The organism is Syntrophus buswellii, from assembly GCF_046097065.1.
GTDB lineage: Bacteria > Desulfobacterota > Syntrophia > Syntrophales > Syntrophaceae > Syntrophus > Syntrophus buswellii.
This window is the reverse complement of sequence record NZ_CP175563.1, coordinates 3,142,857-3,252,431: the sequence shown is the minus strand read 5'-3', so window position 1 is coordinate 3,252,431 and position 109,575 is coordinate 3,142,857. Positions and strand designations below refer to the sequence as shown.

Below are 109,575 nucleotides of genomic sequence, written 5' to 3'. Positions count from 1 at the left end.
ACACTTATCAACATGTGTTGATAAGTGTTGAGAAAAATTTACTCCTTACGGGGAAAGAGGCTCCGTGGTCTCCTCTTTTCCGCGATTCATTTCGGCGGATTTAACAGGGCGAGCAGACGGTCCCGCTCTTCAGAAGAGGCATATCGAATCTCAATTCTGCCTTTTTTACGTCCTTGTCGAATAACGACCGATGTCCGGAGCCGGGTGGAGAGGGCCTTTTCCAGCACCTCCAGGTGACGGGCCTCATCGTCTGGCGGCCTTTTGGGAGGCCTTTCCAGAGGCCTGGCAACGAGGCGCTCCGTTTCCCGTACGCTGAGCTTCTTGCTCAGGATGACATCGAGGGCTTTCAGCCGCTCTTTTTTTGTCGCCAGTGTCAGAAGAGCCCTCGCATGGCCCGGGGAAATCCGCTTTTCGACCAGCGCCCTGCGTATCTCATCCTCGAGCTTCAGCAGCCTCAGGGTATTGGCGATCGTGGAGCGGTCTTTTCCCACCCGTGAGGAGATCTCCTCCTGGGAAAGTCCGAAAACCTCCATCAGCGTGTGATAGGCCTCTGCCTCTTCAAGGGCGTTCAATGCCGAACGCTGAAGATTTTCAATGAGTGACAGTTCGGCCAGTTCCAGATCCTGAACGTCCCGGATCAGGATGGGGATTTCCGTGCAGCCGGCTTCCTTGGCGGCCCGCCAGCGGCGTTCACCGGCGATGATCTCGTATCCTCCCTCCTGCGGCCGGACAATGACCGGCTGGAGCAGCCCCTTGGTTCGAATGGACTCCACCAGATTCCGGTGCTCTTCATCGTCAAATTCCTTTCTGGGCTGAAAACGGTTGGGAATCAGCTCCTCCACACTGCAGAATATGAAGGAGGGCCGTTCGTTCAAGTCTTCAAGGATATCGGGAAGAATGGCCCCCAATCCCTTGCCCAGAATGTTTTTAGGCGGCATTCAGATCCTCTTGCTGTTCAGAACTTCCTGGGCAAGCTCCATGTAGGAAACCGCCCCGCGGGATTTGATGTCATAGTAAATGATCGGAAGTCCGTGGCTCGGGCTCTCGGACAGACGGACATTCCTGGGGATCACCGTATTGAACACGGAGCCTCCGAAGTGGCTGCGCACATCTTCGCTGACCCGCCGGGATAGAAGATTCCGTGAATCAAACATCGTCAGCAGGATGCCTCCCAGGGAAAGCATCGGATTCAAGCGGGTCTTGACGAGTTTCAGCGTACTCATGAGCTGTCCCAGACCTTCCAGCGCAAAATATTCGCATTGGAGGGGAACAATGACCGAGGATGAAGCCACCAGGGCGTTCAATGTCAAAAAACCCAGGGAAGGAGGACAATCCAGGATGATAAAATCATACTGCGTATCCAATTCCCGGATCAGCCTTCGAAGCTGCTTTTCCCGCTCCTGTATCGAAATGAATTCAACCTCAACCCCGACCAGATCCTGAGTGGCGGCTACGGCATCGAGATAGGGGATGCAGGTGGGGACAACCACCTCCTGCAGCGGGACCCTGTTGATCAGGGCGGAGTAGAGATTTTTCTCCGAAATCTGCTCCCTGTTGATGCCCACGCCGCTGCTGGCATTTCCCTGGGCGTCGCAGTCGATGAGGAGGGTCTTTTTTTCGGCTGAAGCCAGAGTCGCTGAGAGGTTGATCGCTGTCGTGGTTTTTCCCACTCCCCCCTTTTGATTGGCAATGGATATCACTTTTCGCATGGGAGCAAAACCGGTTTTAATATTTTATGATCCTGTAAGAGGTGGAGACGTTAACACAAAAAAATCTATTTTAGAAGGAGTATTTTCGTCAATCTTTATAGTAAGTTATGAATAATACACATGATTTCAAATCCTTGTAGCCGCCGGGCCCCTGAAGGTGAGATGGGTCTGCAACTTTTTGAAGATCAGGATCGCCCGGAAATCGCCCCCCCGGGGAAGGGTCAGGGTGTGCACATCGGTCAAGACCAGGTTCCAGTCGGTCAGGACATCCGACACGTCATCCAGTTCCGTCCGGTAATTGGCTCCCTTCATCGCAAAGATCAATCCGGACGGGGAGACCAGCCCGCCTGCCGCCTGAAGGTATTGCGGAAGCTTCAGGGCGGCCCGGGAAACCACCATGTCGAAGCAGACCCTGGATGACTCCTCTTTCAGCAGGCTTTCAAGACGTTCCTGGAGGATGGACATTCCCTCCAGCTTCAGGATCCGGCAGAGGGATTTGAGGAAGGACACCTTTTTTCGGGAGGCCTCCAGCAGGGTGACCTTCAGACCGGGGATGGCAATCTTCAAGGGAATCCCCGGGAATCCCCCACCCGTTCCGATGTCCAGGAGGCGTCCGTCGGGAAGGGGGAGAAAGGGGACCAGGGTCAGGGAATCCAGGAAATGTTTGACAAAGACTTCCTCCGCAGATTCCGTGGAAGCCACCAGGTTGAAACGGGAGTTCCACAGGTCCAGTTCCTGATAATACCGCTGGAAATTCTGCAGCTGCTCATCGGTGAGAACGACACCCAGCCCGGCAGCCGACTCTTTGAAGCGTTTTGTCAATCCCCCGGATCCGGCGGTATTGAAGTCGCAAGACGATGAATGTTCCAATAAAAAGTTCCTCTACCCGGATTGATCGGACGGCACGATACGGCCCGAACATGTCGACAGGATAAAAAGAAGGCGGATCGTTGGCAAAGGTTTATTTCAAAACTTTTCTTTTGGGTGAAAAAGGATTACATATTTGCCTCCTTTCTATGCGATTGGAAAAGGTCTGTCAACAAGGGACGAAGAGAGAACAAAAGGTGTTGCAGGGCATGCGGTTAACGGCGGATAAGGAGCATATCGCGGTTGTTTTAAACCGTCCGAAATATGCAGGAAACATAGGCTCGGCGGCGCGCTGCGCCAAGAACATGGGAGTGGAGAGGCTGATGGTGGTGAGTGACCGGGATTACCCGCAGGAGGAAATCCGTCAGATGTCCACCCATCTGGCTGCAGATGTCGTCGATTCCATCGTCTATTGCCGGGACCTGGGGGAAGCCCTTTCCGGATTTCACTATGTCGTCGGAACGACCGCCCGGCTGGGCCTTGCCCGGGGGCCGGTGATGTCGCCCAGGGATATGGCGGAGCAGGTGGTTGAACTATCGAGAAAAAATGACGTGGCTCTTTTGTTCGGCCCGGAGGATACGGGGTTGACCAATGAGGACCTGCGGTACTGCCAGAGTGTTGTCTCCATCCCCACCTCGGAGCGGTTCCGCTCGCTCAACCTGTCTCATGCGGTCATGATCCTCTGCTATGAAATTTCGATGGCGGAAATAGGGGTTCCAGAGCGGTTCACCCCGAAAATGGCCTCTTCCCGGGAAACCGAGGGAATGTACGGGCACATCGGCGCCCTTTTGCAGGAAATCGGCTTTCTGAACCCGGAAAACCCCGAATACTGGATGATGCACATCCGGCGGCTCTTTTCCCGGATGCGCCTTTCCGCCAGGGAGGTCCGGATTATCCGGGGAATCTGCCGTCAGCTTTCCTGGTATCTCCACCACAGGGGATAGCGGTCCCTGTCGAAGGGAATTGACTTCTCATGACTTGTCCCTGACAATAGAGGGCCGAAGCCTGGAACAAAATGGGTGATCTTCATGGAAATTGCGTCAGAAAAAGAAAAAGACTGGGTCGTTGTATCCGTCACGGGCAGAATCGATGCCGTTACGGCACCGGAATTCGAAAAGGCGCTTGCGGAGCAGGTGGCCCGGGGTGAAAAGAATTTTCTTCTCAACTTCATCGGACTTGATTATATTAGCAGTGCAGGGCTGCGAAGCATTCTGGCAACGGCGCAAAAATTGAAGCCCGGAGGGGGAAAGATGATCTTCTCCGGACTGAGGGGAACCGTCAGGGATATCTTTCAAATTTCCGGATTCGCCACGATGTTCAAAATATTTGATACCCGGGAAGATGCATTGAAATAGGTCAAATGGATGACCATGCCCTCAACGATCACATTGCCGGGAACAATGGAATCCCTCTATGCGCTGATGGGTTTCGTGACTTCCTTCGCCGGAAAACAGGGATTTTCTCCGGAAAAAATCCGGACACTCGAACTGGCCATGGAGGAAGTCCTTGTAAACATTATCAAGTATGCATACAGGGATGATGATTCGACAGGCAGCATCGAGATCACCTGCACATGTTGTCCTGAGCGGGGCCTTGTGATCGAGGTCGTGGATTCCGGCGTTCCCTTTGATATTTTTTCCGTTCCCGATCCGGATGTATCGGCCGATATGGAGGAACGGCGAATCGGGGGGCTGGGGATTTTTCTCGTCAAGCAGTTGATGGATGATGTCCGCTATCGGCGGGAGGATAATCGAAACAGGCTGACCCTCGTCATAGACGGCGCCAAAACCTGATCGTTTCTTCGATCGCCTTGAAAGGGGAGCCGGATCGTGAGCGTAAAAGACACCGTGGTCATTGTGAAGCCCAAGCCCCTGGAAGATGTCTCTCAGGATGCCGTAGAGCGGATTCCGCTCCGCTCCGGGCGCCAGATCGTCGTTCATGGCGGTGACGAGGAGGAGCTTATCTCCATCGTGGAATCGGGAGGAGAAATCTCTCTGACGGTCCGCCTGACCGATGCGGGCCCCGTATTTACCCTCCGGGGGGCTCAACTGAAGCTCGAATCGACCCGGTCCATTACCCTGGAAGCCGGAACAATAAACCTTCATGCGCAAGAGGAAGCGGTGCTCAGGAGCGAAGGGGCACTGAAAATAGACGCTGCGAAGACGATGGATCTTCACTGCGATGACGACCTCCGTGTCGAAGGAAAGATCATTCACCTGAACTGAGCAGGAAACGCATGGAATTACGAAGATCAAGGAGGAGAGAGCATGCCGTCCGCCGCCCGCGTGGGTGACATGGTCCTGCAGGATGCGCCCCACTGCCACGCCCCCATCCATCCGCCGGCGCCTGTCCCGACGCCTGTTCCGCACCCGGCGCTTCCGCTGACCATCATAACCGGCATGCCCACCGTGCTCATCGGTAATCAGCCCGCCGCAAGGCTGACAAGCACAACCACGCCCTGCACCCTTCCAGGATGCATCCCCGGAGGGCCCGGGATCGTGGTCAAAGGATCTGCAACCGTCATGATCGGGGGTTTGCCCGCTGCGCGGGTCAATGATCAGACGGCCCATCCGACCTGTGTCGCTCCGATTCCAAGCCCCACGGGAAAAATTCTTCCGCCCGGATGCCCGACGGTGATGATTGGAGGGTAGCCTCATTAAACTGCGCCATTTTGAGATTCTTCAGCCGTTATGCCCGGTGTGCAGAGCCGCCGGACAAGAATCCCCTCTGAAGATCGGATCGGTCCTCAGGGAGGGAAACGGGTCAATTCGGGAAGGAATTCTCGTCTGTTCAAACGCCGGCTGCCTCAGTGAATATCCGGTCCTGGACGGCATCCCCATCCTGCTGGCCAACCTGAGGGCCTACGTTTCCCAGAATTTCCTGCCGGTTCTCTGCCGGGACGATCTGACCGAACCGATGGAAAGCCTCCTGGGAGACTGCTTCGGTCCGGGATCGGCTTTTGATTCCCGGCGCCAGCACCTCAGCACTTACGTATTCGATCACTACGGGGATCTGGACCCCGGCGAAGGGGAGCAAAGCCCCGGCCCGCCCGGTTCGATCCGGAGACTGTTCCAGCGGGGGTTTTCGCTCGCGGAGCGACGGGCAGAGGGACCGGTCATCGATATCGGCTGCGCGGTGGGCCGGACGAGTTTCGAACTCGCAGAACAGGTCGATGACATCGTCCTCGGGATGGATTTGAACTTCGGCATGCTGAAGACAGCGGCGACCATTCTCGAAAGCGGATGCGTTTGCTACCCCAAGCGCCGGGGCGGCATTGTCTATGAGCGCCGGCGGTTCCCGGCCGCCTTCGAAAGGGCGGAGCAGGTTGATTTCTGGGTCTGCGATGCGACGGCCCTGCCTTTTGCCGACCGGACCTTTTCCGCCGGGATCAGCCTCAATGTTTTGGACTGCGTCTGGTCGCCCTATGACTGCCTGGCGGAGATGGGCAGGATTCTGAAGCCGGGTGGAAGTGCCGTCCTGTCGACCCCCTACGACTGGAATGCCGGTGCCACTCCCGTGGAGTCCTGGCTGGGAGGGCACTCACAGCGCTCAGGACATCGGGGATCAAGCCCGGATATCCTGCGGTCCCTTATGTCCGGAGGTGGCCATCCCAACGCGGTTGATGTGCTGGAACTTCTCTCGGTAGAAGAAGTTCCCTGGACCCTGCGGCTTCATGACCGGAGTTTTATGGAATACCTGGTTTCCGTGATGGTTATCCGGAAGAAGATGGAAAATGGATCGGCATGACACCTCGATACTCAAGATTCCGGCCCGGATTCAGAGTCTTCCTGACGACGGCAGGAAGAAAGTCCGTTGAGTTTAACCCCAAGACCATCTGGAGAAAGAAGAAATGATCAGCCTCAGCCTCAATCAAACGATAGCAGCAGAGAAGACTCGCCAGATCGAGGATTTGGTAATCTGCGGCAGACTCTGGGATATCTATGAAAAAAACACGACCCTTATGTCCGTCCTCCGCCAGATGTGCGCCGCTGGAGCCGGAATTTCACTCGAGTGGCTCAAGAAATGCGCTGATGCAGTCAACGAGCCTGACCTTAATAAATTCTTTGAAGTCGTCTTCCGCAACAGAAAGGGTGATAAGTTGCTGGACGAGGTCAAGAACATGGATTGCTTCGAGGGAAAATCCCCCACCAGGGCCAAATTCGAGGACATGCAGAAACGCCCGGAGGTCTGGTTCAGGGATATTGGGAAGATCGGCGGCTGGTTCCGGGTCCAGGCCGAGCTGTCGGAACATATGTGCACATTCATCCTCGATCAGCTTGGCCTCAGACGGGACCCGGACATCGATACCCTCATGGCCAGGTCCCGGTTCGAGACATCCGACAATCCCCTCGTAACGAAGTACCTGAAGCTCATAGCCGGTGCGCCCAAAGCGCCCAACCCGGTCCGGGACAAGCATCGCATTCAACTGATGGCTGCGATTCTTGATCGGGAGTACGAGGGGCGGCTCAGTCACCAGGCCAGGCTTGTGCAGCGTTACCTTAAAGGTCAAGGCGCGACGCCCGGGGGCAGAAAATACAAAATCTACGCCTATACCGCAGAATGGTTCGCAAAGTGGCAGTACAAGGGCGACCCGGCAGCCGGAGCTTACCAGGCGAAGCTCGAGGAGGTACGCGGCTCAGAGTACGAGCTGCAGCGTGCCCGACGAAGCGAGAGCAACGTTCCTATCCCGCGCGAGCTGCGGCCATACATCAAAATGCCGTCGCACAAGAAGAGCACGATTAATATCAATAATGACTCTGATTGGCAGTTCGCAGGCATCACCAAATGGCGGCAGATGGAATGGGACCGTCTATGGCAGATCTCTCAGCTTTACGGGCTGCCTCGAGGCGCGACGATCTCGGGGACGACGACGGACCACCAGTTTGCGATCTATGAAATACTATCTCGCGTCGAGTCGATTGGAACAGAAGACAATGTCCGGAGAAATGTTGAAAATGCTGTTCACATGAAGGGCCTCGCCGAACGCATACAGATGTTCCTGCCCTACATCCATCTCATTCCCGTCATCCAGATGGGCGCCCAGATGCACCATTCCGTATGCGAGATGGGGACAGCCCTTTCTCTGAACGACTTTATCGACTACCATGTCGGTTACTACACAACGTTACTCCCCTCTGCCGGTGCGGGCATGAAGGTCTACAGTTCAACCTTCGACCAGGCAGTCAGACGGGCGTTAGCCGACGCCGAAGCAAGGGTGACACATCTGTATGCCATATCGGAGAACAAGCGCAGAGGAATGTCCCCGACGGCGCATGCCGCCTGGGCTTGCTCGAATGATCGGGACCGCGCCAGGCACAAGGCCAGGGCGGCGATCAATCCGGAGACCGCCCACGTGTTCGAGCAGATCCCTTTTGACCATGGGGTTGATTTCATTCTGAAAAAAGCGAAGGAGATCGATGCGAATATCCATTAGCCCGACCGAAAAGAGGGGAAAGGGATGGTTTTCCCTCTTTCGTCATCTTCTCAATCCGGGCTGAAGTTCCCGCTCAGAACGCAACCGCGGAATCCTCAGGCTTGATGTCCAAAAACCAGGTGAACAGGCCGTCCTTAATCTGGAGGATGACGGCGCTCTTGATGGGATCTCCGGAACCTTCCCTGAACTTCATCGTCCCCGTGACACCTTCGTAGTGCGTCATTTTTGCCACGGCATTGCGGAGTTTTTTCCGGTCCACTGTTCCGGCAGTCTTCAACCCCTCCCAAAGCAACCCAAGGGCATCGTAGGTCAAAGCGGCCACATCATCGGGAATCTGGTTGTACCGTGCTTGGTAATTGTTGATAAACTGTTTTGCTGCAGCGGTCGAAGCATCCAACGCATAGTGGCCGCTGAAATAACAGGATTCGCAGTCATAGCCGCATTTCTCCAGCAGCTCATAATTTCCCCAGGAGTCACTGCCGAGAAAGGAGGCCGTCAGGCCAATTTTTTTTGCAAGATGGATTTGAAGAGGTATTTCCCAATAATAGTTGGGGAGGAAAACGATCTCTGGACGAGCCGCCTTGATTCTTTTCAACTGATCCGCAAGGGCCGTATCGCCGATTTTGTAAGTTTCAAAGGCCACCACCTTCCCCCCGCTCTTTTCAAAGGCATCCCGAAAGAAATGGGCAATGACCGATTTGCCGCTTTCGTAAAGCACAGCCCCTTTTTTCAGCCGCAGTGTTTCAAGAGTAAATTCCGCAAGGACACGGCCTTGAAACAAATCGTTGTAGCAGGCCCGAAAGACGAATTTCTTCGGTTTTCCCGACGTCTCGTCAAGCGTGGACCAGGGAGATGTGGACCAGGGTGAAATCAGCAACGTTTCATTCTTCTCGGCAACGGCTCCCGCCCGCATCACATAGCGGCTGGCGTTCGGTCCGACGATGGCCACCACATAGTGCTTGCGGATCAGGTTAACGGCGGCCTGTTCAGACAGATCCTCTCTGCCGCCGTTATCCTCCAGAATCAGTTCTACGGGATGCCTCTTTTTATTGATCAAGAGACCCCCGCCTTCATTGATTTCATCAGCCGCCATCTGGGCGGCCTTGCGGCAGGATGCCCCGACTGCCGACATATCACCGGTGAGCTCCGCTATGACGCCGATTCGAACGGGTTCCCCACGATCGGAGCAGCCTGTAACGGACAAACCCAGGATGGTCAGCAGAAGAAGAGCGGAAAATAAAATGCTTGTCCTCATCATGGCCGACCTCGGTAGCGGAACGCCAGGATCGTAATATCGTCCGATTGCGGCTCCTGGCCGACAAAATGCCTGACGGATGTCAGGACGGAAGAGATCAACTCCTCCAGTGTCGAACTCTGGCAGGAACTTACCGTTTCGAGGAGCGCCGCATCGGAAAACAATTGTTTTTCTTCGTTCATGGCTTCGGTAATGCCGTCCGTATAAAGGAGCAGCGTCTCTCCAGGCTTCAGGGTCATGAGGCTCGTGTCATAGGAGGCATCCTCCATGATTCCGAGAATTAACCCCGGCGGAACTTCCAGCCAGCGCGGTGCGCCCTCCGCAGGCACCAGCACGGGGGGGTTATGGCCTGCGTTGGTAAAGCGCAGATCCCCCGTCCTGAAGTTCAGGATCCCGCAGAACAGGGTGACAAACATGCACGATTCATTGTCTATGCAAAGCTCGGCATTGACGGCGTTGAGGATTTCCGACGGCTGGATTCCCTGGCTTGAGCCGATGCCCTTGATCAGGGTTTTGGTAACGGCCATGAACAGGGCCGCGGGGACGCCTTTCCCGGAAACATCGCCGATGGAAAAGAACAGGTGTTCGTTATCGATCAGGAAAAAATCGTAGAGATCCCCTCCCACCTCCCTGGCCGGTTCCAGAGCCGCAAATATTTCGAATTCCTGCTTTTCCGGGAAGGGGGGGAACTTCTTAGGCAGGAAGCTCATCTGGATGGTGTGGGCAATCTTCAGCTCGCTTTCAATCCGTTCCTTGGCCGCGGTTGTTTCAGCCAGGTCGCTGATATAATCTTTCAAAGCGGTCTGCATGTCGCGGAACGACCGGGTCAGTTCCCCCACTTCATCCTGCGAAGCCGTGGGCGGTATATCGAGGTCGAGGTTTCCCCTGGAAATTTCCTTTGTCGTTTCCGCAAGGACCCGCAGGGGGCGGGTCACATTTCCGGAAATGAAGATGATGGCGAAAAAGAGAACCGACAAACCGGCGGCGCCGATGGCGAGCTTCACCCGGTTCAACCTTTGGATCTCGGCAAAAAGGATCTCGTCCGGAAAGACGATGCCCATGGACCAGCCCAGGGAGGGCAGCGGCGCGTAATATATCCAGATCTTCTGGCTGGCATAATTGCGCGTGATCGAGACGAATCCTTCTCCTCCGCGGGTCATGTGGCGGCCGATCCGCCGCAGCTCTGGATTATCGAGGGCTTCGGCAATGCTGAAGACGCTTTCCCGCAGAATATAGTGCTTGTTCGGATGGATCACAAAAACGCCGTTTCGAGATACGAGGAACGCGTAACCCGTCTGTTCCGGGATGAGTTTCGCGACGATATCCAGAAGCCAATCCAGGGAAATATCCGCGGTGACGACGCCCGTAAAGGTTCTCCTGTTGTCGACGTACCGGTAGAAGGGAACGGAGTAGGTGGCCATGGGGATGTTCCCACCCCCCTCGTCAAAGTACGGTTCGCTCCAGACGGCGCGCCCCAGCTCCCTGGGGATCTGATACCAGTCGAGATGAAAATAGTCGTACTGCGAACTTCCCAGGGCGATCCTTTTGAGCGTGTTGCGTTCGCGGAAGATGTAGGGGGCGTAATAGAGCGTTTTCCCATCAAAGGCATAAGGTTCAAAGGCGACAGCGGAACCGAATATTTCCGGATTGGTCGAAAGAAAATTTTCCATCTCCCGCTGCAGGGGCAAATCCTCCAGATTCTGGGTGGCCAGCGAACGGGCGACATAGGTGGGGACTTTCTCGATTCCGTTGAGGGTTGTCTCAATCTTGTTGACGGCGGCCAGCGTCAGGTTTGCCGCATTGATCTGGGTATCCCTGAGAAGCTGGTCCCGTGAGTAAAGGTAGGTGTAGCCGAAGGCTGCAAGGAAAATGAAGGCCGTGCAGGACAGGATGACGCGGGTCAGTTTAAAGGCGAGGCCGTGTTTAATCATGGTAGCCGTCACGCAGGCAGTCGACGTAAAAACGGTCGAAGGGCTGGACCTGTCGAATAAGGCCTGCCTTGAGAAGCTCTTCCGCGACCGTCTGATAGCCCCCGGACTCCAGGACGCCCATGGGGACCCTTGAACCTTCCGGCAGGATCAGGTCCTTCATCCGGTCAAGCATCCACTGCTGATGGGTCCGGTTGGTTCCCGTATGAGCTTCGGCTGCGTATCTCATCACGATGTCAAGCGCCTCCTTGCGGTGCTCAAAGGCGTAGTTCCAGCCCTCCACCGACGCCCTGACGAAGCTGCAGTACAGGGCCGGGTCCCGACGAAAGGTTTCCTCGAGAACATAGATCCCGTCCTCGGGAAAATTCAGGCCGTACTGGTGAAAGAAAAAAAGGGTCAGCTCGTTTTCATCCCACCCCGCATTGAGAATGGCGTGGTATTCGTTGTACCACATGGCCGAAGCGGCATCCACACCGCCCCGAAGAAAGAGGTTCACCGTCGTCCCCTGAACCACGGGGCGGACGGTAATCTTGTATCGGCGGAAAAAAGACTGCGGCTGAACGCTGAAACTCTGCCAGAGGCTGACCTTCCTGGAATTCAAGTCTTCCGGCCTGGAAATTCCGCTGCCTTTTTTGGCCACAAGCATGTAGCCGGAGCGTTGAACGATCTGGCCGATATTGATGAGTTGAACGTTCCGGTCCCGCTGCTGGATGGCGTCGGAAAGAAAGAGCGTCGTCACGTCCGCTTGTTTCCGGGAGAGCATGACATCGGAGGGAAATCCCGGCCCGCCCCGGAGAATTTTGAGATCGATGCCGTGCTTTTTATAAAAGCCCTTTTCATAGGCCACGTAATATCCGGCGAATTGGGCCTGGGGCAGCCACTGAGGGAGAAAGGTCACGGTCTTCAGTTCTCCTGCAGCCGCCAGAGCGGAGGACCCGAAAAGCAGCGCGCCGAGAAGACAGCCGACCGGCAGGATGTATGAAAGGAGTCTGCGGAGCATGGAGCATTTCCTCGGGGAAGCACTGAAGTGTTTTTTTGCGTTCATGGGCGGACCGTTCTGAGAGGACTTCACCATGTCTCATCGGATTCCTGGTCCGAAGAATCTTCCCGGTACTGGTCCTCGTCCTCTGAGCTGTCCCCGCGGGGACCGGGGTATGCGTGCCCTCCGGTCCCACCGCAGGCGTCGAGGCCGACGAGCGCCGGATCGAAGTCGACGAAGCTCTCCAGATCTACCCGGTATAAATCCTTCAGGGATTGCCATGCCGCAGAGGTTTTGTATTCTTCAAAAGCCGTCAGTTCATGGATATGTGCGGCGGACTGTCTCACAAAGGGGGTGAAGAGCTTCGGGAAGTAGATCCTGGGATCGAAGTCGGCAATAATGGCGTTGACGTCATCGGCGACGATGGCGGCACTGGGATATTTTCCTTTTGAAATCAGCTCGTCGAAGACTTCCAGTTTGCGTAAAAGGGCCGTCAGATGATAAGAGCCTTCCGCATGATCCGCCTTTTCTCCTCTGGAAGAGTCGGGGATGGAAGCCGGCCTGCCTTCCTCCTGTCCCGTCTTTCCTTCGCCCGGCTTTTCCTCTCTTGGTGCGGACGGTTCATTTCCTTCCGGTGGATATTCCTCGTGTGCCTCTTCGGTTGCCGGTTCAGGTGCCCGGTAGACAAGGCGCTCAAAAGCCTTCAGCCAGTCGCTGATCTTCCCCAGGCCCTCGAGGACGGGAGCGGCCGCGTCTTCCAGGGTCGCCCCCAGGACGCGGCTCAGCTTTTCGCCCGCCTCCAGGGACTCCCGGACCGAATCGCTGGAAACGGACGAAACCCAGTCTTCGTAAAGGCGGCTCTTCCTACCCTCTTCGTACTGAAGCGTTTTGAGAATCTGTCGGACCAGCCAGTTCAGGATGGTCTGGATATGCCTGGCCCGGTTTCTCGTCGGGCCGAGGGCCTCCAGGTTTTCGCCCAGGAGGTCTGCCAGGCTCCGATAGATGTCGGTCAGGGCCGGGATGCCCTCTTCCATGAAGTGGCCGTAGAGAACATAGCCGATCATGCGTATGTCGTAGATGTGGTCCTCCAGGATCGCCTCCGCCCCCGCCGCCGCCTCCAGATAGCTGCCCTCCTGCACCAGGGTGGCGATGTCCGTAAACCTCGGATCGGTGATGTCCAGGCCGGGTTTCTCTCCGACTTCCAGTGTCCCTTGTATCAGTTCAATCTTCATGGGGTCTCCCGTAGATGAAAAAATTGGCTAAAGCAACTCTTTTCTGATCCTTTCCAGGGTGCTGCGGTGCCGCGCACGGGCAATTTCCAGGGCCGTTTCCGGATCCGTGGCCAGGCAGGCCAGACAGATCTCAAAGCCTTCCACGGTCTTCAGGTTGGCGGGCAGGACAGGACGCCGGCAGGCCTGGCAGACCAGGCCGACGGCCTGGTCCCCCGCACCGGCAGGGACCTCTTCTGCTTCAGCGCGATGTGCGGCATACTCCGTGGGAAATGGCTTAGGCTTCCGGGCGATGATCTCCTGAAGGCAGTGGTAGCAGTCGGGACAGTAGGGATGGCCGTCGAACTGCTTGCTGCCGATGAAGGGGATTTGCCTGCCGCAGCCATAACACTGAACGGGGGTGCTGAAGTCCACGCGGACCTGCATCACCGGCGGCTTCTCCGTCTCGGCCATTTCCTGTTCCCTTTCCCCTGTTTCTGTCGCGGGGGGGATCTCCGGTTTTTTGATCAGGTTTTCATAACACTGGCGGCAGAGGATCATCCCGAGGAGTTCGCGGGCGGCTCCTTCTTCAAGCTCCTTTTCGCAAATCAGGCATTGCTGCGGTTTTTCCGCTGCCCCCGCCTCGGGCGCAGCGTCCGGGGTTTTTTTCTCCTCCTCGGCCCTGGCGAACAGGGCTTGAAAACACTCCAAACAGAAAGGCCATGAGGCGACCTTTTTGTACTCTTTTCCGGAAAGGTCGATGCCGCATTTTTTGCATTCCATAGCACTCCCCCCTGATGTTTCCCGCGGCGATGGGCGCCGGGATTATTCTGAATTTCCGAATGACTGCCCGATATGCCCCCTGAAGATACGAACCCGCCGGTAGGTATCCTCGTCACTTTGAATCCGGTCATAACCCAGGTAGGTTTTCTCGTGAAGGCGCACCCACCTTTTCTGGGATTTTAAAACAAGGAGAATTTCCAGGTCGATCCCAGCCTGTCGCAGGACTGGAAAGACCAGGTTGGTGAGCCGGTTTTTTATCTCCTTCGGCCAGGGCACCCGGGTATCGGTCATCTCCTCGTCGCTGTAGAAGGTGATTCTCCGGCCGTTAATGGGGACACGGGTTCTGCTGCCAAAGACCGCATCAAAGCCGAGCGCGGTTTCCCCCAGGCGGATCGGCCGCGTCTGCACGTCACTGCTTAACACGGCATTTTCAACCTGGACGCCGATCTCGGGAAAGACCTTCGAGAAGAGCCAGTGCAGTGTGCCGATGGATCTGATATTAAGAATCTGGAGATAGCGCCTTTTGGTCAACTCCCAGTCCGGGAAGAAAAAGGCGTTGATTTCGGGATAGATGTTCAGGAGATAATTCCGGATCAGGCAGTGATCAAAATATCGAATAAAATCCACAAGCGAGGCCCGACCGGATTCTTCCTGGTCCATTTTTTTTCTGAAGTAGGAGGGCAGCGGGGACTGGGCGCTCAGAAGGCCCATGTTCATCGTAATGACCGCCTCTCGAACCGGTTCGGAGTAGAACTGAATGCCCTGGATCAGGCCGGGCTGTGAACAGGTGCTGTTGGAACTCCGGAACCGGATGTCTTCCGGGGCGTAATCCATGGTCTTCAGGAGATGCAGAAGCGAGACGATATCGAACTCATGGATTGCTCCGGATATTTTTTCCCTCAGGCCCGTCATGGATCACGATCCTCCGATACGGTATGTCCCGCTCTTTTCTTCCTGCACCGGGCGCGCACGGCGGCGAAGATCTTATCTCCCCTTCCCGTTGGGGCGGTCGATTTCATAAGCGTCCAGAAGATCCTCGAGCCGGTTCAGGGCCTCGTGAAGAGCGGCAATGTCTTCCGCTCGGGGCTCCGTTTTTGAGCCCTTCGGAAACACGCGGCACAGGTGAAGATGCAGCTCTTCAAGCATCCGATTGACCACGACGGCCTCATCCCCGGAGAAGCGTCCGGAAACGAGCGTTTTCAGGTGTTCAAAAAGCTCCAGGGGAGACGGTCCTTCCCCCTTGGCGGTGGCGGATCGGCCTGCGGGCTTCGGGGCCTTCTGCCAGCGTTGGCTCAACCGTTCCGGGGAAAATAGTTCATCGATCTTGTTGGGCATGACCTTCCTCTGCTTCCTTAAAAGCGCCCGGGGCGGCCAGGCGGGTTACGGCTGGTCGATATTCGCCAGGATCAAGAAAAAGAGATAGGCGAACACAATGACGCCCACCGCTATCAGGTAGTACCAGTAGGGCGAATAAAACCGCTTCAGCTTCACATTCTCGCCGCCTGCGGCAGGCGGCGGAGGGATCTCATCCTGCTTGAGCTTCGCCTGAAGCTTTTTGAGATATTCCGTTATCTTCACGGGATTGTTTTCGTACCGCCCGCGGAATCCGTAACGGATGCAGAAGAAATAGACCTCATAAACAAAGGTGTTGGTCTGCGGCTTCGACAGGATGTCATCCAGGATTTCGTAAAAGACTTCACCGGCATCTTCGAGGTCGAAGAGCTCCTTCTGGAGAAGCGGCCAGCTGGTGTTGAGACTGTGGAGAACATTCGTCTGGATCAGCTCGTCAATTTGAGCCACCACGGCGAACAGGACCATGTAGGTTTCCCTTCCGGAATAGTGTTCGGCAAGCGTCGCCTGAAGAAAGTCCAGCTGATTCCTGAGTTCCGCGCGGATGCGCACCATGTCGTCGATGCTCAATGCCCCCGGTGCCGCCTCCGGCTTTCTCTCCATCTCTTCGCGGTTTTCTTCCCCGGCGGCGGAAAGCTGCTCTTCCGGAACGTACAGGCTTCTCCCGCAGAGCTTTTCCATGCGGGTATAGAGTTCATGTATGGCTTCCCATGACTTATTCTTCATTTTTCTTCCTTATCTGAGGCATGCCGGTTTCAGCGTCCCCGATCTCCTTTCGGACTTCGACGGTGGCGCCGGAAATCCACGCGTTAAGGATATGTTCCACCTGCGTCAGGAAAATCTCCATCAGGGGTTCCCTGCTGGGATCGTACTCTCTGAAGCGCAGGATATATCTATGTTTCAAAAGCCCTGAAAAGCGGGTTTCCGGCAGCGGGGATTTTTCAACCCGGACATCGGCCAGCAGGTCGCAAAGGACCTGGAACTGTTTCTGCCTCGTAATGCCCATCACCTGCAGGATGTCGATCAGGTCATCACGGCTCAATGTTTCCCGGTTGGTCAGGGTGAGAAAATGGAGAAATCCCTCGATGCTGTCCTGGAAGAGGTTTTCGGCATGGGGGACCGGGTTGACGAGGAGATCCCACTTCAGCCCCGTCGTTCTGCGGCTGTAGGGGGTGGCCGTCAGCCTTTCCGCGATTCTGGCACTGAACCAGGGCTGGAACCAGAGGGCGTCGGTCACGATGGTTCTCGGCTTTTCGAAGGCCTTGGGGAAGTGGAGGTGGAGGTAATGGCGCCTCCGTCCCTGGGGGTCCATCGATTCCTCGGTCTCGTAAGACGGGGCCGATCCGGAAAGAATGCCCGGCTTGACAAAGGCCATGCCCTCTCTGGTGACCTCATGGACACCCGTTACGGAATGGATTTCGAATCCGTAATCCTTCTCCGGGTGGCGAATCGCATAGCGTTCCTGAGTCCCGTCGCAGATGACCGGCTGGGCCGTGCCCTGACGGAGGTTCATGGCGGGGATGGCAAAGAGCTGGAACACATCCCGGTTCAAGACAAGATTCCGCGGCCATCCGGGGTCAAGGTCGAGCAGGAGGGTAAAATCGCTCCAGCTTCCCGGAGACCGGGGGACCTGAACATTCAGGAAGGTTTCCTGCCAGGGGAAGTGGAAGAAAATCCTTTCCCTGTGCAGGGGATGGGCATGATCATCAGCCGCCCGCGGCATTCCAAAGGATACGCCGCAGGGGGCTCCGGAGGATGTTTCGGTGGCTTTTTCGTTGAAGAGGACGGACACCCTCCTGAGGTGGCGTTTGAGGGAAAAAAGAACCATCTGGGAGGATTCATAATTGTTGAGGTGGTTGATGAAAAAGCTCATCTGTCCGATGTCTTCACTGCGGGCAAAGAAGGCGCCGAAGCGAAGGGCGATCCGGAATCCCTTGTCCCGCAGCAGCATGGAGAATCTGGCAAGCTCTATCGGCAGGATGCGAAGGTCTCCCAGGGTTTGAAAGACCGCTCCCCCACCGGATTCCGGAGAAAGAATCCATTCCGATCCCCTGGGGAAGATCACGGGCTCTACAAACTGCCGGCTTGGGAGAGCCTGAAGGATGGCCATAGAGGGGATGGGAGCCAGCAGGTGAGGGAAAAACTGCTGGAAGATCCTTCGGCTGACCGCGCTGATGCTGCGCGAACCGGCCAGCCGGGTGCGCGCCGAAAAAAGGGCCATCGCCTCGATCAATCGCCTCACGTCCGGGTCCTCACGGTCCAGAGGAACGCCGGGGTGCAGGGATGCGTAGGCGATGCGGAAATTTTCCAGGGCGTTCATCTCTTCCAGGAAGATTTTATACAGGCCTTCGTCGATTCTCATGCTCGCTATCTTTTCCGGTTTTCAACCTATATTGACATTGAAGCCTTTGAGGTTTCCGATTTTCGATTTCAGATCCAGCGTCGCCGACGCGTCAACGGTAATCATGGCCCCCTTCATTTCCGCGCTGGTTGTGCCGGAGAGCTTCAGGCTCATCCCGCCGATCTTCGTTTCCGAGGAACTCTCCATGGCGGAATTCATGGCCTTGTACGTCGCGTCGCTGACGGCGGAGGCATTCAGATTGCCCTTGCTTTTGATCGTGAAATCCTCACCGCTTTCATGGGTGGTCTCCTTTTTGGAGACGCAGGTGATGGTTTCCGCATGGAGCGTAAAGGCCTTGCAGTCAATGTGAATCCCATCCTCCTGCTGGGTGATCGTGCTGGTTTCATTCGCCCCCTTGACGGTCGCCGTAATCTTCGTTCCATCCATGACCACCGTCTGGGTGATCTTTCCCTCGCCGTTCTCCACCGTCAGGACGATCCCCTTCTTCTTGTCGAGCTCTACCCGGCAAACCAGGTTTCCCATAATCGCAATCCTATTTTTCTTCTGAACTCTCCTCTTTGGTCTGGAGAATAATGGTTCCTTCCTGCAGCTGGATGATTTCCGTATCATTGCTGGAAGAACGCTTCACGTTGAGCTGGGGTTTGTTGTCCACATACTCATGGCGAATGGAGGTCTGGCTGTCCTCGCTTTTCCCGAACAGAATCTGATTTCCCTGCGTGTCCAGGGGCAGCTGGCCGCCCGGACGCCAGTCCAGAAATCGGACAATCCGTGCGCCGTGAAAATCGAGCTCCACAAGCACCCGCTCGTCCTTGTAGGCCGGAAAATAAAAGTGCCCTGGTGCAAAGAGAGGCTCAAAGGGGCAGACAACCTGCAGGTCGTCAAAAATCGGAATTTTAACCCTGTAATGGTTCTTCTCCGCCTCCAGCTTATCGCCGACGAAGGGGATTTTTTCCGCCTGCTGCTCGAGCATCTCCTCCGTTTCCTCGCCGACAAAGGGGATATCGATATCGTACTCCGGATATTGATAGAGCTGATAGGTTTCTTCCTTCTCCTGCCCCTCGTCGCTGACGATTTTTCCCTCCACCTGGATGGGGTAGGCCGGGGCCTTGAAGGGTGGCAGATTCAACGCCCGTTCCCCCTTGAGCTCCAACCGGGAAGTCATCTCCATTCTGTAGGTCGCAGACATCATATTGTGATCGGCATCGGGGGCATCATGGACGGCATGGGCCTCGAGGGAGATATCCCTTACCCGGTATTCCTTCCCCTTGAGAAAAATCCTTTTGCTCCAGAGGCCGCCTTCGAATTTGACAAAGGTGCCCGGCCGGTAGGTGAGGAGGGGAAAACGCCGATGGGTCAGCAACAGCTCATGCTGCCGGCTTTTCCGCTTTCTTGATTCAAGCCGGAACGCTTTTTCAAAATTCCCGGCGTTTGATTCCAGCACCAGAACGTCCCGCCTCAGGTCTTTCTCCGCCGTACTTCGGCTTGTTTCCATTTCCTGGGGATCTTCCGCCACGGCATTGAGAAACCGGTCATTGCAGCGGGAAGTCTCAGGAAAATCGATCCGATGGTCTGCGACTTCCAGTTCGCTCATGGCAGTCACTTTTCCATCCTGTTCCTTTGATCCGGACAGGGTGTACGAGTTTGTCCTGCCTTCATAAGTGAAGACGCCGTTGTAAGTCGCCGCGTACCAGATGATGAAGTCATAAAAGCTGGTTGGTTCATCGGGGGAGCCCGGCGAAAGCGTGCTGACGGCAAATTTTTCATTCAAGAATGACCAGTCATACGTCAGATTCACTCCGTCCGCCTTGTTGGCTTCGATGAGCTCCTTAACGTCTTCATCAACCATCAGATCACAGGGAAAATGCTGACGCCAGAGGACATGGGCAGGATCGGCAAAATCAATCTGGTAATGCCGATAAAGAACAGGATCGCCCTTCAGGTTTACATTCTCAATGGTGAGCTCCGTGAGAATCGCTTTGTCCGTTACAAATCCCTGCAGAGTCAGGGGTTCAATCTTCGTGTCCCTGGGCTTCAAATGCGGCTCGATATCCAGTTTGACCTCGATCAGATCCTGTTCCACAAACCTGGAGAAAAGGGGATCGTTTTCCTTCCCCCTGGCCGTTGCCGATGAAATCCAGAACTCCAGGCGTGCCGTGTAGCCGTAAGGGTGTATGGAAGCCGTCAGGAACTTGATCTGACCGCCCGGCACCTTGATCCTGTCCATGCCGATCGTCAGGGCCAGCGTCATTTTCAGGCTATCTTCGAACATTTCCCGCTCCGGGTTCATGAGTTCTTGATGTGAAAGTCATGGTGCACCGAGTTGAATTCCATGAACAGCTCCTTCTGAGTATCCTTGACCAGGCATTCGATTTTAAAGGAAATGCGGAAAGGATCGGGATGGTCCTCGACGGAGATCTTCACCACCTGCAGCCTCGGCTCGTACTGTTCGATGTTGTGTTGAACTTCCTCCATGATGACCGTGGCCAGCTGATCGCGGGAGCTGAACTGGTTCATGTCCCGTATGCCGAAATCGGAGAGGAAGCTGCCATAGCCCTTCTTGGTATTGAGGACGTTATTCAGGTTTTCAAGAATATCCTGAATTTCGTCTTTTTTGCCGGTAACGGAGCGGTCTCCGAATTTACTGAATAGGGCCATCGGGATTGTCCAGCGACTGAAATTCCAGGAAACGGTTACTCGATACGCCAGAATATATAGAAGGCGGTATCCTTCAGTTCCGGCCGATTGTAAAAAGCCACGACCTTTTCATTCAATGCATTGTCCCATTCCTCTCCCTCCTTGAGCTGATAGAATTCCACCTCTGCTCCGAAGGAGTGCTGAAAGGAAGGGTGCTCCACTTTTTTAAAGGGAACGCCCTGGAGGGCCATCTTGTGTACGACGGGTAATCGTGAGAGACAGGCCAGTTTGACTTCGTCAAGGGAAAGCCTGCTGATGACCCGGTCTTTCTGCGCAAGGAGATACACATTCGTGGCCTGCCGGATCTCATCGGGCAGTTTGACCTTGTAGATGTTGTCGCTCAGTTCAAAGGGCAGGTAAGGCGGCAGGGCCCTCACCATCTGCATCTGCGTGTTGATCAGATCTAGAATCGTCTGCAGAAAGGCAAGCTGATCATGGTTGTAGGGGGACGTAATGTTTTCCGGTGTCGTATTCCTGTAGAAACAGACCTCGGTATACAGGGTTAACAGCTCTTCGCAGAGAAAGAAGGGGTGGAGATGGACCTGGGAACCCAGGTTGGCCAGCAGGCGCTGGGTCCGAAAAACGCTCTTCAGGCATTGCTTGACGCTGGAAAGACTGTCCCCGCTCAGGTAGGATACGGCATCCATGTAGAGATTGTATTGAAAAAGGGCCAGAGCCTCGGAGAGCGAGGCCATTTCGCTCCTCAAAAAAGGGGAGGTTCCCACCTGCAGCAACGGGGGAATATAGTCCCGCGAAATCTGCCAGACGCTCTCTACGCTTTTTCGAAATTCGGCCAGCTTCAATGTTTCAATGGCACCACGGTAATCCTGCTCCGAAGAGAGGGCCATCCTGTGCATGATCCTCGGGATCCTTTCGTCGACCTGGTCGCCCCAGCCTTCCGGGCTGCTTTCGGCGGTAGGCGTGTCGCCGAGAATGTGCAGATAAAGGGCTACATTCGCCGTCCCGGGAAGGTTCAAGTTGAACGGAGAGAGACCGGCATTGCCCGGAATGCTCAGCAGCAATCCCGAAGACAGGACGATGGTCATTTCCTGTACGGAAAAAATTCCTTCGCCTAAGAGCGTCTCATTCAGGATCAGCTTTCCGATCCCGTAGGCAGGCAGCCCCTGCATACGGAACCGTTGTACGGTGTTTGCCAGCAGCGAATCCTCCATAGCCGTCAGATGTTCCGGCAGGAGGGTCTGTCCCATTTTCCAGCTGACTCGTGCTAGTTTGTCATCCATCTCTTTGTGCCGCCTTGGTGATTCTAAGAATAGAAGTTTTCAGAACCGATCGGCTGCCCGCCACGGCGGGCAACGCCCCTCCCTCTTCCCCTTCCCGGATGGAGGGGGCGGAAGGAGAGATGACACGCCGATCCCCCTTCGTGAATGGCCCTTCTGCAAAGGGGGCCGCTTTTGACAATGGATCATTTGGCCACTTCAACGCCCCACTTTTTCGCGAACTTATCAGAAACGGAAACAGCCAGATGAATGGCCATGTCAAGATCCTGAGGCATGACCCCAAGAGAAAAAGAGAAGTTCTTGGGCGAGACGACTTCCATGGACTGGTCCATATCGATGCTCATAGCAAGTTCTCCACCCGATTTCAGGACAAGCCCTTTGAGCTTCGTGTCGTTGGTGTGGAAGCACTTGTAATATCTCTTCTCCTTGGGATCGTAGTCGTAGATGTTGAAATCAAAAAGGACCTCCGTATTGGCCAGGCTTTTGTGGGTCAAGGTCGCAATTTTTGTCTTATTGAAATTGGAAACCTGGCAGGAAAACTGAACCGGATCGGCATAACCGCCGGCCCAATAGATCGACGATACGATACCGAAAACCTTAACCAGGTTTGAAGCGTTCTCCGGGTTGCTCACATTCAGGTCGGAATCAAACTGATCGTTTCCGATCTTGCATGAAACAATATGCCCTACGAGAACCTGCTGATCCTTTTGAAAATTGAATCCCTGTGAAACGCTGCAGCTATAATTTGATTCAGCCATGATGTTTCCTCCTCTTGGAAGTTAAAGGTTATTTTCTAAAGCCGGGTGTCTAGCCGGAGCTCGGCATCCATCCCTTCAAACTGGATATGGGGAAGGATCGCTATCCTGCAGTCATACCATCCGATCATTCCCGGCCGTTCGGTCACCTCCACGGATGCCGCCTTGAAAGGATAGAAGCGCAGCGTCAGGTCATCGGGATCAACGACGGTCGTCACGTACTGGAAGATCCAGTTGCTCAGCGTGTTCTGGATATACTGGGCATCTGCATTGCTGCCGATGTTGTCCCTCATGATGGATTTGACGTAATGGGCGATTCGAGTAATGGAGAAGGTGTAGGAAAGATTGGTGACCAGTTGGGCATTCTCCGAGTCCTTCGGATCCTTGAACTTCCTGGCCCTTTTAAGCGACTGGCAGCTGAAGAAGCAGGCATCGGCGGTACCCTTCCGGTAGATCAGGGGAATAAATCCGCAGTTGGCGTACTCCAGTTCGCGATAATCCGGAATGGCCATCTCAATAGGGATCTTGATTTCTTCTTCGCCACGCAGATTGAAGGTGTGCACGGGAAGACCGGTTACGAGGCCGCCGCCTTTCGGACCGCGTATATACTGGCACCAGCCGGACTGGGCAAAAGAGCGCACCATGTTCTGGGCGAAGAGCATCGCGGCGCTGCCCCAGACGTAGTCCTCGTCATTGCTGCCCCGGATCTTCTCCTTGAAGGTGATCTCTCTGCAGGGATTGACTTCCGGATCATAGGGGAGACGGGTGATATACCTGGGCAGGGTCAACCCGAGATAGGCCGCCTGCTCGGAGTCGCGCAGTTTGTTCCAGGCTCCGTATTTCGGATGGTTCATGAGGCCCTCGAGGTCTTTGATGGCGGACAGTTCCTCAATGGAGTCGCAGCCGAAAAATTTCGGCGAAACCGATCCGATAAAGGGGGCATGACTGGCCGCGGCGATTTTTCCCATGGTCGTCAGCCAGAAGACGTCGTCAGGCGATTGGGTAAATTCATGGAGGCCGATGATGGCGCCGAAGGGTTTCCCTCCGTACTGATCGTATTCGCTCACATAGACCTTTTTGAACAGGGCGCTGCTGGTAATATCCACGGCATTGGCTTCGAAATCCTCGTAGAGTTCGTCCTTACCCACATCAAGAATATCAATCATGATGTCGGCCTTGAAATTGGTGTTCAAGACCAGATCGTTGAGCGAACGCCAGGCGGATTCCATCGACTTGAAATCGTCATGATGGATGATCTCGTTGACCTGATCGATCACAACCTGATCAATATGGGCGATCAGTTCCTGGATGCTCCCCTTGTCCAGACGTTTTGAGGATCTATCCACATTGAGCAGCAGAGCGGCCATCCCGGAAAGGAATCGGTCTTCGTCGCTGACATCTTCTTTTACGACCTGGAGATTTTCCTGAACCATCGGGACCGGTTCCTTGAGCTCGGTGCTCAGGCGCATGCTGGAAAGGAATCGTTTGAGATCCAGCTCTTCAATTTTTTCTTCCGTTTTTTCAACAGGTTTTGTTTTATCAGTCATTTGACTTCTCCTTGAAAGCGGTTGTTCTATTCTCTGGTTGGACAGGCAGTTCCCGGGAGAATCATTCGGGGTTCCCCTTATTTGTTACCTGAAGGAAGTTTCATGCTTTCGAAGCCTTTCAACTGCTCCAGCATTTTCGCCAGGGCCTCCTCGTTGCCCATTAATTCATTGAGCAATTTGCGAAACTCCTTCCGGTTGTCTACATTGGAGATGACTTCTTCCAGGAGCCTCTTCACCTGGAGTATCCCTCGAAGCTTGGGCACATGCTTGGCCACTTCGTCAGGAGAAAAAGATCTCATGCTGGTGATGGGAACGTCGACATTCATATCGTCCGATGCTGCGGGGTCAATCTTGTTGGCTACGGCAAACTTCAGAGACATTCCCATGTCCTTCATGACCGCATCCGTGTTCGTGCCGTCAAGATTGCGCAGGCGCCTCTCCTCGAGATCCACCTGCCGGTCCTGGGAGCTTCCATGGGAAAAATCCCCTTCGACCAGAAGCCTCAGCGGCAGAGTCAAATCTTCGGGCTGCCCGTGGATTTCTGTCTTGTACCTCAAGGTAAGACGTGATTTTGGAATTTCATCCTGTATGGCCATGTTTCCTTTATCTCCTTTCGATGATTGGATTATTGTATGATTTCGTCTGCCGGTCCGGCAGATAATTCTGCTGAACGCTCTCGTTCAATGACGCATTTCCTCAGCCGGGTCAGGATGGCGAAAAGCTCCCTTTTCGATCTCCGGGAAAGTGTTCCGGACAGAAAGGCATTTCGGCACCAGGCATGGTCCACCTCGGCCGGGGATAGAAATCGTGGATACAGTGGAAGAAATTCCATGCGATCGGGCAGAAACTCTTCCCCCATCTCTTCGGCCAGGGTTGTCCGGATTTCCGACGTTACCCGGGCTTCATTCAACTGGGCATCGGCGCCGCGGAAAACAAGGAGCACCATGCGCTGTCCGTTTCCCCCGTCCATCCGGGGGACATCCGCGAGGGAGCAGAAGAAGCCGTAGCGGGCTTCCAGCTTCCTGAGCGTCGCCAGGATTTCGTCCACGGGGAATGTCCTCCCCTCACGGTGCCGGGTGGAAACGCCGGAAAAAATCCATTCCTGCCCGCTTCTGGCGATTCGATCAGCCGTGGCCTTCTGCTCTTCTTCCGGTGCGCCGGTTGCTGAGAGCGTGTAGATGCCGAAATCCTCTGCGGAAGCCTCCTCCGCGCCGGACAGAGCGCCGAGGCTCCAGGTGCTGCCGGGAACAGGCAGGACCGTCATATGTGCCGACCCTTTCCTCCGCACGGAAAAGAGGGAGCATCCTCCCACGGCGGCGCTCCACCTCAGATTAAAGGCAAAGGACCGTTCAAGCTTGAGGTTCCGGATGAAATGATACCACCGGTCCATGTCCTGGGATTCCGCCGGGTTGCGAAACCATGATTCCCAGCAATCCTCTGCGGTGATTCCCCGCTCCAGGAGGATGTCCCTTACCTTCGGGCACACCCCGAAGGCCTTGAGCGGATGCTGCCCGACAAGCTCCGGCCGGGCTTCAATGTCCTCCGGCGTAAGGTGAAGGTAGGTTGCTCCGCAGAGCAGACCGGCCAGAAGGAGGGCCGGGGTGGTTTCCATGGCGTGGAATCCCGGTGCCGCGTAGATCTGACCCGGACCGATCCCCAGGGAGATCATCGCATCTCGCAGGGCGCACAAATAGGCCGAATCGCTGGTTACGTCCGAAAGGGTGCCGGGGTCGCTTCCGCAGGGATCGAAATGGCGGAAAACGACCTGGCCGGACAGGTACGTAAAAGGCCGCTCTCGCCCGTTGGAGAGACCCGTTCCGCGATCGCCTTCCGGCAGCACGCGCCTGTTCCATGCCGGAAGCAGCGCAGCCTGCCGATCTTCCATGGCAATGTGGTCGGGTTTGAGGGCGTCGAGCCTCCTTTGCAGAAAACCCATTCCCCGGGGAGGCAGGAAGGAAATGACGCATCCCGCCTTCAGGGCCGCCAGCAGATCAACGGTCATTTCCAGGCCCATGTTCCTGATGATGCAGAGGGTTTGTCCCGGCAGGACACCGAGGCGGGCCCAATGGCTTGACCTGGCGGCGGCAAGGGAATCCAACTCGCGGTAAGAAATGCCTTTGATTCCGGTGGCCGGTTCATACCAGCACAGGGCGGGTTGGGAACGATTGCGGTTGCGGAGAAGCATGTCATGATAGAAGTTATACCCGTTAAAAAGGGAACTGGTTCCCTGCACCGTGACATGCGCATCAAAAGCCCCTTGGAGAGAGCGCCAGAACTCGCCTGGATTGCGGTAGCTGACCTCCAGCCATCCCGGGCTCCGGTATGGCTGCTGACTCTCCAGGCGCAGATCGTTCTCAAGAGAGGCGATGTCTAAATGCTGCGGCATGATCGCACCTTCACGTTATCGACAGACCGTTCACGGCAGGGATGCCGGAAAGCAGGTCCAACAGATTCCCCTGGACCTCTTCCACTTCGTTCTTCTTCACGTTGATCCGGTATTCCTTCTTCAACGGCCCCTCGAGGATCACTTTCCAGTTTTCGCCGGGATTGGTGAAAAGGACATAGACGCCGATATCCTCTTTGCCGGGCTTGATGACCTTTATCTGCTGCTTCTGTCCGGGCAGGATCATCTTGACGGCCAGGATGCTTTCATTGGGCTTCCTGGCAAAGGCCATATCGGAGATGGTCTCGTACTGGTCGATGAGGAATTCCATTTTATTCACCCTGCGAATGACGACATAGGCGAGCCGCTCCTCATTGGCGAGCGCATCGGCGGCAATGTCGAGCGTGATGTAGTCCACCTTTGCGCCGCTTTTCAAGCCCAGAAAAGCGCACCCCATGAGCGAAAGCAGAAAAAGGGCCGTTAACGCTCCGCTTAGAAACCGTGCAGGTAAGGCTGATTCCTTATAATGTGCCATGAGATACCCTGTTGGCCTCGCATTGTCAGCGGGGCAGTTTAAAGACGCTCCACGGATCACCCTTGATGTCGAAGGCGATATCCAGGGATACCCCTTCTCCATTGCCGGCCGGTGACATGATGGTCCACTGCACTGTCGAAATGTTTCTGTTTCTGTCGAAGGCCGCCGGCTGTTTCGCCTTCTGGAGAAGGCGGTAAAAGCTCCAGTATGAAGGCGGAACCTCGATCGTTCTCTTGATTCTGGCCGATCTGCTCCGGCCCGCGAACTCGATGCCCACAGCCGCACTGGACGGGTCTTTCCAGGAGCATCGTATCCTCTTCCAGGATGGCTTCTGATTGAAGCCAAAGACGGCGGAGTCGCCCACATACAGATAGGACAGAGCGGCCAGCGGCTCCCGGGGAGGCATCAAGGGAAGGGGGGCGGGGCGAACCATGAATTCGAGGAATTTTTCCTTTCCGTCCCTGTCCCAGAGGACATCGCCAAGCTGCTCGATGGCGTTGAGAGTCGGCAGCATCGTCTCGGGAAGCTTCAGGACGTTGTAAGGGCTGCTTCTCTTCCGCCAACGTTGTCCCTCTTCTCCGCAGTAGGGCAGGAGCAGGGCCTGAAAAGACCGCCGGAAATGCCCGGCGGGGTGTGTCGCATTCCGGAGCTCTTCAATGGAAACGTCCTCACCGGAGGCGGGAAGAAAGGGAAATTTATGCTGCAGGGGCTGGATGTCGGCCTGCCGGAGCTCTTCCCATGTTTTCGCGATGTCGGATTCAATCTCGGCCATACCCAGAAAATAGGCCTGCCATACCGGCGCCAGAAAAATGTCCTGCCAGGGGCGGGGCACGGCGACACTCTCAAGCCAGCGCTTCACCAGGTTCACGTAGGAGTCCTTTTCCTGGTCGAGGATTGCAAACGCGATCCGGCCGAGGGGAGACAGGCGGTTTTTGAGCAGGGCATGAGATTCCTCCTTGTCCCGCTTTTCACCCTGTCCCTGCTGTTCCTGGATATCCGCCAGCATCTGCTCCATCAGGGCTTTGTATCGATCCAGCTCCGGAAAGGTTCCCTTCTGCTCGCCCATGAGGCGCTTGATGAAATCGAATTCCGATAGATGCCGGGAAAAAATCTGCATGTATTCATTCGTACCGGGATCAATCCGGATATTATCCTGTATGCTCACCAGCACCTCCCGGAGGGGTGACGAGGGAAGGACCATCTGGCTCAATACAAAGCGGAGTGCCCCCGGGGATCCGGCCTTGATGTCGAATTCCATGTAATACCTTCGGTAGGACTGGGCATAGCGACGTCCGTAGATGTCAACTTCCTTGAGAAGGAAATTCGTAACATGCTTTTTGCCCTGGGGGTCTATCGGCAGACTCTCTATGAGCGCGGGAAGTTCCGACAAGATCGGCCGCACCCTTTTTTCGACGGCATCCCTCGTAAATCTGCCGTCCACTCGCGCTGAACCGATGAACAGGAAGCGTCCGTCATTGGACGGGTTCATGATGAGGTCATCAAACTCCTGGTCCGACGGAAAAAAGAGCAGGCCGTCCTGGCGCTGATGCTGATTCACAAAGTCCCGTAGAAACGCGTTGATCCTGCTGCGGTTGATGAGGTCTTTCCACTGTCCGGCGCTGAGGCTGAAGTCTTCGCCGCCCAGGGAAAAACGGAAGGTCCAGTCTTTTTCGGCCCGGGGATCCTTGTAACTGAGCATCACCTTGAGGTTTTCGAGCAGGCCGGCCAATCCGGAACCCGGCGCCGTCTCAGGATAATTCATGCTGGAGTTCTTGATGAAGTTCAGGGAATTTTTGATCGCCTCCTGCCGGAGTTCGGATTCCTGGATCACGATCATATCCAGGTGGATATCCGGCGGGACCTCTTTTTTCAGCAGCTTCGCCAGCCGGACCGTGAGGTCGTAAAGCTCCATCTGCTGGATCACTCCGAGAAATTGCTCCGTGTCCTTCTGGAGCTTTTCGAATTCCATCCTGCTCATGAACGGCTGCTGGCAGAAACGGCGGATTTCCCTGAAGTACGCCATCCAGCGGTTGGGATCATCCACGGCGCCATGGGACTGACGGAAGGAAAGCTTCTTCCCGGCCAGGGAAACATCGGAGGACGAAACATTGTTGTGGACGTAGTCCTCGATCATGGTTCTTGGCAAATTAAGGATTTTTGACCAGGAGGTGGGATTTTGCTGAATGAGCTGCCCCAGATCGTTGTCCCGTGTGGCATAGATCAAGGCCAGCAGATAGACGGCCCTGTCCTGGGCGGCATGAATGCTGCCCTTGTAGTAATGCTCAAAGCCATGGATGGTGATGACCGCGCCCGTCGGAGTCTGCGGCTTGGCCGCCATTTCTGTGGCCAGCCTGTCCAGTTCCGGAAGCAGATAAAGCTCGCGGATGTTTTCCATGGAGCGATGCGTGATTTCCCTGTTCCGTGATGAAAAAAAATCGGGCAGAACTTTGGTGACGGGGTGCTGATCCGCATAGACTGCGGGCAGAAGCTCGTGCATCCGCTGATCATATCGGGCGGGGGGATCCGTCTCCACGCGGTCCAGGCCTCGCTGTCGCTCGACGATCAGGCTTCGCCCGTGAAAGTATGCCGCCCCGAAAAAAAGCAGTCCCGCCAGGCCTATGGCGGCTGCTGCCAGCCGGTGCCTGCGATGCGGGTCGATTTTTGAAATTTCCTCCGCCGTCAGCAGGGGGGCGAAGGGATTCAGGACGGGGAGATTCTCTTCAGCCTGTGATGTCAGGTAGAAACCGGTGATCTCCGGTTCCAGCGACAGGGGGTCAGCTTCCTGAAGGCTTCTGACAAACAGGGAGAGATCCTGAAAAACTCTCGGAGCCTGGCAGAGAAAGGTCATCGCCCTGAGGTACTGGTCCGCCGGAAGCGAGATCAGCGCGCGGGTCAGGTGTTCTTCGCAGGGATCCAGACATCCGGAGAGATCATAACGATCCGTTCTGGCAGTGGGATCCTGCCTCTGTCCTTCAACGGGAGTTCCGGGGCTTCCGGAACGGTCCCTGTCCCCGCCTGCCGAGGGCCATTCGAGCTTCAGGGGGATGTTGCCCTGGGCCAGAAACCTGGAAAATTCCAGGAATCCCTCGAATTGGTCCAGATGGGTCAGGACAAGGCGCACGGGGATCGGTTTTTTACAGATCTGTCCGAGCAGGTTGATTTTCCCCCGGATCATCTGCGCCTTCTGCCGGAGAGATTCCAGGTGGCCCGGTTCGTCCGGCGAAAGCTCCATGGCGTTTAAGGCAATGACCACGGTGGGTTTCCTTCTCCTGAAGAGGGGTTTCCAAAGTTTCAGCAGGGCCCGGCGGGCAGCCTCTGATGTATCGTCCAGCAGGGACGCCGGTATTTCCTGAACCAGGACCTTTGACCCGAGGTAGATCTGCAGCAGGGGGTTTGCGGTGAAGCTTGGATAAAACTGCCGCGCATGCCCCTGCCAGTCCGTGTAACGGTCAATCAGGGTGCTTTTTCCCGAGCCGGCCTGCCCGAACACGATGAAGTGCTCATAGGTCATGATATTCGGCCTGATCGACCAGGGGATTGCTTTCAGAAATTCCTTCCATATTCCGGTAAGACTCGAAGCGGGCATCTCCTTCTTCAGGGCTTTCCGCTCCGCGGAGGACCCGGCCTTGATCTCCAGGGTGCCCGGATGGCGGCGTTTTCTGATCCGGTAATAGACGAGCAGCCCCACCAGGATCAACAAAACCAGTGCCGCAAGAATGGCGAGAAGAGTCGGCCAGTTGTCCAGTGTGAAGAAATTCCGGACATATCCGGTTATCCGGGAAAGCGAATCCATAGAATATCCACCTTCATGAGCTGATGAAAACAGGCTCCGAGTCCTGCCTGAAACGCGATGATGATGCCGATCATCCGGCTGCAGGAGCCGGAAACTTAATGCTCGCCCTGCGGTTCTGCAACGCCGACCGTCTTTATGACCAGTTGCCCCCCGTCGACGGAGATGCAGACGGTATCTCCCGGCTGGATTTTGCCGGAGATGATGTCTTCGGCCAGGGGGTCCTGGAGATGCGTCTGGATGACGCGATTCAAAGGCCGGGCGCCCATCAGGGGGTTAAAGCCCAGTTGAGCCAGGAGGGTCAGCGCCTCCTCCTTGAACTCCAGGGAGATGCCCTGTTCCCTCAGCAGCCTGGCAAGGCGCTTGAGCTGAATATCGGCGATGGTTTTCATGCCTTCGATGGTCAGCTGCTTGAAAACGAGGATATCGTCCAGGCGGTTGATGAATTCCGGACGGAAATGGGAGCGCACGGCCCTCATGATCGCCGCGTTCATCTCCTGGATTTCCTCCTCCGTTTCGGCGGGCTGAATGCTTTCCGATCCGAGATTGGAGGTCATGAGCACCACCGTGTTGGCAAAATTCACCGTCTGTCCCTGGCTGTCCGTCAGGCGTCCGTCATCAAGAAGCTGCAGGAAAAGGTTGAACACGTCGGCATGGCCCTTTTCAACCTCGTCGAAGAGGATCACGCTGTAGGGTTTGCGCCGAACGCTGTTGGTCAGGACGCCGCCTTCTTCATAGCCGACATAGCCCGGGGGGGCCCCGACCAGGCGGGCCACGGAATGCTTCTCCATGAATTCGCTCATGTCGATCCGGATCAGTGAGCGCTCGTCGTCGAAGAGAAACTCCGCCAGGGTTTTGCATACCTCCGTTTTCCCCACGCCCGTGGGGCCGAGCATCAGGAAGGAGGCGATGGGGCGGTTCGGGTTCTGTACACCGGCCCGGGAGCGCCGGATGGCCTTGGCGATGGTTGAAAGGACATGGTCCTGGCCGACAACCCGCTGGCGCAGATGATCTTCCAGGTGCAGCAGCTTGTCGATTTCGGATCCGAGGAGCTTGGAGACGGGGATGTGGGTCAGCCTGGAAACCGTATCGGCGATGTCGTCTTCCGAAATGGTCCTGCGCAGGAAGTTCCGGCCGGAAAGATCCACATCGGCGTATTCCGCCAGGATCCTGTTGCACTCCGGGATCACTTTGTACTGCAGTTCGGCAACCCGGGAGAAATCTTCTTCCCGGATCTTCTGCTCCATTTCCTGGTTGGCCGCCTCCAGGTTTTTCTTTGCCTTCTGAATCTCCGCCAGGGCCTTCCTTTCCTTTTCCCATTGTTCCGTCAGCTGGCGGCTCCTTTCCCTGAGCTCTTCCATCTCCCGCTGCAGGTGGCCAAGGCGTTCGGCCGTGTTGGAGTCCGATTCATGTTCCAGAGCCCGGATCTCAATTTCGAGGTTGACGATCCGGTGGTCCATCTGCTCGAGTTCTTCGGGTTTTGACGAAAGGCCGATGCGCAGGGAAGCCGCCGCCTGGTCGATGAGATCCACGGCCTTGTCGGGAAGAAACCGGTCCGTGATGTAGCGGTTGGAAAGCTTGGCCGCCGCCGCAAGGGCGGCGTCCAGGATCTGGACCCCATGATGGACTTCGTATTTTTCCTTGATTCCGCGCAGGATCGTGATGGTTTCGTCAAGGCTCGGCTCGTCGACCATTACGACCTGAAAGCGGCGCATCAAGGCGGTATCCTTCTCGATGTGCTTTCGATATTCCTCCAGGGTGGTCGCCCCGATGCAGCGGATTTCACCCCGGGACAAGGCGGGCTTGATCAGGTTGGCCGCGTCCATGGCGCCTTCCGAGCCGCCGGCGCCGATGAGCATGTGAATTTCATCGATGAAGAGAATCACGTTGCCGGCATCGGAGACTTCCTGCAGCAGCCGTTTGAAGCGCTCCTCGAATTCGCCCCGGTATTTTGCCCCGGCGATGAGCTGTCCCATGTCAAGGGAAAGAATCGACGCCGATTTCAGGTCTTCGGGGACATCTCCCCGCACAATCCGCTGGGCCAGGCCCTCTACGATGGCGGTCTTGCCGACCCCCGGTTCTCCGATGATGATGGGGTTGTTCTTGAGCCGGCGGCTGAGAATCTGGATGGTGAGCCGAACTTCCTGATCCCGCCCGATGACGGGATCCAGGCCGCCCCGGCGGGCCCGTTCCGTAAGATCCTGGGTGTATCGGGCCAGGTACTCAAAATCGCCGGATCCGCTTTCGCCTCCCGAAAACAGGCTTCTTGGCGGCTGCTGGAGCAGGGCTTCGAGCTCAGGCTGATCCGCGCCGGCATCGGCAAAGGCTTCGGAGATTTCTTCCAGAGCGAGCATGCCCAGAACGATGTGGTGGATGCCGATGTATTTAGCCCCGGCCCTCTGGCTTGCCTCCTCGGCGAGGATGAACACTTTTTCCAGGTCGCGGTTGATGGGGGTCTGCGAAGTGCCTTCCCTGCCCTTCGGCTGAGTGAGCAGTTTGCCGTCCACCCTCGCCCCGAGGGCCTCCAGATCGATGGATGTCCGGGAAAGATAGCTTCGAATGAGATCATCGTCGGGTTGGAGCAGCGCGGAAAGCATGTGCCAGGGCGTGACATGCTCGTGATCCTTTTTCACTGCAAGCCGGCAGGCGCTTTCAATGCTGTCCTGGGCTTTTACCGAAAACTTTTCGATCAGCATGCTGTTTGATCTCCTTTAGGTGGGGTTGATGTGAAGATCCCGTGGATATGGGCTCAAGAGGCGTGCCCGTGTCGACATGCTCCCGCTTTCCCGTTTCCGTCGCCGGGTTCGCGGGGACTGCAGCCATGGAATCGGGTTCCTGTCCGGCTCTCTTTTATGCAAATCCCCGATATCAGGTGCTTGCATGAAAAATGAGCCGGTCGTCTTCGACAAGCCCGATAATGACCGCGTAAAATATTCCGTAAAGAAGTTGAATGAGCGAAGGGAGGATTTTGATGCTGCAAGTAAAAAAATCATTCGACGTTTCATTGTGCCAACCCAGCGTGAACATGATGAAAAAACAGCAGAAACACTTATATCACAGATTATATCGAAAAAAAAACAAATCTTGTCAATGTTGGAGCAGGCAAAACGTTCGGTATCGCGGACAGGCCGGCCTCGATTTCGTTCCCTGTGCTCCGGGACCGGATCCGGCGGCCTTGCCGCTTGTCAGAAGCGGATAAATGGACGTTTCATTCCTGAACGTCCGGGTAAGGCACGAGTATTTGCAAGAACTTTGCCGGATTTTTCGCCGCCGGCCTGCCACAGAGCCCGGTCATCCCTTCCATAAAAGAACTTGACTTTCCTCCTGCGGAAACTTATTTTCCAGTAAATTCGCAAGGGAATATTATGCAGGGAGGTTTGATCATGCCCGGTTTTGAACTGATGGGCCCGGAAGAACTCAAGGAAGTTATGGAGGTCATGGAGACGGGCGTCCTCATGCGCTACGGTTTTGACAGCGAACGGAGAGGTGTTTTCAAGGTCCGGCAGTTTGAAGAGGAATTTGCCCGATACTGCGGCGCGGGATATGCCCTGGGGGTCACGTCGGGATCCTCGGCCCTCAAGATCGCCCTCACCGCTCTGGATGTCGGACCCGGCGATGAAGTCCTCGTTCCCGCCTTCACCTTTCTGGCGACCTGGGAGGCGGTCCTTGAAGTCGGGGCGATCCCCGTGATGACGGATATCGATGAAACCCTCAACATGGATCCCGCCGACATGGAACGCAAAATGTCTCCTTATACCAAAGCGGTTGTTCCGGTGCATATGTGCGGCTCCGGAGCCCGCATCGACAAAATCCTGGAAACGGCCCGCCGGCACAACCTCCTCGTCCTGGAGGACAACGCTCAGGGATGCGGGGGTTCTTTCTCGGGGAAAAAGCTGGGCACCTTCGGCGACATGGGAATCTTCAGCTTTGATTACTATAAAACCATGACCACCGGCGAAGGCGGCATGGTGATCACAAACAGCGAAACCCTCTACCATCGGTCCGATGAGTATCATGATCACGGCCATGACCACAATCCCAAGGTCAGCCGGGCCATGGAGGGGCGGTCGATCCTGGGCTTCAATTACCGGATGAATGAGCTCCAGGGGGCCATTGGCCTGGCCCAGCTGCGGAAAGTCGATGCCATGATCGCCGAACAGAAAAAAAACAAAGCCGCGATCAAGGGCATGCTGTCGTCTGCGAAAGGGGTCACGTTCCGGGAGCTTGTCGATCCCCAGGGCGATACGGCCACCTTCCTGGCCTTCAATCTTCCCGATGAAGGTACGGCGGAGAAATTCCAGCAGGCCCTCGCCGCCGGAGGTGTCGATACGGTCTGCTACAAAAGAAACGCCTGGCATTACCTGCCGAACTGGGAGCACTTCCTGTCGCAGTCGACGGCCAATTCGAAGAAGTTCCCCTTTTCCAGCCCCATGAACGGGCGAACCGTGAGATACGATCGGCAGGACATCCCACAGGCGGAGGATCTTCTGGGCCGCACCCTGGTCATGGGGATCAACATCCGGATGCCCCAAGAGCGGCTGGCGGCGATTCGGCAGGCGATTGAAAAGGCCGCCGACGTCCTGTAACCTTAGACATCAAGGAGAACGCATCGTGTATATCGTCACCGGCGGGGCCGGTTTCATCGGCAGCGCCTTCGTCTGGAAACTGAATTCGGAAGGCATCAACGACATCCTGATCGTGGACAATCTGGGAGAGACGGAAAAGTGGAAAAACCTGGTCAATCGGAGCTATGCCGACTATGTCCACAAGGAAGATTTCCGGCATATGCTGGACGAGGATATTCTTTCGGCGGACAACATCGAGGCCGTGGTTCATCTGGGAGCCTGCTCGTCCACGACGGAGCGGGACGCCGACTACCTCATGGAGAACAACTTCCACTATACCTGCGACCTGGCCCAGTGGGCGCTCAGCCATGACATCCGGTTTGTCTACGCCAGCTCCGCGGCCACCTACGGAAACGGATCCCAGGGATTCGACGACGACCTGGATGGGATCGACCGGCTCCGGCCGATCAACATGTACGGCTATTCCAAGCAGCTCTTCGACCAATGGGCCATCCGGCGGGGATTGATCGACCGGATGGCGGGGGTCAAGTTCTTCAATGTCTTCGGACCCAACGAATACCACAAGGGCGACATGACCAGCGTGGTCTTCAAGTCCTTCCGCCAGATTATGGATACGGGGCGGGTGCGCCTTTTCAAGTCCCATTCCCCCGATTACACCGACGGGGGGCAGAAACGGGACTTCGTTTATGTGAAGGACTGTGTGGACGTTCTCTGGGCGTTTGTCCGGCATCCCGAAATCAACGGGATCTTCAACCTGGGCACCGGCCGGGCGCGAACCTGGAACGACCTGGTGGAGGCCGTTTTTTCGGCGATGAACCTGCCGCCTCAGATCGATTACATTGATATGCCGGAGTCTCTCCGCGGGCAGTACCAGTATTTCACCGAGGCGCGGATGGAAAAGCTTCAGGCGGCCGGCCTGGGGGCCGATTTTCATACCCTCGAGGAAGCCGTGGCCGATTACGTCAAGAATCATCTCCAGGCCGACAACCCCTATCTGTAAAAGGAAACATTGAAAGCACCATGAAAATCGTCTGTATAATCCCTTCCCGCTTCGCTTCAAGCCGCTTTCCGGGAAAGCCCCTGGCCGATCTCTGCGGAAAGCCGATGATTCAGCATGTCTATGAGAGGGTTCTTCAATCGGCCCTTGTTTCCGCTGCGGCGGTGGCCACGGATGATGACCGGATCTTCGAAGCCGTGGAAAAATTCGGCGGAAAGGCGATCATGACGGCGGGCCGCCATCGCTCCGGAACGGACCGCATCGCCGAAGCCGTCGAATCGCTGGATCTGGAAGACGAGGACATTGTCGTCAACGTCCAGGGGGATCAGCCGATTTTTGAGCCGTCCCAGATTGACGAGGTGACCCGTCCGCTCCGGGAGGACCCTTCCCTGCCCATGTCGACCCTGATCTACCGGATTGTACGCAGGGAGGAGATCGCCCACCCCAACTGCGTCAAGGTGGTGTTCGACTCCGACTTCAATGCCCTCTATTTCTCCCGGTCCACGATCCCGTACGTCCGGGACGACCGCCATCCCGCCGCCCATTACAAGCATCACGGGATTTACGCCTACCGGAGATCCTTCCTCCGGACCTTCACCGAACTGGAAGAGGGAAAGCTGGAGCGGCTCGAATCGCTGGAACAGCTGCGCGCCCTGGAATTCGGCTATCGGATCCGGGTGGTGGAAACCCTCCATGATTCCGTGGAAGTGGACGCCCCGGAAGAGCTGGCCCGGGTCCGGGAGATCCTTCTGGGCCGCGCGGTTTAGAACTCCTCTGTGATCCCTTCGATGTTGTTTCCCAAATGACAAAAAAAAAGTGACAAGCCCGGTTTACCGGACTTGTCACTTCAGAAAAGAATGAGAACGTTAACAGAGAATGCCCTGCAGCCGATGAGACTACCGGCTCATCCTTCTGCGGAGAGCGGCCAGGCCGGCAAGACCCGGGGCAAAAAGCAGAATGGCGCCGGGAATCGGAACCGTGGGATTGGGGTTGGGGTTGGGAATTGAACCACCGTCAATAGAAAGGGCCGATTTTGAAAGAGTCACCAGCCAATTCCCGCCCGAGGTTGTATCTATATCCATCCAAATCTTAAGTCCAGTAACGATGTCATCATAAAAGTTGGGGGCCAAAGTAAAGGTCGTATAGGACCAGATGTCGTCGGCACCAGCTAGTTCACCAAGCAGCACCTTGTTTGCACCGTCATAGGCATAAATAAGATCATGTTCATACCAAGAAGCTGAACTTGCATTATCGACATCAAAGGCGCTGATGTTTAAGGTGGCGCTCGTAATGGTGTTGGGGTCCACTGCAAGGGCAGAGTGCTGCCATCCCCAATCTTGATACTGATCACGATAATACGGGGTGCTGTACTTAAGCGCATCACTGGGCACAAAATAGCCTGTGGGTGCTTGTACTACATCCGTAAGTGGTGCCGCCTGAGCAAGGCCGGTCAAGGCGAGGAGCAGGCTGGCGAATAACAAGGTCGCGATTCTCTTTTTCATTTTTTTCTCCTTAAATAATGATCGTTTCTTCGTTGACGTTAAAAGCAAAAAACTCACCCGTGTGGAGGATCCAATAACCTGCGTTCCGTGGCGGTTAAACCACCAACTCGGCATCCATGTACAACCCGCCACATTCTCCGGTCCGCCTATCACCTCCTTTTTCGGGAAAAAGCCGTGTCGAGGCCTGAGCGTGAAGTTGGCGCCACGCCGGACTCCACGGCCCTTTCTCTAATCCTCAGAAATGAGGAGTATTCATACGATTCCGGCTGAAAAGCTGACAGAAGCCGGAGCCTCTTTCTTCCGCTGCAGTCCGCAGACTGCGAACACATTCCTCTCAAGAGCGGGGATCGTTTATGAGCGCAGCATATAGAAGAGGTACTTTCCACACAATCGGGACGGGACTGATTTTTTGTTGCGGGAAATGATGAAATGGCATGGTGCAAAACCTTAGGACGGACGGGTTGTAACCATGATAAACCGTGGTTTTACCGGAGACCAGGGAATCAGGAACCGCATGTCCTTTGAACGGGATTTTTCTCCCCGGCTTCCTCTATGGAAGAAGGGGTGGACCGTTTGAAATCCAACGACATGCGGCGCTGCCGGCATGACCGGCAGCGCCGCGGAAGAAGTGCGACTGGAGGGTTGCTGCACGCGGGTTGACTACGTCAGCATCCGGACCCGTTCACCTGCCGCCGTCTGAAGGCCGTCAAGCCGATCAGGCCGCTGGCCAGAAGCCAGACTGCGGCCGGAATGGGGGTGGCGATCAATTGATCCTGCCGTGCGTAGGAGAGATCCCCTTCGTGACCGGGTACCCACAGGCTGGCGACCTTGATGCCGTAAGCGCCATTGCTGTCGTCATCGGCGTTTTCCAGGCTTCCGAACTGCGTGAGAACGGCATTCAGGAAGATGTTCGAAGCCCCCCCGGCATCGGCATACGTTTCCTCATTTTCAAGGTACCAGATGGCATGCTGGAGGGCCGCAGCGGACGTCTCGCGTTGAGATTCCGTTCCGTACTGGTATCCGCTTAACGATCCCCGGCTGAAGTGGCTGTAAAGGTATGCTGTGCCGATTGAAATGGGATCCCCAAAATTCGTGTTCTGGCCGCCGCCGTTCGCCTGGTTGCTGATCGTAACGGAGTATGACGCACCGGTGTAGAGATGTTCGTCTTTTTCCAGGCAAAAGGATTGAAACGTCCCTGGCTGCGGTGTGGATGAAAGGGGATTTTGTTGTTTGATGTCTGAGGTCGTTCCCGAAACGTACCCGGCGAGGATCGACTGTAAGGCATGATCTGCCTGCAGCGTAAACTCGCCACCCTGACCGGATTGATAAGGCCCGTAACTGCTGCCCGTCGTGATCGTGTATGCCGCCGCCATTTGCGCAGCGAGGATCAAAATGGCTGTGACCGCCGTCATCAACATCGCTCTTTTAATCATGGTCTTGTCCTCCTCCTTCTTCTTTCCTCTTCGGTATGGTTTGTGTTCAACAGGGTTGTCGTCAGGATGCGGTCCGTGGTTGAGTTGGAATCTTCCGTGAATTGAGGGAAATGATCCTGACGTAGGGGAAAAGTACAAAAGAATCAGGTTTTTGCCAATCGGGAGAAAGTTGATTTTTTGTTTAGGAAGCCGGTAAAAGGAGCAGGGAAAATACCTTAGGAGTACCTAGGGAATATTCCTGACGGATTTTGTCGTTTCCTGAAGATCTAGGGCAGGAGAAGCTGGTTGTCCCTGGAGCGGGATTCTCCGATGCTGGTCACGGAGATGGCGGGCCGGCCGAGGACGGGGCATTTGGCTTCGCAGATGCCGCAGCCCACGCAGAGTTCCAGATCCACGTGGGGCTGCCGCAGCGTCAGGAGGCGGCCTGTCCGATTCTTCACAGGAACCGTTTCGAACCAGATCGCCTTTTCCGGGGTGGGGCAGACCTCCTGGCAGACAATGCAGGGGGTTGCATGGGCGAAGGGGAGGCAGCGGCCCTTGTCGATCATGGCCGTGCCGATGCGGACCGTCGCCTTTTCCTCCAGGGTCAGATTTCGGATCGCCCCCGTGGGACAGACCTGGCCGCAGAGGGTGCAGCGGTATTCGCAGTATCCGATCCGGGGGACCAGCATCGGAGACCAGATTCCGTCCAGGCCCGCTTCCAGAAGGGTGGGCTGCAGGCCATTGGTGGTGCAGACCTTCATGCACTGCCCGCATTTGACGCATTTTTTCAGAAATTCCGTCTCTTCCAGGGAACCGGGGGGCCGGATCAGACGGGGGTCCGCTGCCCCGGCCTTTTTCAGCGGCGAGATCCGAAGCAGGGGAACGGCAACCGTGCCGGCAGCGACGGCCCCGATCATCCGCCGCTTGCCCAGATCCAGGGCGGACCCGGATGGCTTCCGGGAAAACCCGAAAGAAACGGCATTGCGGGGGCACAGATCGTCGCAGTTCATGCAGAGGAGGCATTCCGATTTGCGCCACTTTTCCTTCGAATCCGGTGCGGCCCCGCCGGGGCAGACCTTGGCGCAGACGCCGCAGCCGTTGCAGACCTCGCTGACGGAGCGGTTCAGCAAGGCGTAGCGGGAACAGAGCCCGAGAAGCGCGCCCAGGGGGCACAGATATCTGCACCAGAAGCGCTTCTCCCGCAGATTCAGTGCCAGAATTCCAAAGAAAATCAGACCGAGAAACAGTGCCTGCTGGAAATGAGGTTGCTGGAAAGAGAGGAAGCCTTTTTTCAGCAGGGCGTAGAGAAATTCGGAGCATTTTGTGAGGACGGGAAGATCCCAGGTGTAGACGGTGTCAAAAACGCTGACGACGGCATTGTGAACCAGGGGGTAAACGGCCAGCGACAGGGACCGGATCAGCAGAGAAAGGGGATCGGCAAGGCCGGTCAGTTGAAGGCCGAACGCGGATAAAACCAGGAGGAAAATCAGCAGGAGGTATTTCCCGAAATAGAGATGGCCGGTTTTTCCGGGATCCCTTTCCCTCTTCAGGCAGCCTGCCAGGTTGTGCAGGGTTCCCAGGGGGCAGATCCAGCCGCAGAACACCCGGCCCAGCAGGACCGTGGCCAGCACAACGAAAAGGGCAAGCAGAAAGGGGGTATAAAACCGGCGGGTGGACAGGACCGTGGTGAGGTAAAGAAGAGGATCGGCCTCCAGGAAGAGCTTGACCGGATAGCCCAGTTCGTTGGCTCCCCGCGATTCCGTCGAAAGGAAAAGCCAGAGAAAAAGGAGCAGAAAGAGGGCCTGGGACAGGCGTCGAATATTCTTCAGCATGAGACGTTGATGTCGTAAGAAAAATCGCGGGCCTTCCGGCCCCACGGTGAAATGCTTACAGGGTGATTCTCTGGATTTTCATGGCCGCCAGGTCCATGCTTCCCAGGCGGCGCTGATGACCGACGCGGACAAACCCCAGGTCGGCCGGCTTCATCCCGAAAAGGGTGGCTCCGAAGGCGTCGACGGCCACGGCGTCCGTCCCGGCGATGACCAGATTGAGCTGCCGCACATCTGCCAGGCTGCCCCCCTGAGGACCGTTGTCCGTCAGGATCCGGACGGCATCGAGGATCGTCAACGTGGGCTGGATGAACATCGCCAGATCCACGAGGCTTTCGTCGATGCGCTGGTGGATCCGTCCCCGCCAGCCGCCCATCACCCCCATCCAGTTTTTCATCCCGAGGGTCAATCGGGAGGTCCCATGGGTTTTGGCGATCGGGATGTTGATGACCTTGTCCGCCTCGAAGACCTCCGTGTAAAGGGGCCATGATTTCAAGGACGTTCCGTTGAGCCGCATATCCTTGAATTTCCGGCTGTCCGTGAAGGAGACGGTCGCGCCCGCGGCGGATGCGGCAGCGGCGATGCCGCTCTGCCTGTAGGTCCTTCGCGGGTCGTTGACGGGATGATCGAACACCTTGACCTGCTTGGCACCGGCCTCGAAGCAGAGCCGGACGGCGGCGGCGACAACTTCGGGGTTCGTGTTGGCGGCATACTCCGGGGTGCGGTCCCAGCCGATGTTGGGCTTTACAACCACGATGTCCCCCCGCGAGACGAATCGCTTCATCCCCCCCAGGCTGCCGATCGCTGCCCGGACAAGTGCGGTGGGAGGTGTTCCCCGCGCAACGGCCAGATCCGGCCTCTCGGCGGCCTGAAGAACGTTCAGAACGGGATCCAGGCCCGCCGGAAGGCTCAAGGCCGCTCCCGTCACCAGGGCTGATTTCAGAAAATCTCTGCGTTTCATGGAAATCCCTCCCTTGAACAACATTGCCGATCCTGGAATGATGGCCGTCATGCGGGTGGCACAGGGCAATTTCGTAGTTCTGCGATTTGATGAACCCCTGCCACCTGAGCGCATAGAATACACCAATATGGACTTATTCGCCATAAAACGCTGAAAGCGGCGCGAACCATTCCTGATGAAAGAACGAGGATTTTCTTTGAGAAGAGTTTGATCTTTCAGCACTGATGATTTAATGTTAGTGAAATTGCTGCACAAGGGGCCAAGAAAAGATGAGATATCTGAACTTGAAGAGCCTTCTTCCCAGGCATTGGCAGGTCATGACCTTTTATCAACGCTTCGAAAGCCTGGTCGCCATGGTGATCACGCTGCTGATCACGATCGTGATCGTCGTGACCATCTACCGCCTGTTTATCGAAGTGATCGGCGGCATTGTTCTCGGGCCCATGGACCCCCTCGATCACCGGGTTTTCCAGACCGTCTTCGGCGAGATCCTGACGGTCCTGATCGCCCTGGAGTTCAGCCATACGCTCCAATACGTGGCCACCGGGCAGCAGAGCACTCAGACGAAGGTGATCCTTCTTATTGCCCTGCTTGCTGTAACCCGTAAATTCATCATCCTGGATATCAAGGAGACCACGCCCCTTGTCATGACCGGTCTGGCGGCCATCGCTCTGGCGCTGGGGATCGTGTACTGGCTGCTCCGTGAGCGCGATGACCGCCTCGAACGGGCCCGGGGAGGCTGTAATCCCGGGAACCCATTGATGGATACCGCAAGTCGCCGACGGGCGGAGGACAAAGGGGAATCTTGCTGCAATTCATGAAAATCTTGTGATTCATCCCTGTTTTCTCGAAGATCAGGTAATGCGGAATCAGGGAGATGGCGCCCTATGCCGGGATGATCCGTTTTCCATGGGGAACCGTTCTGTTTCTTTCAACTCATCAAGGCTATCGGAGGTATGGTTATGGAACTGCAGGAGGCCATTCTTAAAAGACGCAGCATAAGGAATTTCAGCCGGGACGATGTCACAGACGATCAATTGCGGCAGATCTTCGAAGCGGTCCGCTGGTCTCCGTCCTGGGCCAATACGCAGGTCTGGGAGTTTGTCGTGGTGAGGGATAAGAAGTTGATCCAGGGGGTTACCGAGACCTATTCCGAAAAAAATCCCGCTAGAAAGTGTTCCCTTGCCGCTTCAGCCCTGATTGTCGCTTGCGCCAAAACGGGGCTGTCCGGCTGTTACGGAGGGAAGCAAGCGACCAAGCACTCCGACTGGTACATGTTTGATCTGGGCCTCGCGACTCAGACATTGTGCCTTAAAGCCTGCGAGTTGGGTCTGGGGACGGTTGTCGTCGGTCTCATAGATCATGACGCATGCAAGAAATTGATCGGACTGCCCGATGATCATGAAGTGGCTGCCGTCATTCCTATTGGAAGGCCCGCTGTTGAACTGAAGGAAGGTCCTCCGCGCAAAGCCGTATCCGAAATGGTGCATCTTGACAGGTTCGGCAAAAAGATGTTTTAGGTTCATCCAGCTAAGGCGCAATTTTTGAAAAATTCGTCCTGTACGTGAGTCCGGAGCGGAGATGCGACGCAGTCGACATTTCACATACCAAAGCAGGAATCCAGAGTTCTTGGGCATTTGATGCAATGCCGTTTGTAACTCACATCGCCTGCAAACCAATTTTCGAGAGAGTCGCCTTACAACAATCCTTCCTGCAATCGGTTAAGCGTCACTATTGCAAAGACGGCTTGATTGCAATCCGCAATTGACAAATTTTCCATAAATTACGAAGTTCGTTTTTAGTCCTTATTACCATGATATCCGAAATCTTCTAGATGACTAGCGACTTGAAATTATGGAACATTTCACTTTTTTGCCAAATTATCATGTGGTATGTTGATAACAAAAAATCGGAAAAAACGAACTTCGTATATTGATTGTTATGCACTCACTGAAAAATCCCATGCTACTATTCACAAGTGTTCCATACTTAAAGCTACACTTGTTATTAATAACATATACAACAGGAAAATAGAATGACAACTACCCAACAGCGCGCAGCCCTGCAACGCCAGATCTGGCAAATCGCCAACGATGTTCGTGGCGCAGTCGATGGCTGGGATTTCAAGCAATACGTACTCGGCACCCTGTTCTATCGCTTTATCAGTGAGAACTTTGCCAGCTACATCGAAGGCGGTGACGACAGCATCCACTATGCAGCGCTGCCTGATAGCGTCGTCACCCCGGAAATCAAAGACGACGCCATCAAAACCAAGGGCTATTTCATCTACCCGAGCCAGCTTTTCGCCGTTGTTGCCGCCAGCGCCAACACCAACGAGAGCCTGAATACTGACTTGGCCGCCATCTTTGCCGCCATCGAAAGCTCCGCCAACGGCTACCCCTCCGAACACGACATCAAAGGCCTGTTTGCCGACTTCGACACCACCAGCAACCGCCTCGGCAATACGGTGAAAGACAAAAACGCCCGCCTGGCCGCCGTGCTCAAAGGCGTGGCCGAACTGGACTTTGGTGATTTTGATAGTAGCCACATCGACCTGTTCGGCGATGCCTACGAGTTCCTCATCTCCAACTACGCCGCCAACGCCGGCAAGTCCGGCGGTGAGTTTTTCACCCCGCAGCATGTCTCCCGGCTGATTGCGCAGCTTGCCATGCACAAGCAAACCAGCGTCAACAAGATTTACGACCCGGCCTGCGGCTCCGGCTCCTTGCTGCTGCAAGCCAAAAAGCACTTTGACGCCCACATCATTGAAGACGGCTTTTTCGGTCAGGAGATCAACCACACCACCTACAACCTGGCGCGGATGAACATGTTCCTGCACAACATCAACTACGACAAGTTCAACATCCAGTTGGGCAATACCCTGATCGCCCCGCATTTCGGCGATGACAAACCCTTTGATGCCATCGTCTCCAACCCGCCCTATTCGGTGAAGTGGATAGGCACCGACGACCCCACCCTGATCAACGATGACCGTTTTGCCCCGGCCGGTGTGTTAGCGCCCAAATCCAAAGCCGACTTTGCCTTCGTGCTGCATGCCCTCAGCTACCTCTCCAGCAAAGGCCGCGCCGCCATTGTCTGCTTCCCCGGCATTTTTTACCGGGGCGGGGCCGAACAAAAAATCCGCCAGTATCTGGTGGATAACAACTACGTCGAAACCGTCATTTCCCTCGCGCCCAACCTTTTTTTCGGCACCACCATCGCCGTGAACATTCTGGTGCTCTCCAAGCACAAAACCGACACCACTACCCAGTTCATTGATGCCAGCGCCCTGTTCAAGAAAGAAACCAATAACAACGTGCTGCTGGACGCACACATCGAACAGATCATGGAGGTGTTCGACAGCAAGGCGCATGTGGCGCACTTTGCCCAAACGGTGCCGTTTGAAACCATCGCCGCCAACGATTACAACCTCTCGGTCAGCAGCTACGTCGAGGCCAAGGACAACCGCGAAGTGGTGGATATTGCAAAGCTTAATGCGGAGCTGAAAACTACCGTGGCCAAAATCGACCAGCTGCGGGCGGAGATTGATGCCATTGTGAATGAAATTGAAGGAGACGAGGCATGAGCGAGGTGATTTTATACACCACGGATGATGGTGCGACGAAAATTGACCTGCGCTTTGAAGATGGAACGGTCTGGCTTACACAACTTGAACTGGCGGAACTTTTTCAAACCAGCAAGCAAAACATCAGCAAACACATCAAAGCGATCTTCGACGACCAGGAATTGAGCGAATCGGCAACTGTCAACCAAAAGTTGACAGTTCAAAACGAGGGCGGCCGAGGGGTTTCGCGCAGGCTTATACTCAACAACCTCGTCTCAGCCTATTTTGACCTCGCTGAATTGAATGCCATCGAAGAGCGCGAAATGCGCATGGTCGATTATGTGCGCGAGCTGGACAACATCCTCAGTTCCACCGGGCGCGAGCTGCTTGATAATGCAGGCAGCATCTCCCATACACAGGCGGCAAACAAAGCCAGGCTGGAATACAAAAAATACAAAGCCAAAACGCTGGCCAATGTGGAACAAGACTACCTGAAAACCATTGCGAAACTGGAAAAACAGGCCAAAGAAGAGAGCCGTAAAAAATGAGCAGCGTGAATTTTATGGACAAGCTGATGGATGGCCGTGAGTTCCAATGGAAGGCATTGGGCAATGTTGGAGTTTTCGTTCGGGGCTCAGGCATCCAGAAATCGGATTTTACCGAGTCGGGCGTCGGCTGCATTCACTACGGCCAGATTCATACGCACTACGGAACATGGGCAACTGAAACCAAATCATTTATTAACCGCGATTTCGCTGCGCGGCTTAGAAAAGCGCATGCTGGCGATCTTGTAATTGCCACCACAAGCGAAGACGACGATGCCGTAGCCAAAGCCGTGGCATGGCTGGGCAATGAAGAGGTAGCTGTCAGCACGGATGCCTACATCTATCGCCACACGATTAATCCCAAGTACATGTCGTACTTCTTTCAGACCGAGCTTTTCCAGTCACAGAAGAAACCACACATCACAGGAACTAAGGTCCGTCGCATATCCGGCGACAGCCTTGCAAAAATCCTAATCCCCATCCCCTGCCCAGAAAACCCCAAAAGATCGCTGGAAATCCAAGCCGAAATCGTCCGCATTCTGGACACATTTACCGAGCTGACCGCCGAGCTGACCGCCGAGCTGACCGCCGAGCTGACCGCCCGCAAAAAACAATACAACTACTACCGCGACCAGTTGTTGAGTTTTGAAGAAGGCGAAGTGAAGTGGAAGACGTTGGGGGAGATAACTATAAAGACGTACTCCGGGGGCACACCCACAGCGGGCAATTCAGAATATTACGATGGCGGCACAATTCCTTGGTTAAGAACGCAAGAGGTTAAGTTTTCTGACATTGAAAAAACAGAAGTTAAGATAACGCCCTCTGCGTTAGAAAATTCGGCAGCCAAATGGATTCCTGAAAACTGCGTTATTGTTGCAATTTCGGGGGCGACGGCAGGACGGTCTGCTATTAACAAAATACCCTTAACGACTAATCAGCACTGCTGCTGCTTAGAAGTTGATCCCGAAAAAGCGTTATACCGATATGTTTTTCATTGGGTAAGTTTTAACTACGAAAACCTTAAAGCACTGGGGCAAGGCGCCAGAGGTGACCTTAACTCAGGGATCATAAAGGGATTCAATATCCCCATTCCGCATGCCGACAAACCAGAGAAATCTCTTGCAGAGCAAGACAACATCGTCGCCATCCTGGACAAATTTGACGCTTTGACCAACTCCATCAGCGAAGGCTTGCCCCGCGAAATCGAGTTGCGTCAGAAACAGTACGAGTATTACCGCGACCTGCTGTTGAGCTTCCCCAAGCCGGAAGAGGTAGCGGCCTGACATGAACAAGACGCTGACCGAAATCGCCCAGCAGTTGAAAGAGGCCAACAAAAAGGTGCAGCTGATCTATGCCTTTAACGGTGCGGGTAAGACGCGCCTTTCTCGGGAGTTCAAAGATTTAATTGCGCCAAAAACTGACGCTGAAGATGTGCCGCAGTCAGAGTTGGCGCAAAAGAAAATTCTCTATTACAGCGCGTTCACGGAAGATTTGTTCTATTGGGATAACGATTTAGATAAAGATGCCGAGCCAAAGTTAAAAATCCAAACCAACTCATTCACCAAATGGGTGCTTGAAGAGCAAGGCCAAGACCAAAATATCATTACCACTTTTCAGCACTACGCCAATGAAAAATTGACGCCGCATTTTAGTTCGGATTTTTCCGAAGTCAGCTTTTCATTCGAGCGCGGCAATAATCAGCAAGAGCCAAATATCAAAATCTCCAAAGGCGAAGAAAGCAACTTTATTTGGAGCGTGTTTCATTCGCTGATTGAGCAGATGATTTCCGAGTTAAACATCGCAGAGGCGGCCAATCGGTCCACTGATGTTTTTAACAATCTGGAATACGTTTTCATTGATGACCCGGTGAGTTCATTGGATGAAAATCATTTGATTGAATTGGCGGTCAATTTGGCGGCCTTGATTAAATCAAGTCAATCCGACCTGAAATTTGTCATCACGACCCACAGCCCGCTTTTTTACAACGTGCTCTACAATGAGCTTGGCCTTGGTAAAAATGGCAAAAAGGAAGGTTGCTATCTGTTGGAGCGCTTCGAGGATGGCACCTTCGATCTGAATGTCAAATATGGAGACTCCAACAAGAGTTTTTCCTATCACCTGCATCTCAAGAAAACCCTTGAGCAGGCGATTGCCACCGATCAGGTGCAGCGATATCACTTCACGTTGCTGCGCAACCTCTATGAGAAAACGGCCAGCTTTCTGGGTTATCCAAAGTGGTCGGAGCTCTTGCCCGATGACAAACAGCTCTATCTGAGCAGAATTGTCAATTTTACAAGCCACAGCACGTTATCCAACGAAACCGTTGCAGAACCAACGCAAGCGGAGAAGGCGACGGTCAAATTATTGCTCGATCACTTGAAAAGCAACTATGGCTATTGGCAACAGGAGCAACAGAATGGCTGAGTACATCAAACCCATCGCTGAATCGAACAGCTTCATCGTTCTCGATAAATACACCCAGGAATGGAAGGTCGCTGAAAGCTATCAAAGCGAATACGATTTGGAGCGGGAATTCATTCAGGATTTGCAAAATCAAGGCTATGAGTTCCTGCCCGGCCTGAATAATCCCGAAGCCTTGCTGGCCAATGTGCGCGTGCAGCTGCAAGCGCTCAATAACGTGCAGTTCTTAGATGGTGAATGGTTGCGCTTTGTCGAAACCTGGCTGGATAAACCCAGCGATGGCATCATTGAGAAAACCCGCAAGGTTCACGATGACTACATTCACGACTTTGTTTTTGACGACGGGCATATCCAGAACATCTACCTGCTGGATAAAAAGAATATTGCCCGCAATAAGGTGCAGGTCATCAAGCAGTTTGAGCAAGCCGGCGCCCATGCCAACCGCTACGATGTGACGATTCTGGTCAATGGCCTGCCCCTCGTGCAGGTGGAGCTTAAAAAGCGCGGCGTGGCGATTCGCGAAGCCTTTAACCAGGTGCACCGATACAGCAAAGAGAGTTTCAACAGCGAACACTCCTTGTTCAAGTATTTGCAGCTATTTGTGATTTCCAACGGCACCGACAGCCGTTATTTCGCCAATACCACCCAGCGCAACAAGAACAGCTTCGATTTCACCATGAACTGGGCGAAGGCGGATAACAGTCTGATCAAAGACCTGAAAGACTTTACCGCTACCTTCTTCCAGAAGCACACCCTGCTCAATGTATTGCTGCATTATTCGGTGTTTGATGTCAGCAACACGCTGCTGGTGATGCGCCCTTACCAGATTGCTGCTACCGAGCGCATTTTGTGGAAGATCAAGAGCGCCTGGCAGGCCAAGAACTGGAGCAAACCGGAAAGCGGTGGCTACATCTGGCACACCACCGGCTCGGGCAAGACCCTGACTAGTTTCAAGGCGGCTCGCCTGGCCACCGAGCTGGATTTCATCGACAAGGTGTTCTTCGTGGTGGATCGCAAGGATCTGGATTACCAGACCATGAAAGAATACCAGCGATTTTCGCCGGACAGCGTGAATGGCTCGGACAGCACCGCCGGCCTCAAGCGCAACCTGGATAAAGACGACAACAAGATCATCGTCACCACCATCCAGAAGCTCAACAACCTGATGAAAGGTGAAGGCGACCTGCCCATCTACAACAAGCAGGTGGTCTTCATTTTTGATGAGTGCCACCGCAGCCAGTTTGGTGAAGCGCAGAAAAACCTGCAAAAAAAGTTTAAAAAGTTTTATCAGTTCGGCTTTACCGGCACGCCGATCTTCCCGCAAAACGCCCTCGGTGCGGAAACCACCGCCAGCGTGTTTGGTCGCGAATTGCACTCCTATGTCATTACTGATGCCATTCGCGATGAAAAGGTGCTCAAGTTCAAGGTGGACTACAACGATGTGCGCCCGCAGTTCAAGGCCATTGAAACCGAGCAGGACGAGAAAAACCTCAGCGCCGCGGAAAATAAACAAGCCTTGTTGCACCCCGACCGTATCCGCGAAATTACCCAGTACATCCTGAATAACTTCCGGCAGAAAACCCACCGCCTGCAAGCAGGCGCCAAGGGCTTTAATGCCATGTTTGCCGTGAGCAGCGTGGATGCCGCCAAGCTGTATTACGAGTCGTTCAAGGCATTGCAGAAGAACAGCGACAAGCCCCTGAAAGTGGTCACCATCTTCTCGTTTGCCGCCAACGAAGAGCAGGATGCCGTGGGCGACATTCTGGATGAAAGCTTTGAAATCTCAGCGATGGACAGCAGTGCCAAAGAGTTCCTGAGCGCGGCCATTGCCGACTACAACGCGTTCTTTAAAACCAATTTCAGTGTGGACAGCAACGGCTTCCAGAACTATTACCGCGATTTGTCCAAGCGGGTTAAATCCAAGGAAATCGACTTATTGATCGTGGTCGGTATGTTTCTCACCGGTTTTGACGCCCCGACGCTCAATACCTTGTTTGTGGATAAAAACTTGCGTTACCACGGTTTGATGCAGTCCTATTCGCGCACTAACCGCATTTATGATGCCACTAAGACCTTCGGCAATATCGTCACCTTCCGCGATCTGGAAAAGGCGACCGTGGATGCCATTACCCTGTTTGGCGATAAAAACACCAAAAACGTGGTACTGGAAAAGAGCTACAAGGAATACATGGAAGGTTTTACCGATGTGGTCACCGGCGAAGCAAGGCGCGGCTTTATGGATGTGGTGAGCGAGCTGGAGCAGCGCTTTCCCGATCCCTCCGCCATTGAAAAGGAGTCCGACAAAAAAGCCTTCGCGAAGCTGTTTGGCGAGTATTTGCGGGTTGAAAACGTGCTGCAAAACTACGATGAATTTTCCAGCTTAAAGGCCCTGCAAAACATTGATATGAACGACCCAGAGGCGGTTGAGGCGTTTAAAGCCGAACATTATTTGAATGATGAAGACCTGGCGGCGCTGCAAACCATTAGGATTCCTGCTGAGCGCAAAATTCAGGATTACCGCTCCACTTACAACGATATCCGTGACTGGTTGCGCCATGAAAAAGCGGCCAATGAAAATGAAAAATCAACCATCGATTGGGATGATGTGGTGTTTGAGGTGGACCTGCTGAAATCTCAAGAGATCAACCTGGACTACATTCTGGAGCTGATTTTTGAGCACAACAAGAAAACCAAAAGCAAAGCCGATTTAGTTGACGAAGTGCGCCGGGTGATTCGTGCCAGCCTTGGCAATCGCGCCAAAGAAAGCCTGTTGGTGGATTTTATCAATCAGACCGACCTTGACCAGATTGGCGATAAGGCCAGTGTTATAGAGGCCTTTTTTACTTTTGCCCGAGAGAAACAACAACGAGAAGCCGAAGAATTAATTAGTACAGAAAAACTTAACGCAGAAGCCGCTAAACGTTACATCACTACATCGTTAAAACGTGAGTATGCCAGTGAAAACGGCACGGAGCTAAATGCAATACTTCCCAAAATGAGTCCGCTTAATCCGCAATACTTGACAAAAAAACAGAGTGTATTCCAAAAGATTACGGCTTTTGTTGAGAAGTTTAAGGGCGTGGGTGGGCAGCTCTAATCTAAATGTTTAATGTATGCATAACAAGGCGCTGCACTCGGACGGCAATTCCGCTGCGCTCCATTGCCGCCGGTGAGCTTGGGTGTTGGGCAACGGCAATTCAATTTTAAAAGGAGTAAAGGCATGTTGAAAAAAGTCGCTATGGTCGTTTTTTTTGTTATGATTTCCGTGGGCTTATCGATGGCGGAAGATGCCGTCGGGAAGGATTACGGCAAGCAGCCGTGGGTGGTCGACATCGAAGATCTGACAGTAAAGAATGAAAATTTCCGTACCGCGAAGTGGACGGGTCGGAACCTTCAGATGACTGTTATGTCGCTTAAGCCAGGTGAGGAGATAGGCTTGGAGAAACATGACGAGGGCGATCAGTTCATCCGTGTTGAAAAAGGGAATGCCCGTGTTGCGATGGGCGCGTCGAAGGATAAAATGACTTTCGATAAAAAAGTTTCAGATGACTGGGCCATCTTTATCCCAGGCGGTTTCTGGCACAATATTATCAACGAAGGGGATAAGCCGCTCAAGGTTTACGTTATTTACGCTCCACCCGAGCACCCCGCTGGAACATTGCACAAAACTTTCAAGGAATCGGAAGCCGCCCATGGGCATTGACCGGGGTGGAGGGGACAGTCATTACCAAAAACCTACAAGTGATAAAAAACGTTGCCCAACAAGTCGTTCCAGTGGATCCCGCAACAGAGCGGCTCCACTCGGAATTGGAAAATAAACTTTACCGAGAGATATTGCCAGGCAAGGCTGGTCGCCCCATAAAGCAGAAAGAAATTTAATACGGGAAGTGTCTCTCTATTTCCCTGAATCATAAAAAAAAGGAGAAGCATTCATGCAAACGACATCAATTAAGTGTTCTCATTGCAGCAAGGAGCATGGAATCCGGACCGTGCACGTCTGGCTCGCAGACTCGGATCAGTACGTGGAGCAGACTCAGATCGAGGAGGCGGAATTCTTTGATATGGAAGCGTTGAACAAGCATCCCCAATTCAAGGCGGAGTTGGAAGAGGAGTACGGGCGCCCCGCGGACTTTGTCGTGGGTCCCTATACCGGCTGGTGCCTACGGTCTGCTGCCTAGATTTCCTTTTCCGGCGGTTGGCCGGACTCCGCCATCTGAATCGATTTTCAGGCTTCATATCCAATACGTTAACCGCTATGACCCCCCTCGGCGGGTGCGCCGGTTCCGGAATCCCGGCCAGGGCGGATGAAAGCAGCCCCACGGCCGGTTGACCGTGAGGAGCGCCGGGGTGAAGAAACCGGTTCAGGCCATCGCCGCCAGGGTCTTGCGGAAACGCGCCAGGGACAGGCCGAAGAGGCTTGCTCCGATCAGGACGAGGGTGACGAACTGCGGCCAGACGACGGCCAGGCCGGCGCCGCGATAGAGGATGGCCTGGGCGAGGATGACGAAATGGGTGTTCGGTGCCGCCATCATGGCGAACTGGACCGCGTCCGGCATGCTTTCCCGGGGGGTCACGCTGCCAGAGAGGATCTGCAGCGGGATCAGGATCAGCATCACCAGGAGGCCGAACTGGGGCATCGACCGGGCGAGCGTGCCCAGGAAGATCCCCAGAGAGGTGGTGGCGAAGAGGTGGAGGGCCGATCCGGCCAGGAACAGGAGGATGGAGCCCTGGATGGGAACGGCGAGCAACCCCTGGACGACAAAGACGAGTGAACCGGCCGTGGCGGCCAGGACCACCAGCGCCATGGCCCACACCTTGCCGGCCATGATTTCGAAGGGAGTGACCGGCATCACCAGCAGATGCTCGACGGTGCCGTGCTCACGCTCGCGGATCAGCGCGGCGCCGGTGAGAATGATGGACAGCATGGTGACGTTGTCAATGACCTTCATGACCGCCCCGAACCACGATTTGTTCAGTTGGGGATTGAAGCGGGCCCGCAGGGCCAGCTCCACCGGAGGCGGCGGGTTGGCGCGGTACCCCTGGAGGAAGCTGGAGATCTCCGTGCCGATAATGGTCTGGATATAGCCGCTGCCGACGAAGGCCTGGCTCATCCGGGTGGCGTCCACGTTGAGCTGGATCGTTGGCGAGCGGCCGGCAAGGACGTCGCGCTGGAAACCGGGGGGGATGTTGACGGCAAAGGTATCGAGGCCGGCATCCATCCGGGCATCCATCTCCGACCGTGAAATCAGTGCGGGAGAGAGAAAGTACGGGGGATAAAAGGCGTCGATGATGCGGGTGGAGAGGGGCGAGCGGTCCTCGTCCACGATGGCGATGGGCGCCTTGTGAAGGGTCTCGGGCATGGCGGCTGAGGCGATATAGACGGCATAGGTAAAGGCGTAGAGGATCAGGAAGAGCATCACCGGATCGCGCAGCAGGCTGCGCAGCTCTTTGTTTCCCAGGTGAAAGATGTTGGCGGCACGCATGGTCAGGATTCCTGTTTTCTGAGCAGAAGGGTTCCCAGGGCGATGAGGATGGGAACGGCCAGCAGCAGGGGAAGAAACGAGGCGGAGAGGTCGCTGAAGCCGAGCCCCTTGGAGAAGGTTCCCCGGGCAATGGTCAAAAAATGGGTTGTGGGATAGATCCGGCCGATCACGGCGCCCGCTCCCTCCAGGGACGAGACGGGATCGTTCATCCCGGAGAACTGGACCGCCGGCAGGATGGTCAGAAGCGTCGTGCCGAACAGCGCGGCGATCTGGCTGCGCATGAAGGCCGAGATCACCAGGCCTAGGGCGGTGGCGGCGATTGAGTATAACGCCGCGCCCGCGGCAAGGGCGGTAAAACTCCCCTTGATGGGCAGGCGGAACACGGCAACAGCCAGGGCGGTCAGCAGGAGAAAGTTCAGGAACGCCAGGCAGACATAGGGGATCTGCTTACCGAGGAGAAACTCGAGGCGGGTGGTTGGGGTGACGTAAAAGTTGACGATGGATCCCAGCTCCTTTTCCCGCACCACGGCCAGGGCGGTCAGCATGGCCGGAATCATCATCAGGAGCAGGGGGATCACGGCCGGCACCATGGCCGGCAGGCTCTTCACGTCCGGATTGTAGCGGAACCGGATCTCGATGCTGGCCGCCCCCGCTGTTGCCACCGGCCCGAGGGCGTGCCGGGCCAGATTCGCCATCCAGTGGGCGTGCATCCCCTGCACGTAGCCGCGCACCGTTTCGGCGCGGGTGGGCATGGCGCCGTCGATCCAGGCGCCGATGGCCACCGGTGAGCCCCGGTGCAGGGAGCGGCTGAAGTCGGGAGGAATCTCGATGGCCAGGCTGATCTCGCCGGCGCGCATGCGCCGGTCCAAATCGGCATGGTCCTTTATGGGCGGCTGTTCACGAAAGTAGCGCGAGCCGGACAGGTTCAGGGCATAATCGCGGCTGAGGGTCGTCTGGTCCCTGTCGAGCACCGCAAAGGAGAGATCCTCCACATCCATGTTGATCCCGTACCCCATGACGATCATCAGGATGACGCTCCCCAGCATGGCGAGGGTCAGGCGGATCGGGTCGCGGAGAAGCTCCAGGGCCTCGCGCCGGTTGTAGCTGAAGAGGCGCCGCAGGCTGAAGAAGTCGCTCTTCGCCGCTCCGGCTGGTGCGGATTGTCCTGCAGGGATTTCCGACGGCCCGTCCGGGGCCGTTGCATCCCCGTCCGCCATGCTCTCCTCCGCTTCCTCCAGGTAGCCGATGAAGGCCTCTTCCAGGGTGTTTACCCCCCGCTTTTCGATCAGCGCTGCCGGAGCGTCACTGACGAGCACCCGGCCCGCGTGCATCAGCGAGATCCGGTCGCACCGTTCCGCTTCGTTCATGAAGTGGGTGGAGATGAAAATGGTGACCTTGTCCCGGCGGGCCAGATCGATCATGATCTGCCAGAAGGCATCCCGCGCCACCGGGTCCACCCCCGAGGTCGGTTCGTCGAGGATCAGCATCTCCGGGCCGTGGATCATCGCCACCGCCAGGGAGAGACGCTGCCGGTGGCCCAGCGGCAGGGAGGCGGGGAGGCTCTCCATCTCCTCGCTGAGGCCGAAGCGCCGGGCCATCTCCTCCACCCGTGCCGGGATTCCTTCCTCCGGCATCCGGAAAAGGCGCGCATGAAGCACCAGGTTCTGCCGCACCGTCAGCTCGCCGTAGAGAGAAAACGACTGGGTCATATAGCCGACGCGCCGCCGTGTCTCGATATCCTTTGGATCCACCGGCCGGCCGAAGAGCCGGGCCTCCCCCTCGCTGGCGGGCAGAAGGCCCGTGAGCATCTTCATGGTGGTGGTCTTGCCGCACCCGTTGGATCCCAGGAAGCCGAAAATTTCCCCCTGCCCGATGCGGAAACTGACGGAATCAACAGCGGTGAAATCGCCGAAGCGCATGGTGAGACCGTGGGCCTCGATGGCGGTTTTTCCGGAGTCGGCATCCGGCTCGCGGGGGGGAATGACGACCGGCCGGTAACCTTCGCGCTGGGACGGTGGGAGCAGAGCGATGAAGGCCTCTTCCAGGGTGGCTGTACCGGTGGCGTCGAGGAGCTCCCGGGGGGCTTCCGCGGCGAGCAGACGGCCGGCGTTCATGGCGACGAGCCAGTCGAAACGGGCCGCCTCCTCCATATAGGCGGTGGCCACCAGAACGCTCATGCCGGGCCGGCCGACGCGGATGCGGGTGATGAGCTCCCAGAACTGCCTCCGGGACAGCGGATCGACACCGGTCGTGGGCTCGTCCAGTATCAGCAGGTCGGGGTCGTGAATCAGGGCGCAGCAGAGGCCCAGCTTCTGTTTCATGCCTCCGGAGAGCTTGCCGGCGGGACGATCGGCGAATGGGGCGAGCCCTGTCGCCGAGAGCAGGTTTCCGATGCGATGCTCGCGTTCTTCACGGGCATGACCGAAGAGCCGTCCGAAGAAGTCGGCATTCTCGAAAACGGAAAGCGTGGGATAGAGGTTTCTGCCAAGCCCCTGCGGCATATAGGCGATCCGGGGGCAGGCCGCGCGGCGGTGGCCGGCATCGGCCATGTCGCCCTCCAGTACGGAGATCCGGCCGGACTGGATCTTCCGCGCCCCGGCCACCAGGGACAGCAGGCTGGACTTGCCCACGCCGTCGGGACCGATGAAGCCGACCATGGAGCCGGAAGGCAGGTCGAGGGTAATCCGTTCAAGGGCCTTCGTCCTGCCGTAGTTCAGGCTGACATCCTGCAGCCTCGCCACGGGCGGGAATGGTGGTGGGGAAAGAAAGGCATCAGCAGCCGCGTCGACGGCCTTCATTGGACGAGCTTTTCCCGGAGGCGGTTCGGCCACTCCGCAGTGGGGTCCAGCCGCACATAGGCCACGCCGGGCAGCCCCGTCTTGACCTGGGTGATGTATTTCTGCAGCAGCTCCACGGGAATCTGCGCCCGGACGCGAAACATCAGCTTTTCCCGTTCGCTGGCCGTTTCCACGGTCTTGGGGGTGAACTGGGCGACGTCGGCAATAAAGGAAACTTTAGCGGGGATGGCATACTGGGGAGCGGCATCCAGCACCAGGCGCACCTCGGTTCCCAGGGCCACCTTCCCCACGACAGCCGTGGGCAGGAAAAAGGTCATGTAGACATCGCTCAGATCCACCAGGCTCAACACCCGCCCGCCTGCGCCGACCACCTCGCCGGGCTGGGCGACCCGGTACTGAATCCGGCCGCTCCGGGGGGATTTGAGGGCGCTGTCCCTGATATCCGCCTGGATCCGCTCAACCGTTGCCTGCGCCGCTTCGATGGCCGATTCCTTTCCGGCAACCTGCTCCCGCGCCGTAACAATGGCGGCCTCGGAGGCGGCAACCTGGGCGCGGGCTGCGGCGACGGCAGCAGAGCCGCTCTGCACCCGGGCTCGATCGTCATCTTCCTCCTGCTGCGATGTCGCCCCCTCTGCGGCCAGTGTCGTGGAGCGGGCCAGGCGCTTTCTGGCTACCGCGAGCTCGGCTTCACGCTGCCCCACAACGGCAAGCGCAGCCGCTTTCTCGCTTTCCCTCTGCACCAGCTGGCTGCGGGCGATCGCACTATCGCTCTGTGCCTGCTGCAGCCTGGCCTTGGCCTCACGAAGCTGCGCCTCGAGCACATCCGTGTCCATCATGGCGACCACCTGCCCCGCCGTGACAAAATCGCCCTCCCGCACCAGGATTTCCTTGATCCGGCCGGCGATTTTGGCGGCCACATCGATTTCCGTCGCCTCGATCCGGCCGTTTCCGCCGGCCAGACCCTCATCCGGCCGATCGGCGTAACGCTGCCAGGCAAGAAGAGCCAGAACGACGACGGCCAATGCCACGGCAATGCGGATCAACCATTTTTTCTGCTGAACTGTCATGAACCCCTCTCCTGACTCGATGAATTGTGCTCGGGCCGATCTTCTCCTCCACCGCCCAGGGCGGCATAGAGGTTGACACTGCTGGACAGCAGCGCCCGCCTTGATTGAACCAGCGCCTGCTCGGCGGCAAACCGGTCGCGCTCCGCATCGAGCACTTCGAAATAAGGCGCAGCGCCGCTCTGGTAGCGCAGTCCGGCGAGGCGGGCGCGTTCCGTCTGGGCCACCAGGGTGGCCTGCTGAGCGGCCACCTGTTCGGCGAGCCAGCGCCTTTCGGCCAGGGCATCCGCCACCTCTCGGAAGGCCCCCATGATTGTCCGTTCATAGTCGGCGACCGCCAGATGACGGCGTGCCTCCGACAGGTCCAGGTTGGCCAGATTTCGTCCGCCCTCGAAAATCGGCAGGGTGATGCTGGGCATGAAATTCCAGACGCCGCTGCCCGCGGCAAAGAGATCGCTCAAGTCGGCGCTGGCGGTCCCGGCGCTTCCGATCAGCACGATGCGCGGAAAGAAGGCCGCCCGCGCGGCCCCGATATTGACGAAGGCCGCCTTGAGGCGGTGTTCCGCCGCCAGGACGTCGGGACGGTTGAGCAGCAGGTCGGAGGGCACCCCAACGGAAATTTTCCGGACAAATCCGGCTTCGATCCGGGACAGGGGCGACGTTTCCACCGGCGGGGCGGCTCCGGTCAGAAGGGTCAGGGCATTTCGATTCAGGTCCCGCGTGCGCTGCAGGAGGGCCAGGTTCGCCCGGGCTGAATTGAGGAGGGTTTCCGCCTGGACCGCGTCCAGTTTCGAACCGGCCCCCACCTCGTAGCGTCGCTTCATGATCCGGTAGGATTCCGCCCGGGTGGCCAGGGTGGACTGGGCAATATCGATCAGTTCGTCCAATTCCCGCGCCAGGAGATAGGAATTGGCAACCTCAGCGACGAGGCTGATGACAACGGCGCGTCGAGCCTCTTCCGTCGCCAGGTAGGATTCAAGGGCGGCGGCGGAGAGGTTGCGCACCCGGCCCCAGAAATCGAGCTCCCAGGCGCTGAGGTTCAGGGTGGCCGAATACCGTTCGGAAATCATGGAATGTCCGGTGGGCGAGAGGTCGGCCGGCACCCGGGACCGGTCACTGACCGCTCCGGCACCAATATTGGGAAACTGGTCGGCGCGCTCTATGCCGTAGAGGCTCCGCGCCTCCTGAACGCGGTACATGGCGATCCGCAGATCGCGATTGTTCTCCAGCGCCAGGGCGATCAATCCATGGAGCCGTTTGTCCGTGAAGAATTCACGCCAGTTGAGTCGATGGGCAGCGTCAGCGGCCTGATTTTCCGCCGCCGTGTTGGGATAGGCCGCCGCCGTGGGCAGGGTTGGCCGCTCATAGGAGGGGGCTAGCGAACAGCCAGCCACCAGGAGCATCACGATGCCAGGCAGAATCCTTTGAAGGTTCATTGGGGGAAGCCTTGCCTCAAATTCCCGGCAATTTCGACGCTCAGCCGGGCGAGGACCCGGCTGACGGCTGCCGCCAGCGTTTCATAGCGGCTGTCCGCAAGGGGTTCCGTCAGGGTGGCCATTTCCGTCATGCCTTCCCGGTTCTGACCGGAAAAAATGGTCCACTGGGCCTTGAGGAGAACCTGGTTGCCGGGCGAACAGTCGAGCCGGAGGACCCGAAGGGCCAGAAGGTAATCGGTTTGTTCGGTGCGGATCCGGCGATGGACAAAGACCCGCTTCGATCCGAGGAGCACGGATAGATTTTCCATCAGCACCGTGCTCATGTTGTCCCTCAGGGAGCCTGCCCAGCGGTCGAATTCGGCAAGGGTCAACGCGTTTTCGCCCTCCCGTGTCACAATCTGGGGGCGGTCCAGGTAGTCCGGGATTTCAATGGGGGCGATGGTGACCGAGAAAGGAGGCTCCGCCTGGGAAGGAGGGAAACCCGGCCCCGGCTGTTCGAGGGGGGTGAGCGCATAAAACCGGACCTGGGGTGAACCTGCACAGCCGGCAAGAAGAAGGGCCGCGGCGAGAAAAAAAGTTCCGGGGAAGAAAAAGGCTCTGTTCATGTCAATATCCTTTCGGGATGGCCTTGCCCTTGAGCAGGGAATCGGGATGGCGTTCCAGGAAATCGGAAAGGTGTCGCAGCGAACGGGACGCCGCGCCGAGTTCCTGCAGGGCCCTGTTCATTTCCGCCACCAGGGGGGAATCCTCCGAATAGGTCTGCAGGGTCCGTTCGGATTGCTTCATCAGCGCCTGGGTCGATTCCAGCGTCATCTTTGTCGAGGCGACCAGCTCTCGGACATCCTCCCGGAGGGCCGTGGCGGTCGCCCGGCTCTCGACCAATGTCTCTTCCGTGGCGGTGGAGGTCCGAGCCAGATTTTCGAAGAGGGGATCGATCTGACCGTCCAGGTGCCGGACGAGGGTTTGGACGTCCTTGAGAGTGGCTTCCAGGGTCTGACTGGTTTGTTTTGCATTGATGGAATTGAGGAGCCGGTCAAGCCCTTGAACGGCGCCGTTCAGATTGGCGATGATTTCTCTCAGGGGGAGGTTGGAAACGGATCTCTGAAGCTCCTGAAATTCCGTAGGGATAGTGGGAATTTCGGTGTACGCCTTATTGGTCCCCACGTAACGGGCTGGTTTCGATGGGAAGAAATCCAGGGCCACCATGAGTTGCCCGGTCACAAAGTTCTGAAGCTGAAGCTGCCCCCTCAGCCCAGCGCCGATCGCCTTATCAATGGCCTTCGCATCGACCCTCAGCCCTTCGGCGCCTTCGATCCGCACCGGCTCAAGGCGGATGATCACCGGGATGTTCAGGGCATGGTTCGCGGGGTCGATGACCACACTGATGTGGGTGACTTCGCCGATCTTGACCCCCCGGAACGTTACGGGAGATCCCACGTTGAGCCCCTTGACCGACCCTTCGAAGAACAGGACGTAGTATTTGCTCTCCCGAAAGAACTTGCCGGAACCCAGGGCCAGCACCACTCCGATCAGGATGGCCAGGGCCCCGACCACAAAGGCGCCGATCAACGTTTTATTCGCTTTTCCGCTCATAGGGTTTTCCTCTGCTTTCCGGGAAATTGCGCAGCCCTCATTCCGGTTTCCGCCCTTCCCCCCGGGTGAGGAAACGGACGACTTTTTCATTCCCCGACTCGGCCAGGATCTGTTTAGGATTGCCCGCTGCCGTCATGGTCTTTTCTTCGGGGTCGAGAAAGATGGAATGGGTGCCGATGGCAAAAATGCTCGCCAGATCATGGGTGACCACGACCACGGTCGTGTCCAGGCTTTCGCTCAGCTCAATGATCAGATCGTCCAGCAGCCGGGCGCTGATCGGATCGAGCCCCGCGGAGGGCTCGTCGAAAAAGAGGAAGTCCGGATCGAGGGCCATGGCCCTGGCGAGGCCGGCCCGTTTCTTCATGCCCCCGCTGAGCTCCGAGGGATAAAAGTCCTCGAAGCCGCCGAGTCCGACCAGGGCCAGCTTGAACGAAACCAGTTCCCGAATCTGGGCGGGAGTCAGATCCGTATACTGCTCCAGGGGCAGGGCGACGTTTTCCGCCAGCGTCATGGAGCTCCAGAGAGCGCCGCTCTGAAAGAGGATGCCGAATCGCCTCTTGAGCTGCTCCTGCCGGCTGGGCTCGACATCCCAGAAACTGACGTCGCCGTAAAGGACCTTGCCGCCGGCCGGCCTCTTGAGGCCGATCATCTGCTTCATGAGGGTGCTCTTGCCGCAGCCGCTTCCGCCCATGATGATGAAGATGTCGCCTCGGCGGATCTGAAAATTGAGGTCGCGCATCAGGACGAAACTGCCGTAGGAAATTTCCAGGTTACGGACTTCGATGACGATTTCCCGTTCATTTCCGGAATCGGGCTTCGGTGCGCTCATATGCCCAGCACCTGGCAGAGAAGCGTTATGACGGCGGTGGCCACGACGATGCTGACGATGCCGGTGACCACGGCTGATGTGGCGGCGAAGCCGACGGCGGCGGCGTTCCGCTCGCACTGAAGGCCGCGCAGGCAGCCGGCCAGGGCCACCAGGATCCCGAAGACGAAACTGTGGAAAAGGCCGATCCAGAAGTAGGTCAATTTCACCGCCTTGAGCGTCTGGTAATAGTACTCGGCCACGCCCAGGTCGAGCATGCCGACGCCGACAATCATCCCTCCCAGGATGCCCATGAGATCGGAATAAATGCACAGCATGGGCATCATCAGCATCAGCGCCAGCATCCGGGGCAGGACGAGAAAGTCCATCGGCGGGATCCCCAGGGATTCCAGGGCGTCAATCTCTTCATTGACCTGCATCATTCCGAGTTGAGCGGCAAAGGCCGCCCCCGTCCGACCCGCCATGATGATTCCCGTCATGATGGCCCCCATGACCCGCACCACGCCGATGCCCACCACGTCGGCCACGTAGATCTGAACGCCGAACAGCTTGAGCTGAATCGCGGCCACGAAGGCGAGAATCATCCCCACGAGGAGGCTGATGAGGGAAACAATGGGCAGGGCCTGAGCGCCTGTCTCCTGGAGCGCCTGGCTCAGGTCGGAGCGGCGGAATTCGGCCTTCCCCCGCAGCAGTTTGAAGAAGGAGAGGGTGGCGTCGCCGATGAAGGCGAGCATTTCCTGAAAGCCATGGAAGAGATCCAGGGTTGCATCGGCAACCCGCACCAGAAAGCCCGGAGAGGACTTTTCACGCGTCACCCCCGTACGCTGTTTATCGGGAGAGGCCAGGTCCAGAAGCTTTCGAACCCCTTCGGGCAGCCCGGAAAGATCGACCGGAGTCCCGCTTCCGTTGCAGAGATCGACGATCCTGGCCAGAAAGACCAGAAAGCCGCTGTCCCAGGCGCCAAGGCCTTCGGTTACGAAAGCGATCCGGGGCGCCGGTTTTGTCCGGACAAGGTCCTGCAGGGCCTCGTCGGCGTCGGGAAGATCGCCGCCCGCCACCCAGTTTCCGGAAAATTTCAGGACAAGTCTGTCCGGGGCAACCGGGATAAACTGTACGGCAGCGTCCTCAAAATGGGCTGTATCGGAATGTTCCTGTTGCATCGGAATCAGCGATGGTTTTTTCTATGAATCAGGTGATATCGGTACTGGCAGCGCTTCAGGGTTACAAGCCGTCATCTGCTGTCAGATTCTATCTTTCCACGGGTTCACGGTTTCTTCATCCGTCACAGTATGATGCCCCTGCCGTTTTCCGGCAGTTGCTGCCGATGTGACGGCACTATACCAGAATTTCGAATTCTTTTCACCATCCGTTATGCCGGTTCTCCCGCTCATGAGAATCATCTACCGATTTTGTGTGCCAGGAAGACACGGGTGGGTTTTACTTCCGAAGCATTGGATATACCGATGAATTTATTGACAATGGGTCTTCCCTGTGCGATAGGCTTAGTGGTGATATCTGAGGAATTCGCGGACTTGGGTCCTGAACTTGAGATTCGGATTCATTCATAGATTCAAAGTACGAACCTTAAGCATCAACCCTAAAGATAAATAGCATATCTCCTTTGGTAGTCAAAGCTACTTTCGTAAGCTAAAAGGTAAGAGCTGAGTGACAAACCCTGGAAGAAAAAGACACATAGGAAGCAAATAAAATTTCTTACAATCACGAGCACTACCGGGGCTCGCAAAAAGCGCGAGTCCGGTGAGCAGGCCGTTAGGCGCAATCTCAAAATCACTATGCCCACGGAGGTGCTAGATGCAGGGGCTCAATACCCTCACTGCGAATATCCGGCGCGAATGGCTGGCGAGAATACTGGATGGATCGAAGAAGATTGAGTATCGAGACGTTACTGACTACTGGCTGTCCAGACTCGAACGGGTCGGCCCTCCACCTTTTCTGCTGCGACTCATCAACGGTATGCGACCAGATTCACCTGAGGCTACACTGTTGGTGGACCGGGTTGACATAGACATTTTGGCAGGACAGATACGTCTGCACATTAAGGAAATTCGTGAGACTATACGCTGGAATCCTGCATGGCACTCGAAATACCCTCCCCTTCAACCTGAACCGCCTCTCGATCCATCGTCTTTGTTTAAGGAACCATTAGCCAAATCCAATATCCGACTTGCTGTTTCCTTGCCTATTAAGGAATCATTGTCACCTGGGAAACCTGTCACGTTCGCACTGCCCTTGGCGGACGATACCTACGGGCAATTTGCACAAGCGCCTGAGGGCATCTTTGCTGTAGGGTTGGAGGCGGATAATCAAGTCCGACAGGTTGCACTCCTCAGTGCATACGACCGTATCTTTGAGGATGTCGTTGATTACACCGTTGTCGCATTGCCGGAATGTACCTAATGAAGATTGCCGCCGACGCGCTACGCGTGCTGCTGATCCTTTCGATCGCTTAACATGGAACATGACAACCATGGCTTACGGTTGTCTCGTAAAATATGTGGTGGATCATAAAATGATCAGAGAGTTTCGCGTTGTCATTGAAAAGGGCGAAGACGGGTATTTTGTCGCTTCCTTACCGACGCTGCGGGGCTGTCATACCCAGGCAAGATCCCTGGATGCACTTATGAAAAGGGTAAGGGAAGCGATTGAACTTTGTCTCGAAGTTGAAGAACCCGTACCTACCGAGTTCGTCGGTGTGCAGAGAATAGCCATTACCGCATGAGTACTCTTCCCGCAATTACAGGGGACCGCTTTATCAAGAGTCTTGGAAGGCTTGGTTTTGAAGTCGTTCGCCGGAAGGGAAGCCAGCATTTTCTCCGTCATCCGGACGGCAGATGCACGGTGGTTCCTGTTCATCGTGGCGAGACAATTGGTCGCGGGCTGCTGGCGCAAATGCTCAAAGACTGTGAAACAACGGAAGAAGAGCTGAAGAGTCTGATGTGAGCGGACAACGGCATACATCGGACAAGCCGCTGAGGCCGGACGTCCGGCTAGAAAAGGAGAACCCTATGAAAAGACTTGGTTTGCTCATGCTTCTATTGTTTTTTGTCGTGCTGAGTGGTTGTGCCACCAGATCCATCTCTAACTCCGGTTACAATCCGGGTGGCTATTACAGCCGGGGAACCGACAACCCGCTCTATAAGGGCGAGTTGAGCGAATTCGATGTTCTCGGCATCGATGCTGGAAAAGAGATAACGGAACAGGACATACTTGCGGCTGCAAGTGCCGGCAAGAGCCGGCTCACTTTGCGCAAAGGCGATTCCATTCTTCTCATCCAGTCGGGAGCCATGATTCCAGATCAAGACATGACGGCGAGCGCTGAAAGGTACTTTTCCGTGAGCGTCTTCACCGGTGTTCCCGAGCAGGGAAAGAAGACCAACGCAAGCTATGCGAAGGCGCTGCGGCTTGCCGCTGCCGGAGCAGGCATCGAAAAGATCCTGGTCTACTGGGGCGTTCTTGAATCGGGAACAAAGAATCTCATCACAAAGTCTGTCTCCTGGGTTCCCCTGGCAGGGATGGCAATCCCGGACCAGGCCCAGGAACTTCGCATTCGTCTGAAGGTTGCCCTCATAGACGTCAAGACGGGTCAGTGGGACATTTTCGTACCAAAGGTTTCCGAAGACACAGCGTACAGTGCTTCCCTCACCCGCGAACGCTCCGATCAACAGCAGGTTGAGCTGCTGAAGACAAAGGCTTATCAGGCAGCTATCGAGGGTACGTTGGCGCGGTACTCGAGGTGAGCCATAACAGTAATCGGCTACAGATGAGCACCCACTGGAAATCTCAACTGCCAGGGACAACGATCCATATCGGGCTGAAATCAAGGGGGATGATTTGTGGCTGTTTTTAAAGGTGCGCATCAGCAATATTGCCTGCTGAGGGCGGGGGAAAAAGTCCCGGAGCAGCCGATCGTTATTGTCGTCACTTGACGCATCGTTCTGCGGGATCCGGAATGAACGACGAGCGGCAGGGTTATCCTTCCCGGATCATTTGAAGCAGCTCATCCGCCGACATCCTGCCGCTCATATCGCTTCCGTCCAGCAGGCTGTTGGCCAGGTCGCGCTTCGTGCCGTGGAGCTTCAGGATTTTTTCTTCGATGGTGTTTTTCGTCACCAAGCGGTACACGGTCACGGGACGCTGCTGGCCGATGCGGTGCGCCCGGTCGGAGGCCTGATCCTCCACCGCCGGATTCCACCAGGGGTCCATGTGGATGACGTAGTCCGCCGCCGTCAGGTTGAGGCCCACGCCCCCGGCCCGGAGGCTGATGAGGAACAGGGAGCCCTGTCCCGCCTGAAAGGCCTCCACTTCCCGCCGGCGTTCCTTGGGCGGTGTGCCGCCGTCGAGGTAGCGGTACTCGATGCCCTTCACCTTCAGATAATTCCGGATCAGGGTCAGGTGGCCGACGAACTGGCTGAAAACCAGCGCCTTGTGGGAATTTTCCAGCAGTTCCTCCACCACTTCCCCGAACAGGGCCAGCTTGGAGCTGGCCAGGTCGCTTTCCGGCAGAACCAGTCGGGGGTGGCAGCAGGCCTGCCGCAGCCGCATGATCTCCGCCAGGATTTTCAGGTGCTTCTGTCCCGAGGGGCTCTCGTCCTGCTCCAGGGCTTCCACGGCCTCTCGCCGCAGGGCCTCGTAGAGCGCTGTTTCTTCCGGAGACATCTCCACCTGGAGAGTCACCTCGGTCCGGGGAGGCAGCTCATCAAGAACCTGGGATTTGATGCGCCTCAGGAGAAAAGGGGAAACCAGCTTCTTCAGCCTCTTCCTGGCTTCCCGGTCGCCGTTCTTCTCAATGGGGATGGCATAGCGCTCGTTAAACTGCCGGCGGGAGCCAAGCAGTCCGGGATTGATGAAGTCGAAAAGGGTATAGAACTCACCCAGGTGATTTTCAATGGGGGTGCCGGTGGTGATCAGACGGAAATCGCCCTTGAGGGCCAGGGCGGCCTGAGCCCGCTGGGTCTCGAAATTCTTGATGGCCTGGGCCTCATCGAGGATGATGGTGCGCCACTGGACCGTTGCCAGGAGTTCCGCTTCCTGCTGCAGCAGACCGTAACTGCAGATCATCACATCCATGCCCTGGAGGCTTCCGACCAGCTCCTCACGGTGCCGGCCGCCGAACAGGCCGGGATTGAGAGTCGGTGCGAAACGGTTGATTTCAGCCAGCCAGTTCATGCAGACGGACGTGGGGGCAACCACCAGGGCGGGCCCCTGGGGGGCCCGCTGCAGGAGAACCGCCAGGGCCTGAAGCGTTTTTCCCAGCCCCATGTCGTCTGCCAGGCAGGCACCCGCCCCCCATGACGACAGGCGGGACATCCATTCAAAACCGGCCACCTGGTAATCCCGCAGTTCCGCCATCAGCGTGGAGGGGACGGCTGGCTTCAGGGACGTCCCCTGTTCGAAGGCCTTCAACCGCTCCTTCCAGGAGGAGTCCCGGCTCACGTGGGGAAAATCGTCGAGGAGATCGTCCATGACGGGAACGGCCAGGGCGTGGCATCGGACAGCGTCTGCCTCCTTGTCCACGTAGGGGCTCATTTCATCCAGGCGCCGGCGCAGCGCCTCGGTGAGGGCGACAAAGCGGCCTTCCCCCAGGGGTAGAAAACGGCGGGGTGCGTTCTCTGCCAGTTCAAGGAGCGTTTTCATGTCCAGAAGCAGGCCGTCATCCAGTTTGAGCTGACCCTCCAGCTCGAACCAGTCTCCGGATTTGCGAATCTTCATGCGGAACGAATCGAACGTTACCGTCTGCGGCGTCTTCAGGGATTCTCCCTCCGGCCATTCCGCAACCGCTTCTCCCTGCTCCTGCAGGGCTTTCAGCTCCAGCAGCACTTCCAGGCAATCCTCCGGATTTTCCAGGTATCCCTGCCCCCGGTTGTTGAGCACCAGGGCCAGCGTAGGGCAGGAATCTTCCAGGAGCTTCACCTTCCGGATCTCCAGGGCGAGATCCCGCCGGGCCAGCATCCGTTTCCCGTCCATGTCCGCCATGACGTGCTCCATGCCTTTACCCGGTTGCAGGCGGATCCCTCCACTGCCGAAGGGGCGCACCAGCACTTCCACGTGGAATCCTTCGCCGATCGGTGCCAGCTGGACAACCGGATGGGGATCGCCTTCAATCTCCTCGAGGGCCTCCGCGCTTCCGCCGATGGTGGAATGGATGGTCACCAGGGTGGAAAGCTCCGCCATGGCTTCGATGAGCTCATTTTTGGCCGTTGCTGGAACCATCAATCCCTTGCCGCCCAGGATCTGCCCGATGCGTCGATGTGCGTCCGACAGCTCGCAGACCTTGAAGCGGGTGGGGCTTTCCGGCAGCATGGTCACCCGGGATTCCGAAAGGGGAACGCTCAAGTGGAGGCGCAATCCTTCCTGGGATTCCGTCACCACCAGCTCCACCTCCCCTCGGAGAAATTCCACGGATTTTTCCGGGTTCTCTTCGGAAAAAATCAGGGGATGGCCCACGAGCAGCGGCAGGGTCTTTTCCCAGTCAAAATAATACTCGGCGCTGCTGTACCCTCCGTAATAGCGTGATTCCGCTTTCAGGGTCGCCCGGATCATGTGATCCTGACGGCTCAGGTACTCCAGGTTGGTTCCCTTGTGCAGCCGGCTGAGGGCGACGGGCCGCCCCGAAGTCCATCCCCCCCGGGCCTTCTGCCTCTGCTCCAGCGGCTTGAGGGACAGCCCTTCCTCTCCGTGCCGGAAAAGCCAGATCAGCCGTTTTTCAGCGGACGCGGCAGCCGGACGCTCCGTCTCCGCCGCCTGCTTCAGGGCACGGAGGCTTTTCCTCCAGGGCTCTTCAAAATGGATCGATGGGATCAGAGAGACCAGCCCTGTAGCTTCACCGATCTCCCGGACCTGCTGCCGGTACAGGGCCGTATTGACGCCGCCGGCGTCCAGCAGGCCTGCGCATTCCATCGCGGCCCAGGACATGCCGCTTTCCCGGGCCTGCCGATACAACTCCTGCAGCGACACAATGGTCTTTGATCCCAGGCGGCGCTTCTGCCAGTATTCCGCCAAGGCGGTGAAAATGGCCCCGATGCCGGTCCCTTCCTGGGGCGAGTCGTAAGCGGGGTAGTCCGGGTCCATCATCAGGGTAGCGGCGATTTTTCGCAGGGCGGTCAGGCCGGCAATATAAAAGCTGTTGGGATTGTTGCGGTGGGCCGTCAGGTACAGATATTTTTTGATTTTCGCCGCCCCTGCCGTGTCCGGGGATGCGGAATAGGACTTCAGCAAGGCCAGCAGGAAAAAAAGGCCCGCCGGATCGATAAAGAAATTGTTTCGAATGCCGGATCTCCGGATCAGTTGGCGGAGTTCCGCCTCGTAGGCGGCGATGGACTCCTCGTTCTTCCCTTCGAGGAAGTAAAGGCATCCCTGCAGGCCATCCGTTGAGCCTTCTGCTTCGTTTCTCAACTTGTCCAGAAGCCGCCCGGCTTCATCAAGGCGGCCTCCCAGCAGCAGGCGAAGGGCCAGGACATGGAGCAGGGGGCGCTCTCCGTACCCCTGCGGCTGTTCCCCGAAGGCCAGAGCCAGGGCGTCATTGAGCGGCGCCTCGTCAGGTTCAAGGAAGATGAGGCTCTGGAAAAGGATTCGGGATAACGCGGCGGAGCGGAGATCCAGGGGCAGTGTGGCGAACCAGGCCGGATCGAAGGGTGCGTTGCAGATGCGCAGAAAAGGGTCGGGGATGCGGAAGGGTACCGGGCAGTAACGCAGCATCTGGTCGTAGAGCACCTTGACCTCGCGGGAATCCCCTCGGTACAGGGCGATGCGGAAATCCCGCAGAACGCGCTTCCAGTCGTATTCCGGAGAATAGCGGGAAAGATAGCGATTTCCGGGCATGAGCCGTTGAATCGTCCGGGCCATCTTCTCAAAGTGCCCGTCTGCAACGGCCAGCCGGGTGGCGATTTCCCGGAATCCTTCCGGGCATTGATAGTGGTTATCCACCAGGCCCAGCTTCAGGATCCGCTTCAGGGCCGGCTGCAGGTTCTGCCAACTGGTCCTGCCGGTTCCGTTGGAGTGAATTCCCGTGACATCGAAGCAGCGGATGACCGTGGTCATGCTCATCGGTTCCATCGCAACGGAACAGAACTGGACCAGGAGCTTCTCCGCCGGGGATAATGCGTTATAGAGTGATGAAAGCTGCTCGCTCTTTTTTGAAACGGATGCCGAAGTAAATTGCCGATTCATAAATGCTCAATAATCCTATTTCTGGATCACCTATTCTGCCGGGATTCTGCTTTATTTGCATTCATCATGCAAGAATTTTTATCAGGAAAATGCCGGTTCCCTCCGGCAGGGCGGCATCGGCCTTCCCAAAGCTAAACCTCGAATAAAATCGGGAAATGTGTTACCAAGAAATCTATCAACAGCCAATGGCATGAGGAGGTTTTTATGAGAGTTCGCGTATCCGCTGTATTTGAACAGGCCGGTGAAATTCTCTGCATGAAGTACGTCTACGGCGGAAAGGAGGTCTTTGCCCTTCCCGGCGGCGGGGTGGACAAGGACATACCGCTCCAGGAAGCCATTGTGAACGAATGGAAGGAAGAGCTGGGGGTGAAGGTCGATATCGGCGACATTATCCTGATCGGCGAAGCCCCTGCCGGAAAGAGGCATCCCCAGACCCTGCACATTGTCTTCGAGGCAACGGAAATCCGCGGCGCTCCGAAAGTGCGGCCTGACGCCACTCATTCCCTGGATGTCGCCTGGGTTTCCCTGGATCGATTACCTTCGCTTCCCCTGTATCCCGACGTGGGCAAACAGCTTTCGATCAGTCTCTCCGAAGCTCCCCGCCGGTCCATCACCTTCATCAGCAACTGCATGGAGCGGGGTTACTGGTAACGGAAGTCCTCCGTTGATCCGCCGCCCAGCACCTTGTACAGGGTGATCCGGCTGGTGAACCCCTCAAGGCGAAGGGCGGTCAAGGCCTGCTGAGCGCTGTACAGGGAACGCTGGGCGTCCAGGACACTCAGGTAGCTGTCGATTCCCCTGTCGTAGCGGGCGTCGGCGAGGCGGTAAGCCTTGGCGGTCGCCTCCACAAGGGATTGCTGTGCCGCCAACTGCTCTCCCAGGGTACCCTTCAGAGCCAGGGCATCCGCCACTTCCCGGAAGGCCGCCTGAATCGTCTGTTCGTACCGGGTTACGGAGATCTCCCGCTCCACTTTTGTGACATCATAAGCGGACCAGGTGCGGGCGTCGAAAATCGGCATGACGATCTGCGGGCCGAAAGTCCAGGTGCCCTGTCCGGACTTGAACAGGTCGGACAGGTCGGCGCTTGCCGTTCCGAGAGTCGTCGTCAGTGAGATGCGGGGGAAGAAGGCCGCCCGGGCGGCGCCGATGTTGGCGTGGGCCGCTTTGAGCCGGTGCTCCGCGGCCAGCACATCGGGCCGGCTTAACAGCACATCGGAAGAAAGGCCGGCAGAGACCTCTTTCGGAGGTTTGATTCCACTGAGCTTTGACGGGAGGAACTCCGCGGGAACAGGTGCCCCAGCGAGAAGATCCAGGGCGTTGACATCCTGCGCCGCCCATTGTGTGTAAATGGCGACGTTTCGCCTGGCCGTATCCACCTGCGTCTGCGCACGGCTGAGATCCAGTTCCGATGCGAGCCCCACGTCATAACGCTTTCGGATCAGATTGTAGGCGGTTTGCTGGGTTTCAAGCGTGGAGCGGGAAAGGACGAGATTCTCACCATCGGCGGCCAGGGCAAACCAGACGTTGGCCACCTCTGACACCAATAGAATCTGTGCGTTGCGCCGGGCCTGATCCGTTGCCAGATATTCTTCCAGCGCCCGGTCCTTGAGGCTCTGGATGCGTCCGAAAAAATCGATTTCCCAGGAACTGACGCCGAAATCGACACGGTATTGCTCCCGGGTCGTTCTGCGCCCGGAGGAGGACAGATCCGCCGGCACCCGTTCCTTGATTCCGCTTCCGGCTGCATCCAGCGAGGGCAGCAGTTCGTCGCGCTGAACGCGGTAGAGCGCACGCGCCCTCTCGACGTTCAAGGCCGCCAGGCGCAGGTCGCGGCTGTTTTTCAGGGCGATTTCCACGGCCTTTTGCAGGCGTTCCTCGGGGAGAAATTCCCGCCATGGCAAATCGGCTGCCGGTTCGGAAACGGCAGGCCTTTCTTCCTGGTAGGCGGCGCCCGTCGGCCAGTTGCCGGGGACGGGGGACGCCGGGCGGTCGTACTTCGGGGCCAGGGTGCATCCTCCCAGCAGGACCGCAAGGATTCCCAGCATCAAAAGCCGCCATCTATCTTTGCTTATGTTCATGATTTTCAATCCTCGATTGGATTTTTCTTCTCATCTTCGACGGCCTTGAGTTCATCCGTCAGTTCCTGATCGATCACACCAATGCGGTGGGATGCGTTTAGCGGAGCTGTTCCGGCCGTGTTCTGCTGCAGTTTTTTCCCGAACAGTTTTTCGATCAGCACGTAGAAGAGGGGAGCAAAAATAATCACCAGAACCGTGGAGGTGACCATTCCTCCCAGCACGCCGGTGCCGATGGCATTCTGGGCGCCCGCGCCCGCTCCTGTAGCCAGGGTAAGGGGGAGAACGCCGAAACCGAAGGCCAGGGAGGTCATGACGATCGGCCGGAAGCGCAATCGGGCCCCCTCCAGGGTGGCTTCGATCAGATCCATGCCCCTTTCCCGTCCGGCCTTCGCGAACTGGACGATCAGGATGGCGTTTTTGGTGGTGAGCCCAAGGGTCGTCAGAAGGCCGATCTGAAAATAGACGTCATTGGGCAATCCCCGCAGGCTTGAGGCGATGACGCCGCCAATGACCCCGAGAGGCAGGGCGAACAGGATCGAAAAGGGGATCGGCCAACTCTCATAGAGGGCTGCCAGGCAGAGGAAGATCACGAAAATGGAAAAGGCATAGAGCAATCCGGCCTGAGAGCTGGCCATCCGCTCCTGGTAGGAAAGGCCGGTCCAGTCGAAGCCGACACCCTGCGGCAACTTTGCGACAAACCCTTCCATGGCCTCCATGGCTTCACCGGAACTCCTGCCCGCCGCCGCCTCTCCCACGATGTTGACGGACGGGAAACCGTTGTATCGCTCCAGTTTGGGAGAGCCGGATGTCCAGTGTCCCGTGGCGAAGGAGGAAAAGGGAACCATCCGGCCCGCGTTATTGCGCACGTGAAGCTTTTCCAGGTCACTGGGCAGCATGCGGTAGGGGGCATCCGCCTGGACGTATACCCGCTTGACCCGGCCGGCCTGGATGAAGTCATTGACATAGACGCTGCCGAAGGCCGCAGAGATCGTACTGTGGATCGACGTTATCGGCAATCCCAGCGCGCCGGCCTTTTCCCAGTCGACGTCAACCCGGTACTCCGGCACATCTTCCAGGCCATTGGGCCGGACCTTCGTCAACACCTTGTCTTGAGCCGCCATGCCGAGGAGCTGATTCCGGGCCGCCATCAGCCGGGCGTGTCCCATGCCGCCCCGGTCGAGGAGCTGGAGGTCGAACCCTTTGGACGTGCCCAGTTCAATCACTGCGGGAGGTGCAAAGGCAAAAACCATGGCATTGCGAATCCTGGAAAATGTCCCCATGGCCCTTCCGGCCACGGCCCCCACCTTCAGATCCTGCCGGCTTCGTAAATCCCAGTCCTTCAACTGGACAAAGGCCAGTCCCGCGTTCTGCCCCCGGCCGGAAAAGTTCATGCCGGAAATCGTCATGATGGATTTGACGGCATCTTTCTCGTTTTCCAGAAAGTGATTCCTGACCGTTTTCATGACGTCGTCCGTCTGTTCCAGGGCTGAATTTGCCGGAAGCATGGCCTGAATCATGAGAAATCCCTGATCTTCGTCGGGAAGATAGGAAGTGGGCATACGGAGGAACAGAAATCCCAGGGCGGCCACAATCACGAGAAAAACGGCCAGATAGCGGAGCTTTCGGGAGAGGGAATGGTCGACCAGGCGGAGGTAGAAATCACGGATGCGGGAAAACGTGCGGTCAAACCACCGGAAAAAGGGGCGCAGAAAAAAGATGGAGTTCTCCGCCGTTTCGTGCCCCGCAGACACCGGTTTGAGAAGGGAGGCGCAGAGGACGGGCGTCAGAATGAGGGCCACCAGAACGGAAAGCAGCATGGAGGCGGTGATGGTGATGGAGAACTGGCGGTAGATGACCCCCGTGGATCCGCTGAAAAAAGCCATGGGGCCGAAGACCGCGGAGAGAACCAGCCCGATGCCGATCAGGGCGCTGGTGATCTGTTCCATGGACTTGCGGGTGGCCTCCTTGGGAGAAAGCCCTTCTTCTCTCATGATCCGCTCGACGTTTTCCACCACGACAATGGCGTCATCCACCAGCAGGCCGATGGCCAGCACCATGGCAAACATGGTCAGCATGTTGATGGAAAATCCGAAGAGGCCCAGCACCGCAAAGGTTCCGAGGAGCACGACAGGCACGGCGATGGTCGGGATCAGCGTGGCCCGAAGATTTCCCATGAAGAGGAACATGACCAGAAAAACCAGCAGGATCGCCTCGAAAAGGGTCTTGACCACCTCATGAATCGCCACGCTGACAAAAGGAGTGGTGTCGTAGGGATAAACGACTTTCATGCCGGTTGGAAAGAATCGGCTCATTTCCGCCATCTTGTTTCGAACATTATCCGCCGTCTCCAGGGCATTGGCGCCTGCGGCCTGGCGAATGGCGAGTCCGGCGGAGGGTTTGCCGTTGTAGTGCGACTGGATATCATAGGTTTCCGTGCCCAGCTCCGTCCTGCCTATATCCCTGACCCGCACAACGGAGCCGTCCGGATTGGTGCGCAGAGGAATGGCGGCAAACTCCTCCGGCGTCTTGAGCATGCTCTGGACGATGATGGCGGCGTTGAGCCGCTGGCCTTCCACAGCCGGGGCGCCGCCGAACTGACCTGCGGAGACCTCCACGTTGTAGGCCTTCAATGCGGTGATGACATCCGGGATGGTCATTCCGTAATCGGTCAGCTTGTCGGGGTTCAGCCAGATCCGCATGGCATACTGGGAGCCGAAAATCTCCACCTCGCCGACTCCCGGTACCCTGGAGAGCACCTTTTCCAGGTTGGATTGGGCATAGTCGCGCAGGTCATTGCCATCCATGCTTCCGTCTTCCGAGATCAGGCCCACGATCAGCAGCCAGTTTCGCGTGGATTTAGCCACCTTGACACCGGCATCCTGCACCACCTCCGGCAGGCTCGCCATGGCGAGCTGAAGCTTGTTCTGCACCTGGGCCCAGGCCAGATCCGGATCGGTTCCCGGGGCAAAGGTCAACTCGATGCGGGACTGGCCGGAGGAATCGCTGGTCGCTGAAAGGTACAGCATCTTGTCGAAGCCGGTCATCTTCTGCTCGATGATCTGGGTGATGCTGTTTTCGACCGTCTCGGCGGAAGCCCCCGGGTAGAAAGCGGTAATGGCGATGGACGGCGGCGCGATGGGGGGGTACTGTGAAATGGGCAGATTGTAAATGGCCAGGCCTCCCGCCGCCATCATGATGATGGCGATGACCCAGGCGAACACCGGCCGGTCCAGAAAGAATCGTGATAACATTGTGAGCCTCCGTCAGTTTGTTTTCGTCGCCGGAGGGATCACGCGCCCGTTCTCCCCGCTGTCTGTTGCCTTGGCGGCAGCAAAAGGAACCACCTGCACCGGAATCCCCGGTTTCACCTTCTGCGCACCCTCCACGATGACCCTATCGCCGGCTGCGAGACCCGATGACACCAGCCATTTATCGCCGATGGTCCGATCGACCTTCAGCATCCGCTGCTGGACTTTTCCGTCGGCGTCCACAACCAGGGCAAGGGGATTCCCCTTCGGGTCGCGGCTGACGCCCTGCTGGGGGACCAGGAGGGCCTGCTCATTGACCCCTTCTTCGATGACGGCCCGTGCGTACATTCCGGGGAGAAGAATTCCCTCCGGATTGGGGAACACAATGCGGAGAATGAAGGATCCGGTCGTCGGGTCAACCGTGATGTCACGGAACTGGAGCTTTCCTTCCAGGGGATAGAACGTGCCGTCCTCCAGGAGAAGTTTGACCTTTGCCGAATTGACGTTTTCCTTCTTGAGGATGCCGCTGGCCATGCTCTTCTTGAGATGCAGCAGGCTGCTGCTTGACTGGGTGACGTCGACGTAGATGGGGTCGATCTGCTGGATCGTGGTCAATGCGATTCCCTGGCCGGCCGTTGCCAGGGCGCCGACGGTCACAAGAGATCTGCCGATGCGGCCGGAAATGGGGGCGGTAATCCGCGTATGGGCCAGGTTGATGCGGGCGGTTTCCACCGCCGCCTTGCCGGCCTGGATTTCCGCCTCGGCCTGCTTGAGGGCGGCGGCGGCATCATCGTATTCCTGGCGGCTGACCGCCTTGCTGCCGACCAGCTCCTTGTAGCGTTCGGCCCGGTAGCGGATGGAAGTCACATTGGCCTCCGCCCGGGCGAGGTTGGCCTTGGCGCTGGCATAGGCTGCCTGATATGTCGACGGGTCAATCTGATAGAGAACATCGCCGGCCTTTACATCCGATCCCTCTGTGAAATGGCGCTTCTGGAGAATACCGCTCACCTGGGGCCGGACCTCCGCCATCAGATAGGCGGATGTCCGGCCGGGCAGTTCGTTGGTGATCTTTACCTGCTCCGTTTGCACGGTTACCACGGCCACTTCGGGAGGGCCACCCTGCGGGGGCTGTTTCTCTTCCCCGCAGCCGGCAACAACCAGGAATCCGGCCAGGACTCCTGCAATAGCTATGAGCCTTACGCTGTCACGAATGTGCATGTTCCACCTCTACCGCTTGAAATGAAAGAGTCTGCATCCTCTGCTGTTTTTCAGATTCCGGATTTCGTATGGCCATGAACGGCGAAATGTTTTAAAAAAGAACCATTGGATTCTCCTGAATGAAAGTTCATTCTGAAGCGCTTTTCCTTATCTTTTGACTCCATCCCAGCAGGCCTCCACGGTCCGTGTGATCAGGGTATCGTCCAGGACGATGAACCCCAGGATATGATCCCGCGCCAGAGCGACCAGGGGGCCGAAGGCCAGGTCGAAAAGGACGGCAAGGGGGAAATCCTTCAGAACCTGCTGGATGATCCCTTCGGTAAAGAGCTGCCTGGTGATATCCACATCATCCGCCTTGTTCAGAAGCTGATCCCTGCGCAGGGAGATGCCGTAGGGGGAGTTGTGGTACTGTTCCATGTAACGGAAATGCACCGGAAACGATATGAAATAGTGGAGAAGGGTGGTTCCGATGAGGAGAAACCGCTCCCGGAAGGGCTTTTCCGCAGAGTACTCCTTCCGGAGAGCCCCGAGGATCTTTTCCTCCAGTTCATGGTACAACGCGTTGATCAGAACATCCTTGTTCTCGAAGTACCGATAGATGGTGCCTACAGCGACATCGGACTTCTCGGCGATCATCGCCATCGTGGCGCCGTGAAAGCCCTTCTCCGTGATCAGTTCCAGTGCGCCCTGGATGATGTCATTCCGTTTGTCCGGCATCGTCATGGTTTTCTCTTTTCTGTAGGTGAATGAACATTCATTCATTGAATAAGGCGACTTTTTAATTTTTTGCCTGAATTTTGTCAAGCCTTTTCATTGTGTTCAGAGGGAACACAGCGGTGGACTCCGCCGGAAAGCGGTGGGGAAAGATACCCTGGCATCCGCGTCGACGGTATGATAGGACTTTCCATTCACATTGCATGCCTCGGACGGGGGGCTGATTTCAAGTCCGGATGGACTTTGCGGAAACGCCGGCTGAAATCCGGAAAAGGGATTGAAACGAATGGGAAGGACGATCGAAAAGGCCCGGTTTATCGCCAGGCCGAACCGGTTCACGGTGCGCTGCGCTCTGGGTTCTGAAATCCTGGAGGCCTATCTGCCCAATCCGGGACGTCTATGGGAGCTGCTGCTGCCGGACAGCGAGCTTTATGTCATCCGGCAGGAAACCGCTGCTAACCGCAAACTTCAGGGGCTCGTTGTGGCCGTCGAACGGGAGGGCCGTCCCGTCATGCTCCATACCCTGGCCTGCAATGACATCGTGGCCGACCTCCTGGGCCGGCGCCGCCTGCCCGGTTTCGAAGAGATGCGGATTGTGCGGCGTGAAGTCACCCGAGGTTCCAGCCGCTTCGACTTTCTGCTGGAGGAGGGCGGTCTTCAGCACCTGCTGGAGGTGAAATCCTGCACGCTCTTCGGCCGCCGGATCGCCATGTTTCCCGATGCCGTCACCTCCCGCGGGCGGCGGCATCTGCTGGAACTGGCCGAGCTTGCCCGGCGGGGGACGCCGGCACATGTCCTGTTTCTTGTCGGCTGCCCCCATGCGGATTACTTTCTGCCCGACTACCACACCGACTTCGCCTTTGCGTCGGCCTTTCTGGCTGTGCGGGACCTGGTCCGGTTTCATCCCCTCGCGGTCGACTGGCAGCCGGACATGACGCCCGGCCCGAACATCCGGAAACTGTCGATCCCCTGGTCTCTTCTGGAGCGGGAAAGCGGGGACTTCGGCTGCACCCTGCTGATCCTTCATCTTCCCGGGGATGTGACGTTTTCATCGTCCGGTTCGGGTCGCCTGCTGTTCAGGAAGGGCTACTATGTTTCCGTCGATTCCGTCCATTCCGGGTTGACCCGCCGTCTTCAATCGGCCCTGCGAAAACCGGCGGCGGCGAGAGTCGGCGGTGGAGGCGTTCTGGAGACCCTGAAGGCTGCCGCGGACAGCCGTCAGATCATCCCGATCCGGACGGCGGAGCCGTTGGAGGCGGAACTGGCCTCCGCCATCGCCCGTGTCGCCGACTGGACTCTTTCGACCGCTGAATTTCCGGGGGAGCCGGCCCCCCCTCGCTTCTTCGGGATGACGGACCCTCCCCTTACCCGCCGCGCGTTCGTGGAACTGCTCCTGGATTTTCGCATCAACCGCCTGGAAAAGCATCTTTCCTGAAGAGGGGATGCCTGTCCCGTAACGCCGGGGCTTAGCCTTCGGATACCTATCATTCCTTACTCCATTTCAGTAACAGGAAAGGCTTAAATCAGATTTTCAAGGCCCATAAATCAGGCCTTTCCCGATTGTGAAACACCTCACACTCCTGTATTCAAAAAACAGAGATTCTTTCGCCCGGCGATGAAACAACAGCCGCGGCGGGAATCAGCATCTGTCAGCTGGCGTGCCTGTTTGCCTTTTAAAAAAATCGTGAGGTGTACTTGGCAGATGATTCAAGAATTCAAATGCGAAAAAATGTGGGGATGGAACCCGGGCCGCATGTTTGCCGTTCCGGCTGCCCTGTGGATCCTGCTGACCTCGTTGAATCTGCTGGATTACTTTGCGACGAAGCACGCGTTATCCAACGGCTGCCGTGAACTGAACCCCTTCGTGGCGAGGCTTTTCCAGATAGATGAATTCAATGCGGTTCTGGCGACGAAGCTCTTGTTCCTGGCGGTCCTGTTTGTGCTGCTGCCCTTTGTTAAAAGCTGGAAACTGAATCTTCTGGCAATCGCCACCCTCTTGTACGCAGCCGTTGCCACATATCACCTCTACGGAGCGTATCTCTTTCATTTCATGTAGCATCATCCCGGGATGGTCTTTGAGTGCTTGGGCCGCGGATGGAAAAGAGCCCCGGAGATGCTTCCGGGATCGAACCGCCGATGGCATTCAGCCGATCTTCACCCGCTGGTCACGGATTTCCCTTCTGAAGATTCCGCCGATAAAGGCTCCGGATTGGCCTGTCTGCGTTTCGTTAACGCCGGCAGGATGCAGGAGAACAGGAAATAGCCCAGGGCGATCATGAAGGGCCTGGGGGAGGAAATCTGCCAGGGAAGGTAAATCTCTCCGCCGGGATGAACGGAATGGATGAAGCCGAACAGGGTCAGGCCCGCGCAGGTCAAGGTGCACAGGGCGGCAAGGCGGACCTGTTGGTCGATGAGAAAGGCCAGCATGCTGCCCCAGAGCAGGCCGGTCACTATGAAGCCGTTACTGAGCACCGTGAGGGTTGAATGCAGGACCTGCAGGCGAACCGGTAACGCCTCAGGGGTAATGGAGGCCGCGTCCAGGAATTGGCGAAGAATAATGGTCACTAGATGGGCGACGACCGGCAGGAAGCTGAGGCTTACGGCGGCAGAGTGGGCGTCCGGCGACTCCCTGTAGGCCTGATGGACGATCTCGAAGCCGATGAAGAGGAAAATGGGGGCGATAACGGCCCGGGGAATCAGTCCGACAAAGAGGGACATCAGGCCGACGACGGAGCCGATGCCGACTGCAAGGGCGGTAAAAAGCGTGTACAGCCAGGTTGCCCCCATCTTTTTGTAAGCCGGGTGGCCGATGTAGGGCGTGGTCTGGGCCACCCCGCCGAAGAAGGCGGCAATCAGGGAGGTGCATGCCTCCGTGAGGAGAATGTCCCTTGTCCGGTAAGCATCGCCTGCCAGACGGGCGCTTTCGGTATTGTTGATGCCGCCGATGATCGTGAGGATGCCGAAGGGAATGGCCAGCGGCAGATACGGGATGCACCGGGGAAGGGTTTGCAGAAAGTCCAGGGAAAAAAGCGGGATGCAGAGCTTCATGTCAAAGGCGGGTGTCTTGAATTCCGGGATGTATCCGGCGTATCCCAGAGCAAAATGAAGGGCGGTCCCGAGGATGACGGCAGCCAGAACGCCGGGAACGCGTCCCGGAAGCTGGAGCTTGCCGATCAGCACGGCCAGGATCAGTCCCATGGCCACCATCCCCACCACCACTTCGTTGAAGATTTCGATGAGGGGCAGAAAGCCGAGCAGCAGAAGCCCGACCCCGGCGATCGATCCCAGGAGTCCGGCCGTGGGAAAAATCCGCTGAATCCAGGCGCCGGAAAAGGAAGTGACCATCTTGACGATGCCGATCATGAAGAGGGTGGCCATGCCGACGTGCCAGGTGAGCAGCGCGTCCTGCGAGGCGATGTACGTCGGGCCGAGGACAGCGTAGGCGATCCCGATCGTGGATGGCGTATCCAGGCCGAGCGGCATCGCGGTGACATCCCTGCGGCCGGTTTTCCGGGCCAGACGAAGGGCCAGAAGGCTGTAGAGGAGGTCGCCGAAGAAAATCCCCATGGCGGTGCCGGGGATCATGCGCGTCAGGATGATTTCTGCCGGGTAGTTGAAGGTGTGGACGAGAATGGCGCTGAGAAAGATGAGCACCCCGACGTTGTCGAGAAACAGGGCGAGAAACGCCGTCGTTTCTCCCCAGAATCGGTTTTTGCGGTCTTCGTTCACGGCAGGATCGCTCCTTTTTGTGCTCCGGCGCAGCATAGCCGAACACGGTCGGTTATTTCAAGGATCCATCCGCCTGTTTCTTCTGTTCCTGCGCCCTCCGCAAAAAATTGATGGGTGTGCCTGGTGCGCTCTGTGCAGGAACATGGGTAGCCAAAAATGAAGGAAGGTGCATATGATGCCCCAAAAAAGGATCGGCTTTCCGGTAACCCTTTCCGTTGTCCTGTTTCTGTTGAGCGGCTGCGCTTCTACTTTTCGGCCCGGTCTGGAGGCGGACCCGGTTTCCATTGTCTCCAGGGAACTCGTCAAAACGACCAGGAGCTGGGATGGGCAGCTGCTGCCTGCCTATCCGCAAAGTCAGCCGGAGATCTCAATCCGGAGGATCACCATCCCCGCAGGGGCCCGGCTGGAAACGCACAGCCATCCCGTGATCAATGCCGGCATTGTGCTCAGCGGGGGGCTGACGGTCGTGACGACCGGGGGAGACACGCTGCACCTCAAGGCCGGGGACCCCATCGTCGAGGTGGTGAACAAGCTCCATTACGGCGTGAATGAGGGGACCATTCCAGCGGAACTTGTCGTTTTTTATGCCGGGACCGTCAACGTGCCGATCACCGTTGTCCGGGAGCGATCAGAAGGCTCCGTGATCCCGCCGGCAGGCGGCAATCCCGCACTGGATGAGCCGGAGACGGCTTCCGGTCCCTCGCAGGGGTCAAAATTCGATTGATCAGGATTGGACTCTCTGATAGGTCTGTCCCGTCGGGGACCGACTCCCGGGGCCTCTTTAATTCCCTATCCAGAGAGCCGTCTGCAGCTGTGCCGGCTCCAGTAGGCAAAGAATTTTGACTTCCTCACCTTCTGACAGATCCTATCCGGCAGCAAGCCGAACCGTGGCCCTGGTTGTCACCACCATGGCCTCTTTTCTTACGCCGTTCATGGGATCCGCCATCAATGTGGCCCTTCCCGCCCTGGGCCGGGAATTTTCCCTGAACGCCCTGTTTCTGAACTGGATGGCCACCATCTTTCTGCTGGCGGCGGCAATGAGCCTGGTCCCCCTGGGCAGGATGGCCGACCTTTACGGCAGGAAAAGGCTTTTTCTCTGGGGCGTGGCCCTTTACGCCCTTTCCTCCCTGGCCTGCAGCGCCGCTCCCGATGCCGTCATGCTGATCATCCTGCGCTTTCTTCAGGGCATCGGCGGGGCCATGATCTTTGGGACATCAACGGCCATCCTCATCTCTGTCTTTCCCCGCAGCGAACGGGGGAAAGTGCTGGGAATCAACGTTGCGGCCGTCTACACCGGGCTTTCCGCGGGGCCGTTGATCGGTGGAATCCTGACGCAGCATCTGGGATGGAGGAGCATCTTCCTGTTGAACGCCATCCTGGGGCTGGCCGTCCTGTTTTGCACCCTGTGGAAGCTGAAAGATGAATGGGCCGAAGCCCGGGGAGAGAGGTTCGATCTGGCAGGCTCCTTCATTTACAGCCTGAGCCTTCTTTTGCTGATGGTTGGCATTTCGTTCCTGCCGGCGGCGGCCGCCGGGTTATCCGCTGTTGCCGGGATTGCCGGGATCGTGGTTTTCCTGAGATGGGAAAAGGGAAATCCCAGCCCTCTGATCAACGTCTCCCTGTTCTACCAAAACCGGGCCTTCACCTTCTCCAACCTGGCCGCCTTGGTCCACTACTGCGCCACCTATGCCGTGAGCTTTCTCATGAGCCTCTATCTGCAGCTCATTGAAGGCCTGTCTCCGCAGTACGCCGGGTTGATTCTCCTGATCCAGCCGGTTCTTCAGGCTGTTTTTTCACCGGTGATCGGCCGCCTCTCCGACCGGGTTCAACCCAGGATCCTGGCTTCCCTGGGGATGGCCCTCACCGTCTGCGGCCTGGGCCTGCTCACCTTCATATCCACCTTCTCGACCCTGTTTCCCATCCTGCTTAGCCTTGTTCTGCTGGGGCTGGGGTTTGCCCTGTTCTCGTCGCCCAATGTGAACGCCATCATGAGTTCCGTCGACAGGAAGTTCCTCGGGCTGGCCTCCGGAACGCTGGCCACGATGCGGATTCTGGGGCAGATGTTCAGCATGGGGATCGCCATGCTGATGTTCGCCCTCTTGATCGGAAAAGTGGAGCTGTCCCCACTCTACTATCCACTGCTTTTAACAAGCATGACATGGACTTTTTTCCTGCTCGCCCTGCTCTGCAGTCTGGGAGTTTTCGCCTCTCTGGCCAGGGGCCCGATGCGCTGAAGGGGCTCCTCCTCCATCCCGCTATTCGATATCGAAGGCTTCCCTTGGAGAAAATTCCTTGTACTGGTAGGGAAGGGCCTCGCGAATCGCCTCTGGAATCCGTCCGTATGTCCCTTCAAATTCCTCCAGATATTCCCGGCGGCCGCGGTAAAAATCCCGGAGTCGCTTTTCCAGAAGGTCCTGGTCGTCAAAAAGCCGGTGTGCGGCCATAAGATCCAGGTTGGCCCGGTCGCACTTAATGGGGTAGTGGTAGCCCAGGTGGTCGGCCTCCAGGCTGAAGCGGAGCTGATTGCGGACCAGGTCGTTGTAGGTGGACAGGGACTGCCGCAGGGTAACCTTGTCTTCCCGGATTCCGATGGTTCCCGTGTTGGCCAGATAGCACTGGATTTTATTGCGCTTGACGATATCGTAAAAAATCATCGCATGTTCCAGGCGTTCGCCGGCCATGAAGGGATCGAGGAAGAACTCCCGCTTGAAGCGGCCGGCCTCTTCGGGGTTTCCCCCGCTGCTTTCGATGGATTCCCCATAGATGAACTGCATGGTGGCCTGTTCCGGTGTCAGGCGGCTGATGACGTTGACCAGGGGATTGCGTGTCAGGATGATGATGTAGTTCAGGCGATCGGCCCGCAGGCTTGGCGAGGCGATTTCCAGGTTGTCCCGGGAGACGACGGCCCTGCCGTTTCCTGTCTTGGAGATGTCGGCGAAATTGGGCATGTAGGGATACTTGGTCAGGGCCACGTTCTCCAGGAAGGCTTCCTTGGACTCCGCCGCCCGGAGGATTTCCGGCTGGCTAGCGTCCAGCCCTTCCGTCTTGACATAAACGCCGCCCATTTCGAAGGCCGCGTAACCCCCGTCAAACATCAGGGCGCCTCCATCATCGCCGATCATTTCCGAGCGCTCCCTGGGTATTTTCGTGAACTTGCGGCAGAGGGTCGTCGTCTTTCCGGTTGCGGTCAGGCCTGCCGCCGCAGTGACGATCTCCGTCATTTCCGGCCGGCCGGATGCCTGATCATAAACCCAGAGAAAGTCGCGGCGGGCGCCGGCGTGGAGAAAGAGCCCGGTTTTGTCGATGGCCTTGATCCGCCAGTCTTCAAACTGGAAGATGCCCTTTTTCCCCTCTCCGAGATAAATCGTATTGCGGCAGATCTTGACCTGGTCTCCGCGTTTTTCGCCCAGCATGAGGCGGACGGAGATGTCCTTTTCCAGCAGTTTCTTCTCGCGGTTTCGCTCGAAGGACCCGTCGGTGAAGTAGATGATCGTGTAGGTTGGGTTGTCCAGGACGACCGGCGGATGATTGAAGAGGAGTTTCAAGCCGTAGGCGAGTTGGGCGTACTGCTCCGGGATGAGGAACCGTGCTGAAACACCGTCCCGGCCGTCTCCGATGAAGGTGTCCAGGGAGATGATCGTTTCCTTTTTCAGGAGCTCCAGCATCTCCGCCGCCAGCTGCGCTTCCTCCTCGCCGAAGGGATGGTCCACGCTGTTGCAGGTGTGGGGCGCCGAACGGGACATGGGCTCGGAATCCGCGGCCACCGAGCCGATCTGGGTTTGAATGACACCCTCCTGGCGCAGGGCGATTTCTTTCAATTCATCCAGAGAGCGGCCCTCGATGAGGCGGCCCTCCTTCCTGGCGGTTTCGTAAAGCTGATTGGCCGCCGCTTTGAAGATGTTCATGGATTTTCTCCCTTGCTGAGATCTGGGCCCTGCATGGATGAATACATTGGGACCGGTTGTTCCGTCACTTCTTCTTTCCCGCCTGCGCTCTCAGTCCAGAGAAACGAAGGAGGCGTCTGTAATTCCGTCCAGGAGCTGGAAAGATTTTGCCCTGATCCGGAAGAACTCTGTTTCCGGGCTTTCGGCAAAGGCCTTCAGGTGGGGATGCCGCTCCAGCAGACGATTCCGAATCCGCTCTTGTTCCTCTTCACTTTCAATCCGTTCAAACCGGCCGGTCACGGTCAGAGCCTTTGTGCGAGGCCGGTTTTCCGGAGAGTCCTGCCCCCTGGTATCGACAAGCAGACTGACGGCGGGATTGGCCATCAGATTTTCATATTTCCGGGTATTTCTGAGGGTCATCATGTAGATCTCCCTGCAGTCCTCATCAACGGCGTAAGACATGAGCGAACAATGGGGTTCATTTCCGGATACGGTTGCCAATACGCAGGTGTCCTTGGATTTCATCAGTTCTTTCATCACTTCCAGCACGGCGTGAACCTCCCGACGGGGAATAGGGACATAAAACGCTTCCCTTGAAAAAGTGCCTTCCTGATGGAACACGTCGTGTGATATACGATTTCCATCGTGCCGAGGCGCTTTAAAAATACGGGAACTCTCATGAAATATCAATAAAATCCTTCTGCGAAGAAACGATTCCGACATGGACAAACGGACAACATCCCTGAAGCGGGCGGAACAGACCGCAGGCGGTATCGCGGAACGCCTCCTGTCCTGGTATGAAAGGAATAAGCGGCGCCTCCCCTGGCGGAATACTGCTGACCCGTATGCCATATGGCTTTCGGAGATCATGCTGCAGCAAACCCAGGTTGAGGCGGTTATTCCTCATTACCGACGGTTTCTGGAGCGCTTTCCAACGCTCGAGGATCTGGCCCGGTCCCCTTTGGAAGAGGTGCTGAAAGCCTGGGAAAATATGGGTTATTACAGCCGTGCCCGTAATCTGCACGCGGCGTCCCGGCGGATTGTGGACCTCCATGCCGGCCGGCTGCCTGAAAATCCCGATGAGCTCAAGGCGCTGCCCGGTATCGGCCCCTACACGTCAGGGGCCATTCTCAGTATGGCCTTCGGGAAGGCCGTTCCGGCCGTCGACGGCAATGTAAAGCGGGTTTTGTGCCGGCTTTTCGCTGTGGACAGTCCGTTGAGCGACGGTGCGACGCAGCGGTTTATCACTGCTCTGGCGGAGAAGCTGGTTCCCGCCGAGAGGCCCGGTCCGTTCAATTCGGCTCTCATGGAGCTGGGGGCGCTTCTTTGTCGGCCGGGAATTCCGCAGTGTCCGGATTGCCCCCTGAGATCGAACTGCCTGGGCTACGCCGGCAACTGCCAGAATCGGCTGCCGGTGGCCGGAAAGAAGGCGAAACGGCCGGACAAGGAAGCCGGCGCAGCGATTCTCCGCGATTCTAAGGGCCGTTTTTTCATCGTTCGACGACCGGCAGACGGTTTTCTGGGAGGGCTCTGGAAGTTTCCCGGCGGGATGCTCCATCCCGGTGAAACGGTTACGGATGCCCTGAAAAGCCGCTGCCGGGAGGAGCTCGGCATTTCCATTTCCGTGAAGGATCACCTGATGACCCTGCAGCAGTTCTACTCGCATTTCCGGCTGACGCTTCACGTTTTCTCCGGGACGATCCAGGAAGGTGGTCCGCTATCGCCTGCCGCCGGCAACCGGCTTTGGGCATCCCCCGCTGACATCCGGAAATACCCCTTTTCACGGGTCGAGCTGAGGATTCTCGATGCCCTGTTCATCTGAGCCTTGCCGCCCTCTTCGGGCCTTTACTTTTCCATCCAACTCGGGTAATTTATGGGCAATTTCAGCTGGCCCGTTCAGCGGCGGCTGCAGATCAAAGCATAGCAAACATGACGAGGATTTGGGTTTTTCCATGAATACGGACGATATCATCATTCGTTGTCTTAACTGTGGAACAAAAAATCGTATTCCCAGAACGCGGTTTAAGGAAAATCCCGTATGCGGCCGATGCCATGCGAAGTTGGACGACATGATCATCCGGTGCCTGAATTGCGGGACAAAGAATCGCATGCCTGAAAATCGGCTCAATGCTCACCCCCTCTGCGGCCGCTGCGGTGCGCCGCTGGTCGTGGAAAGCGGCCTGCATACGCCTGTGGAGGTTACGGACAGCACGTTTTTAGGAGAGGTGCTGACATCGAACCGTTCCGTCCTGGTGGACTGCTGGGCGCCCTGGTGCGGTCCCTGCCGTTCCCTGGCCTCGCATCTCGAAGAACTGGCCGCAAAATACGGGGGCGGAATCAAAATCGCCAAGCTGAATGTGGATGAGAATCCCCTGACCGCTCAACAGTACAATGTCCGGAATATCCCCACCATGCTGCTCTTCTCCAAGGGGAGGCTGGTAAATACCCTCGTCGGACTGCTTTCGAAGGAGGAAATCGAGCGCCACCTGTTGTCCGTCATGGAGACGAGCTGATCAGGGTTGACGAAGTGAAGATCTGGGCAGGATTGACAAAGGGGATGGGAAGGAGTGCCTGAAATTAAGCCGAAAAGATTGGAAGAAAACAGGGTCTACACGTGCCGCATTTTTGAGGTCTACGAAGGAAAGATTCAGCTGCCGGACGGGCGGGTCGCCGACCAGAGCTGGATTACTCACAAGCCCGTCATTGCGGCTGTTCCGGTGACCTCCGAGGGGCGGCTCCTCCTCATCCGGCAGTATCGTTCGGCTGTTGAGCAGATGCTTCTCGAAATCCCCGCCGGCACCGTGGACAAGGGGCCTGAGACGATCGAAGAGTGCGTTCAGCGGGAGCTTGCGGAAGAGATCGGGTTTCAGGCCCGTACGCTGGTCAAACTGTTTGAAGGATATCTGGTTCCCGGCTACTGCAATGAATACATGCACTATTATCTGGCCATGGATCTTTTTGCGGCTGCGCTGCCGCCCGATGTGGACGAAGTGATTGAGCTCGTTCCCGTCTCTTTTCCGGAGGCCATGGAAATGATGAAGGAAGGTCGGATTGTCGACTCAAAAACCGCCCTGGGTATCACCCTGGCTTGGGAGTATCTGAAGAACCGTTCCTGACGCGACTCATTTCAATTCAGAGCGGCGGATTCCGAAATGGCTCCTCGCCCTGGGGCTCTGTACGCCTATAACGTCCCTATCCTCATTTAAGCTGGAACCGGAGCCGGATCCGGATTTTTCCCCGGAAGGATGGCGCCTTGCTCCGCAATGATTTGTTTTGATGAAGCTTGCCCCATTTTGAAGAATCTGTTATAAAAATCCATCTGCATGTGGAGCTGAAAGCTGTTAAGTTCTTGCTGTGAAGAGTATCCGTGACGGCCAGCCCGAATCTTCATTCAAAGGAGGAATGACGTATGAAAAAAGAAACCCGTTCTCTGGACCAATTGGTGAGCGCACAGCTAGCCCGCTGGCATACGCGGCAGGCTGCCCAAAAGAAAATGGAGGAAGAAAAACCCAAACCCTGCATGACCATATCAATTGATCCCGGCAGCGGAGGCGTCGAAATCGCCAAAAGACTTGCGTCGTTGCTTGGAATGGACCTTCTGGGCAGTGAAATTATCCAGCGAATCGCAGAAAGCTCGGAAAAGAGCGAAGAGGCCGTCAAATCTCTCGATGAGAAGGAAACATCAAAACTCAATTCCTGGCTCAGTTCCCTGTTCGCCACTCAGCATCTTACACCCGATGAGTATCTGCGCCATCTGACCCGTGTCGTCGGTGCGATCGGGAAATACGGCAATGCCATGCTCCTGGGTCGTGGCGCTCAGTACATCCTTCCCCGCGAAACGACATTCCGGACCAGGATCATAGCCCCCCTGGACATGCGGATCGAGAAGGCAGAGAAAGCAAGAAATCAAAGCCGGAAGGATGCGGAAGACTTTGTCCTGAAGATGGAATATGATCGGAGATCCTTTGTTGAACAGTACTTCCACCGGGATGTCACGAATCCCCTGGACTATGACCTCGTGTTGAACACCGAAAACCTGAGCATCGATGCGGCGGTTGCAACGCTCGAGACCGCCTTTAAGGCTAAATTTAAAGGGATGTGAGAGGACGGTACGCCGTCAACATCAAACCCGGTTGAAAATTCTCCGGATCCGCTCCTCTGAATGTACCGGGCGTCAGAGATCCGGATTTCTTTCCACCTTACATCAAAGCGTCCCCCGACGTTGTTTTGCGATCGTCCTTCCGAATGCACGGTTGTGCATACCCACACCGCTCCTGTTCAGCCGTCCTGCGAGCCTGTTCGATCTACATATTTGGAGTTACACAACCGTTTCTTTTCGGAAGCCGGGAAACCGGATTATTTTTTTGCGCCTTTCCAGAACGCTTCGTATCGCCTGCTGATGATATAAATGGCGTGGTCGAAAATGCGCATGGTCTTGGTGATGGCCTCAATGGCCTGATAAGAGTCCAGGGGGCTGGTGAAGACAACCTGCATGTCGGCATAAAGCCAGAGATGCCGGCGCATCATGATGAGGGCATGAAGGGCTTCGTTAAGCGGAGTCCCTTCCTGGAATCTTCGCTCCGCGTACTTGGAGAAATATTCCTCCTGCCCGGAGTAAGGTTTCGGTTCGAAATAAAGATTCGTGAAGTTTTCGTAAAAATCCACCGCGTAGCTGATGCACTGATCCTGGGTATAATCATGATATGATGGCGTTTTGGGATTTTTTCGTACATCCTTTGCCCAATTTGCTGCAATGTCCCTCTTGTGTTTCACCACCACATCAAATAGGCGATCTGCAAAAACTTTCATCATGACCTGTATTCCTCCTGAATAGAAATGTTTATGTATTAAAACCGGTCAGCGTGACCATGCCCTCCCCAGCAAGCCATGATCATCTCTGTCCATGTCCCGATTTTCCGATGCGTTAAGTTGACACCGCGCTCAGTACACCACTGATTTGCGATGTATGTTTACTCGCATTGCGAAAAAATATCAATCATTTCCTGCAAAAGAATTGCAAAGGGCCTGCAGATTGTTTCAACTCAAAATATCGCCTTGATTTCCCAGGCAAATTAGTCAATATTTAATTGATGTTAAAAAGTAAAGTCTTTTTTTAACGCTTCGGTGCCGTCCTTCTTTTCCACCTTGGGGAATTTAGGCCCACTTTTTTGTCGGATTTTCGTATTTCCTGAGGGAAAAGGTTCATAGGGAAGGCATCGTCCCCCTTCCGGCAGCGGATCAGTGGCCCAGAGGCCTTTGACGGCCGTCATTTTGCCCCGTTTTTCCCTGTAAGGCATAAAGGGCCGGAAAGCAGTGGGAAAATCCGGACCGAACGGAAGTTCCCGGACGAGAAGACCCCATTTTCAAGGAGGTACCGATCATGGCAGGCGAAACGAAATACTGCGCCATTTGCGCCTGGCGGGAGAACTGCCAGAAGCGTTACAGTGTTCGCACAGATATCATGGGAAATGTCTATTGCAATGAATTCACCCGCGATCTGACCTTGAAGAGGAAGGAAGAGGTGGAAGAGCAGAACAGAGAAGCCGCTTCCAGGATCGAGCGATATATCGAAAGTCAATTGCAGCGGATGAAAAATCTTTCCGAACAGGAACTTAAAGAGGGAGCCAGCGGGGGCGTGATCACGATTTCCCGGGAGGCGGGTGCCTGCGGGACTGAAATCGCCCAGCGTCTTTCCCGGGAGCTGAACATGGAGCTGATGAACAATCAGATTATCGACTATGTGGCGGAAAGCGCGCAGATCAGCAAACGGGTCATCGAATCGCTGGATGAAAAGGAGGTGAGCCGACGCGACGCCTGGATAGCTTCCTTTTTCGAGCACAAGCACCTGTGGCCGGACCAGTACCTGGACCACCTGATCAAGATTATCGCCACCATCGGACGTTACGGAAATGCAATTATCGTCGGTCGGGGCGCCCACTACATTCTGCCTCCGGAGAAGCTTTTCCGAATCCGGCTGGTGGCCCCCCTGGAAGACCGGATCGCGCACATCATGAAGGTTCAGAACGCGACCCGCAAGGAGGCGGAAAAATACGTCCTGAAAACCGACAACGACCGGCAAGCCTTCATCCGGAAGTATTTTCACATGGATATGACGGATCCCGGCCATTACGACCTGTTGATCAACATGCGGATCATCACCGTTGACGGTGCCGTGGAGGCCATCAAGGCGGCCTTTCTGAAGCGGAAAGGTCTTGAGGCTGCCTCTCCGGCGGCGTAAGCGATGCCGGACGCTTCCGTCCTGGCTGGAAGCTGACAAGACACCCGGGAGTGCCCGTCCAGGACCTCTGGCCGGAACCATTGGGGCAATCCATAACATCATGTTTCCTTATCGAGAGGAACAGCCATGGAAAAAGACGATGACGTAGCGCGCCAGGAGCTTGAATCCGGTCATGAGTTCGATCCGGCGCATGAAGATCGCACCATCCGTTTTTTGCATAAGGTCATAAGAATTGCCGTGAAAGTTCTGGCGGTGCTCATGGTCCTTGTGATTGTCTGGGGCATTGCGGACGTCATCTATATTTTATACCAGCGGCTGGTCCAGCCGCCTTTTATGCTTTTGCAGATCAGTGACATACTTGCCACCTTCGGCGGTTTTCTGGCCGTATTGATCGCCATTGAAATCTTCATCAACATCAGGATGTACCTGAGCACGAATGTATTGCCTGTCCGGCTGGTGATCGCCACGGCGCTGATGGCCATTGCCCGGAAAGTCATCATTTTTGATTTCGAATATATAACGCCTCCTTTCATCTATGGAACCGCGGCCGTTGTTTTGGCTTTGGGATTGACGTACTGGCTGATTACAAAAAGAGCTTAGGCCGTCGGATCTCAGAACGGCCAGGAACGGCAGGCAGGGGTCATGGGGCATGGCGTTTTGAACCTGTAACCTGTCGAAATCCGGTTTAATATACGAAGATTGGCCACTATGTTATTGACATGCGAGCCCATTGCTTTATAAATAGGCTCGATCTTTTTTTTATAAAACGGTATAAAGCCAAGCGGATTCTATGCCTGCAGGATCGTCCTCCCGGCGGCGGTTGCGGGGTTGCGCTGAAACGGAAGCCAGGGCTCGTCTCTCAAGATCGATGTGGCGGCATTTCAGGCAGCGCGCTGTTTTTTTACTACTGGAATAGAAAGGAGTAATGTCCATGGCTGAAAAATCTATCTTGAAAATCAACAGTGAGGATGCTTATTTCGAGAAGCATTACCGGAAGCAGATGGAGGAGGTGCGGGCTGCAGCCCAGCAGGAGGCGAACGAAACCTATAAAAATGAGCACAAAAATCACTGCTTCCGGTGCGGGACGCACAGCCTTGTGGAGGTTCAGCAGGGCGATGTCCACATCGACATCTGCATCAACGAGGGATGCGGTGCGATCCACCTCGATCCCGGCGAACTGGAAAAAATATTGGAAGGCGAAGGCGGACTTTTTGGAAAAATAAAATCTTCCGTATTTTCGGTTTTTAAATGAGGGCTTGAGGGCAGGAAAGAGGCGGAGACCCAACGGTTTTTTCTGCTGGAGGGTATCCTTCTCTTTCAACGAGCCGGATGGTGGAAATTTTTCCAATCCGGCTCGTTGGCTGTCATTGAGGCCGGGCCGCAGGGTCGGGAACAGGCGACTCCTTCGGGACACCATGAATCGGGCGGAAACTGTGCAATGCATGAACGGCATTGATTGTTTCTGCAGGCCGGCAGTTCATTCGCCGATCGGGTCGGGCGATCAAAATCGTCTGCTGATGGCTGCCGGGCAGAGAGCTTTGAACGCGCTCGGCTATCCGGCGGACATTTCCGAGCGCCCGCCTTTGTAAGGGGACTCGATTGTGAACGCCCGGGATGCCAAATCTGCTCAAGTCCACCACGGCGCTCATTTTGGTCGGCATGTGCTGATCGGGTTTTTTACCATTGCGCCTCTGTGGGTCACCTGGCTGGTATTCGATTTTCTCCTTGATCTCCTTGCGGGCATAGGCAGGCCGATCCTCCTTGCCGCGGCAAGCCTCGCGGCGCCCGTTTCAGGCACGCTGGCCGCATGGCTTCTCAATTCCACATTTCAAAAACTGGTGGCTGTGCTCTTTACGCTGGCCCTGATATACGGCATTGGCCTGTTCGCCTCGATGGTGCTTGGGCGCAAACTGATTGCAGCCGTGGAGGCGATGCTGAATCGCCTGCCTCTGGTGCAGACCGTCTACGGCGGCACAAAGCGATTTCTTTCAGCCCTCAGAAAACCTCCTGTTTACGGCCAACGCGTCGTTTTGATCAGCTTTCCGACCCCGGAAATGAAGGCATTGGGTTTTGTAACCAAGATCATACGCGACGAGGCTGGCGGCCGTGACCTGGCGGCTGTCTATGTCCCCACCTCACCCAATCCGACTTCCGGTTACATTGAAATCGTTCCGCTTTCGGAAGTGGTCCAGACCGACTGGAGCATCGAGGAAGCGATGAGCTTCGTCGTGACCGGCGGCGCAAACGGGCCTGATTCCGTCCATTTCGACAACAGGCCTCGAAATGGGAGAAACCACCCATGACAGGCTATTCTGTGTTCGCGACACCTGAAAAAAGCTCCAGGCACCAGGCTTCAGCCTGGTGATCCAAGAAACGACCATCAGCCAGAGCATGGATGACGATCGGAACCCGACCCATCAGCAGAAAAGCATTGCGTAAAGGCGAGGCGGATTTTGACCCTCGAAAAGCTCTTGAAGGGAGCGCTGTTCCGCGGCGGCCTTTAAACCTGGCCGCATCGCAGGGCCCAGAAAATGAGTCTGGATAGTTCATGAAGCGGTTTACTTGCCTGTTCCAGTTAATTTGGGCCGCGTTGTTCGTTCTGCTGTCCGCATGGCCGGTGCAGGCTCAATGGCCTCAAGGAAAAAGCCGGGTTCTCATCATCCATTCCTATCATTCGGGCCTCACCTGGACCGATGCGATCATGAACGGAATCCGGGATACCTTCGCGGCCAGCGACCCAGGTATTCAGATCAGCACCGAATACCTGGACTCCCGGCGTTATCCCAAGTCTGACCTCTCCCGTAGAATCCGGGAATTTCTTCTTGAAAAATTAAATGGCACAACGCCGGATCTGGTGATGGTTTCGGATAATAATGCCCTCGAACTCGTTCTGGAACAGCGGAATCGACTTTTTCCCGGCATACCGATCGTCTTTTGCGGCATCAACGATTTCAGCCCGGCCATGATTTCAAGCTGCCCGGATATCACGGGTGTTGCTGAAGATCTTTCAATCGTTGAGACGGTGAATCTTGCGCTCCGTCTGCATCCCGACACCGGGGAGATTGTCGTGATCGGCCGGACCACTGTGGCGGCAGACAGGTATAATCGCGACAGCTTCATCGCTGCGCTGCCGAGGGTGCCTTCTCATCTGAAGGTCACGTTCTGGGACGACCTGCCGGGCCCTGAATTGAAGTCAAGGCTGGAGAAGCTCGAAAGCGGCACGGTCCTTTTCATCAACGGACTTATCACGGACCATTCCGGTCGGCAGATGATGTACGGAGAAACCACAAAATGGATCTCCCAATACAGCAAGGTGCCCGCGTATTCATTCTGGGAGGTCTATCTGGGCTACGGCATCGTGGGAGGCAAGCTGGTAAGCGGTTATCGGCAGGGTCGGATGGCCGGACAACTGGCCCTGCGCATCCTCCGTGGCGAGCGTGCCGACCGCATTCCCGTGGTGGCCGGTCTTGATGCCAATCATTACATGCTTGATTACCGTCAACTGGAAAGATTTCGCATCCCCCTGTCAAAAGTCCCGCAAGGCACCCTCTTCGTCCATCGCCCTGATTCGTTTTACGACCGCCATAAAACTCTTGTCTGGACAACCGTCTCCGTCGTCGCAGCACTGGGGGCTCTTGTGATTCTTCTCAGTACGGCCATCCTGCATCGGCGTAATGCCGAACGGGCGCTGAAGGTCAGCGAGGAGCGGATGCGTCTCTTTTTTGAGCGCCAGATTGTCGGGATGGCCATCGCATCTCCCGAAATGGGCTGGCTGCAGGTCAATGACAGGTTATGCCGGATGCTGGGCTATTCCCGGGAGGAACTCCTGCGGAAAACCTGGACGGAATTGACCTATCCTGACGATCTCGCTGCCGATATCGAACAGTTTGATCGGCTCCTTGCCGGCGCGATCAACGAGTATACGCTGGAAAAGCGGTTTGTCCGCAGGGACGGGACCATCATCTTCACGGATCTTTCTGTTGGCTGTGTCCGAAATGCGAGGGGGCGTGTGGATTACGTCCTGGCGCTGCTGGAGGACATTACGGAGCGTAAGGAGGCTGCCGGGGAGCGGGAAAAGCTGCAGGAGCAGCTTATCCAGGCTCAGAAGCTGGAGTCCATCGGCAGGCTTGCAGGTGGCGTGGCCCACGACTTCAACAATATGCTCACCGCGATCCTGGGTCATGTGGAACTGTCGATGAGGCTGTGCACCCCGGAGGGACCGATCTACAAAAGCCTCAAGGTGATCGAGGAGTCCGCACTCCGATCCGCCGGTCTTGTCAGGCAGCTGCTGGCCTTTGCGCGCAGACAGACCGTGGCGCCCAAGGTCCTGGACGTGAACGACACCACAGCGAGCATGCTCAAGATGCTGCAGCGGTTGATGGGCGAAAGCATCTCCCTCGTCTGGCTGCCCCAGATGGGCCTGTGGCCGGTCAGGGTCGACCCTTCGCAGATTGACCAGCTGCTGGTCAATCTGTGTATCAACGCCCGGGACGCTATTCCCGGGGTGGGCAGGGTCACTATCGAAACCGGGAATAAAGTCCTGGATGAGACTTATTGCGCCGTTCACCCCGATTGTGTCCCGGGAGAATACGTGATGCTGGCCGTAAGTGACGACGGTGACGGAATCGGCAAGGATGCCCTGGGCCACATCTTTGAGCCCTTCTTTACCACGAAGGAGCCGGGAAGGGGTACCGGTTTGGGACTATCTACGGTTTACGGCATCGTCAAGCAGAACAACGGGTACATCCATGTGTGCAGCGAACCCGGCAAGGGTTCGACCTTCAGGATATACCTGCCCCGGTTTGCAGGGGACGCCGGAGAGCCGGCGGTGGAAAGCAAGGCGGAACCGCCTGGGAGCCGGGGGGAGACTGTTCTCCTGGTGGAGGATGAGGCCGTGATTCTGCACGTCGGACAGGCGATGCTGGAAGCTCTTGGCTATCGGGTGTTGACGGCCGACACGCCGGGCAAGGCGCTTCAGCAGATGAGAGCCCGCAGTGGCGAGATAGACCTCGTACTCACTGACGTGGTCATGCCGGAAATGAACGGACGGGAACTGGCGGAACGGCTCCTTGATATCAAACCCGGCCTGAAATGCCTGTTCGCATCCGGTTACACAGCCGACGTCATTGCACGCGACGGCGTGCTGGAAGAAGGTGTTGTTTTCATTCAGAAACCGTTTTCCATCAAACACCTGGCCGCCAAGGTGCGCGAGGCATTGGAGCGGGAGTAGGTGCGCCCCCTGACTCCGGCCCAGGCCACCTTCCAGATCCGCCCTGGCCTGCGGAGCATGGATGCCCTTCCTGTTGCCCTCCGCGCCATGCTCGCCGGAAAGCCCTTTCTCACCGGATGCAAATCCGCCCGGCCGTTAGTCCGCCCCGTTCCTATGCCGACCGTATGGCTCCGGATGATGTTTTTCCCTCCCCCACCGGCAAAAGCGCCCGGACATGGGTGCTTTTGCCTCAATCGTGTTCTGTCCGCCGGTTCAGGGCGCTCGGGCGGTGGTTCCGGATCGGCCTTCCATCATCGTACATCCTGAAGGAGATGGCTTTGAAATCAGGGGGCATTTCTCGGCGGCTTCCTCGCCGAAGGTAAGGCAGTTGCTGGTGCGGAGAACGTTCAGATTCCGGGATACAAACTGATCGAAGAGTTAAAAAGAGCTGGAGTTATATCCTGGATTGTACTATAGGTTGAGTTATATTATAGCTAGAGTGTAGAATTCGGAGTCTTTTCCGAATGTCGGTGCTTTGCTCTAGACTCCTGTTTTTTTTTGAGGAAGGAGGTGAGGAAGGATAGTAATGCAAGGCTAGACGTTTAAATCACGCTTTTTAAAAAAAGGAGGAGATATGCTGAGTGATCGCAAAATGTTAGGAGTTCTTGCAGTTGCTGTGCTTGGTATTTTGATTGCTTTGGCGCAGCCCTTTGCTCCGGGGTTGTCGCCGTTGGGACATTATGTCATGGGGACTGTCATTGCCGGCCTGGGAATGTGGATCTTCCGTCCCGGCGCACTGCCCTTCATGTCGGGTACCGCCATCATTCTTGGTATTACCCTTGCTCTCTTTTTTGCCTTCAAAGCGACCCTGGTGTTTCCGGGCAAAGTTCCTTTCAAGGCACCGCCGCAAATCTACGGGGTCGTCATGGGCGGCTTTACTTCATCAGCCGTCTGGGTCCTGATTCCTGCACTATATTTTGGTTTTGTTCTGCAAAAAACGGGTCTGGGCAAGCGCATTGCCTATCTGGTTCTTAAGACGTTTCCGGCAACCTGGCTTGGCCTGGCGATCAGCTGGCTCGTGATCGGCGTTGCGCTGTCCGCCTTGACCCCTTCCATCACCGTCCGTGTGGCCATTGTCGTTCCCATCGCCATCGGAATTGTGGAAGCCTGTAAACTGGAATACCGCTCCAAGGGTTCGGCCTATATCTGTCTGCTGGCCTGGGGCATGGCCCTCTTCCCCGGGACCGGATGGTTGACCGGCTCCCTCTCGGGACCGATCATGCAGGGGTTCTTTCCCCCGGAAATCAAACACCTGTGCAATTTTGACGACTGGTTCAAGATCCTGGCCCTGCCCTGGTTCGTGGTGACCATTGTCTACGTCGTCCTGGCTTACATTCTGGCCAGGCCGAAAGAGGCCATTGCCATCAGCTCCGACATGTTCAAGGAGGAATACAAGAAACTCGGTCCCATGTCCAAGGATGAAATCATCTCCGTGATCATCCTTGTCGGTTCGCTGTTGATGTTCTTCACGGAAAAGCAGCATGGGATTCCCACGGCGGCCACCGCCCTGTTCGCCCTGTTCCTCTTCGTCATGTTCCGCATCATCACCGGTCCGGAGATCAGCAGCGGCATCAACTGGGACGTGGTCTGCTTCTTCGGCATCGCCGTAGCGCTGCCCCCCATCTTTGCGGTTTCCGGAATCTCCGCCTGGTTCGGTCCCCTGATCAAGGGGCCCATCATGGCCATGGCAGGATCTCCCATGCTGTTCATGCTGGTCATCACCGCGGGGCTCCTGCTCATCCGCTTCATTGACGTTCCCTGGGGCTTCACCACCGCCGCGTTGACCATCATCATGCTGATCCCGCTCTTCAACGACTTCGGGTATCATCCCCTGGCGGTGACCATGGCCTATCTGATCGCCATTAACTTCTTCCTCCTGTCCTACCAGCAGCCCTTTATTCTGATGGGTGAAGGAATGATTCAAGGCAGGGGCTGGGCGCCGGCCCATGTGACCCTCTTCGGTCTGATCTACATTGCGGCGGCCTTCATCTCCCTGCTGGTGGCCGTGCCTTACTGGAAGATGTTGGGGGTTATCCGTTAACGAATTGAATTCATAGCATAGCAGGGAAATTGACCCCGGACAGGCATCCGTTCCTGTCCGGGGTTTTTTCCCTCTCGTCACATATCCGGAAGCATGCCGGAGATGACCGCCTTTGCTTCTTTCTCGATGTTGCTCCCAGATTTCATGACGAGTTCGGGGCGCCAAGGCGGAGACGAGGCCGTAGCACGCAGACACATGGCGGGCGGCCTGCAACGCGGCCCGCGAAGATCGCGGCGGGATGGCGGACTGGAACTAGACGGTCTTCTGGAAATCGGCAAGGCTCATAACCCGGAGCAGGGGGTAAAGCGGGGTTTTTCTGAGAAGGTAGAGCACCCGGTCCCGGGTCTCCGGAAAGCGGGAGGCAACGCAGTCGTCAAGAACGATGACGTGAAAATCATGGCAGACGGCGTCATAGGCCGTACTGAGAACGCAGACCTCGGTGGAAACCCCTCCGATGACAACCGTGTCCACTCCCCGCTTCCTCAAGATGGCGGCGAGTTCCGTCTTGAAAAAAGCGCTGAAACGGGGCTTCTCCACGATCAGGTCACCATCTTCAGGCTTCAGTTCGCTGATGACCTTCGCTCCCGGCGTTCCCTGAATCGCATGGGGATTCATCCGGGACTGAAAGAGGAAGCAGTCCGGCGATAGCGCATCGTTGGAGTAAATGACGGGGATGGCTTTCTCCCGGGAGAACCGGATCAATTTCTGAAGATTGGGGATGATGTTGATGCCTTCTTCACCCATGGGAAGGGGACCATCCATCCGGATGAAGTCCTCCAGCATGTCGGAAACGATTAGCGCCTGCTTCATCTATTCACCGAAGAGGAATGGATTTTGCGGATTATTTCTCCTCCGTGGGCCCAATATTAGGGAAGCCCGGCATGGGTGTCAATGGTTTTTGTTCAGAAGGTTCGCAGCGGGGCCTGGCAGCGGTGTCGCCCGCCGCGAGGCTTCAGGCTCTCGTTCCCCTTGACCGGAGGAGCCGTTCATGCGATAAAAAACAAAAATGCAAATAACTTATTCCACTTCCAGGCGATAGGCTCGATGCGGGTCCACAGACCGGGGGTGCTTCGGGGGCCGAACAAAGACGCATGCCGGATCCCGATCAGGGGATTTTTCCGTGCTGAGGAAACCCGGATCTTGAAGCGGAATGAAAGAACAGGAGATGCCATGGGAGAAAGGCAGTTTTCCCGGATTGCGTTTGACCGTCACGTCACCCTTAAAATCGGCGATTCCGCAAGTCCCGCAGAAATCGAGAATATCAGCCTCAAGGGTGCGTTGCTGAAAACGCGGTGTCCATTCAACCTTCAGGATGTCGTGATCCTTGAGCTCCGGTTGTCGGAAGAACCCGATCCCCGGATCCTGACGATTGAGGGAACCGTGGTCCGCTGTGAACGAAACAAGGCGGCAGTCCATTTCACCCGCATGGATCCGGATTCTTTTGTTCTCCTGAAAAACATCATGGCGTACAATCAGGGGGACGAGGCCATTGTCCGGGGCGAACTGGCCGATTATCTTTCCGGTAAGGGCTAACCGTTCATCAGGGAGGTGCTCAGAGGAAACATGGAGAAGAAATGGGTGACCACCAGGGAAGCCCCCCTGCCCGTCGGGCCCTATGCGCAGGCGGTGAAGGCGGGCGGATTCCTTTTCGTCTCCGGACAGATTCCGGTGGATGCTCGGACCGGCCAACTGTCGACGGGGCCTTTTGTCGAACAGGCCGGGAAGGCCCTTGACAATCTGGCTGCCGTCCTGAAGGCGGGCGGCGCCGGTCTGGACTCCGTCGTCAAGGTCACCGTCTATCTGTCCGATATGGCAAACTTTAATGAATTCAACATGGTGTATATCACCTATTTCGAAAACTCCCGCCCCGCCAGATCCTGTGTTGCCGTCCGGGAACTGCCCAAGGGGGCCTTGGTGGAAATCGAAGCGGTCGCCCTCTGCGAGGATGGATGATGGAGTCTTTCCTGGGCGGCCTGAGCGGCTACATGGCGGATTCCCTGTTTGCGGCTTACCTGGCCGCCTATCTTGGCGGAGTGCTCGTAAGTTTCACCCCCTGCGTCTACCCGGTCATGCCGGTTGTGATCGCCTACATCGGCGCTCAGGGCGCACAGTCCCGGGCCCGGGCGTTTTTTCTTTCCCTGGCCTATGTGCTGGGACTGGCCCTGACCTATGCGGTTCTCGGCGGCGTTTCCGCGTTGACGGGCCAGCTGTTTGGCCGATTCCAGAACAGCTTCCTGACGTCCTTTCTCGTGGCCAATGTCTGTATTTTCATGGGGTTGGCCATGCTGGATGTCTTTTCGATTTCCATCCGGATTCCAGGGTTTATGGCCCGGTCGGAAAAGGGCATCCTGAGCAGCGGCATTCTGGGCAGTCTCGTGATCGGCATTACCTCAGGCCTTCTGGTAGGCCCCTGCTCGGCGCCGGTCTTTTCCGTGCTGCTCGCTTATGTGGCTAGTAGGCAGAACGTCTTTTTCGGCATGAGCCTCCTGTTTGTTTTTGCCCTGGGCATGGGAACGCTGCTTCTTGCCGTCGGTTCCTTTGCCGGGCTGCTGACCGGCCTGCCCAAATCAGGCCTTTGGATGGTACGGATCAAACAGGGCTGTGGCTGGCTCCTTCTGGCCACGGGCGAATATTTCCTGATCAGGGCCGGCGGTGCGCTGGTTTAATTCTCACGAATGGATGCAGGAGCATTGAACACCATGAAACTTCTACGGATTCTTCCCGTTGTCGTCGGACTTTCCCTGGTGGTTTTCTCTCTGGTAAGCTGCCTGGAGCCTTCCGACCAGGGAGAAAAGGGATCGAAGCAAAGCCTGCCCCAAGTCGAAGGCATCGAAGCGCCGGATTTTGAACTCCCCGATCTGGAGGGGAAATCGTTCCGCCTGAGCCAACATCGAGGCAAACCCGTTCTCCTGATCTTCAGCACCACCTGGTGCGCCCATTGCCGTTCCGAAGTGCCTCACCTGCGGGAAATCGCCGCCAACTACGGCCCGCGAGGCCTGGAGGTGGTTCAAATCTTCATTCAGGAATCCCCGCAGAAGGTTTCATCCTTTGCCCGTCAATACCAGCTTTCTTACCGCGTCCTGCTGGATGAGCGGGGAGAGGTCGCTGATACTTACGGCGTTCGCGGGGTTCCCGATATGATCCTCCTGGATCGTAACGGTCGTCTTGTTTGCCGCCGCTGCCCGGATCTCGAAGCTTCCCTGAACGGCCTTTTCGCGAAGCAGCCGGATTAGCGGGAATGCAGGTGCCGGAAAGACGCGGTCTGCGGCTCCGGCCAACTGCCATTGAAGAGGATCTATTTGGATTTCAGGAGATTTTCTATCTCGGCGATGTTGGCGCCGAAAACCGCTGAATCCCCGATGAGAAAGAAAGGCGTGCCGGTCAATCCCAACCGGGTGGCAACCTCCTTGTGCTTCCTGAGGGTTTCCTCCGCCCGGCTGTCCCCGCAGCGCTGGAAGTTCATGCTGTCCAGCTTTCCTGTCATCGCTTCCTCGTAGGCTTTTCCCCAGTCTTTGGCACAGAAGACATAAAGCGCCTTCGCCTCGGCATCCTTGTGGAAGGGAAGGGGATAGAAGAAGATATGACGGGTCACATCCGTCCGTCCGGCAAAAAAGGCGGAGGCCTGGCGGCAGTAGGGACAATCCGGATCCGTGATTTCAATGACGCGATGCGGTCCCGTTCCGATCGTGATCGCCGAATCCAGGGGCAGGTTTTTCGCTTTGGCCGCAATCAGTTCCCGAATCTTCTCCCGGGTCAGATTTTTCCCCTCCTTCGTAACGATTTCCCCGAGCAGCAGGCAATCCGTTTCGGGAGCGTAATAGAGAATCTCATTGCCGACGATCACCTCGTAAACCCCCTTGATGGCCGTTTCCGAAATCCTTTCCGCCGGGATCTGGGGGTAACTTTTTTTAAAGGCTTCATTCGGCGATCTTTCCGCGGCCAAAGCCTGACCTCCCGGCAGCGCGAGGATCGAAAGAGCGATGAAGAGGAAACCCCTGGTGAGGAATTTTGCCCCTCTATTTCTTCTGTAACATTCCATGAAGTTTTAAGATTCCTTTCTTTTCTTGAAGAAGAAACATTGATCGCCGCTGAAAGTCAAGGGGCAATTCCCCCTTGCAAGGGGCAGCGGCCGAAGATAAGATACTCCCGTCTTTTCAGCAGCAGGAAGGAGAAGGGAAGTCATGCCGATTACCCCTGAAAACACCTGGGAAGCGGTCTCGACCATTCGCGCTCAGGCCCCTTTGATCCACAATATCACGAATTATGTCGTGATGAACAGCACGGCCAACGCCCTGTTGGCCCTGGGCGCCTCGCCCGTCATGGCCCATGCCCGGGAGGAAGTGGAAGAGATGGTCAGCGCCGCGTCGGCCCTGGTGATCAACATAGGAACGCTCAGCCCGCCCTGGGTCGAGTCTATGACCAGCGCGGCACGGAAGGCCGCCGAGCGGCGGATTCCCATCGTGCTGGACCCGGTCGGAGCAGGGGCCACGTCATATCGGACCCGGACCGTCCGGAAGCTCCTGGATGCGGTTGCCCCGACGATCATCAGGGGCAATGCCTCTGAAATTCTGGCGTTGGCGGCCGCTGAAAAGGGGCGGACCAAAGGGGTTGACGCCACGGAACATTCAAGCCGCGCCGTCGAGGCCGCCCGCAGGATGAGCGAACGCTATGGGAGCACGATCTGCATCAGCGGAGAGACGGATTTCATTGTGAGCAGGCAGGTGCTTCTGGGGATCAAAAACGGCCATCCCCTGATGGCCCGGGTGACGGGGCTTGGGTGCACGGCCTCCGCCCTCTGCGGCGCCTTTGCAGCCGTGAACCCGTCCTTTGCCCTGGCTGCGGCGCAAGCCATGGCGATCATGGGCGTTGCCGGCGAAATGGCTGCGGAAATCTCCCCCGGCCCGGGAAGCCTGCAGCTTCACTTCCTGGACATCCTTTATCAGCTGACCGAGGAAGACCTTGTCCGTCGAATGCGAACCTCACCAGGAGCCGGATGATGGATCGACCTTTTTCCGCCCGGAGAAAAACCGATGGATTGTACCTTGTCACGGACCGCAGCCTGTGCGGCCGAAGAAGTGTCGAAGAGGTCGTTTCAATGGCCGTACAAGGCGGTGCGGCCTGGGTCCAGCTCCGGGAAAAGGATCTGGCCACCCGCCCCTTTGTTGAGGAGGCCAGACGCCTGAAAGCGCTCCTCTTCCCCCTGGGGGTTCCCCTGATCATCAACGACCGGCTTGATGTCGTCCTGGCCTCTGAAGCGGACGGAATCCACCTCGGCCAGGAGGATATGCCCTATGAAACGGCCCGCCGGCTGCTGGGGCCCAAGGCCATCATCGGCCTCTCCGTGGAATCCTGGGAAGACGTGGTGCAGGCCCAATCCCTGGACGTCGATTATCTCGGCGTCAGTCCCGTTTTTGCCACACCCACCAAAAGGGATACCAAAGCACCTTGGGGCTTGGAGGGCTTGGCGCGGATCCGGGCGTTTTCCCGGCATTCTCTCGTTGCCATAGGCGGAATTTCCCGCGAAAATGCCGGTGCGGTCATTCGGGCCGGGGCCGACCGGATCGCCGTGGTGTCGGCAATCTGTGCGGCATCGGATCCCTTCAGGGCCGCCAGGGATCTCTGCCATGACATTGCTGAGGCGCAGGGAAAAGGGGCGCCGGCTGGAACGCAGCGGGAGCGCCCTTAGCTTTTTTGCGCAGGTTCAGAATCGCATGAAACCGCACAAGCTGCTTCTTTTGGACTATTCGGGGACGCTGAGCCTTCAGGCCGTTCTGTTCGGCCGGGGGGATTCTCTCCAGTCGGCGCTGGAGCAGAGCGGCCTTGCCTGTCTGGGCATCACGCCTTCCCGGCTCTGGGAGAAGATCGTCAATCCGACCTGGGAGGAAGGCAGTACGACCCCGGTGGGCTACCGACAGATTCTTCTGAGGCACCTTCTGGAAGATGCCGGGGGGGAGGTTTCCAGCGCCAGACCAGGGTTCGTTCCCGATTTGGAGAGGGCTGCGGAGGCCTTCGTGGATTTCTATCTCGCGGCATCCCGCATGGAGGACCCCTGGCGCCCCCTCCTCAGGAAGCTTGCGGATCAGCCGGGGCTCCGCACGGTCATTGTAACGGATCATTACGCGGAAGCCACGGCGACGATCCTTAGGTATCTTGCGGACTGGGAAATCCCCGCCGTTTCCGCGAAGGAAGTCTTCGGCCCGGAGCCTCCCGCCGCGCTCATCGTGGCCAATTCCGCGGACCTGGGGGTACACAAAGACACGCCGTGCTTCTGGCAGTCGCTGAAGTCCGGCCTTGGGCTGCACGCATTGAAGGATATTCTGCTCATTGATGATTTTGGCTTGAATGAACACAGCAGTGATGCCTACGGTGACAGGACACGGGTTGAACGGCGGCAGGAAGAGACAGCCCGCCTTCTCCGGGAGATTTTTTCCGTCGAGGCCCGCATTTTTCGCTTTTTTCTGGAACGGGGGGAGGGGCTGCCCGATTACGAACGGCTCATGCGCCGGGTGGAACGTCTGGTGAATCAATTTCTGGAGGGGACAGGTTGAAAAAAAATTTTTTTCAAAAAATCCAAAGCAATCCGGAGGGTTCATCATAAAAGGTCATATGGGCCAGGAAACCGGATGCCAAAGCGGGAGGCGCTCTTTTCACCCGTGGCTCTCTTTCGGGTGACATGGGAAGGGTGCAACAGTCTCTTTCGGATTCAGCAGGAGCCCTGACGGCAACACCCGCGTCTCTGCCAGGCTCCGCCTTGGCGAGCCCTCGAGCCGGAACAGGTTCTCCTGGCGACGGTTTCTCCTGATGCGACTTATCACCTGGAACACGTGCGGCCGATTGGACCGCTGACTGCGCGATGACGGCATGTCGAAGGTTGCCGTAAAGATCCATGCCGAAGGTCAACCCCCTTTTTCCGGCAATCCGGGCGTCCGAGCTCAGAACCGTCTCAATCTTCGGCGATTTCCTCTTTACGCAGAGATGCACCTCGGCTGTCAGATAATCGTATTCCCTGCTGTCGTTCGGAGGCCCGCAAAAACAATCTTCCCGCGTATGATTGATCAGTGTCTTGAACGCGTGGCAGAAAATCAGCGGCTCGATAAAGAACAGATTTGCGGAAAGGGACTGCAGGCCCGAATCCTCCCAGAGCTCGTAGAGCGTCTGTCTTTCCTGGATTCGCCGCCCGTGGCTTGCCAGCATGATCCTCGGTTCCAAAGGAAGAGAGCAATAGCCGGAAGAAGATTGGCTGGACAACACATTCTCCTCGCTCCAGCTTATGATTTCCGCAAGATCGGGGCGGACATAGGGATTTTCCACTTCCACCAGATCGGGCCCGAAGAGGAGCAGAGAGTCGCTGAATTCACGCACAGCACTGCGCAGGGTGCATTTGCCTGTTTTCCATGCGCCTTTCCTAAGGCAGGCAACCTTCCAGACAACCTCAAAGAAATAAATAGCCGGCACGATCGTCTCACACTGTCGAATCAGGAGATATGGGCACGATATTTCCGCTCGAGAGGCAACATGTCATCCTTTGCCTGAACCGCTTTTCCGAACCTTCGCTGCCTGCGCCTCTATCGCAACTTCCCGGAGAAGAGATCATTCTTTCCCTCTTTTTTCAAGAAAAAAATCCCCGGAATTCCTGCCGGAAGGAAAAGATTCACATTCCCGCCAGCCCCCCGTGCCGTCAAGATGAGTCCCTGTCTGGATTCTTTTCAGGAAAATGGCCGGGTTGCTTTTCAGGGGGCAGTGCGCCATCGGGCTTCGTACCGACATAAAGCCGGGTGATGCCCAATGTCAGGGGATAGTGACGGACATTGGAAAAGCCGACGTCGCGCATCATCCCCGCGAATCGTTCCGGGGCGGGGAACTGGATGATGGAATCGGCAAGATAAAGATAGGCCGCCGGGTTGCGGGTAAAACACCTGGCCATCCGGGGTAGGATCCGGCGGAGATAGAAGCTGCACAAGAACTGCAAAACCTTCTGCTGCGGGAGCTGCATCTCCAGTATGGCCACCTGGCCGCCTTCAATGAGAACCCGGGAAAACTCCCGGAGCGCTCCCGGACGGTCTGGAATGTTGCGGATCCCGAAGGCTATTCCCACCACGTCAAAAGACCGGTCCGCAAAGGGAAGGGCCAGGGCGTCACCCTGGACGAAGGATACCCGGTCCCGGCATTCCTTCCGCCGGGCGGTTTTGATCACAGCTTTTTCAAGCATTTCCAGGACAAAATCAACGCCGGTTACCTCGACATCCGGATAGCGGCTCGCCACCTCCAGGGCCAGATCCGCCGTGCCGGTGGCCACGTCCAGGTAACGGCGTGTCCTGGGGAAATGCATCTTCCGGGCGGCAAAGCGCCGCCAGGCAACATCTCGACGGAAACTGAGGAGGTGATTGAGAAAATCGTACTTTCCCGTAACCGTCGCAAAAATATCCTGGACGATGCGAATGTGGTCATCCGCTTTCAGGTCCTTGACGGGGGCGTAATCCCGCTTCAAGCGTTCTTTCAAAGATAGAGGTCCTTTTTGGAAGTTCTGACGATCTCTCTGTGCTTTCAGCCGGGATTTGCCGCTGTCACCCGTCCTCAGGCCTTTTCGGAGCCCGCAACCCGCTGCGGTGTTGCGGGCGCTTCAGCGTGGCTTTTCTATCACAGTTCAAGGCGGATCACAACTGGAGGTGTTCTCCGGAATCCATCGACCGCCCGACCGTTTGGATTTTTCATCAATTTTTTGAAGATGGTCCGGGCGGGCAGGTCCAAATCCGGAGGCGGTCATGGGAGGTTCTCGGGACCAAGAAAGGCATGGGGCCGATCCCAACCGCTAAGGGGTGCTGTGTCCTTTCATCATTCCCTATTCCTTTGGAGCTGCTTTCATCGCCAGCAGCCGCTCGATCCTTTTCTCGATCGGTGGATGGGTGCTGAAGAGGGTCCGAAGAAAATCTCCTGATAGCGGATTCACGATGAACATATGCGCCGTGGATGGGTTGACATTCATCGGGTTGGCCCTCGATGCCGCCGACAGCTTCCGGAGGGCGGAGGCCAGGGCTTCCGGCTTGCCGGTGATCCTCGCGCTGCCTGCATCGGCGTCATATTCCCTGGATCGGGAGATCGCCATCTGAATGACCGTTGCCGCAACAGGTGCTATCACCGCCATGGCAATGGCGGGGATCATTCCCCCTCCCTCGTCGTTGCCGAAAAAAACGGCCCACCGGGACAGAAGCACGACGGCGCTCGCCACCGTCGCGGCCATGGTGCTGATCAGGATATCCTTGTGCTTGATGTGGGAAAGTTCATGGGCGAGGACGCCCTCCAGTTCATCCCGGTCAAGAATCTTCTGGATGCCGGATGTCACTGCGACGGCGGCATGATCTTCATTTCTTCCCGTTGCAAAGGCGTTGGGAACATCGTTGGAAATCAGGTAAATCCGGGGCTTCGGCAGACCGGCCCTCGCGGCCAGCGCTTCCACGGAGTTGTGGAGGACAGGGGCCTCCGCGTGCGGTACTTCACGGGCGGAATACATGCGGAGGACGATACTGTCCGAATACCAGTAGCTGCCGAAGTTCATGAGCGCGGAAAAAACCAGGGCGATTACCACGCCGGTTCCCCGCGCGACAAAATAGCCGGCCAGTATGAGCAGACCGGACAGGGAGGCCAGCAGGAGGATGACTTTGAGTGTGTTCATGGCATGTTACCTCGGGATTGTATCGCGCCTTTCAGCTTCCGGCGCCGTTTCTCCGGCTTTCGCCATTCCATGGTTGAGGGACATCCGATTCGCCCCCGACGTTGTCGCCTTTGGGAACGAGAATCCACAGGAGGAGATACAGCAGGAATCCAAATCCGCAGAAGAAGAACAGAAATGCAAACAGGAACCGCCAGCACCACGACGGAATGGGCGTATGCTCCCCCAGGCCTCCGCAGACTCCGCCGATCCATTTATCCCGTCGCGATTTCTTAAAGCGTTGCAGCCAGTTCTTTCCCTCCATGTTGCAACCTCCAGCCCCCTGAAATGTTCCATGATTCCGATTTTATGGCCGGCCTTTCGGCGTTTCGCCGTTTTTGCCCGATCCGCGTTCCTGCCGGGCCTCTTTACTGCGTTCGAGCCGACATCCTATCCCGTTATCCCAATGAGATACTAAAACCAGCGGTTTTGTAAAGAACATTCTGAAGGCGGATCGCCCTGAAAAGAGACAGGCATCTTCGAGGCTGCCGGCAACAGGGCATTCCCGATTTTCTTTTCTTGCAACCGTGCATCCCGCTCTTGTATGATGCGTTCTTCTTTTGAGGTACAAGAAAGGTCGTAATGAAAAACAGGCGGGAAAGAACAAACCGTGAAGATACGGTGGCGACGCCCCGAACCCGTGGCGAGGGGTTGTCGACGTCGTCCGGAGTGACGTCTTCCCCGAAGCAGGTAATCCTTTATACCGACGGCGCCTGTCTTGGAAATCCCGGGCCGGGCGGATATGGCGTTGTGCTTCTCTATGGGGAACACCGAAAGGAGCTTTCCGGCGGCTACCGGTTGACCACGAACAACCGCATGGAAATTCTCGCGGCAATCAGAGGTCTGGAGGCTTTGAAGCTTCCCTGTTCGGTGACGCTTTATTCGGATTCCCAATATCTGGTGAATGCGATCACCAAGGGGTGGGCAAAACGCTGGCGGGCAAACGGCTGGAAGCGCAATTCAAGGGAAAAGGCGCTTAACGCCGATCTCTGGGAGTGGCTGTTGAATCTGTGCTCCCTTCATCAGGTCACCTTTGTCTGGGTGCGGGGCCATGCGGACATCAAGGAAAACGAACGTTGCGATGTTCTTGCCAATGAAGCTGCTGGACAGGCCGACCTGGAAGAGGATCTTGGGTATTTGCAGAAGGCGTCCTTCTGAAAGACCGTGCCGCCGGAGCCCATGGAACAGCGGGATGTCCCCCCGCCGGACTTCGAAGTACGGAAATCCTTCAACCTTCCTCCTTCTTTTTCTTTTTTTGCTCTTTGACCTGCGCCTTGAGCGCTTTTTTCCGGAGCTTGGTCTCGTCTTTTTCCGATGGAGGAATGGCATCCGCAAATGTTGCGACTTCCGGCTCTTTCTGCGCCGTGGAAACGCGCTCCGGCGGCGGGGCCGGCTTCGGGGGTTCTTGGTCGCCGGGGGCCGAAG

Annotated in this window: 100 protein-coding genes and 1 pseudogene (1 of these 101 cut by a window edge); 50 read left to right on the top strand and 51 right to left on the bottom strand. The window is 56.6% G+C overall.

Translation table 11 applies throughout. The features are described 5' to 3' along the window. Positions 1 to 86 precede the first annotated feature (86 nt). From ACJ77P_RS14615 to rsmG, 3 genes are all read right to left on the bottom strand, one after another. Positions 87 to 938 carry a ParB/RepB/Spo0J family partition protein gene (locus tag ACJ77P_RS14615; protein ID WP_408998655.1) on the bottom strand — a complete coding sequence of 284 codons (852 nt, stop codon included), beginning with the start codon at positions 936 to 938 and terminating at the stop codon, positions 87 to 89. After that, positions 939 to 1,709: a ParA family protein gene (locus ACJ77P_RS14610; RefSeq protein WP_367360895.1), complete on the bottom strand. Its 771-nt coding sequence runs from the start codon at positions 1,707 to 1,709 to the stop codon at positions 939 to 941. A gap of 126 nt (positions 1,710 to 1,835) precedes the next feature. Next, positions 1,836 to 2,579, bottom strand: coding sequence for a 16S rRNA (guanine(527)-N(7))-methyltransferase RsmG (rsmG, locus tag ACJ77P_RS14605; protein WP_408998654.1), 744 nt, complete (start codon positions 2,577 to 2,579; stop codon positions 1,836 to 1,838). Positions 2,580 to 2,773: 194 nt separating this feature from the next. Here rsmG and ACJ77P_RS14600 point away from each other — a divergent pair, with 194 nt between their 5' ends. The 7 genes from ACJ77P_RS14600 to ACJ77P_RS14570 all read left to right on the top strand — a co-directional run bounded on the left by ACJ77P_RS14600 (position 2,774) and on the right by ACJ77P_RS14570 (position 8,010). Further along, entirely contained in the window at positions 2,774 to 3,520 is a 747-nt protein-coding gene (locus tag ACJ77P_RS14600; protein ID WP_408998653.1) for an RNA methyltransferase, read from the top strand. A gap of 84 nt (positions 3,521 to 3,604) precedes the next feature. Then, entirely contained in the window at positions 3,605 to 3,931 is a 327-nt protein-coding gene (locus ACJ77P_RS14595; protein WP_408998652.1) for an STAS domain-containing protein, read from the top strand. Between the two features lie 15 nt (positions 3,932 to 3,946). Next, positions 3,947 to 4,369 carry an ATP-binding protein gene (locus ACJ77P_RS14590; protein ID WP_367360899.1) on the top strand — a complete coding sequence of 141 codons (423 nt, stop codon included), beginning with the start codon at positions 3,947 to 3,949 and terminating at the stop codon, positions 4,367 to 4,369. Between the two features lie 36 nt (positions 4,370 to 4,405). Then, the gene (locus ACJ77P_RS14585) at positions 4,406 to 4,801 is read left to right on the top strand and encodes a hypothetical protein (RefSeq protein WP_367360900.1); all 396 of its coding nucleotides are present in this window, start codon (positions 4,406 to 4,408) and stop codon (positions 4,799 to 4,801) included. Positions 4,802 to 4,843: 42 nt separating this feature from the next. Beyond that, a complete protein-coding gene (locus tag ACJ77P_RS14580) occupies positions 4,844 to 5,227 on the top strand; it encodes a PAAR domain-containing protein (protein ID WP_367360901.1) in 384 nt (127 codons plus the stop codon). A 46-nt stretch (positions 5,228 to 5,273) separates the two neighbouring features. Further along, the gene (locus ACJ77P_RS14575) at positions 5,274 to 6,323 is read left to right on the top strand and encodes a methyltransferase domain-containing protein (protein ID WP_408998651.1); all 1,050 of its coding nucleotides are present in this window, start codon (positions 5,274 to 5,276) and stop codon (positions 6,321 to 6,323) included. 103 nt (positions 6,324 to 6,426) lie between these two features. Then, on the top strand, positions 6,427 to 8,010 hold the full coding sequence (locus ACJ77P_RS14570) for a hypothetical protein (protein WP_408998650.1): 1,584 nt from the start codon (positions 6,427 to 6,429) through the stop codon (positions 8,008 to 8,010). A 73-nt stretch (positions 8,011 to 8,083) separates the two neighbouring features. On the opposite strand, the gene ACJ77P_RS14565 is transcribed toward ACJ77P_RS14570, so the two are convergent. From ACJ77P_RS14565 to ACJ77P_RS14470, 20 genes are all read right to left on the bottom strand, one after another. Further along, positions 8,084 to 9,268, bottom strand: a complete 1,185-nt coding sequence (locus ACJ77P_RS14565) for an ABC transporter substrate-binding protein (protein WP_367360904.1) — start codon at positions 9,266 to 9,268, stop codon at positions 8,084 to 8,086. Then, positions 9,265 to 11,196, bottom strand: a complete 1,932-nt coding sequence (locus tag ACJ77P_RS14560; protein ID WP_408998649.1) for a SpoIIE family protein phosphatase — start codon at positions 11,194 to 11,196, stop codon at positions 9,265 to 9,267. Before ACJ77P_RS14560 ends, ACJ77P_RS14565 begins: the two co-directional genes overlap by 4 nt. Further along, positions 11,189 to 12,238: an ABC transporter substrate-binding protein gene (locus ACJ77P_RS14555; RefSeq protein WP_408998648.1), complete on the bottom strand. Its 1,050-nt coding sequence runs from the start codon at positions 12,236 to 12,238 to the stop codon at positions 11,189 to 11,191. The genes ACJ77P_RS14560 and ACJ77P_RS14555 overlap by 8 nt, the downstream gene beginning before the upstream one ends. 23 nt (positions 12,239 to 12,261) lie before the next feature. Next, complete coding sequence (locus ACJ77P_RS14550) at positions 12,262 to 13,404, bottom strand: type VI secretion system protein IglI family protein (protein ID WP_408998647.1); 1,143 nt, start codon at positions 13,402 to 13,404, stop codon at positions 12,262 to 12,264. 27 nt (positions 13,405 to 13,431) lie between these two features. Beyond that, complete coding sequence (locus tag ACJ77P_RS14545) at positions 13,432 to 14,163, bottom strand: hypothetical protein (RefSeq protein ID WP_408998646.1); 732 nt, start codon at positions 14,161 to 14,163, stop codon at positions 13,432 to 13,434. 42 nt (positions 14,164 to 14,205) lie between these two features. Further along, positions 14,206 to 15,075 (bottom strand): type VI secretion system baseplate subunit TssG, encoded by an 870-nt coding sequence (locus ACJ77P_RS14540; RefSeq protein ID WP_408998645.1) that lies wholly within the window; start codon positions 15,073 to 15,075, stop codon positions 14,206 to 14,208. Between the two features lie 72 nt (positions 15,076 to 15,147). Beyond that, positions 15,148 to 15,498, bottom strand: a complete 351-nt coding sequence (locus tag ACJ77P_RS14535) for a hypothetical protein (RefSeq protein ID WP_367360910.1) — start codon at positions 15,496 to 15,498, stop codon at positions 15,148 to 15,150. A 45-nt stretch (positions 15,499 to 15,543) separates the two neighbouring features. Then, positions 15,544 to 16,239 (bottom strand): DotU family type IV/VI secretion system protein, encoded by a 696-nt coding sequence (locus ACJ77P_RS14530; protein WP_367360911.1) that lies wholly within the window; start codon positions 16,237 to 16,239, stop codon positions 15,544 to 15,546. Then, positions 16,229 to 17,875, bottom strand: coding sequence for a type VI secretion system baseplate subunit TssF (locus tag ACJ77P_RS14525; protein WP_408998644.1), 1,647 nt, complete (start codon positions 17,873 to 17,875; stop codon positions 16,229 to 16,231). The genes ACJ77P_RS14530 and ACJ77P_RS14525 overlap by 11 nt, the downstream gene beginning before the upstream one ends. A gap of 21 nt (positions 17,876 to 17,896) precedes the next feature. After that, positions 17,897 to 18,397, bottom strand: a complete 501-nt coding sequence (locus ACJ77P_RS14520; RefSeq protein WP_367360913.1) for a hypothetical protein — start codon at positions 18,395 to 18,397, stop codon at positions 17,897 to 17,899. A 10-nt stretch (positions 18,398 to 18,407) separates the two neighbouring features. Then, positions 18,408 to 20,144 (bottom strand): hypothetical protein, encoded by a 1,737-nt coding sequence (locus ACJ77P_RS14515; protein ID WP_408998643.1) that lies wholly within the window; start codon positions 20,142 to 20,144, stop codon positions 18,408 to 18,410. 14 nt (positions 20,145 to 20,158) lie between these two features. After that, on the bottom strand, positions 20,159 to 20,530 hold the full coding sequence (gene tssE / locus ACJ77P_RS14510) for a type VI secretion system baseplate subunit TssE (protein WP_367360915.1): 372 nt from the start codon (positions 20,528 to 20,530) through the stop codon (positions 20,159 to 20,161). Positions 20,531 to 20,565: 35 nt separating this feature from the next. Continuing rightward, positions 20,566 to 21,810, bottom strand: a complete 1,245-nt coding sequence (gene tssK, locus ACJ77P_RS14505; RefSeq protein WP_367360916.1) for a type VI secretion system baseplate subunit TssK — start codon at positions 21,808 to 21,810, stop codon at positions 20,566 to 20,568. Between the two features lie 182 nt (positions 21,811 to 21,992). After that, the gene (locus ACJ77P_RS14500) at positions 21,993 to 22,565 is read right to left on the bottom strand and encodes a hypothetical protein (protein ID WP_367360917.1); all 573 of its coding nucleotides are present in this window, start codon (positions 22,563 to 22,565) and stop codon (positions 21,993 to 21,995) included. A gap of 35 nt (positions 22,566 to 22,600) precedes the next feature. Next, positions 22,601 to 24,109, bottom strand: a complete 1,509-nt coding sequence (gene tssC / locus ACJ77P_RS14495) for a type VI secretion system contractile sheath large subunit (protein WP_367360918.1) — start codon at positions 24,107 to 24,109, stop codon at positions 22,601 to 22,603. A 77-nt stretch (positions 24,110 to 24,186) separates the two neighbouring features. Beyond that, entirely contained in the window at positions 24,187 to 24,705 is a 519-nt protein-coding gene (gene tssB / locus ACJ77P_RS14490; protein WP_408998642.1) for a type VI secretion system contractile sheath small subunit, read from the bottom strand. Between the two features lie 29 nt (positions 24,706 to 24,734). Beyond that, positions 24,735 to 26,495, bottom strand: a complete 1,761-nt coding sequence (locus tag ACJ77P_RS14485; RefSeq protein ID WP_408998641.1) for a hypothetical protein — start codon at positions 26,493 to 26,495, stop codon at positions 24,735 to 24,737. 10 nt (positions 26,496 to 26,505) lie between these two features. Then, positions 26,506 to 27,027 carry a hypothetical protein gene (locus tag ACJ77P_RS14480; protein ID WP_367360921.1) on the bottom strand — a complete coding sequence of 174 codons (522 nt, stop codon included), beginning with the start codon at positions 27,025 to 27,027 and terminating at the stop codon, positions 26,506 to 26,508. 25 nt (positions 27,028 to 27,052) lie between these two features. Continuing rightward, entirely contained in the window at positions 27,053 to 30,820 is a 3,768-nt protein-coding gene (locus ACJ77P_RS14475; RefSeq protein WP_408998640.1) for a hypothetical protein, read from the bottom strand. Positions 30,821 to 30,915: 95 nt separating this feature from the next. After that, entirely contained in the window at positions 30,916 to 33,513 is a 2,598-nt protein-coding gene (locus ACJ77P_RS14470; protein ID WP_408998639.1) for an ATP-dependent Clp protease ATP-binding subunit, read from the bottom strand. A gap of 184 nt (positions 33,514 to 33,697) precedes the next feature. On the opposite strand from ACJ77P_RS14470, the gene ACJ77P_RS14465 reads away from it, so the two are divergent. The 4 genes from ACJ77P_RS14465 to kdsB all read left to right on the top strand — a co-directional run bounded on the left by ACJ77P_RS14465 (position 33,698) and on the right by kdsB (position 37,167). Beyond that, complete coding sequence (locus ACJ77P_RS14465) at positions 33,698 to 34,123, top strand: hypothetical protein (protein ID WP_408998638.1); 426 nt, start codon at positions 33,698 to 33,700, stop codon at positions 34,121 to 34,123. 77 nt (positions 34,124 to 34,200) lie between these two features. Next, a complete protein-coding gene (locus tag ACJ77P_RS14460) occupies positions 34,201 to 35,403 on the top strand; it encodes a DegT/DnrJ/EryC1/StrS aminotransferase family protein (RefSeq protein WP_367360925.1) in 1,203 nt (400 codons plus the stop codon). A 25-nt stretch (positions 35,404 to 35,428) separates the two neighbouring features. Further along, positions 35,429 to 36,403 (top strand): ADP-glyceromanno-heptose 6-epimerase, encoded by a 975-nt coding sequence (gene rfaD / locus ACJ77P_RS14455; RefSeq protein ID WP_367360926.1) that lies wholly within the window; start codon positions 35,429 to 35,431, stop codon positions 36,401 to 36,403. A 20-nt stretch (positions 36,404 to 36,423) separates the two neighbouring features. Then, positions 36,424 to 37,167, top strand: a complete 744-nt coding sequence (kdsB, locus tag ACJ77P_RS14450) for a 3-deoxy-manno-octulosonate cytidylyltransferase (RefSeq protein WP_408998637.1) — start codon at positions 36,424 to 36,426, stop codon at positions 37,165 to 37,167. Between the two features lie 129 nt (positions 37,168 to 37,296). Here the strand turns inward: kdsB and ACJ77P_RS14445 are convergent, their stop codons facing one another. The 4 genes from ACJ77P_RS14445 to ACJ77P_RS14430 all read right to left on the bottom strand — a co-directional run bounded on the left by ACJ77P_RS14445 (position 37,297) and on the right by ACJ77P_RS14430 (position 42,107). After that, entirely contained in the window at positions 37,297 to 37,902 is a 606-nt protein-coding gene (locus ACJ77P_RS14445) for a hypothetical protein (protein ID WP_367360928.1), read from the bottom strand. A 665-nt stretch (positions 37,903 to 38,567) separates the two neighbouring features. Beyond that, positions 38,568 to 39,335: a VPLPA-CTERM sorting domain-containing protein gene (locus ACJ77P_RS14440; protein ID WP_408998636.1), complete on the bottom strand. Its 768-nt coding sequence runs from the start codon at positions 39,333 to 39,335 to the stop codon at positions 38,568 to 38,570. A gap of 266 nt (positions 39,336 to 39,601) precedes the next feature. Beyond that, positions 39,602 to 41,149, bottom strand: a complete 1,548-nt coding sequence (locus tag ACJ77P_RS14435) for a 4Fe-4S binding protein (RefSeq protein ID WP_408998635.1) — start codon at positions 41,147 to 41,149, stop codon at positions 39,602 to 39,604. 55 nt (positions 41,150 to 41,204) lie between these two features. Then, entirely contained in the window at positions 41,205 to 42,107 is a 903-nt protein-coding gene (locus ACJ77P_RS14430; protein ID WP_408998634.1) for a DUF362 domain-containing protein, read from the bottom strand. 13 nt (positions 42,108 to 42,120) lie between these two features. Here ACJ77P_RS14430 and ACJ77P_RS14425 point away from each other — a divergent pair, with 13 nt between their 5' ends. The 10 genes from ACJ77P_RS14425 (at position 42,121) to ACJ77P_RS14380 (ending at position 52,816) form a co-directional block, all read left to right on the top strand. Then, positions 42,121 to 42,261: a hypothetical protein gene (locus ACJ77P_RS14425; protein WP_408998633.1), complete on the top strand. Its 141-nt coding sequence runs from the start codon at positions 42,121 to 42,123 to the stop codon at positions 42,259 to 42,261. Positions 42,262 to 42,376: 115 nt separating this feature from the next. Further along, positions 42,377 to 42,928: a phosphate-starvation-inducible PsiE family protein gene (locus ACJ77P_RS14420; protein WP_408998632.1), complete on the top strand. Its 552-nt coding sequence runs from the start codon at positions 42,377 to 42,379 to the stop codon at positions 42,926 to 42,928. Positions 42,929 to 43,069: 141 nt separating this feature from the next. After that, positions 43,070 to 43,627, top strand: a complete 558-nt coding sequence (locus ACJ77P_RS14415; RefSeq protein ID WP_367360933.1) for a nitroreductase family protein — start codon at positions 43,070 to 43,072, stop codon at positions 43,625 to 43,627. A gap of 515 nt (positions 43,628 to 44,142) precedes the next feature. Further along, entirely contained in the window at positions 44,143 to 45,693 is a 1,551-nt protein-coding gene (locus ACJ77P_RS14410; RefSeq protein ID WP_408998631.1) for a type I restriction-modification system subunit M, read from the top strand. Beyond that, on the top strand, positions 45,690 to 46,220 hold the full coding sequence (gene rhuM, locus ACJ77P_RS14405; protein WP_408998630.1) for a RhuM family protein: 531 nt from the start codon (positions 45,690 to 45,692) through the stop codon (positions 46,218 to 46,220). The genes ACJ77P_RS14410 and rhuM overlap by 4 nt, the downstream gene beginning before the upstream one ends. Further along, positions 46,217 to 47,500 carry a restriction endonuclease subunit S gene (locus ACJ77P_RS14400; RefSeq protein WP_408998629.1) on the top strand — a complete coding sequence of 428 codons (1,284 nt, stop codon included), beginning with the start codon at positions 46,217 to 46,219 and terminating at the stop codon, positions 47,498 to 47,500. The genes rhuM and ACJ77P_RS14400 overlap by 4 nt, the downstream gene beginning before the upstream one ends. 1 nt (position 47,501) lies before the next feature. Next, positions 47,502 to 48,641, top strand: a complete 1,140-nt coding sequence (locus ACJ77P_RS14395; protein ID WP_408998628.1) for an anticodon nuclease — start codon at positions 47,502 to 47,504, stop codon at positions 48,639 to 48,641. Next, positions 48,634 to 51,735 (top strand): HsdR family type I site-specific deoxyribonuclease, encoded by a 3,102-nt coding sequence (locus tag ACJ77P_RS14390; RefSeq protein WP_408998627.1) that lies wholly within the window; start codon positions 48,634 to 48,636, stop codon positions 51,733 to 51,735. Before ACJ77P_RS14395 ends, ACJ77P_RS14390 begins: the two co-directional genes overlap by 8 nt. 123 nt (positions 51,736 to 51,858) lie before the next feature. Beyond that, positions 51,859 to 52,341 carry a cupin domain-containing protein gene (locus tag ACJ77P_RS14385; protein WP_408998626.1) on the top strand — a complete coding sequence of 161 codons (483 nt, stop codon included), beginning with the start codon at positions 51,859 to 51,861 and terminating at the stop codon, positions 52,339 to 52,341. Positions 52,342 to 52,570: 229 nt separating this feature from the next. Then, complete coding sequence (locus ACJ77P_RS14380; RefSeq protein ID WP_367360938.1) at positions 52,571 to 52,816, top strand: hypothetical protein; 246 nt, start codon at positions 52,571 to 52,573, stop codon at positions 52,814 to 52,816. Positions 52,817 to 52,999: 183 nt separating this feature from the next. Here ACJ77P_RS14380 and ACJ77P_RS14375 read toward each other — a convergent pair whose 3' ends face one another. The 8 genes from ACJ77P_RS14375 to ACJ77P_RS14340 are packed head-to-tail and all read right to left on the bottom strand — an operon-like array spanning position 53,000 to position 62,998. After that, positions 53,000 to 54,121 carry an ABC transporter permease gene (locus ACJ77P_RS14375; protein ID WP_367360939.1) on the bottom strand — a complete coding sequence of 374 codons (1,122 nt, stop codon included), beginning with the start codon at positions 54,119 to 54,121 and terminating at the stop codon, positions 53,000 to 53,002. A 2-nt stretch (positions 54,122 to 54,123) separates the two neighbouring features. Then, the gene (gene rbbA / locus ACJ77P_RS14370; RefSeq protein WP_367360940.1) at positions 54,124 to 56,919 is read right to left on the bottom strand and encodes a ribosome-associated ATPase/putative transporter RbbA; all 2,796 of its coding nucleotides are present in this window, start codon (positions 56,917 to 56,919) and stop codon (positions 54,124 to 54,126) included. After that, the gene (locus ACJ77P_RS14365) at positions 56,916 to 57,986 is read right to left on the bottom strand and encodes an HlyD family secretion protein (protein WP_367360941.1); all 1,071 of its coding nucleotides are present in this window, start codon (positions 57,984 to 57,986) and stop codon (positions 56,916 to 56,918) included. Before ACJ77P_RS14365 ends, rbbA begins: the two co-directional genes overlap by 4 nt. After that, complete coding sequence (locus ACJ77P_RS14360; protein WP_367360942.1) at positions 57,983 to 59,419, bottom strand: efflux transporter outer membrane subunit; 1,437 nt, start codon at positions 59,417 to 59,419, stop codon at positions 57,983 to 57,985. The genes ACJ77P_RS14365 and ACJ77P_RS14360 overlap by 4 nt, the downstream gene beginning before the upstream one ends. Then, on the bottom strand, positions 59,416 to 60,024 hold the full coding sequence (locus ACJ77P_RS14355) for a membrane integrity-associated transporter subunit PqiC (protein ID WP_367360943.1): 609 nt from the start codon (positions 60,022 to 60,024) through the stop codon (positions 59,416 to 59,418). The genes ACJ77P_RS14360 and ACJ77P_RS14355 overlap by 4 nt, the downstream gene beginning before the upstream one ends. Position 60,025: 1 nt before the next feature. Beyond that, the gene (locus ACJ77P_RS14350; RefSeq protein ID WP_408998625.1) at positions 60,026 to 61,012 is read right to left on the bottom strand and encodes an MlaD family protein; all 987 of its coding nucleotides are present in this window, start codon (positions 61,010 to 61,012) and stop codon (positions 60,026 to 60,028) included. Positions 61,013 to 61,049: 37 nt separating this feature from the next. Beyond that, positions 61,050 to 61,841, bottom strand: a complete 792-nt coding sequence (locus tag ACJ77P_RS14345; protein WP_367360945.1) for an ABC transporter ATP-binding protein — start codon at positions 61,839 to 61,841, stop codon at positions 61,050 to 61,052. Then, the gene (locus ACJ77P_RS14340; protein ID WP_367360946.1) at positions 61,838 to 62,998 is read right to left on the bottom strand and encodes an ABC transporter permease; all 1,161 of its coding nucleotides are present in this window, start codon (positions 62,996 to 62,998) and stop codon (positions 61,838 to 61,840) included. Before ACJ77P_RS14340 ends, ACJ77P_RS14345 begins: the two co-directional genes overlap by 4 nt. Before the next feature lie 652 nt (positions 62,999 to 63,650). Between ACJ77P_RS14340 and ACJ77P_RS14335 the strand changes: the two genes are divergently transcribed. The 4 genes from ACJ77P_RS14335 to ACJ77P_RS14320 all read left to right on the top strand — a co-directional run bounded on the left by ACJ77P_RS14335 (position 63,651) and on the right by ACJ77P_RS14320 (position 65,596). Further along, on the top strand, positions 63,651 to 64,256 hold the full coding sequence (locus ACJ77P_RS14335; RefSeq protein WP_367360947.1) for a hypothetical protein: 606 nt from the start codon (positions 63,651 to 63,653) through the stop codon (positions 64,254 to 64,256). Between the two features lie 112 nt (positions 64,257 to 64,368). Beyond that, a complete protein-coding gene (locus ACJ77P_RS14330; RefSeq protein ID WP_408998624.1) occupies positions 64,369 to 64,578 on the top strand; it encodes a type II toxin-antitoxin system HicB family antitoxin in 210 nt (69 codons plus the stop codon). Then, positions 64,575 to 64,799 carry a type II toxin-antitoxin system HicA family toxin gene (locus tag ACJ77P_RS14325; protein WP_408998623.1) on the top strand — a complete coding sequence of 75 codons (225 nt, stop codon included), beginning with the start codon at positions 64,575 to 64,577 and terminating at the stop codon, positions 64,797 to 64,799. The genes ACJ77P_RS14330 and ACJ77P_RS14325 overlap by 4 nt, the downstream gene beginning before the upstream one ends. A 65-nt stretch (positions 64,800 to 64,864) precedes the next feature. After that, positions 64,865 to 65,596, top strand: coding sequence for an aminopeptidase (locus tag ACJ77P_RS14320; RefSeq protein WP_408998622.1), 732 nt, complete (start codon positions 64,865 to 64,867; stop codon positions 65,594 to 65,596). Positions 65,597 to 65,828: 232 nt separating this feature from the next. Here ACJ77P_RS14320 and ACJ77P_RS14315 read toward each other — a convergent pair whose 3' ends face one another. Next, entirely contained in the window at positions 65,829 to 70,025 is a 4,197-nt protein-coding gene (locus ACJ77P_RS14315) for a DEAD/DEAH box helicase (protein WP_408998621.1), read from the bottom strand. A gap of 204 nt (positions 70,026 to 70,229) precedes the next feature. Between ACJ77P_RS14315 and ACJ77P_RS14310 the strand changes: the two genes are divergently transcribed. Then, the gene (locus ACJ77P_RS14310; RefSeq protein WP_367360953.1) at positions 70,230 to 70,676 is read left to right on the top strand and encodes an NUDIX domain-containing protein; all 447 of its coding nucleotides are present in this window, start codon (positions 70,230 to 70,232) and stop codon (positions 70,674 to 70,676) included. Here the strand turns inward: ACJ77P_RS14310 and ACJ77P_RS14305 are convergent. The 4 genes from ACJ77P_RS14305 to ACJ77P_RS14290 form a co-directional block, all read right to left on the bottom strand. Further along, a complete protein-coding gene (locus tag ACJ77P_RS14305; protein WP_408998620.1) occupies positions 70,667 to 72,103 on the bottom strand; it encodes an efflux transporter outer membrane subunit in 1,437 nt (478 codons plus the stop codon). The two genes, ACJ77P_RS14310 and ACJ77P_RS14305, sit on opposite strands and share 10 nt — an antisense overlap. A 5-nt stretch (positions 72,104 to 72,108) precedes the next feature. Continuing rightward, entirely contained in the window at positions 72,109 to 75,354 is a 3,246-nt protein-coding gene (locus ACJ77P_RS14300) for an efflux RND transporter permease subunit (protein WP_408998619.1), read from the bottom strand. A gap of 12 nt (positions 75,355 to 75,366) precedes the next feature. After that, positions 75,367 to 76,569, bottom strand: coding sequence for an efflux RND transporter periplasmic adaptor subunit (locus tag ACJ77P_RS14295; protein ID WP_408998618.1), 1,203 nt, complete (start codon positions 76,567 to 76,569; stop codon positions 75,367 to 75,369). A 147-nt stretch (positions 76,570 to 76,716) separates the two neighbouring features. Then, complete coding sequence (locus ACJ77P_RS14290) at positions 76,717 to 77,292, bottom strand: TetR/AcrR family transcriptional regulator (protein WP_367360135.1); 576 nt, start codon at positions 77,290 to 77,292, stop codon at positions 76,717 to 76,719. A gap of 277 nt (positions 77,293 to 77,569) precedes the next feature. On the opposite strand from ACJ77P_RS14290, the gene sfsA reads away from it, so the two are divergent. Both sfsA and ACJ77P_RS14280 read left to right on the top strand, forming a co-directional pair. Beyond that, a complete protein-coding gene (gene sfsA, locus ACJ77P_RS14285) occupies positions 77,570 to 78,718 on the top strand; it encodes a DNA/RNA nuclease SfsA (protein WP_367360146.1) in 1,149 nt (382 codons plus the stop codon). A gap of 267 nt (positions 78,719 to 78,985) precedes the next feature. Then, positions 78,986 to 79,339: a DUF5658 family protein gene (locus ACJ77P_RS14280; protein ID WP_367360134.1), complete on the top strand. Its 354-nt coding sequence runs from the start codon at positions 78,986 to 78,988 to the stop codon at positions 79,337 to 79,339. Positions 79,340 to 79,437: 98 nt separating this feature from the next. On the opposite strand, the gene ACJ77P_RS14275 is transcribed toward ACJ77P_RS14280, so the two are convergent. Continuing rightward, entirely contained in the window at positions 79,438 to 81,012 is a 1,575-nt protein-coding gene (locus ACJ77P_RS14275) for an MFS transporter (protein WP_367360133.1), read from the bottom strand. 172 nt (positions 81,013 to 81,184) lie between these two features. Between ACJ77P_RS14275 and ACJ77P_RS14270 the strand changes: the two genes are divergently transcribed. Further along, a complete protein-coding gene (locus tag ACJ77P_RS14270) occupies positions 81,185 to 81,736 on the top strand; it encodes a cupin domain-containing protein (RefSeq protein ID WP_408998617.1) in 552 nt (183 codons plus the stop codon). 163 nt (positions 81,737 to 81,899) lie between these two features. Further along, complete coding sequence (locus tag ACJ77P_RS14265; protein WP_408998616.1) at positions 81,900 to 83,246, top strand: MFS transporter; 1,347 nt, start codon at positions 81,900 to 81,902, stop codon at positions 83,244 to 83,246. 21 nt (positions 83,247 to 83,267) lie between these two features. Here ACJ77P_RS14265 and ACJ77P_RS14260 read toward each other — a convergent pair whose 3' ends face one another. Beyond that, positions 83,268 to 84,917: a phosphoenolpyruvate carboxykinase gene (locus tag ACJ77P_RS14260; RefSeq protein WP_408998615.1), complete on the bottom strand. Its 1,650-nt coding sequence runs from the start codon at positions 84,915 to 84,917 to the stop codon at positions 83,268 to 83,270. A 90-nt stretch (positions 84,918 to 85,007) separates the two neighbouring features. Further along, entirely contained in the window at positions 85,008 to 85,445 is a 438-nt protein-coding gene (locus ACJ77P_RS14255; RefSeq protein ID WP_367360129.1) for a pyridoxamine 5'-phosphate oxidase family protein, read from the bottom strand. 172 nt (positions 85,446 to 85,617) lie between these two features. Between ACJ77P_RS14255 and mutY the strand changes: the two genes are divergently transcribed. The 5 genes and pseudogenes from mutY (at position 85,618) to ACJ77P_RS14230 (ending at position 88,998) form a co-directional block, all read left to right on the top strand. Next, positions 85,618 to 86,718 (top strand): A/G-specific adenine glycosylase, encoded by a 1,101-nt coding sequence (gene mutY / locus ACJ77P_RS14250; protein ID WP_408998614.1) that lies wholly within the window; start codon positions 85,618 to 85,620, stop codon positions 86,716 to 86,718. Continuing rightward, positions 86,702 to 86,941 (top strand): annotated as a pseudogene (locus tag ACJ77P_RS14245) (hypothetical protein); the annotation flags it as partial. The gene mutY and the pseudogene ACJ77P_RS14245, both read left to right, overlap by 17 nt. Before the next feature lie 24 nt (positions 86,942 to 86,965). Next, positions 86,966 to 87,409 (top strand): thioredoxin, encoded by a 444-nt coding sequence (gene trxA, locus ACJ77P_RS14240; RefSeq protein WP_408999438.1) that lies wholly within the window; start codon positions 86,966 to 86,968, stop codon positions 87,407 to 87,409. Between the two features lie 54 nt (positions 87,410 to 87,463). Continuing rightward, entirely contained in the window at positions 87,464 to 88,012 is a 549-nt protein-coding gene (locus ACJ77P_RS14235; RefSeq protein WP_367360127.1) for an NUDIX hydrolase, read from the top strand. A gap of 293 nt (positions 88,013 to 88,305) precedes the next feature. Next, complete coding sequence (locus ACJ77P_RS14230) at positions 88,306 to 88,998, top strand: AAA family ATPase (RefSeq protein ID WP_408998613.1); 693 nt, start codon at positions 88,306 to 88,308, stop codon at positions 88,996 to 88,998. Between the two features lie 254 nt (positions 88,999 to 89,252). On the opposite strand, the gene ACJ77P_RS14225 is transcribed toward ACJ77P_RS14230, so the two are convergent. After that, positions 89,253 to 89,708 (bottom strand): hypothetical protein, encoded by a 456-nt coding sequence (locus ACJ77P_RS14225; protein WP_367360125.1) that lies wholly within the window; start codon positions 89,706 to 89,708, stop codon positions 89,253 to 89,255. 568 nt (positions 89,709 to 90,276) lie between these two features. Here ACJ77P_RS14225 and ACJ77P_RS14220 point away from each other — a divergent pair. The 7 genes from ACJ77P_RS14220 to ACJ77P_RS14190 all read left to right on the top strand — a co-directional run bounded on the left by ACJ77P_RS14220 (position 90,277) and on the right by ACJ77P_RS14190 (position 98,444). Then, positions 90,277 to 91,134, top strand: a complete 858-nt coding sequence (locus ACJ77P_RS14220) for an AAA family ATPase (RefSeq protein ID WP_367360124.1) — start codon at positions 90,277 to 90,279, stop codon at positions 91,132 to 91,134. Between the two features lie 126 nt (positions 91,135 to 91,260). Further along, positions 91,261 to 91,734, top strand: a complete 474-nt coding sequence (locus tag ACJ77P_RS14215) for a phosphate-starvation-inducible PsiE family protein (protein ID WP_367360123.1) — start codon at positions 91,261 to 91,263, stop codon at positions 91,732 to 91,734. Positions 91,735 to 92,065: 331 nt separating this feature from the next. Then, positions 92,066 to 92,386: a zf-TFIIB domain-containing protein gene (locus ACJ77P_RS14210; RefSeq protein WP_367360122.1), complete on the top strand. Its 321-nt coding sequence runs from the start codon at positions 92,066 to 92,068 to the stop codon at positions 92,384 to 92,386. Between the two features lie 190 nt (positions 92,387 to 92,576). Next, complete coding sequence (locus ACJ77P_RS14205; RefSeq protein WP_408998612.1) at positions 92,577 to 92,723, top strand: hypothetical protein; 147 nt, start codon at positions 92,577 to 92,579, stop codon at positions 92,721 to 92,723. Positions 92,724 to 92,735: 12 nt separating this feature from the next. Then, positions 92,736 to 93,437, top strand: a complete 702-nt coding sequence (locus ACJ77P_RS14200; protein WP_367360120.1) for a DUF502 domain-containing protein — start codon at positions 92,736 to 92,738, stop codon at positions 93,435 to 93,437. Between the two features lie 245 nt (positions 93,438 to 93,682). After that, a complete protein-coding gene (locus tag ACJ77P_RS14195; protein ID WP_408998611.1) occupies positions 93,683 to 96,364 on the top strand; it encodes a PAS domain S-box protein in 2,682 nt (893 codons plus the stop codon). A gap of 613 nt (positions 96,365 to 96,977) precedes the next feature. Beyond that, a complete protein-coding gene (locus ACJ77P_RS14190) occupies positions 96,978 to 98,444 on the top strand; it encodes an anion permease (RefSeq protein ID WP_367360118.1) in 1,467 nt (488 codons plus the stop codon). A gap of 252 nt (positions 98,445 to 98,696) precedes the next feature. Here ACJ77P_RS14190 and ACJ77P_RS14185 read toward each other — a convergent pair whose 3' ends face one another. Beyond that, positions 98,697 to 99,254, bottom strand: coding sequence for a cysteine hydrolase family protein (locus tag ACJ77P_RS14185; RefSeq protein ID WP_367360117.1), 558 nt, complete (start codon positions 99,252 to 99,254; stop codon positions 98,697 to 98,699). 360 nt (positions 99,255 to 99,614) lie between these two features. On the opposite strand from ACJ77P_RS14185, the gene ACJ77P_RS14180 reads away from it, so the two are divergent. The 4 genes from ACJ77P_RS14180 to ACJ77P_RS14165 are packed head-to-tail and all read left to right on the top strand — an operon-like array spanning position 99,615 to position 101,677. Further along, the gene (locus ACJ77P_RS14180; protein ID WP_367360116.1) at positions 99,615 to 99,977 is read left to right on the top strand and encodes a PilZ domain-containing protein; all 363 of its coding nucleotides are present in this window, start codon (positions 99,615 to 99,617) and stop codon (positions 99,975 to 99,977) included. A gap of 30 nt (positions 99,978 to 100,007) precedes the next feature. Beyond that, positions 100,008 to 100,397, top strand: a complete 390-nt coding sequence (locus tag ACJ77P_RS14175; protein WP_408998610.1) for a Rid family detoxifying hydrolase — start codon at positions 100,008 to 100,010, stop codon at positions 100,395 to 100,397. Further along, a complete protein-coding gene (locus ACJ77P_RS14170) occupies positions 100,394 to 101,110 on the top strand; it encodes a cytochrome c biogenesis protein CcdA (RefSeq protein ID WP_367360114.1) in 717 nt (238 codons plus the stop codon). The genes ACJ77P_RS14175 and ACJ77P_RS14170 overlap by 4 nt, the downstream gene beginning before the upstream one ends. A gap of 33 nt (positions 101,111 to 101,143) precedes the next feature. Next, on the top strand, positions 101,144 to 101,677 hold the full coding sequence (locus ACJ77P_RS14165) for a TlpA disulfide reductase family protein (protein ID WP_367360113.1): 534 nt from the start codon (positions 101,144 to 101,146) through the stop codon (positions 101,675 to 101,677). 62 nt (positions 101,678 to 101,739) lie between these two features. On the opposite strand, the gene ACJ77P_RS14160 is transcribed toward ACJ77P_RS14165, so the two are convergent. Next, the gene (locus tag ACJ77P_RS14160) at positions 101,740 to 102,483 is read right to left on the bottom strand and encodes a DsbC family protein (RefSeq protein ID WP_367360112.1); all 744 of its coding nucleotides are present in this window, start codon (positions 102,481 to 102,483) and stop codon (positions 101,740 to 101,742) included. Positions 102,484 to 102,625: 142 nt separating this feature from the next. Between ACJ77P_RS14160 and thiM the strand changes: the two genes are divergently transcribed. The 3 genes from thiM to ACJ77P_RS14145 are packed head-to-tail and all read left to right on the top strand — an operon-like array spanning position 102,626 to position 104,992. After that, a complete protein-coding gene (thiM, locus tag ACJ77P_RS14155; RefSeq protein WP_367360111.1) occupies positions 102,626 to 103,441 on the top strand; it encodes a hydroxyethylthiazole kinase in 816 nt (271 codons plus the stop codon). After that, positions 103,438 to 104,130: a thiamine phosphate synthase gene (gene thiE / locus ACJ77P_RS14150; RefSeq protein ID WP_408998609.1), complete on the top strand. Its 693-nt coding sequence runs from the start codon at positions 103,438 to 103,440 to the stop codon at positions 104,128 to 104,130. Before thiM ends, thiE begins: the two co-directional genes overlap by 4 nt. Before the next feature lie 25 nt (positions 104,131 to 104,155). Next, positions 104,156 to 104,992, top strand: coding sequence for a hypothetical protein (locus ACJ77P_RS14145; protein ID WP_408998608.1), 837 nt, complete (start codon positions 104,156 to 104,158; stop codon positions 104,990 to 104,992). 13 nt (positions 104,993 to 105,005) lie between these two features. Here the strand turns inward: ACJ77P_RS14145 and ACJ77P_RS14140 are convergent, their stop codons facing one another. The 4 genes from ACJ77P_RS14140 to ACJ77P_RS14125 all read right to left on the bottom strand — a co-directional run bounded on the left by ACJ77P_RS14140 (position 105,006) and on the right by ACJ77P_RS14125 (position 108,415). Continuing rightward, positions 105,006 to 105,899 carry a hypothetical protein gene (locus tag ACJ77P_RS14140; RefSeq protein WP_408998607.1) on the bottom strand — a complete coding sequence of 298 codons (894 nt, stop codon included), beginning with the start codon at positions 105,897 to 105,899 and terminating at the stop codon, positions 105,006 to 105,008. A gap of 223 nt (positions 105,900 to 106,122) precedes the next feature. Beyond that, on the bottom strand, positions 106,123 to 106,944 hold the full coding sequence (gene ubiE / locus ACJ77P_RS14135) for a bifunctional demethylmenaquinone methyltransferase/2-methoxy-6-polyprenyl-1,4-benzoquinol methylase UbiE (RefSeq protein WP_408998606.1): 822 nt from the start codon (positions 106,942 to 106,944) through the stop codon (positions 106,123 to 106,125). 339 nt (positions 106,945 to 107,283) lie between these two features. Next, complete coding sequence (locus ACJ77P_RS14130; RefSeq protein ID WP_408998605.1) at positions 107,284 to 108,114, bottom strand: zinc metalloprotease HtpX; 831 nt, start codon at positions 108,112 to 108,114, stop codon at positions 107,284 to 107,286. A 31-nt stretch (positions 108,115 to 108,145) separates the two neighbouring features. Further along, positions 108,146 to 108,415: a PspC domain-containing protein gene (locus tag ACJ77P_RS14125; protein ID WP_408998604.1), complete on the bottom strand. Its 270-nt coding sequence runs from the start codon at positions 108,413 to 108,415 to the stop codon at positions 108,146 to 108,148. 404 nt (positions 108,416 to 108,819) lie between these two features. Here ACJ77P_RS14125 and rnhA point away from each other — a divergent pair, with 404 nt between their 5' ends. Further along, positions 108,820 to 109,308: a ribonuclease HI gene (gene rnhA, locus ACJ77P_RS14120; protein ID WP_408999437.1), complete on the top strand. Its 489-nt coding sequence runs from the start codon at positions 108,820 to 108,822 to the stop codon at positions 109,306 to 109,308. Positions 109,309 to 109,378: 70 nt separating this feature from the next. On the opposite strand, the gene ACJ77P_RS14115 is transcribed toward rnhA, so the two are convergent. After that, on the bottom strand, positions 109,379 to 109,575 hold the 3' portion of the coding sequence (locus ACJ77P_RS14115) for a hypothetical protein (protein WP_408998603.1). It continues 151 nt past the right edge of the window; only the last 197 of its 348 coding nucleotides appear in the window; its start codon lies beyond the right edge, outside the window; it ends in the stop codon at positions 109,379 to 109,381.

What these genes read in the sequence shown, in the direction of transcription:
- ACJ77P_RS14475 (WP_408998640.1), bottom strand. Translation starts at nt 30,820, where the DNA reads ATGGATTCGCTTTCCCGGATAACCGGATATGTCCGGAATTTCTTCACA.
- ACJ77P_RS14180 (WP_367360116.1), top strand. Translation starts at nt 99,615, where the DNA reads ATGGGAGAAAGGCAGTTTTCCCGGATTGCGTTTGACCGTCACGTCACC.
- ACJ77P_RS14590 (WP_367360899.1), top strand. Translation starts at nt 3,947, where the DNA reads ATGCCCTCAACGATCACATTGCCGGGAACAATGGAATCCCTCTATGCG.
- ACJ77P_RS14385 (WP_408998626.1), top strand. Translation starts at nt 51,859, where the DNA reads ATGTTGAAAAAAGTCGCTATGGTCGTTTTTTTTGTTATGATTTCCGTG.
- kdsB (WP_408998637.1), top strand. Translation starts at nt 36,424, where the DNA reads ATGAAAATCGTCTGTATAATCCCTTCCCGCTTCGCTTCAAGCCGCTTT.
- ACJ77P_RS14225 (WP_367360125.1), bottom strand. Translation starts at nt 89,708, where the DNA reads ATGATGAAAGTTTTTGCAGATCGCCTATTTGATGTGGTGGTGAAACAC.
- ACJ77P_RS14615 (WP_408998655.1), bottom strand. Translation starts at nt 938, where the DNA reads ATGCCGCCTAAAAACATTCTGGGCAAGGGATTGGGGGCCATTCTTCCC.
- tssK (WP_367360916.1), bottom strand. Translation starts at nt 21,810, where the DNA reads ATGGATGACAAACTAGCACGAGTCAGCTGGAAAATGGGACAGACCCTC.
- ACJ77P_RS14125 (WP_408998604.1), bottom strand. Translation starts at nt 108,415, where the DNA reads ATGGAGGGAAAGAACTGGCTGCAACGCTTTAAGAAATCGCGACGGGAT.
- ACJ77P_RS14525 (WP_408998644.1), bottom strand. Translation starts at nt 17,875, where the DNA reads ATGAGAATCGACGAAGGCCTGTATAAAATCTTCCTGGAAGAGATGAAC.
- ACJ77P_RS14430 (WP_408998634.1), bottom strand. Translation starts at nt 42,107, where the DNA reads ATGAAACGCAGAGATTTTCTGAAATCAGCCCTGGTGACGGGAGCGGCC.
- ACJ77P_RS14365 (WP_367360941.1), bottom strand. Translation starts at nt 57,986, where the DNA reads ATGACAGTTCAGCAGAAAAAATGGTTGATCCGCATTGCCGTGGCATTG.
- ACJ77P_RS14380 (WP_367360938.1), top strand. Translation starts at nt 52,571, where the DNA reads ATGCAAACGACATCAATTAAGTGTTCTCATTGCAGCAAGGAGCATGGA.
- ACJ77P_RS14350 (WP_408998625.1), bottom strand. Translation starts at nt 61,012, where the DNA reads ATGAGCGGAAAAGCGAATAAAACGTTGATCGGCGCCTTTGTGGTCGGG.
- ACJ77P_RS14320 (WP_408998622.1), top strand. Translation starts at nt 64,865, where the DNA reads ATGAAAAGACTTGGTTTGCTCATGCTTCTATTGTTTTTTGTCGTGCTG.
- ACJ77P_RS14335 (WP_367360947.1), top strand. Translation starts at nt 63,651, where the DNA reads ATGCAGGGGCTCAATACCCTCACTGCGAATATCCGGCGCGAATGGCTG.
- ACJ77P_RS14345 (WP_367360945.1), bottom strand. Translation starts at nt 61,841, where the DNA reads ATGAGCGCACCGAAGCCCGATTCCGGAAATGAACGGGAAATCGTCATC.
- ACJ77P_RS14145 (WP_408998608.1), top strand. Translation starts at nt 104,156, where the DNA reads ATGAAACCGCACAAGCTGCTTCTTTTGGACTATTCGGGGACGCTGAGC.
- ACJ77P_RS14390 (WP_408998627.1), top strand. Translation starts at nt 48,634, where the DNA reads ATGGCTGAGTACATCAAACCCATCGCTGAATCGAACAGCTTCATCGTT.
- thiM (WP_367360111.1), top strand. Translation starts at nt 102,626, where the DNA reads ATGCCGATTACCCCTGAAAACACCTGGGAAGCGGTCTCGACCATTCGC.
- ACJ77P_RS14260 (WP_408998615.1), bottom strand. Translation starts at nt 84,917, where the DNA reads ATGAACATCTTCAAAGCGGCGGCCAATCAGCTTTACGAAACCGCCAGG.
- ACJ77P_RS14185 (WP_367360117.1), bottom strand. Translation starts at nt 99,254, where the DNA reads ATGAAGCAGGCGCTAATCGTTTCCGACATGCTGGAGGACTTCATCCGG.
- thiE (WP_408998609.1), top strand. Translation starts at nt 103,438, where the DNA reads ATGATGGATCGACCTTTTTCCGCCCGGAGAAAAACCGATGGATTGTAC.
- ACJ77P_RS14295 (WP_408998618.1), bottom strand. Translation starts at nt 76,569, where the DNA reads ATGCACATTCGTGACAGCGTAAGGCTCATAGCTATTGCAGGAGTCCTG.
- rhuM (WP_408998630.1), top strand. Translation starts at nt 45,690, where the DNA reads ATGAGCGAGGTGATTTTATACACCACGGATGATGGTGCGACGAAAATT.
- ACJ77P_RS14315 (WP_408998621.1), bottom strand. Translation starts at nt 70,025, where the DNA reads ATGAATCGGCAATTTACTTCGGCATCCGTTTCAAAAAAGAGCGAGCAG.
- ACJ77P_RS14550 (WP_408998647.1), bottom strand. Translation starts at nt 13,404, where the DNA reads ATGAAGATTGAACTGATACAAGGGACACTGGAAGTCGGAGAGAAACCC.
- ACJ77P_RS14230 (WP_408998613.1), top strand. Translation starts at nt 88,306, where the DNA reads ATGAAAAAAGAAACCCGTTCTCTGGACCAATTGGTGAGCGCACAGCTA.
- ACJ77P_RS14545 (WP_408998646.1), bottom strand. Translation starts at nt 14,163, where the DNA reads ATGGAATGCAAAAAATGCGGCATCGACCTTTCCGGAAAAGAGTACAAA.
- ACJ77P_RS14220 (WP_367360124.1), top strand. Translation starts at nt 90,277, where the DNA reads ATGGCAGGCGAAACGAAATACTGCGCCATTTGCGCCTGGCGGGAGAAC.
- ACJ77P_RS14580 (WP_367360901.1), top strand. Translation starts at nt 4,844, where the DNA reads ATGCCGTCCGCCGCCCGCGTGGGTGACATGGTCCTGCAGGATGCGCCC.
- ACJ77P_RS14415 (WP_367360933.1), top strand. Translation starts at nt 43,070, where the DNA reads ATGGAACTGCAGGAGGCCATTCTTAAAAGACGCAGCATAAGGAATTTC.
- ACJ77P_RS14420 (WP_408998632.1), top strand. Translation starts at nt 42,377, where the DNA reads ATGAGATATCTGAACTTGAAGAGCCTTCTTCCCAGGCATTGGCAGGTC.
- ACJ77P_RS14210 (WP_367360122.1), top strand. Translation starts at nt 92,066, where the DNA reads ATGGCTGAAAAATCTATCTTGAAAATCAACAGTGAGGATGCTTATTTC.
- ACJ77P_RS14340 (WP_367360946.1), bottom strand. Translation starts at nt 62,998, where the DNA reads ATGCAACAGGAACATTCCGATACAGCCCATTTTGAGGACGCTGCCGTA.
- mutY (WP_408998614.1), top strand. Translation starts at nt 85,618, where the DNA reads ATGGACAAACGGACAACATCCCTGAAGCGGGCGGAACAGACCGCAGGC.
- ACJ77P_RS14205 (WP_408998612.1), top strand. Translation starts at nt 92,577, where the DNA reads ATGAACGGCATTGATTGTTTCTGCAGGCCGGCAGTTCATTCGCCGATC.
- ACJ77P_RS14190 (WP_367360118.1), top strand. Translation starts at nt 96,978, where the DNA reads ATGCTGAGTGATCGCAAAATGTTAGGAGTTCTTGCAGTTGCTGTGCTT.
- ACJ77P_RS14195 (WP_408998611.1), top strand. Translation starts at nt 93,683, where the DNA reads ATGAAGCGGTTTACTTGCCTGTTCCAGTTAATTTGGGCCGCGTTGTTC.
- ACJ77P_RS14325 (WP_408998623.1), top strand. Translation starts at nt 64,575, where the DNA reads ATGAGTACTCTTCCCGCAATTACAGGGGACCGCTTTATCAAGAGTCTT.
- ACJ77P_RS14465 (WP_408998638.1), top strand. Translation starts at nt 33,698, where the DNA reads ATGAAAAATGAGCCGGTCGTCTTCGACAAGCCCGATAATGACCGCGTA.
- tssB (WP_408998642.1), bottom strand. Translation starts at nt 24,705, where the DNA reads ATGGCCATACAGGATGAAATTCCAAAATCACGTCTTACCTTGAGGTAC.
- ACJ77P_RS14310 (WP_367360953.1), top strand. Translation starts at nt 70,230, where the DNA reads ATGAGAGTTCGCGTATCCGCTGTATTTGAACAGGCCGGTGAAATTCTC.
- ACJ77P_RS14410 (WP_408998631.1), top strand. Translation starts at nt 44,143, where the DNA reads ATGACAACTACCCAACAGCGCGCAGCCCTGCAACGCCAGATCTGGCAA.
- ACJ77P_RS14485 (WP_408998641.1), bottom strand. Translation starts at nt 26,495, where the DNA reads ATGCCGCAGCATTTAGACATCGCCTCTCTTGAGAACGATCTGCGCCTG.
- ACJ77P_RS14270 (WP_408998617.1), top strand. Translation starts at nt 81,185, where the DNA reads ATGATGCCCCAAAAAAGGATCGGCTTTCCGGTAACCCTTTCCGTTGTC.
- ACJ77P_RS14555 (WP_408998648.1), bottom strand. Translation starts at nt 12,238, where the DNA reads ATGAACGCAAAAAAACACTTCAGTGCTTCCCCGAGGAAATGCTCCATG.
- sfsA (WP_367360146.1), top strand. Translation starts at nt 77,570, where the DNA reads ATGGGAAGGACGATCGAAAAGGCCCGGTTTATCGCCAGGCCGAACCGG.
- ACJ77P_RS14570 (WP_408998650.1), top strand. Translation starts at nt 6,427, where the DNA reads ATGATCAGCCTCAGCCTCAATCAAACGATAGCAGCAGAGAAGACTCGC.
- ACJ77P_RS14530 (WP_367360911.1), bottom strand. Translation starts at nt 16,239, where the DNA reads ATGAAGAATAAGTCATGGGAAGCCATACATGAACTCTATACCCGCATG.
- rbbA (WP_367360940.1), bottom strand. Translation starts at nt 56,919, where the DNA reads ATGAAGGCCGTCGACGCGGCTGCTGATGCCTTTCTTTCCCCACCACCA.
- ACJ77P_RS14470 (WP_408998639.1), bottom strand. Translation starts at nt 33,513, where the DNA reads ATGCTGATCGAAAAGTTTTCGGTAAAAGCCCAGGACAGCATTGAAAGC.
- ACJ77P_RS14290 (WP_367360135.1), bottom strand. Translation starts at nt 77,292, where the DNA reads ATGACGATGCCGGACAAACGGAATGACATCATCCAGGGCGCACTGGAA.
- trxA (WP_408999438.1), top strand. Translation starts at nt 86,966, where the DNA reads ATGATCATCCGGTGCCTGAATTGCGGGACAAAGAATCGCATGCCTGAA.
- ACJ77P_RS14305 (WP_408998620.1), bottom strand. Translation starts at nt 72,103, where the DNA reads ATGAACATAAGCAAAGATAGATGGCGGCTTTTGATGCTGGGAATCCTT.
- ACJ77P_RS14595 (WP_408998652.1), top strand. Translation starts at nt 3,605, where the DNA reads ATGGAAATTGCGTCAGAAAAAGAAAAAGACTGGGTCGTTGTATCCGTC.
- ACJ77P_RS14515 (WP_408998643.1), bottom strand. Translation starts at nt 20,144, where the DNA reads ATGTTCGAAGATAGCCTGAAAATGACGCTGGCCCTGACGATCGGCATG.
- ACJ77P_RS14520 (WP_367360913.1), bottom strand. Translation starts at nt 18,397, where the DNA reads ATGGGAAACCTGGTTTGCCGGGTAGAGCTCGACAAGAAGAAGGGGATC.
- ACJ77P_RS14560 (WP_408998649.1), bottom strand. Translation starts at nt 11,196, where the DNA reads ATGATTAAACACGGCCTCGCCTTTAAACTGACCCGCGTCATCCTGTCC.
- ACJ77P_RS14565 (WP_367360904.1), bottom strand. Translation starts at nt 9,268, where the DNA reads ATGATGAGGACAAGCATTTTATTTTCCGCTCTTCTTCTGCTGACCATC.
- ACJ77P_RS14280 (WP_367360134.1), top strand. Translation starts at nt 78,986, where the DNA reads ATGATTCAAGAATTCAAATGCGAAAAAATGTGGGGATGGAACCCGGGC.
- ACJ77P_RS14355 (WP_367360943.1), bottom strand. Translation starts at nt 60,024, where the DNA reads ATGAACAGAGCCTTTTTCTTCCCCGGAACTTTTTTTCTCGCCGCGGCC.
- ACJ77P_RS14440 (WP_408998636.1), bottom strand. Translation starts at nt 39,335, where the DNA reads ATGATTAAAAGAGCGATGTTGATGACGGCGGTCACAGCCATTTTGATC.
- ACJ77P_RS14400 (WP_408998629.1), top strand. Translation starts at nt 46,217, where the DNA reads ATGAGCAGCGTGAATTTTATGGACAAGCTGATGGATGGCCGTGAGTTC.
- tssE (WP_367360915.1), bottom strand. Translation starts at nt 20,530, where the DNA reads ATGGCCCTATTCAGTAAATTCGGAGACCGCTCCGTTACCGGCAAAAAA.
- ACJ77P_RS14540 (WP_408998645.1), bottom strand. Translation starts at nt 15,075, where the DNA reads ATGACGGGCCTGAGGGAAAAAATATCCGGAGCAATCCATGAGTTCGAT.
- ACJ77P_RS14175 (WP_408998610.1), top strand. Translation starts at nt 100,008, where the DNA reads ATGGAGAAGAAATGGGTGACCACCAGGGAAGCCCCCCTGCCCGTCGGG.
- ACJ77P_RS14500 (WP_367360917.1), bottom strand. Translation starts at nt 22,565, where the DNA reads ATGGCTGAATCAAATTATAGCTGCAGCGTTTCACAGGGATTCAATTTT.
- ACJ77P_RS14480 (WP_367360921.1), bottom strand. Translation starts at nt 27,027, where the DNA reads ATGGCACATTATAAGGAATCAGCCTTACCTGCACGGTTTCTAAGCGGA.
- ACJ77P_RS14215 (WP_367360123.1), top strand. Translation starts at nt 91,261, where the DNA reads ATGGAAAAAGACGATGACGTAGCGCGCCAGGAGCTTGAATCCGGTCAT.
- ACJ77P_RS14435 (WP_408998635.1), bottom strand. Translation starts at nt 41,149, where the DNA reads ATGCTGAAGAATATTCGACGCCTGTCCCAGGCCCTCTTTCTGCTCCTT.
- tssC (WP_367360918.1), bottom strand. Translation starts at nt 24,109, where the DNA reads ATGACTGATAAAACAAAACCTGTTGAAAAAACGGAAGAAAAAATTGAA.
- ACJ77P_RS14160 (WP_367360112.1), bottom strand. Translation starts at nt 102,483, where the DNA reads ATGGAATGTTACAGAAGAAATAGAGGGGCAAAATTCCTCACCAGGGGT.
- ACJ77P_RS14460 (WP_367360925.1), top strand. Translation starts at nt 34,201, where the DNA reads ATGCCCGGTTTTGAACTGATGGGCCCGGAAGAACTCAAGGAAGTTATG.
- ACJ77P_RS14610 (WP_367360895.1), bottom strand. Translation starts at nt 1,709, where the DNA reads ATGCGAAAAGTGATATCCATTGCCAATCAAAAGGGGGGAGTGGGAAAA.
- ACJ77P_RS14375 (WP_367360939.1), bottom strand. Translation starts at nt 54,121, where the DNA reads ATGCGTGCCGCCAACATCTTTCACCTGGGAAACAAAGAGCTGCGCAGC.
- ACJ77P_RS14535 (WP_367360910.1), bottom strand. Translation starts at nt 15,498, where the DNA reads ATGCCCAACAAGATCGATGAACTATTTTCCCCGGAACGGTTGAGCCAA.
- ACJ77P_RS14300 (WP_408998619.1), bottom strand. Translation starts at nt 75,354, where the DNA reads ATGTTATCACGATTCTTTCTGGACCGGCCGGTGTTCGCCTGGGTCATC.
- ACJ77P_RS14170 (WP_367360114.1), top strand. Translation starts at nt 100,394, where the DNA reads ATGATGGAGTCTTTCCTGGGCGGCCTGAGCGGCTACATGGCGGATTCC.
- ACJ77P_RS14330 (WP_408998624.1), top strand. Translation starts at nt 64,369, where the DNA reads ATGATCAGAGAGTTTCGCGTTGTCATTGAAAAGGGCGAAGACGGGTAT.
- ACJ77P_RS14360 (WP_367360942.1), bottom strand. Translation starts at nt 59,419, where the DNA reads ATGAACCTTCAAAGGATTCTGCCTGGCATCGTGATGCTCCTGGTGGCT.
- ACJ77P_RS14395 (WP_408998628.1), top strand. Translation starts at nt 47,502, where the DNA reads ATGAACAAGACGCTGACCGAAATCGCCCAGCAGTTGAAAGAGGCCAAC.
- ACJ77P_RS14130 (WP_408998605.1), bottom strand. Translation starts at nt 108,114, where the DNA reads ATGAACACACTCAAAGTCATCCTCCTGCTGGCCTCCCTGTCCGGTCTG.
- ACJ77P_RS14165 (WP_367360113.1), top strand. Translation starts at nt 101,144, where the DNA reads ATGAAACTTCTACGGATTCTTCCCGTTGTCGTCGGACTTTCCCTGGTG.
- ACJ77P_RS14445 (WP_367360928.1), bottom strand. Translation starts at nt 37,902, where the DNA reads ATGAAAAAGAGAATCGCGACCTTGTTATTCGCCAGCCTGCTCCTCGCC.